The 110,710-nt window shown below is 64.6% G+C and carries 118 protein-coding genes, 1 tRNA gene, 1 pseudogene and 1 riboswitch (2 of these 121 only partly in view); of the genes and pseudogenes, 67 read left to right on the plus strand and 53 right to left on the minus strand.

Translation table 11 applies throughout. The features are described from left to right. A protein-coding gene (locus B058_RS0104880) for a form I ribulose bisphosphate carboxylase large subunit (RefSeq protein WP_018507364.1) crosses the window boundary here: on the minus strand, positions 1-216 show its 5' end (the start). Its footprint begins 1,206 nt before the window's first position; only the first 216 of its 1,422 coding nucleotides appear in the window; the start codon lies at positions 214-216; the stop codon falls past the left edge of the window. 159 nt (positions 217-375) lie between these two features. On the opposite strand from B058_RS0104880, the gene B058_RS16460 reads away from it, so the two are divergent. The 5 genes from B058_RS16460 to B058_RS0104905 all read left to right on the plus strand — a co-directional run bounded on the left by B058_RS16460 (position 376) and on the right by B058_RS0104905 (position 7,570). Further along, positions 376-1,323 carry a LysR family transcriptional regulator gene (locus tag B058_RS16460; RefSeq protein ID WP_018507365.1) on the plus strand — a complete coding sequence of 316 codons (948 nt, stop codon included), beginning with the start codon at positions 376-378 and terminating at the stop codon, positions 1,321-1,323. A gap of 380 nt (positions 1,324-1,703) precedes the next feature. Continuing rightward, positions 1,704-3,386 (plus strand): NADH-quinone oxidoreductase subunit 5 family protein, encoded by a 1,683-nt coding sequence (locus tag B058_RS0104890; RefSeq protein ID WP_018507366.1) that lies wholly within the window; start codon positions 1,704-1,706, stop codon positions 3,384-3,386. 1 nt (position 3,387) lies between these two features. Next, entirely contained in the window at positions 3,388-4,131 is a 744-nt protein-coding gene (locus tag B058_RS0104895) for a hypothetical protein (protein WP_018507367.1), read from the plus strand. Continuing rightward, positions 4,128-7,247, plus strand: coding sequence for a DUF2309 domain-containing protein (locus tag B058_RS16465; RefSeq protein ID WP_040723304.1), 3,120 nt, complete (start codon positions 4,128-4,130; stop codon positions 7,245-7,247). The genes B058_RS0104895 and B058_RS16465 overlap by 4 nt, the downstream gene beginning before the upstream one ends. Next, a complete protein-coding gene (locus B058_RS0104905) occupies positions 7,244-7,570 on the plus strand; it encodes a P-II family nitrogen regulator (RefSeq protein ID WP_018507369.1) in 327 nt (108 codons plus the stop codon). Before B058_RS16465 ends, B058_RS0104905 begins: the two co-directional genes overlap by 4 nt. A gap of 21 nt (positions 7,571-7,591) precedes the next feature. Here the strand turns inward: B058_RS0104905 and B058_RS0104910 are convergent, their stop codons facing one another. Continuing rightward, on the minus strand, positions 7,592-8,542 hold the full coding sequence (locus B058_RS0104910) for a LysR family transcriptional regulator (RefSeq protein WP_018507370.1): 951 nt from the start codon (positions 8,540-8,542) through the stop codon (positions 7,592-7,594). Between the two features lie 172 nt (positions 8,543-8,714). Between B058_RS0104910 and B058_RS0104915 the strand changes: the two genes are divergently transcribed. The 12 genes from B058_RS0104915 (at position 8,715) to B058_RS17240 (ending at position 16,398) form a co-directional block, all read left to right on the plus strand. Then, positions 8,715-10,712, plus strand: a complete 1,998-nt coding sequence (locus B058_RS0104915; RefSeq protein WP_018507371.1) for an alpha-carboxysome scaffolding protein CsoS2 — start codon at positions 8,715-8,717, stop codon at positions 10,710-10,712. A gap of 23 nt (positions 10,713-10,735) precedes the next feature. Continuing rightward, positions 10,736-12,310, plus strand: a complete 1,575-nt coding sequence (locus B058_RS0104920) for a carboxysome shell carbonic anhydrase (RefSeq protein WP_026240651.1) — start codon at positions 10,736-10,738, stop codon at positions 12,308-12,310. Positions 12,311-12,318: 8 nt separating this feature from the next. After that, entirely contained in the window at positions 12,319-12,570 is a 252-nt protein-coding gene (gene csoS4, locus B058_RS0104925; protein ID WP_018507373.1) for an alpha-carboxysome shell vertex protein CsoS4, read from the plus strand. A 1-nt stretch (position 12,571) separates the two neighbouring features. Beyond that, on the plus strand, positions 12,572-12,862 hold the full coding sequence (locus B058_RS0104930; protein WP_018507374.1) for a carboxysome peptide B: 291 nt from the start codon (positions 12,572-12,574) through the stop codon (positions 12,860-12,862). Between the two features lie 12 nt (positions 12,863-12,874). Next, positions 12,875-13,174, plus strand: a complete 300-nt coding sequence (gene csoS1, locus B058_RS0104935; RefSeq protein WP_026240652.1) for an alpha-carboxysome major shell protein CsoS1 — start codon at positions 12,875-12,877, stop codon at positions 13,172-13,174. A 36-nt stretch (positions 13,175-13,210) separates the two neighbouring features. Then, complete coding sequence (gene csoS1, locus B058_RS0104940) at positions 13,211-13,510, plus strand: alpha-carboxysome major shell protein CsoS1 (protein ID WP_081616722.1); 300 nt, start codon at positions 13,211-13,213, stop codon at positions 13,508-13,510. Between the two features lie 36 nt (positions 13,511-13,546). Next, the gene (csoS1, locus tag B058_RS0104945) at positions 13,547-13,888 is read left to right on the plus strand and encodes an alpha-carboxysome major shell protein CsoS1 (RefSeq protein ID WP_026240653.1); all 342 of its coding nucleotides are present in this window, start codon (positions 13,547-13,549) and stop codon (positions 13,886-13,888) included. A gap of 14 nt (positions 13,889-13,902) precedes the next feature. Continuing rightward, positions 13,903-14,352, plus strand: a complete 450-nt coding sequence (locus B058_RS0104950; RefSeq protein ID WP_018507377.1) for a ferritin-like domain-containing protein — start codon at positions 13,903-13,905, stop codon at positions 14,350-14,352. Next, a complete protein-coding gene (locus B058_RS0104955; RefSeq protein ID WP_018507378.1) occupies positions 14,345-14,614 on the plus strand; it encodes a 4a-hydroxytetrahydrobiopterin dehydratase in 270 nt (89 codons plus the stop codon). Before B058_RS0104950 ends, B058_RS0104955 begins: the two co-directional genes overlap by 8 nt. A gap of 6 nt (positions 14,615-14,620) precedes the next feature. Beyond that, positions 14,621-15,259 carry a ParA family partition ATPase gene (gene parA, locus B058_RS0104960; protein WP_018507379.1) on the plus strand — a complete coding sequence of 213 codons (639 nt, stop codon included), beginning with the start codon at positions 14,621-14,623 and terminating at the stop codon, positions 15,257-15,259. After that, a complete protein-coding gene (locus B058_RS17785; protein ID WP_018507380.1) occupies positions 15,256-15,411 on the plus strand; it encodes a hypothetical protein in 156 nt (51 codons plus the stop codon). The genes parA and B058_RS17785 overlap by 4 nt, the downstream gene beginning before the upstream one ends. 294 nt (positions 15,412-15,705) lie before the next feature. After that, positions 15,706-16,398, plus strand: coding sequence for a PEP-CTERM sorting domain-containing protein (locus B058_RS17240; protein ID WP_018507381.1), 693 nt, complete (start codon positions 15,706-15,708; stop codon positions 16,396-16,398). Between the two features lie 219 nt (positions 16,399-16,617). Here the strand turns inward: B058_RS17240 and B058_RS0104975 are convergent, their stop codons facing one another. Continuing rightward, complete coding sequence (locus tag B058_RS0104975; protein WP_018507382.1) at positions 16,618-17,052, minus strand: chromate resistance protein ChrB domain-containing protein; 435 nt, start codon at positions 17,050-17,052, stop codon at positions 16,618-16,620. 132 nt (positions 17,053-17,184) lie between these two features. Here B058_RS0104975 and B058_RS0104980 point away from each other — a divergent pair, with 132 nt between their 5' ends. The 5 genes from B058_RS0104980 to B058_RS0105000 all read left to right on the plus strand — a co-directional run bounded on the left by B058_RS0104980 (position 17,185) and on the right by B058_RS0105000 (position 22,274). Next, complete coding sequence (locus tag B058_RS0104980) at positions 17,185-18,234, plus strand: DMT family transporter (protein ID WP_026240654.1); 1,050 nt, start codon at positions 17,185-17,187, stop codon at positions 18,232-18,234. A gap of 477 nt (positions 18,235-18,711) precedes the next feature. Then, positions 18,712-18,939, plus strand: coding sequence for an NAD(P)/FAD-dependent oxidoreductase (locus B058_RS0104985; protein ID WP_018507384.1), 228 nt, complete (start codon positions 18,712-18,714; stop codon positions 18,937-18,939). Between the two features lie 10 nt (positions 18,940-18,949). Beyond that, entirely contained in the window at positions 18,950-19,222 is a 273-nt protein-coding gene (locus B058_RS0104990; RefSeq protein ID WP_018507385.1) for a UBP-type zinc finger domain-containing protein, read from the plus strand. 15 nt (positions 19,223-19,237) lie between these two features. After that, entirely contained in the window at positions 19,238-21,091 is a 1,854-nt protein-coding gene (gene nhaA / locus B058_RS0104995) for a Na+/H+ antiporter NhaA (protein WP_018507386.1), read from the plus strand. 34 nt (positions 21,092-21,125) lie between these two features. After that, positions 21,126-22,274, plus strand: a complete 1,149-nt coding sequence (locus tag B058_RS0105000; protein ID WP_018507387.1) for an aminotransferase class V-fold PLP-dependent enzyme — start codon at positions 21,126-21,128, stop codon at positions 22,272-22,274. A 6-nt stretch (positions 22,275-22,280) separates the two neighbouring features. Here the strand turns inward: B058_RS0105000 and egtD are convergent, their stop codons facing one another. After that, a complete protein-coding gene (gene egtD, locus B058_RS0105005; RefSeq protein ID WP_018507388.1) occupies positions 22,281-23,246 on the minus strand; it encodes an L-histidine N(alpha)-methyltransferase in 966 nt (321 codons plus the stop codon). Further along, entirely contained in the window at positions 23,246-24,511 is a 1,266-nt protein-coding gene (gene egtB, locus B058_RS0105010; protein WP_040723495.1) for an ergothioneine biosynthesis protein EgtB, read from the minus strand. The genes egtD and egtB overlap by 1 nt, the downstream gene beginning before the upstream one ends. Positions 24,512-24,686: 175 nt before the next feature. Here egtB and B058_RS0105015 point away from each other — a divergent pair, with 175 nt between their 5' ends. From B058_RS0105015 to B058_RS0105025, 3 genes are all read left to right on the plus strand, one after another. After that, positions 24,687-25,634 (plus strand): DUF5996 family protein, encoded by a 948-nt coding sequence (locus tag B058_RS0105015; protein ID WP_018507390.1) that lies wholly within the window; start codon positions 24,687-24,689, stop codon positions 25,632-25,634. Between the two features lie 96 nt (positions 25,635-25,730). Continuing rightward, entirely contained in the window at positions 25,731-26,390 is a 660-nt protein-coding gene (locus B058_RS0105020; RefSeq protein WP_018507391.1) for a glutathione S-transferase family protein, read from the plus strand. 4 nt (positions 26,391-26,394) lie between these two features. After that, positions 26,395-26,721, plus strand: a complete 327-nt coding sequence (locus tag B058_RS0105025) for a hypothetical protein (RefSeq protein WP_018507392.1) — start codon at positions 26,395-26,397, stop codon at positions 26,719-26,721. Positions 26,722-26,746: 25 nt separating this feature from the next. Here B058_RS0105025 and msrB read toward each other — a convergent pair whose 3' ends face one another. After that, positions 26,747-27,232: a peptide-methionine (R)-S-oxide reductase MsrB gene (msrB, locus tag B058_RS0105030; RefSeq protein WP_018507393.1), complete on the minus strand. Its 486-nt coding sequence runs from the start codon at positions 27,230-27,232 to the stop codon at positions 26,747-26,749. A gap of 35 nt (positions 27,233-27,267) precedes the next feature. Continuing rightward, a complete protein-coding gene (gene msrA, locus B058_RS0105035; protein ID WP_018507394.1) occupies positions 27,268-27,933 on the minus strand; it encodes a peptide-methionine (S)-S-oxide reductase MsrA in 666 nt (221 codons plus the stop codon). 293 nt (positions 27,934-28,226) lie between these two features. Between msrA and B058_RS0105040 the strand changes: the two genes are divergently transcribed. Next, complete coding sequence (locus tag B058_RS0105040; RefSeq protein WP_018507395.1) at positions 28,227-29,489, plus strand: diguanylate cyclase; 1,263 nt, start codon at positions 28,227-28,229, stop codon at positions 29,487-29,489. Positions 29,490-29,695: 206 nt separating this feature from the next. Here B058_RS0105040 and B058_RS0105045 read toward each other — a convergent pair whose 3' ends face one another. From B058_RS0105045 to B058_RS0105055, 3 genes are all read right to left on the minus strand, one after another. Further along, positions 29,696-31,927: a nitric oxide reductase activation protein NorD gene (locus tag B058_RS0105045; protein ID WP_018507396.1), complete on the minus strand. Its 2,232-nt coding sequence runs from the start codon at positions 31,925-31,927 to the stop codon at positions 29,696-29,698. A gap of 42 nt (positions 31,928-31,969) precedes the next feature. Beyond that, positions 31,970-32,773 (minus strand): CbbQ/NirQ/NorQ/GpvN family protein, encoded by an 804-nt coding sequence (locus B058_RS0105050; RefSeq protein WP_018507397.1) that lies wholly within the window; start codon positions 32,771-32,773, stop codon positions 31,970-31,972. Positions 32,774-32,903: 130 nt separating this feature from the next. Further along, entirely contained in the window at positions 32,904-34,283 is a 1,380-nt protein-coding gene (locus B058_RS0105055) for a ribulose-bisphosphate carboxylase (RefSeq protein WP_018507398.1), read from the minus strand. Positions 34,284-34,421: 138 nt separating this feature from the next. Between B058_RS0105055 and B058_RS0105060 the strand changes: the two genes are divergently transcribed. From B058_RS0105060 to B058_RS0105075, 4 genes are all read left to right on the plus strand, one after another. Next, positions 34,422-35,321, plus strand: a complete 900-nt coding sequence (locus tag B058_RS0105060) for a LysR family transcriptional regulator (RefSeq protein WP_018507399.1) — start codon at positions 34,422-34,424, stop codon at positions 35,319-35,321. A gap of 120 nt (positions 35,322-35,441) precedes the next feature. Next, the gene (gene chrA / locus B058_RS0105065; RefSeq protein ID WP_018507400.1) at positions 35,442-36,779 is read left to right on the plus strand and encodes a chromate efflux transporter; all 1,338 of its coding nucleotides are present in this window, start codon (positions 35,442-35,444) and stop codon (positions 36,777-36,779) included. A gap of 7 nt (positions 36,780-36,786) precedes the next feature. Next, the gene (locus B058_RS0105070) at positions 36,787-37,161 is read left to right on the plus strand and encodes a rhodanese-like domain-containing protein (RefSeq protein ID WP_018507401.1); all 375 of its coding nucleotides are present in this window, start codon (positions 36,787-36,789) and stop codon (positions 37,159-37,161) included. A gap of 93 nt (positions 37,162-37,254) precedes the next feature. After that, positions 37,255-37,587, plus strand: a complete 333-nt coding sequence (locus tag B058_RS0105075; RefSeq protein WP_018507402.1) for a TusE/DsrC/DsvC family sulfur relay protein — start codon at positions 37,255-37,257, stop codon at positions 37,585-37,587. A 52-nt stretch (positions 37,588-37,639) separates the two neighbouring features. On the opposite strand, the gene B058_RS0105080 is transcribed toward B058_RS0105075, so the two are convergent. Next, positions 37,640-37,987, minus strand: coding sequence for a DMT family protein (locus tag B058_RS0105080; protein ID WP_018507403.1), 348 nt, complete (start codon positions 37,985-37,987; stop codon positions 37,640-37,642). Positions 37,988-38,078: 91 nt separating this feature from the next. Between B058_RS0105080 and purE the strand changes: the two genes are divergently transcribed. From purE to B058_RS0105095, 3 genes are read left to right on the plus strand one after another with little or no spacing between them, the layout of a single operon-like run. Next, complete coding sequence (gene purE / locus B058_RS0105085; protein ID WP_018507404.1) at positions 38,079-38,576, plus strand: 5-(carboxyamino)imidazole ribonucleotide mutase; 498 nt, start codon at positions 38,079-38,081, stop codon at positions 38,574-38,576. Next, positions 38,566-39,702: a 5-(carboxyamino)imidazole ribonucleotide synthase gene (locus B058_RS0105090; protein WP_018507405.1), complete on the plus strand. Its 1,137-nt coding sequence runs from the start codon at positions 38,566-38,568 to the stop codon at positions 39,700-39,702. The genes purE and B058_RS0105090 overlap by 11 nt, the downstream gene beginning before the upstream one ends. Continuing rightward, entirely contained in the window at positions 39,692-40,132 is a 441-nt protein-coding gene (locus B058_RS0105095) for a DUF192 domain-containing protein (RefSeq protein WP_018507406.1), read from the plus strand. Before B058_RS0105090 ends, B058_RS0105095 begins: the two co-directional genes overlap by 11 nt. Positions 40,133-40,138: 6 nt before the next feature. Here B058_RS0105095 and B058_RS18545 read toward each other — a convergent pair whose 3' ends face one another. The 4 genes from B058_RS18545 to purM all read right to left on the minus strand — a co-directional run bounded on the left by B058_RS18545 (position 40,139) and on the right by purM (position 43,805). After that, positions 40,139-40,765: a DUF3108 domain-containing protein gene (locus B058_RS18545; RefSeq protein ID WP_018507407.1), complete on the minus strand. Its 627-nt coding sequence runs from the start codon at positions 40,763-40,765 to the stop codon at positions 40,139-40,141. A gap of 412 nt (positions 40,766-41,177) precedes the next feature. Then, positions 41,178-41,876 carry a DUF3108 domain-containing protein gene (locus B058_RS0105105; RefSeq protein ID WP_018507408.1) on the minus strand — a complete coding sequence of 233 codons (699 nt, stop codon included), beginning with the start codon at positions 41,874-41,876 and terminating at the stop codon, positions 41,178-41,180. A gap of 2 nt (positions 41,877-41,878) precedes the next feature. Next, positions 41,879-42,520 carry a phosphoribosylglycinamide formyltransferase gene (gene purN / locus B058_RS0105110; RefSeq protein WP_281166661.1) on the minus strand — a complete coding sequence of 214 codons (642 nt, stop codon included), beginning with the start codon at positions 42,518-42,520 and terminating at the stop codon, positions 41,879-41,881. A gap of 256 nt (positions 42,521-42,776) precedes the next feature. Further along, positions 42,777-43,805 (minus strand): phosphoribosylformylglycinamidine cyclo-ligase, encoded by a 1,029-nt coding sequence (purM, locus tag B058_RS0105115; RefSeq protein WP_018507410.1) that lies wholly within the window; start codon positions 43,803-43,805, stop codon positions 42,777-42,779. A 40-nt stretch (positions 43,806-43,845) separates the two neighbouring features. On the opposite strand from purM, the pseudogene B058_RS18320 reads away from it, so the two are divergent. Beyond that, positions 43,846-44,859 (plus strand): annotated as a pseudogene (locus tag B058_RS18320) (AI-2E family transporter); the annotation flags it as partial. A gap of 87 nt (positions 44,860-44,946) precedes the next feature. Beyond that, entirely contained in the window at positions 44,947-45,828 is an 882-nt protein-coding gene (locus B058_RS18325) for a phosphoribosylaminoimidazolesuccinocarboxamide synthase (RefSeq protein WP_026240659.1), read from the plus strand. 7 nt (positions 45,829-45,835) lie between these two features. Here B058_RS18325 and B058_RS0105125 read toward each other — a convergent pair whose 3' ends face one another. Continuing rightward, complete coding sequence (locus B058_RS0105125) at positions 45,836-46,585, minus strand: alpha/beta hydrolase (RefSeq protein WP_018507412.1); 750 nt, start codon at positions 46,583-46,585, stop codon at positions 45,836-45,838. A gap of 150 nt (positions 46,586-46,735) precedes the next feature. On the opposite strand from B058_RS0105125, the gene B058_RS0105130 reads away from it, so the two are divergent. Next, positions 46,736-47,800 carry an HD domain-containing phosphohydrolase gene (locus B058_RS0105130; protein ID WP_018507413.1) on the plus strand — a complete coding sequence of 355 codons (1,065 nt, stop codon included), beginning with the start codon at positions 46,736-46,738 and terminating at the stop codon, positions 47,798-47,800. Positions 47,801-47,803: 3 nt separating this feature from the next. After that, entirely contained in the window at positions 47,804-50,335 is a 2,532-nt protein-coding gene (locus B058_RS0105135) for an ATP-binding protein (RefSeq protein ID WP_018507414.1), read from the plus strand. Here the strand turns inward: B058_RS0105135 and B058_RS0105140 are convergent. The 4 genes from B058_RS0105140 to B058_RS0105155 all read right to left on the minus strand — a co-directional run bounded on the left by B058_RS0105140 (position 50,315) and on the right by B058_RS0105155 (position 53,400). Beyond that, complete coding sequence (locus tag B058_RS0105140; protein WP_018507415.1) at positions 50,315-51,217, minus strand: crotonase/enoyl-CoA hydratase family protein; 903 nt, start codon at positions 51,215-51,217, stop codon at positions 50,315-50,317. The genes B058_RS0105135 and B058_RS0105140 overlap by 21 nt on opposite strands. 175 nt (positions 51,218-51,392) lie before the next feature. Beyond that, positions 51,393-52,220 (minus strand): sulfite exporter TauE/SafE family protein, encoded by an 828-nt coding sequence (locus B058_RS0105145; protein WP_018507416.1) that lies wholly within the window; start codon positions 52,218-52,220, stop codon positions 51,393-51,395. Further along, on the minus strand, positions 52,220-52,675 hold the full coding sequence (locus B058_RS0105150) for an EVE domain-containing protein (RefSeq protein WP_018507417.1): 456 nt from the start codon (positions 52,673-52,675) through the stop codon (positions 52,220-52,222). Before B058_RS0105150 ends, B058_RS0105145 begins: the two co-directional genes overlap by 1 nt. 65 nt (positions 52,676-52,740) lie before the next feature. Further along, positions 52,741-53,400 carry a phosphatase PAP2 family protein gene (locus tag B058_RS0105155; protein WP_018507418.1) on the minus strand — a complete coding sequence of 220 codons (660 nt, stop codon included), beginning with the start codon at positions 53,398-53,400 and terminating at the stop codon, positions 52,741-52,743. Positions 53,401-53,504: 104 nt separating this feature from the next. Between B058_RS0105155 and B058_RS0105160 the strand changes: the two genes are divergently transcribed. Genes B058_RS0105160 through fabG form a run of 14 tightly spaced genes read left to right on the plus strand, consistent with a single transcriptional unit; the run spans position 53,505 to position 65,408 of the window. Next, positions 53,505-53,744, plus strand: coding sequence for an acyl carrier protein (locus B058_RS0105160; RefSeq protein WP_018507419.1), 240 nt, complete (start codon positions 53,505-53,507; stop codon positions 53,742-53,744). 2 nt (positions 53,745-53,746) lie between these two features. Then, on the plus strand, positions 53,747-55,003 hold the full coding sequence (locus tag B058_RS0105165; RefSeq protein ID WP_018507420.1) for a beta-ketoacyl-[acyl-carrier-protein] synthase family protein: 1,257 nt from the start codon (positions 53,747-53,749) through the stop codon (positions 55,001-55,003). Positions 55,004-55,021: 18 nt separating this feature from the next. After that, entirely contained in the window at positions 55,022-55,306 is a 285-nt protein-coding gene (locus tag B058_RS0105170) for a phosphopantetheine-binding protein (RefSeq protein WP_018507421.1), read from the plus strand. After that, positions 55,303-55,956 (plus strand): COG4648 family protein, encoded by a 654-nt coding sequence (locus tag B058_RS0105175; protein ID WP_018507422.1) that lies wholly within the window; start codon positions 55,303-55,305, stop codon positions 55,954-55,956. Before B058_RS0105170 ends, B058_RS0105175 begins: the two co-directional genes overlap by 4 nt. After that, the gene (locus B058_RS0105180) at positions 55,953-57,296 is read left to right on the plus strand and encodes an AMP-binding protein (protein WP_018507423.1); all 1,344 of its coding nucleotides are present in this window, start codon (positions 55,953-55,955) and stop codon (positions 57,294-57,296) included. The genes B058_RS0105175 and B058_RS0105180 overlap by 4 nt, the downstream gene beginning before the upstream one ends. Then, positions 57,283-57,588, plus strand: a complete 306-nt coding sequence (locus B058_RS0105185; protein WP_018507424.1) for an ApeI family dehydratase — start codon at positions 57,283-57,285, stop codon at positions 57,586-57,588. The genes B058_RS0105180 and B058_RS0105185 overlap by 14 nt, the downstream gene beginning before the upstream one ends. After that, positions 57,585-58,493 carry a lysophospholipid acyltransferase family protein gene (locus B058_RS0105190; RefSeq protein ID WP_026240662.1) on the plus strand — a complete coding sequence of 303 codons (909 nt, stop codon included), beginning with the start codon at positions 57,585-57,587 and terminating at the stop codon, positions 58,491-58,493. The genes B058_RS0105185 and B058_RS0105190 overlap by 4 nt, the downstream gene beginning before the upstream one ends. Next, positions 58,490-59,059, plus strand: coding sequence for a LolA family protein (locus B058_RS0105195; RefSeq protein WP_018507426.1), 570 nt, complete (start codon positions 58,490-58,492; stop codon positions 59,057-59,059). Before B058_RS0105190 ends, B058_RS0105195 begins: the two co-directional genes overlap by 4 nt. A gap of 20 nt (positions 59,060-59,079) precedes the next feature. Next, entirely contained in the window at positions 59,080-61,395 is a 2,316-nt protein-coding gene (locus tag B058_RS0105200; protein WP_245539250.1) for an MMPL family transporter, read from the plus strand. Between the two features lie 3 nt (positions 61,396-61,398). Continuing rightward, on the plus strand, positions 61,399-62,196 hold the full coding sequence (locus tag B058_RS0105205) for a polysaccharide deacetylase family protein (RefSeq protein ID WP_018507428.1): 798 nt from the start codon (positions 61,399-61,401) through the stop codon (positions 62,194-62,196). A gap of 60 nt (positions 62,197-62,256) precedes the next feature. Further along, complete coding sequence (locus B058_RS0105210) at positions 62,257-63,447, plus strand: beta-ketoacyl-[acyl-carrier-protein] synthase family protein (protein WP_018507429.1); 1,191 nt, start codon at positions 62,257-62,259, stop codon at positions 63,445-63,447. After that, a complete protein-coding gene (locus B058_RS0105215) occupies positions 63,444-64,247 on the plus strand; it encodes a beta-ketoacyl synthase chain length factor (RefSeq protein WP_018507430.1) in 804 nt (267 codons plus the stop codon). Before B058_RS0105210 ends, B058_RS0105215 begins: the two co-directional genes overlap by 4 nt. Further along, the gene (locus B058_RS0105220; protein WP_026240663.1) at positions 64,241-64,675 is read left to right on the plus strand and encodes a hotdog family protein; all 435 of its coding nucleotides are present in this window, start codon (positions 64,241-64,243) and stop codon (positions 64,673-64,675) included. The genes B058_RS0105215 and B058_RS0105220 overlap by 7 nt, the downstream gene beginning before the upstream one ends. A gap of 13 nt (positions 64,676-64,688) precedes the next feature. After that, positions 64,689-65,408 carry a 3-oxoacyl-ACP reductase FabG gene (gene fabG, locus B058_RS0105225; protein ID WP_018507432.1) on the plus strand — a complete coding sequence of 240 codons (720 nt, stop codon included), beginning with the start codon at positions 64,689-64,691 and terminating at the stop codon, positions 65,406-65,408. Positions 65,409-65,482: 74 nt separating this feature from the next. Here fabG and B058_RS18115 read toward each other — a convergent pair whose 3' ends face one another. The 11 genes from B058_RS18115 to B058_RS0105280 form a co-directional block, all read right to left on the minus strand. After that, on the minus strand, positions 65,483-65,797 hold the full coding sequence (locus tag B058_RS18115) for a hypothetical protein (protein WP_211208616.1): 315 nt from the start codon (positions 65,795-65,797) through the stop codon (positions 65,483-65,485). Beyond that, the gene (locus B058_RS18120; protein WP_026240665.1) at positions 65,761-65,988 is read right to left on the minus strand and encodes a hypothetical protein; all 228 of its coding nucleotides are present in this window, start codon (positions 65,986-65,988) and stop codon (positions 65,761-65,763) included. Before B058_RS18120 ends, B058_RS18115 begins: the two co-directional genes overlap by 37 nt. Continuing rightward, positions 65,985-66,743 carry a class I SAM-dependent methyltransferase gene (locus B058_RS0105240; protein ID WP_018507433.1) on the minus strand — a complete coding sequence of 253 codons (759 nt, stop codon included), beginning with the start codon at positions 66,741-66,743 and terminating at the stop codon, positions 65,985-65,987. The genes B058_RS18120 and B058_RS0105240 overlap by 4 nt, the downstream gene beginning before the upstream one ends. An 8-nt stretch (positions 66,744-66,751) precedes the next feature. Beyond that, positions 66,752-67,519, minus strand: coding sequence for a glycosyltransferase family 2 protein (locus B058_RS0105245; RefSeq protein WP_018507434.1), 768 nt, complete (start codon positions 67,517-67,519; stop codon positions 66,752-66,754). Between the two features lie 4 nt (positions 67,520-67,523). Beyond that, a complete protein-coding gene (locus tag B058_RS0105250) occupies positions 67,524-68,297 on the minus strand; it encodes a lysophospholipid acyltransferase family protein (RefSeq protein WP_018507435.1) in 774 nt (257 codons plus the stop codon). After that, entirely contained in the window at positions 68,290-69,126 is an 837-nt protein-coding gene (locus tag B058_RS0105255) for a MipA/OmpV family protein (protein ID WP_018507436.1), read from the minus strand. The genes B058_RS0105250 and B058_RS0105255 overlap by 8 nt, the downstream gene beginning before the upstream one ends. Continuing rightward, positions 69,126-70,130, minus strand: a complete 1,005-nt coding sequence (locus B058_RS0105260; RefSeq protein ID WP_018507437.1) for a chorismate transformation FkbO/Hyg5 family protein — start codon at positions 70,128-70,130, stop codon at positions 69,126-69,128. Before B058_RS0105260 ends, B058_RS0105255 begins: the two co-directional genes overlap by 1 nt. Further along, complete coding sequence (locus B058_RS18125) at positions 70,130-70,531, minus strand: hypothetical protein (protein WP_026240666.1); 402 nt, start codon at positions 70,529-70,531, stop codon at positions 70,130-70,132. The genes B058_RS0105260 and B058_RS18125 overlap by 1 nt, the downstream gene beginning before the upstream one ends. Positions 70,532-70,985: 454 nt before the next feature. Then, a complete protein-coding gene (locus B058_RS18130; protein WP_211208617.1) occupies positions 70,986-71,267 on the minus strand; it encodes an NAD(P)/FAD-dependent oxidoreductase in 282 nt (93 codons plus the stop codon). 116 nt (positions 71,268-71,383) lie between these two features. Next, complete coding sequence (argB, locus tag B058_RS0105275) at positions 71,384-72,268, minus strand: acetylglutamate kinase (RefSeq protein WP_018507438.1); 885 nt, start codon at positions 72,266-72,268, stop codon at positions 71,384-71,386. An 83-nt stretch (positions 72,269-72,351) separates the two neighbouring features. Continuing rightward, a complete protein-coding gene (locus B058_RS0105280) occupies positions 72,352-72,771 on the minus strand; it encodes an Hsp20/alpha crystallin family protein (protein WP_026240668.1) in 420 nt (139 codons plus the stop codon). A 144-nt stretch (positions 72,772-72,915) separates the two neighbouring features. Here B058_RS0105280 and B058_RS0105285 point away from each other — a divergent pair, with 144 nt between their 5' ends. From B058_RS0105285 to B058_RS0105305, 5 genes are all read left to right on the plus strand, one after another. Next, on the plus strand, positions 72,916-73,482 hold the full coding sequence (locus B058_RS0105285) for a sigma-70 family RNA polymerase sigma factor (protein WP_018507441.1): 567 nt from the start codon (positions 72,916-72,918) through the stop codon (positions 73,480-73,482). Beyond that, positions 73,479-73,736: an anti-sigma factor family protein gene (locus B058_RS17790; protein ID WP_018507442.1), complete on the plus strand. Its 258-nt coding sequence runs from the start codon at positions 73,479-73,481 to the stop codon at positions 73,734-73,736. The genes B058_RS0105285 and B058_RS17790 overlap by 4 nt, the downstream gene beginning before the upstream one ends. Before the next feature lie 69 nt (positions 73,737-73,805). Beyond that, the gene (locus B058_RS16485) at positions 73,806-74,117 is read left to right on the plus strand and encodes an HvfA family oxazolone/thioamide-modified RiPP metallophore (protein WP_018507443.1); all 312 of its coding nucleotides are present in this window, start codon (positions 73,806-73,808) and stop codon (positions 74,115-74,117) included. Between the two features lie 2 nt (positions 74,118-74,119). Beyond that, complete coding sequence (locus B058_RS0105300; protein ID WP_018507444.1) at positions 74,120-74,971, plus strand: HvfB family MNIO-type RiPP peptide maturase; 852 nt, start codon at positions 74,120-74,122, stop codon at positions 74,969-74,971. After that, positions 74,946-75,722, plus strand: coding sequence for an HvfC family RiPP maturation protein (locus B058_RS0105305; RefSeq protein WP_018507445.1), 777 nt, complete (start codon positions 74,946-74,948; stop codon positions 75,720-75,722). The genes B058_RS0105300 and B058_RS0105305 overlap by 26 nt, the downstream gene beginning before the upstream one ends. Before the next feature lie 26 nt (positions 75,723-75,748). Here B058_RS0105305 and B058_RS0105310 read toward each other — a convergent pair whose 3' ends face one another. Beyond that, entirely contained in the window at positions 75,749-76,204 is a 456-nt protein-coding gene (locus tag B058_RS0105310; RefSeq protein ID WP_026240669.1) for a copper chaperone PCu(A)C, read from the minus strand. A gap of 17 nt (positions 76,205-76,221) precedes the next feature. Continuing rightward, positions 76,222-77,169, minus strand: coding sequence for a hypothetical protein (locus tag B058_RS0105315; protein ID WP_018507447.1), 948 nt, complete (start codon positions 77,167-77,169; stop codon positions 76,222-76,224). 293 nt (positions 77,170-77,462) lie between these two features. Here B058_RS0105315 and B058_RS0105320 point away from each other — a divergent pair, with 293 nt between their 5' ends. The 3 genes from B058_RS0105320 (at position 77,463) to B058_RS0105330 (ending at position 81,732) form a co-directional block, all read left to right on the plus strand. Continuing rightward, a complete protein-coding gene (locus tag B058_RS0105320; RefSeq protein WP_026240670.1) occupies positions 77,463-79,691 on the plus strand; it encodes a TonB-dependent receptor in 2,229 nt (742 codons plus the stop codon). Positions 79,692-79,945: 254 nt separating this feature from the next. Then, positions 79,946-81,202, plus strand: coding sequence for an ATP-binding protein (locus tag B058_RS0105325; protein WP_018507449.1), 1,257 nt, complete (start codon positions 79,946-79,948; stop codon positions 81,200-81,202). Further along, entirely contained in the window at positions 81,199-81,732 is a 534-nt protein-coding gene (locus tag B058_RS0105330; RefSeq protein WP_018507450.1) for a response regulator transcription factor, read from the plus strand. Before B058_RS0105325 ends, B058_RS0105330 begins: the two co-directional genes overlap by 4 nt. On the opposite strand, the gene B058_RS0105335 is transcribed toward B058_RS0105330, so the two are convergent. The 3 genes from B058_RS0105335 to thiC form a co-directional block, all read right to left on the minus strand. Beyond that, complete coding sequence (locus B058_RS0105335) at positions 81,729-82,559, minus strand: undecaprenyl-diphosphate phosphatase (RefSeq protein ID WP_018507451.1); 831 nt, start codon at positions 82,557-82,559, stop codon at positions 81,729-81,731. The genes B058_RS0105330 and B058_RS0105335 overlap by 4 nt on opposite strands. 93 nt (positions 82,560-82,652) lie before the next feature. Then, positions 82,653-84,338: a sensor domain-containing diguanylate cyclase gene (locus B058_RS0105340; RefSeq protein ID WP_018507452.1), complete on the minus strand. Its 1,686-nt coding sequence runs from the start codon at positions 84,336-84,338 to the stop codon at positions 82,653-82,655. Between the two features lie 70 nt (positions 84,339-84,408). Beyond that, a complete protein-coding gene (gene thiC, locus B058_RS0105345) occupies positions 84,409-86,352 on the minus strand; it encodes a phosphomethylpyrimidine synthase ThiC (RefSeq protein ID WP_018507453.1) in 1,944 nt (647 codons plus the stop codon). 60 nt (positions 86,353-86,412) lie between these two features. Further along, a riboswitch (TPP riboswitch) is annotated at positions 86,413-86,519 on the minus strand. Positions 86,520-86,591: 72 nt separating this feature from the next. Between thiC and B058_RS0105350 the strand changes: the two genes are divergently transcribed. From B058_RS0105350 to B058_RS0105360, 3 genes are read left to right on the plus strand one after another with little or no spacing between them, the layout of a single operon-like run. After that, positions 86,592-87,245 carry a protein-L-isoaspartate O-methyltransferase family protein gene (locus B058_RS0105350; protein ID WP_018507454.1) on the plus strand — a complete coding sequence of 218 codons (654 nt, stop codon included), beginning with the start codon at positions 86,592-86,594 and terminating at the stop codon, positions 87,243-87,245. Next, the gene (locus B058_RS0105355; RefSeq protein WP_018507455.1) at positions 87,245-87,562 is read left to right on the plus strand and encodes a rhodanese-like domain-containing protein; all 318 of its coding nucleotides are present in this window, start codon (positions 87,245-87,247) and stop codon (positions 87,560-87,562) included. The genes B058_RS0105350 and B058_RS0105355 overlap by 1 nt, the downstream gene beginning before the upstream one ends. Before the next feature lie 27 nt (positions 87,563-87,589). Further along, positions 87,590-88,900 (plus strand): TolC family outer membrane protein, encoded by a 1,311-nt coding sequence (locus B058_RS0105360; protein ID WP_018507456.1) that lies wholly within the window; start codon positions 87,590-87,592, stop codon positions 88,898-88,900. Positions 88,901-88,955: 55 nt separating this feature from the next. Here B058_RS0105360 and waaA read toward each other — a convergent pair whose 3' ends face one another. Then, entirely contained in the window at positions 88,956-90,221 is a 1,266-nt protein-coding gene (gene waaA / locus B058_RS0105365) for a lipid IV(A) 3-deoxy-D-manno-octulosonic acid transferase (RefSeq protein ID WP_018507457.1), read from the minus strand. Positions 90,222-90,417: 196 nt separating this feature from the next. Between waaA and B058_RS0105370 the strand changes: the two genes are divergently transcribed. Then, a complete protein-coding gene (locus tag B058_RS0105370; protein WP_026240672.1) occupies positions 90,418-91,422 on the plus strand; it encodes an NAD-dependent epimerase in 1,005 nt (334 codons plus the stop codon). 524 nt (positions 91,423-91,946) lie between these two features. Here the strand turns inward: B058_RS0105370 and B058_RS0105375 are convergent. Both B058_RS0105375 and B058_RS0105385 read right to left on the minus strand, forming a co-directional pair. Continuing rightward, the gene (locus B058_RS0105375) at positions 91,947-92,402 is read right to left on the minus strand and encodes a hypothetical protein (protein WP_018507459.1); all 456 of its coding nucleotides are present in this window, start codon (positions 92,400-92,402) and stop codon (positions 91,947-91,949) included. Between the two features lie 558 nt (positions 92,403-92,960). After that, the gene (locus B058_RS0105385; RefSeq protein ID WP_018507461.1) at positions 92,961-93,821 is read right to left on the minus strand and encodes a DMT family transporter; all 861 of its coding nucleotides are present in this window, start codon (positions 93,819-93,821) and stop codon (positions 92,961-92,963) included. A gap of 312 nt (positions 93,822-94,133) precedes the next feature. Here B058_RS0105385 and B058_RS0105390 point away from each other — a divergent pair, with 312 nt between their 5' ends. Further along, entirely contained in the window at positions 94,134-95,546 is a 1,413-nt protein-coding gene (locus B058_RS0105390) for an MFS transporter (RefSeq protein WP_018507462.1), read from the plus strand. Between the two features lie 42 nt (positions 95,547-95,588). Here the strand turns inward: B058_RS0105390 and B058_RS0105395 are convergent, their stop codons facing one another. Continuing rightward, positions 95,589-96,368: a flagellar brake protein gene (locus B058_RS0105395; protein ID WP_018507463.1), complete on the minus strand. Its 780-nt coding sequence runs from the start codon at positions 96,366-96,368 to the stop codon at positions 95,589-95,591. Between the two features lie 511 nt (positions 96,369-96,879). Here B058_RS0105395 and B058_RS0105400 point away from each other — a divergent pair. Then, on the plus strand, positions 96,880-97,491 hold the full coding sequence (locus B058_RS0105400; RefSeq protein ID WP_026240673.1) for a bactofilin family protein: 612 nt from the start codon (positions 96,880-96,882) through the stop codon (positions 97,489-97,491). 355 nt (positions 97,492-97,846) lie between these two features. Next, a complete protein-coding gene (locus B058_RS0105405) occupies positions 97,847-98,290 on the plus strand; it encodes a potassium channel family protein (RefSeq protein ID WP_026240674.1) in 444 nt (147 codons plus the stop codon). Between the two features lie 80 nt (positions 98,291-98,370). Here B058_RS0105405 and metK read toward each other — a convergent pair whose 3' ends face one another. The 3 genes from metK to B058_RS0105420 are packed head-to-tail and all read right to left on the minus strand — an operon-like array spanning position 98,371 to position 101,459. Further along, entirely contained in the window at positions 98,371-99,549 is a 1,179-nt protein-coding gene (gene metK / locus B058_RS0105410) for a methionine adenosyltransferase (RefSeq protein WP_018507466.1), read from the minus strand. 27 nt (positions 99,550-99,576) lie between these two features. After that, positions 99,577-100,689 carry a methyltransferase gene (locus B058_RS0105415; protein WP_018507467.1) on the minus strand — a complete coding sequence of 371 codons (1,113 nt, stop codon included), beginning with the start codon at positions 100,687-100,689 and terminating at the stop codon, positions 99,577-99,579. A 29-nt stretch (positions 100,690-100,718) separates the two neighbouring features. Next, positions 100,719-101,459, minus strand: a complete 741-nt coding sequence (locus tag B058_RS0105420; protein ID WP_018507468.1) for a pteridine reductase — start codon at positions 101,457-101,459, stop codon at positions 100,719-100,721. 48 nt (positions 101,460-101,507) lie between these two features. On the opposite strand from B058_RS0105420, the gene B058_RS0105425 reads away from it, so the two are divergent. Continuing rightward, positions 101,508-102,653: a class I SAM-dependent methyltransferase gene (locus B058_RS0105425; protein ID WP_018507469.1), complete on the plus strand. Its 1,146-nt coding sequence runs from the start codon at positions 101,508-101,510 to the stop codon at positions 102,651-102,653. A gap of 1 nt (position 102,654) precedes the next feature. Here the strand turns inward: B058_RS0105425 and B058_RS0105430 are convergent, their stop codons facing one another. The 10 genes from B058_RS0105430 to B058_RS16490 form a co-directional block, all read right to left on the minus strand. After that, complete coding sequence (locus tag B058_RS0105430; protein WP_018507470.1) at positions 102,655-103,512, minus strand: CorC family transporter; 858 nt, start codon at positions 103,510-103,512, stop codon at positions 102,655-102,657. Next, positions 103,496-103,966: an rRNA maturation RNase YbeY gene (gene ybeY / locus B058_RS0105435; protein WP_018507471.1), complete on the minus strand. Its 471-nt coding sequence runs from the start codon at positions 103,964-103,966 to the stop codon at positions 103,496-103,498. The genes B058_RS0105430 and ybeY overlap by 17 nt, the downstream gene beginning before the upstream one ends. Further along, positions 103,963-104,916: a PhoH family protein gene (locus B058_RS0105440; protein ID WP_018507472.1), complete on the minus strand. Its 954-nt coding sequence runs from the start codon at positions 104,914-104,916 to the stop codon at positions 103,963-103,965. Before B058_RS0105440 ends, ybeY begins: the two co-directional genes overlap by 4 nt. Further along, entirely contained in the window at positions 104,913-106,253 is a 1,341-nt protein-coding gene (gene miaB / locus B058_RS0105445) for a tRNA (N6-isopentenyl adenosine(37)-C2)-methylthiotransferase MiaB (protein WP_018507473.1), read from the minus strand. Before miaB ends, B058_RS0105440 begins: the two co-directional genes overlap by 4 nt. Positions 106,254-106,332: 79 nt before the next feature. Then, positions 106,333-106,409: transfer RNA gene (locus B058_RS0105450), tRNA-Met, on the minus strand. 125 nt (positions 106,410-106,534) lie between these two features. Further along, complete coding sequence (locus tag B058_RS0105455) at positions 106,535-107,089, minus strand: hypothetical protein (protein WP_018507474.1); 555 nt, start codon at positions 107,087-107,089, stop codon at positions 106,535-106,537. A 43-nt stretch (positions 107,090-107,132) separates the two neighbouring features. Further along, positions 107,133-108,038: a tRNA glutamyl-Q(34) synthetase GluQRS gene (gluQRS, locus tag B058_RS0105460; RefSeq protein WP_018507475.1), complete on the minus strand. Its 906-nt coding sequence runs from the start codon at positions 108,036-108,038 to the stop codon at positions 107,133-107,135. Positions 108,039-108,045: 7 nt separating this feature from the next. Further along, on the minus strand, positions 108,046-109,224 hold the full coding sequence (locus B058_RS0105465) for a glycosyltransferase (protein ID WP_018507476.1): 1,179 nt from the start codon (positions 109,222-109,224) through the stop codon (positions 108,046-108,048). A 67-nt stretch (positions 109,225-109,291) separates the two neighbouring features. Then, positions 109,292-109,903, minus strand: coding sequence for a cob(I)yrinic acid a,c-diamide adenosyltransferase (cobO, locus tag B058_RS0105470; protein WP_018507477.1), 612 nt, complete (start codon positions 109,901-109,903; stop codon positions 109,292-109,294). A 73-nt stretch (positions 109,904-109,976) separates the two neighbouring features. Continuing rightward, positions 109,977-110,710: the 3' portion of an ABC transporter ATP-binding protein gene (locus B058_RS16490; protein ID WP_018507478.1), read on the minus strand. The gene runs 82 nt beyond the window's last position; the window shows 734 of its 816 coding nt (coding positions 83-816); its start codon lies off the right edge, out of view; its stop codon occupies positions 109,977-109,979.

A 110,710-nucleotide genomic window follows, 5' to 3' on the forward strand; every position in this document is an offset into this window, starting at 1 on the left:
GTAATCCAGGTCGGTCAGCAGGTCAGTCCACACCGTGGTCCAGGTACCGGTCGACGATTCGGCGGCCACGGCGGCGGCGACTTCTTCACGATCAATACCCGGCTGGGGCGTGATCTTGAAACAGGCCAGAATATCGGTGTCCAGCGGGGTGTAATCCGGGGTCCAGTAAGTCTGCCGGTATTCCTTAACACCGGCGTTGTAGGTCTTAACAGCCATGATTCCTCCTAGCAAAGGTTAGGTTTACGGACATGCCAGAAGTGGTCATGCACGATGGGTCGCATCATGCAGGAGGCGAACCATAAATAACAGTCGATTTTTTCTATTTGTAGAATAGACTATTGTCTATGTAAGGATTGGGAGAACCCGTCTAAAGCCATGCGCAGCCATACCACGTTTCGCCAGCTGGAAATTTTCGAGGCCATCGCCCGGCTCGGCAGCTTTACCCGTGCTTCTGAAGAGCTTTACCTCACGCAACCGACGGTATCGATGCAGATGAAGAAGCTCACCGAAGCGGTTGGCGTACCGCTGATCGAGCAAGTCGGCAAGAAGCTCCACCTGACCCCCGACGGCCAGCACCTTGCACAGGCCACCCGCGAGATCTTCAGCACCCTCGACCGCTTCGCCATGTCGGTCGCCGAGCGCAAGGGTTTGAAGCAGGGGCAACTCAGCCTGATGGCCATCACCACGGCATCGTACTTTGCGCCGCGTCTGCTGGGCGAATTCTCCAAGCTCTACCCGGGTATCGATGTCTCGCTACGCGTCACCAACAAGGAACAGGTGCTCGCCAGCATGGCCGACGGTCTCGACGACCTCTATTTCGTCGGCCAGCCACCGGAGGACATCGATGTCGTCGCCACACCCATCATGGATAACCCCATCGTCGTGCTGGCCGCACCGGAACATCCGCTGGCGCACAGGAAAAAGATTCCTCTCGACCGGATCGCCGCGGAGCCCTGGCTGATGCGGGAGAAAGGTTCGGGCACGCGCAACGCCATCGAGCGCATGTTCAGCAGGCACGGGCTCAACATCCATCCGCGCCTGGAACTGGGGAGCAACGAAGCAATCAAGCAGGCAATCCTCGTCGGGCTCGGCATCTCCGCCCTGTCCCGCGACACCCTCGCCCTCAACCAGCCCGGACAGTTCGCCGAGCTCGACGTCGAAGGCTTTCCGATCCTGCGCCACTGGTATGCCGTCTACCCGGCTGCCCGGCAACTGTCTGTCGTGGCGCGCGCGTTTCTCGAGTATCTGCTCGACCGCGCGGAGGCGGCACCGGCCGCGGCGGTTGGCAAGCGATCACCTGAGGCCAAAGACCTAAGCCGTTGAGGCCCCTGGCCGTACCACGGCACCACGACGCGCCTCGAACGCGACCACTTCGGCACGAGCGCTGCCCGCCTGCGTGATATCCGACGGCCTCCACGGCCGATATGCATCATTCCATGTACGTTATGGTTCCCATAAAAATTTAAGACTGTTCTGTATGGATCGTCGAATTTAGGATTCTGCCTGGCACCTAGTGGATTCAGGTCCGATGACCAAGTGCGGCAGAACGCCGCCGCACAAGCGCGATAAATGATGCAATCGATGTTCAGGGTGGTGCTTCTACCATAATTTATGGATTGACTCCCACCGCATCGTGGTCACCCGGGCAGCGTTCACGGCAGGCGCCAACCAAGACGACTCTGAAATCAAGGAGAACTGACGCGGTGGACAAGCTCATCATCCTGCTTCCGGCCACGCCATTGCTCTCGGCCTTGTTGATTACGCTGCTCGCCGATCGGGCCCGGCATCGTATCGCGCGCCTGAGCGTCGGCTTCAGCGTGCTCACCTTCCTGCTCGCCGCGGCCTCGCTCGCGTTCTATCTGACCGAGGGTCAGCCGCAATGGGTCGCGTTCGCGCCGGGCTGGGGCAGCCTGTATCTCGATCCGCTGACCAGCGTAATGTCCCTGATGGTCGCGGGCATCAGCCTGGTCGTGCACGTCTATTCGGTGCGCTACATGGCTGAGGAACCCGGCTACGCGCGCTTCTACATCCTGCTCGACCTGATGGCCACGGCCATCCTGCTGATGGTGGCTGCGGGCGATCTCGTCACCCTGCTGGTGGCATGGCATCTGATCGGTGTGCTGCTCTACTTCCTGCTCGGCCAGGACGCCGCACGGCCAGCGGCCCAGCGCTATGCCTTCTGGACATTCCTGACCTATCGCCTGGGCGACCTGCCGCTGGTGCTGGCTGCGGTCCTGCTATACGAAACCTACGGCACCGCGGCCCTGCCAACGCTGTTCGAACGCATCGCCGCCGCGCCGGATGCACTCACCGTGGCGGGCATTCCTGTGCTCACCGTGGTGGCCCTATTGGTCGCCCTGGCGGCATTTGCCCGCTCGGCACAATTTCCGCTGCACACCTGGCTGCCCTACACCATGGAGGGGCCGACCCCGGTGTCGGCGCTGATGCACGCCGGCATCGTCAACGCCGGCGGCTTCATCATCAACCGTTTCGCACCGGTGTTCGTGCACGCCGGCGGCGTCTTGCACCTGGTGTTCGCGGTGGGCTTGGTCACGGCCATCCTCGGCTCGATCCTGATGCTCACCCAGAACGACATCAAGAAGTCCCTCGGTTACTCGACCATGGGCCAGATGGGTTTCATGTTCGTCGAATGCGGCGTCGGTGCGTTCTCCCTCGCGATCTACCACCTGATCGCCCATGGCCTGTTCAAGGGCACGCTTTTCCTCGGTGCCGGCAGCGTGATCGGCAACGCGCGCAAGCACGACGGCGTGCCCCACGACGACGTCTACACCTTCGTGGTCGAGCGCAAGCCTCTCGCGCCGCGCCTGCCCTGGGTCCTGGCGGCCGTCATCACCGTGGTGGTGCCCTTGCTCGTGCTCGGCGCGTCGCGCTGGCTGATGGGCGGCGACTCGGTCGGGGAGCAGGGCGGGATCATCCTGTTGTTCTTCGGCTGGGTGACCGGCGCCCAGCTCCTGTTCGCGACCTATCGCCTGCGCGTGGACAGCCCGTGGCGGATGATGGTGATGATCATTCTGTCGCTGATCATCGTAGTGGCCGGCTATACGCTGATCGAGCATGGCTTCGATCTCTTCCTCTACCCTGATCGAGAGCTGAGCGAGCGTATCTATGCGGCGGCCAGCATCCCGCTGGCGACCTTTGAAGTGCTGGTGATGATCCTCACTGCCGCCATCGTAGTAGGCTGGATCGCCACCTACTACGCTGCCGCCAACGGCCGCGCGCACCGCAGCAGTGATGCATCGCCGCTGCGGCTCGCCTTCTATTCCCTGATCTCGCGCGAGTTCTACGTGGCCGACGTGTACGCCTGGCTCACCCAGGCAACGCTCGGCCTGTCGCGGCGCCTCAATGTGTGGTCAAGGTGGGTGTGACATGACGCTATTGCTGATCGCCTCACTGTTCCTGCCGCTGTTTCCGCTGAGCATCGTGCTCAACGGCACCCTGACGACGCTGCGTCACCCTGCCGCACGCGGTGCGGTGTTGCTCCTGTGGCCCCAGTTGGGAATCGGGCTGCTGCAGATCGCGCAACACGCTATCCCGCCCTATTTCGTTCCCTGGGCACTCCTGACATCCGGTCTCTACGCGTTGCGGCTGCTGACCGTCCGCGACATGGGGCGGTGGGCCGGCTTCCTCGCGACGTCCGGCCTCGCCCTCACCTGGGCACTCGCGGCCGCCGGTGCCGATAGGGTGGATCTCCACCTGTTCGCCTTCTGGTTCAGCCTGCCGCACGCCTTGATGGCGCTGCTGGCCTACCCCCTGACCCGCCGCTTCGGCGCCGCGTATGCGGGTCTGCAAGGCGGTCTCATCGGGCACTTGCCGCGCCTGTCCGGCGTGCTGGCAGTGACGGCACTGGCTGCGGTCGCAACACCCCCTTTCCCCGGCTTCTTCGGCCTGCTGCACGTACTGCAGGTGCTCGACTGGGCGGGAGCCGTCGCCGTCCTGGCCATCTGGCTGATCTGGGGCTGGGCCGCGACGAAGCTGATGCAGGGTTTCATCTTCGGGGCCGAACGCATGGAGTCCGACGCCGACATCGGGCGCGTCTCGACGCTTGCATTCGCCGGCATGCTAGGCGTCTTCATTGCAGCCGGCCTCTATTCGACGGGAGGGGGGCTATGAGTCTTGCACTTGGGCGACGTCTCAACATTCGCGCCACGGTTCACGTGGCCGGGGAGCCAATTCCCTTTTTCTGGCCCATGCGGACCTTCATCCACCACAACCCGCTCTATGGCCTGGAGCACCTGCCGTTCGAACAAGCGGTCAGCGAGGGCGAACGCCTGTTCCATGCGCGCGGCTTCCTGCCGCGCCCGATCCAGCAGGGGTATCTGGCCTCGGGCAAGATCGATCTTGTCGCGCTGGAGGATCAGGTCGAGCGCTTCCTTGCCGCGCAACCGGACATCGCCGGGCTCAACCAGCGCCGTCTGCTGATGACACTCCTCACGGAAATCGAGAAACCGATCGGCGCGCCGCCTTCGCTCGCCGACGCCGCCGACATCCACGCCGCGCTGGCCGGCTTTGCCCTGCCGGCGCGCAAGATCGACGACGCCGCGCTGGCGGCGCAGGTCGGCGCCGACATGCCGCCCGGCCGGCCGCTCTACGCCATCGTGGATATGCTCTTCGGCACCGAGATCGGCGCGACGCTGAATGAACTCGTGATCAAGAGCTGCCTCGATTTCTTCGATGAGGGGCAGTCAGTGTGGCAGATGCCGGGGCGCGAGAAAGGCCTGTTCGCCGCCTGGACCGCAGTGGCGCAACGCAACCTGCGTCTGTTCATCCGGGGGCTGCACATCAAGCGCATCCTGGCTGCTGACAACACGCCGGAAGGCATCATCAGCCATGTCATGGAAGCACTGGGGGTCCCCGAAGACGACTGGAAAAACCACTTTGCCTGCGAACTCACCCGCCTGCATGGCTGGGCGGGCTTCATCCGCTGGCGCGCAGGCGCCAAGCACTACCACTGGTCCCGACACTATCCTGCCGATCTGGTCGACTATCTGGCCATTCGACTCGTGCTGGGACTTGCGCTTCTGCGCGAGCACGCACAGCGCAAGGGCTTGCCGGACACCCTCCCCGGGCTTGCGCGTTTCGTCGAGGCCCATCCGGCAGAAGCCTATTTGCGACGCGAGTTTCATGGCGGCCATGTATTGCCGGAAATGGCGCATGCCGTAGAGGATGCCATCGCGGCGCCGCGCGGATCGCGCATTGCGCGCCTGCTGCCGCAGTACCTGGCGCGCAAGCGCGAACACGAGGCAAAGGGGCTTGCCGCCGCATTGCGCAGGCTGGCGGACAAGGCCGGAATGACAGATGCCATGCAACGATTGGGGCCGGAAGACCTGGCCAGGCTCACGTCGACGCTCGCCCGCTTCGAGCAGGCGGAAGGCCGCATGTGGCTGGGCGCGCTGGAGGCCCGCACCATGGACAGGCTGCTGCAAGGGATGAACCTGTCGCGGCCCGTGCAACGCGAAAAGCGGCCGTTCGCGCAGCTCATGTTCTGCATCGATGTGCGTTCGGAACGTATCCGGCGCCATCTCGAAAAGATCGGGGATTGCCAGACCTTCGGTATCGCCGGTTTCTTCGGCATACCGGTGAGCTTCATCGGCCTGGAAAAAGGCAGCGAAACCCACCTCTGCCCGGTGGTGGCAAGCCCCAAGAACGTGGTGCTGGAGCTGGCGATCGCGCGCAGCGTTGACGAGCAGGCCTTCGTCTCGTCGCTGGAACAGGTCTTACACGAACTGAAGGCTTCGGTGCTTTCTCCCTTCATCACGGTGGAGGCGATCGGCTTGCTGTTCGGGTTCGACATGTTCGGCAAGAGCCTCGCGCCGCTCGCCTACAGCCGCTGGCGCCAGCGGTTGCACCCGAACAAATCGGATAGCCGATTATTGCTGGACAAGCTCAGTCGGGAGCAGGCGGACTCCATCATCCGTTCGCTGCAGCGCGCCCTGATCGTCAAGGCCATCGTGAGGGAACTGGGCCTGCAACGGGAGGCGATCACCGACGGCATGATTCGTGAGCTGCGGGAGACCGCCTTGGGCAATCGCGAGAGCTCGACCGAATTCGCACGCCACTTCAATCTGGACACCCGCGCCGAGTCGACTTTCATCGCGCGCCTGCGCACGGTCTATCGCATCGACCGCGGCTATGCGCAAATCCAGATGGAAAGGCTGGGGCGTATCGGCTTTACGCTGGACGAGCAATTGAACTTCGTCGGCACGGCATTGCGCTCCATCGGCCTGGTCGAAGGGTTCTCGCGATTCGTGCTGCTGGTGGGTCATGGCAGCACATCCGAGAACAACCCCTACGAATCCGCACTGGATTGCGGCGCCTGCGGCGGCAATCACGGCATCGTCAATGCGCGGGTGCTCGCACAGATCGCCAACAAGCCGGCGGTACGCGAAGGGCTGCGCGGACAGGGCATCGACATCCCGGACGACACCTGGTTCGTCCCTGCATTCCACAACACCACGACAGACCGGATCCAGCTGCACGACATGGATCTGCTGCCGCCCAGCCATCTGGTCTATGTGGATCGGCTCAGCAGCAACCTGCAATCCGCCACCCGGCTCAGCGCAGCGGAGCGCATGCCGACGCTGGAGCCGGAGAGCGACGGTGTCGATCCAGCGAAGGCCTACCGCAACGCCCAGAGAAATGCATCGGACTGGTCCCAGGTGCGACCGGAGTGGGGCTTGTCGCGCAACGCCGGATGCGTCATCGGCCGCCGGCATCTCACCGAGCAAATGAATCTGGAAGGACGGGTCTTCCTGCAGTCGTACGATTACCGCCTCGATCCCAAGGGCCGTCTTCTCGAAAACATTCTGTCCGGAGCGCTGGTGGTAGGACAGTGGATCAACATGGAACACTACTTCTCGACAGTGGACAACGAGCATTACGGCAGCGGCAGCAAGGTTTACCACAACGTCGCCGGACGCTTCGCCGTCATGACCGGCAACCTCAGCGACCTGCGCACCGGGCTGCCTGCACAGACCGTCCTCAAGAACGGCCTGCCCTATCACGAGCCCATGCGCCTGCTCACCTTCATCGATGCGCCATTCGACCTGGCCAAGCACGCCATCGAAGGTGTCGTCAAGGTCAAGAATCTTGTCTACAACGGCTGGGTTCGCATGGCCATCGTGGACCCGGAGACCGGGATATGCCATCTGTACGAAGATGGCGGGTGGCGCCAGCAAGCGATGGGAGCAGCCGACACAAGCGAAGAATTCAAGGAGCTCGCAGCATGAAAAACCTCAACTTCAGCCCCCTCAAGAAACTGGAGATCATTCTCGAGGGCGCCTACCAGGAATTCGCCACCGATCTGCTGGATCGGGCCGGCGTCAGCGGCTACACCATCGTCAACAATCTGTCGGGCAAGGGACGCCACGGCTTCCACGAAGGCCACCTGATGTTCAACGAGGAGGCCGTGCTGATCATGATCATCGTCGCCGTGCCGGAGGAACTGGTGAAGCCCATTCTGGAGGGCTATGCGCCCTTTTTCAGCGAACACACGGGCGTCGTGTTCATCTCGGACATCCAGGTCACCCGGTTGGTGAAGTTCAAGAACTGAGCGCGTGCGATGCGCGCTGCATCAGGAGCGCGTCACCCGCCGGTGCGAGCGCGTCACCGGCTTGGGCTGCGGCAGCTTCATGATGCGGTCCGCCTCGTTCAGCACGAATTCATGGAAGGCCTGTGCGATGGGCGACATGCGCTTGCCGCTGCGGTGGACCATGTACCACTCCTTCATGATCGGGAAACCCTCGACGCTGAGAATGGCGACGCGGCCCAGCGCCAGTTCGAACTCCAGCGTGTGCAGCGATACGATGCCGAGCCCCAGCCCGGCCATCACCGCATGCTTGATCGCCTCGTTGCGGCTCATTTCCATCGAGGTGTTGAGCTTGACGCCGCGCTGCTGGAAGAAGCGCTCGACCGCGTTGCGCGTGCCGGAACCGCGCTCGCGCAGGATGAAGTTTTCCTCGACCAGACGGCTCAGCGGCACGCGACTCACGCCGACGAGCGGATGATCTGGCGGCGCGATGATCACCAGCGGGTTCTGCATGAAGGCCTGGGACCGCAGTTCGATGTTGTCGGGCGGCGTCCCCATGATCGCCATGTCGGGCGTGTTGTCCTGCAGCTGCTGCACGACCTCCTCGCGATTGGTGACCTCGAGATGCACCTGGGTACCGGGGTGGCGCTTGAGGAAGGCTGCCAGCAGGTAGGGCGCGAAATACTTGCCGGTGCTGGTGACGGTGAGAGACAGGGTGCCGCGCTTGACGCCCTTCATGTCGTCCAACACGGATTCGATGTCGCGGAACTGCTGGGCGATGGCGCGGCTGAAGGCATAGACCTCCTTGCCGACCTCGGTGAGAAAGATCTTCTTGCCCATCTGCTCGAACAGCGGCATCCCGACTTCCTCCTCGAGCTGCTTGATCTGGGTCGAGACCGCGGGTTGGGTCAGATGCAACTCCTCGGAGGCGCGGGTGAAGCTGGAATGGCGCGCCACCGCTTCCAGCAGGCGCAATTGACGAAACGTCACGTTCATATCTCCCCTTTCCCTGAAAATTTATCCATTCACCATAGTGAATGACAACAATAAATATTATTCATTTTTTATTATGAAATCACCTCTTTATAGTACGCAACAAGGGCAATGGGCACGTCTGCCCGACGCCAGACCCTAATGATCAACGGCTGAAGCATAAGGAAACCAGATTATGAGTGAAGCGACAGCAACCGCCACGGCCGAGCGCCTCAGCGGCCGGGAAGCGGCCATCGCCCGCCGCCAAGCGCTTTCCCTCCACGGGAAAGGTGCACTCAAGGCCGGCCCGACCGCGGCGCCCAAGAGCGCGACCGAGGCCCGTATGGCTGCGCGTACCCGCGCACCCGCCCCCACCGCCGCTGCGGCGCCTGCCGAAGCACCGAGCTGCGGCTGCCAGCACAGCGAGACCTTTTCCGCGCGCGTCGAGGAAGCACGTCCGGCTACGCCCGTGGCACTGGCACCGGTCTCCGCCGTGCGCCAGCGTCGCATCAAGCAGTCGCAGCGCGGCCGCGGCGACGCGCCGCCTTGCCGCCCCTGCGGCCGCATCAAGCCCGAACCGCCGAAGGTGGAAATCGGCACGACACTCGCCGGCAGCACCGTGACGGGCAACCAGGTCGAGCGTGCCGCGCACGTCACCGGCAACGAAGCGGGCACCTGCCGCACTGTGACCGGCACCGAATACATCGGCGCCGAGCAGTTCGGCGAATTCTGCGGCACGCTGCCCGAGCCGGCGCCGGCCAAGGTCGGCCTGACCAGCACCAGCCGCGGCCGTCGCGTGACCGGCACCGAAGTCGGTCGCAGCAGCAAGGTGACCGGCGACGAGAGCGGCACCTGCAAGCGCGTGACCGGCACCGAATATCTGGCCGCCGAGCAGCCCGGCGAGTTCTGCGGCACGGCACCCGAACCGCGCCCGGAAAAGTCGGTGATGGGCATGACGGCGGCGCGCAATGCCGTGTCCGGCAGCGACCTCGCCCGCACCACGAAGGTGACCGGCGGCGAGTCCGGCGCGTCGCGCAACATCACCGGCAGCGCCTACGCCGACGCGCTGGTGCGCCCATCCGCCGAGGGCAACGGCCCAAAAAAGGTGGCAACCCGTCGCACGAGCAATGGCGCAATGGTGAGCGGCACCCTACCGGGTCGTTCACCGAAACTTTCCGGCGATGAGCCGGGCGCCTGCGCACGCGTGACGGGTTCCGACTACGTCAATACAGAAGAATTCGTTTCCTTCTGCCGCGCCGAACCCTACCAGTCGCCGGCCAAGGTCGGCGTGTCCCGTACCCTCCAGGGGCTCGACGTCTCCGGTACCCAGGTCGGCCGCTCAGCGCACGTGACCGGCGACGAGCACGGGGCGTGCAAGCCGGTAACCGGCACCGCCTATATCGGCGCCGACCAGTACGCCGAGTTCTGCGCGGCGCGTACCGCGGCGGAAGCGATCAACCGCGCCCGTCTCGGCCGCAACGCCGACCTCACCGGCATCCAGCCGGGACCCGACGACAAGATGACCGGCAACGAGCGCGGCACCTGCCAGCCGGTGAGCGGCACGCCCTACCTGGGCGAAAGCCAGGTCGCCGCCGCCTGCGGCCGTCCGCCGATGGCGCAGGCCTACCGCAGCCGCGGTCCCGAGGGCTCGCAGGCACCGGCCGCGATCACCGGCAACGCGATGGACGCCGGCCAGGGCGGCAACCGCACGGGCGACTTTTCCGTGGTGTCGCCGGCGCGCGCTGCGCAGTCGAGCGAAACCCGCCGCGTGACCGGCAATGCCTATGGCGCTGGCGGCCGCATCACCGGTCCGCTGGCACGCGCCACCGGCCTGGTGTCCGGCACACCCGAATTCCGCTACCGCGACGAGACCGCCGCCGTGGCCATTCCGGCTACCCCGCAACCCGAGGCTGAGCCTGCGCCCGACCGCATCACCGGCGCAGGAGGCGACCGCCACATCACCGGCGACGCCTGGGACCGCGGCAATCGCGTGACCGGCACCGAAGGCCCGGCGAGCCGTCGCAACCCGACCCTGCGTGGCGATCCGCGCGGCAACGGGATGAGCGCACGCGCCTTTCGCGACCGCGACGTCGAGACCCCGGCCCCGGCGCCGACTGCCAGCCGCATCACCGGCAGCAGCGGGAATTCCAGCGCAGGCGCGGCGATCACCGTGTCCGGCGGCGCCCGGGGTTGAACGGTAAGTAAGGACGATCCGGCATGAACACCCGTCAACGCCTCGAGGCAATGCGCGCTCGCCAACCCGCTCCGGCCGGTATGGCGATGCGTACCGCGCCGGCTGCGAGCAGGCTGCCGAGCTGGCCGGAGCGCCCGAGCTTCTGCCCCCCCGGCATGCAGGAACGTAGCGGCGAGTGCGTGAGCACTGTGTGTGCGCCGCAGGCCCATCCGCTGATCGACGCCGCGCGCAATGGGGAGCTGGCCGAATATGAGCGGACGGTGCGTCAACGCTTCGATGCCATCGTCCCTACGCTCAAGGAAATCGCCGCGCAACAACATGAAACCGGCTTCGAGCAACGGGCGCAGCAGATCGCGCGCGAACGGCTCGGCTTCGAGCTGCCGGAGGCCGTGCTCGCCGACGCGTGGGTGACCACCCTCGACATGCGCGCGCTATATGGCCACAGCGTGCTTCAGACCTACCATGCACTGGCACGCGACTTCACGGCGCGCTGGAACGGGCATGCGGAGGCGGAAGCCATGCAGCGCTTCTTCGTCGAGTGCGGTTTCCACGAAGTGGACATCAGCCCCTGCGCCGACGGCCGCCTCAAGGGCCTGCTGCAGTTCGTGCTGCGCCTGCCGCTCCAGGCCGTGCGCCGCAAGGCCTACGCCGGCGCAATGTTCGATGTCGAACTGAACGTGAAGCAGTGGATCGAGACCGAGCTGCGCCGCTTCCGTGAGGGCCTGCCGACGCTGTCGGACGCCGGTACGCGTTACTTGAAAATCGCGGTGTATCACTTCAGCAGCTCGGACCCGCAGCACGAAGGCTGCGCGGCCCACGGCAGCGACGACGGGAAGGCCGCCCAGGCCGCGCTCGATCGCCTGGCCGCATTCCGCACCGCGATCGAGAATGGCTTCTGCTGCGGCGCCTCGGTCGCGACACTGCTGATCGGCGTCGATACCGACAACGACGCGATCAAGGTCCATGTACCCGACGCCAACGGCGAAATGGACACGGCATGCTACGTCGACAACCTTGCCGTATATCGCCAGACCGCCGGCATGGCCGCTTCGGAAGCGCGCTGGCGCCTCGGGACGGCGATCGACGAGGCGACGCGCGAGGCTGGCCGCAGTGCGCCGGAACCGGGTATGCGCCAGCTGATCGAGCGACTGCTGACGAACAATCTGTCGCAGATCGACTACGTCTGCGCCCAGCACAGCGGCCGCTACGCCGACATCGGCCACGCCGAGCGCTTCATCAACATCGGCGACAGCTTCGATGTACTGCATCTGCGCAACCTCGCCTACTTCGGCCATCTGCACACCATCGAGGAAGGCGCGGCGGACATGGACGTGGGCATCAAGATCTTCAGCAAGCTGAACGTGACGCACGGCCTGCCGATCCCGATCGCGATCCATTATCGCTACGACGAGCAGGTGCCGGGTTCGCGCGAACGTGCGGTGGCGCGCTGCCGCCGCATCAAGGCCGCGATCGAAACGCGCTACCCGATCCTGGCCAAGGAAGGCCTGCTGTTCTGCGGCATGACCGTGCAGGGCAAACAGCCCGGCAGCACGCAGGAAGAGGTTTTGGACATCGATATCAATTCGCATGGGCATTGAGGTGATTCATGAAGATCATGCAAGTTGAAAAGACATTGGTCTCGACCAACCGCGTACGCGAGATGGGCCACCGTCCTCTGCTGGTGGTGCGGGAAAAAGCCGGCGGCACGCGCAGCGTGGCGGTGGACGCGGTGGGCTGCATCCCGGGCGACTGGGTGATCTGCGTCGGCAGCTCGGCGGCGCGCGAAGCAGCAGGCGCGAAGGATTTCCCGAGCGACCTGACCATCATCGGCATCATCGACCACTGGCGGGAGCACTGAGATGGAAATCATGCGCGTGGTGGCGGATCTGGTCTGTACCCGGCGTATTCCCGGCCTGTTCCACGCGTCGCTTCGCGTGCTGGCCGACGAGAAAGGCACGCTCGCGGTGGCGGTCGATCCGGTGGGCGTGCCGGAAGGGAAATGGGTATTTACCGCCGGCGGTTCGGCCGCCCGCTATGGCGCCGGCGACTACAGGATTCTTACCGATTTGACGATCCTCGGGATCATCGATCAGTGGAGTGTGACGGAAGAGCGTCACGAAGCAGGCAAGGCAGTTTCATTAACCGTGTAAAGGAGAAACATCATGGCAAACACAATGACGGGCATCGCCCTGGGAATGATTGAAACACGCGGTCTGGTTCCCGCCATCGAAGCGGCGGACGCGATGACCAAGGCGGCGGAAGTGCGGCTGATCGGCCGCCAGTTCGTCGGCGGCGGCTACGTCACCGTCCTCGTGCGCGGCGAAACCGGTGCGGTCAACGCAGCGGTGCGCGCCGGTGCGGATGCGTGCGAGCGCGTGGGCGACGGCCTGGTCGCCGCCCACATCATCGCCCGCGTCCACAACGAGGTGGAGAACATTCTCCCCACTGCCGCTGCCGCTTGATCGGATTGAATACAACTTTTGATAGGAGTTAGAAAAATGGCTACTGGTATGACTGGCATTGCCCTGGGCATGATCGAGACCCGCGGTCTGGTTCCCGCGATCGAGGCGGCGGACGCGATGACCAAGGCGGCGGAAGTGCGGCTGATCGGCCGTCAGTTCGTCGGCGGCGGCTACGTCACCGTCCTCGTGCGCGGCGAAACCGGTGCGGTCAACGCAGCGGTGCGCGCCGGTGCGGATGCGTGCGAGCGCGTGGGCGACGGCCTGGTCGCCGCCCACATCATCGCCCGCGTCCACAACGAGGTGGAGAACATTCTCCCCACTGCCGCTGCCGCTTGATCGGATTGAATACAACTTTTGATAGGAGTTAGAAAAATGGCTACTGGTATGACTGGCATTGCCCTGGGCATGATCGAGACCCGCGGTCTGGTTCCCGCGATCGAGGCGGCGGACGCGATGACCAAGGCGGCGGAAGTGCGGCTGATCGGCCGTCAGTTCGTCGGCGGCGGCTACGTCACCGTCCTCGTGCGCGGCGAAACCGGTGCGGTCAACGCAGCGGTGCGCGCCGGTGCGGATGCGTGCGAGCGCGTGGGTGACGGCCTGATCGCCGCCCACATCATCGCCCGCGTACACAGCGAAGTGGAGCACATCCTGCCGACGCAGCCCAGCGCCGGTGGCGCCGGACGGGACGGCGACGTGACCTGCATCGCGGCCTAGCGAAGGGAGGCTGCATGGCAATCGATCCACGGCTATTGGGATACCTGAACCGGGCACTGGGCCATGAAATGGCGGCAGTCCAGCAATACATGGCCCAGTCCAGGCTCTGCGACCTGTGGAACCTGGCAGACTACTGCGCGCATTTTCGCCAGGACGTCACCGAGGAGCTCGGCCATGTGCAAAGCCTGATGGACGCCCTGCTCAGGCTCGGTTCCGCACCCAACGCCATCCAACTGCCGCCGGTACGGCTCGGCCGCAACCTGGTCGAAATGATCGCGATCGATCGCGTACTGGAAGTCGAGGCGATCCGGCTGTACGAAGAAGCCTCCGCCTACTGTATGCGGGTACGTGACTTTACCCACCACAGCCTGTTTGCAGGCATTCTGCGCGACGAGTTGATGCATCTGGACGAGCTCGGCAAGATGGAGGCTGACTTGCCTCAAAAGGAACAGCGTTATGCCTGAAGACAACAATCCCATTCCGCAGTGGCATCGGCAGGATCTGCCGCCAATGCTGACGCGGCGTTTCGAATTCGAGACCTATGCGGAGACGCGGCATTTCCTGGACGGCATCGCCAAGCTCGCCGAAGAGGCCAGGCTTTATCCGAACCTGAGTTTCGGCAAGACCTATGTCAGCGTCACCATCGACGCCGACGGCAAGAAAGTCGGGCCTGACTGCGTTGCGCTGGCGCAGAAGATCGACGGTCTGGTCTCGCCAGCGACCTGATCGCCCATGCCCAGCCTGCGCATCGCGGTCGCGAACCAGAAAGGCGGTACAGGCAAGACGACGCTGGCGCTCAATCTGGCCGCCGGCCTGCAGCGACGCGCCAGCACACTGGTGCTGGATGCCGACCCCCAGGCATCGATCAGCCAGTGGGCGGCCATGAGCGACGAACCCGGGCACCTGCCCGCCGTCCAGGCGGTGGCGCAGGATGATGTGCCCGCGCGAATCGCCCAAGGCAGCCGCGAACACCACTACGTGGTAATCGACTGCCCCCCGACGCTGCAAACTGCGACGGTGGGTGGCGTGCTGAACAGCGTGGACGTGCTGCTGATCCCGATTCAGCCCTCGCCCGTGGATCTCTGGGCAAGCGTGGACATCGCCACGGCGGTACGCAACGCGCGCCGGCGCAATCCCCAGCTCAAGGCTTTCGTCGTGCTGAACCAGCTGGACAGCCGCAATGCACTCTCGCGCTCCATGCACGAAGCGCTGGCCGAACTGGAATTTCCCACCCTGCGCGCCGGCCTCGCACGGCGCGCCGCTTACCGCAGCGCCGCAGTGGAAGGCACCAGTGTGTACGGGCTCGGCCACCGCGGCAAGGCGGCCACCCGCGAAGTAGAAGCCCTGATCGAGGAGTTATTGCAATCATGAACAAGACATCCAACAAGCTCGCTGCCGGCATGCGCAAAGTGAAAACGCACCAGGAAAGCGCTGTCACGAAACCCGAGCCGCGCAAGGCCGCAGCGCCCGCACCCAAACCCGCGCCGTCGCCGATGCCTCCGGACCGCGTCTGGCCGGATTGAGCCGCATGCCGGACGGCCAGGCCACGCGTGTCGGCTACCGTTCCAGGCCGTCGCCCGCACGCCTCTAGCGCCGTATCAGTTCGCGGTTGTGTCTGCGAATGATTGAAGCGCCATGCCTGCTCTGCCGCGCGTCATCGGCATGCGGGCCTGGCGAAACCGGCAAAAAATGTTGCACTGGCACTGTCCGTCCCCAGACGACCGAACGACAATTGTCATTGCAGATCGGCATATCGTTTGATAGGGTTTATCGCCGGCCCAGATACCGGCCTACCCTCATCAAACAGGCTCGTCACCATGCCCAGCAAACTCGCCCTCGCCGCAGCCACCTCGATCTGCGCGCTGTTCCTGTCCGCACCGGTCAGCGCGGTAACCACTACATTCTTCGACGCCTCGCAGACGATGGCGCTGGTCGCGTCAGGCACGACCTCCGACACGATCAGTACCGAGGGGTATCTGTTCACCTACACGCTCGACAAGCTGTTCACCGGCGGCATCGGCCTGACCACCCCGATCGGCCGCACACAAATCGTCCAGTGGCCGGATGGGCTGCATGCGCAAGCCGTCACCTCCGGGCCCGTGACCGGGCCGGCACAAATCACGATCCGGCGCGTGGACGGCGGCGTGTTCGATCTGGAGGCCCTGAATTTCAAGCTGCTGGCCAACACCTGGGCCACCGGCGCCGACCTGGAAATCACCCCGATGTTCGACGGCAACGACGGGCCACAGGTTTTCCTCGACGCGTCAGGCAGCTACTCGAACACGTTTTCCTACAGCACCACCCTGTCTGATTACCGCGGCTTCAATACCTCCACGCTGAAGGGCTACGACACCTACAACCTGTCGCTCTTCGTCGATTTTGCGCTGACCGGCGTCACTCTGACCGACCCGTCACTGCCCGTTCCCGAGCCCGAAACCTACGGCATGATGCTGGCTGGATTGGGTTTGGTGGGGATTGCGGTGCAACGGAGGAAACAGACCGCAGCCTGATTCAGACGAACATGCGAAACAAGAACGGGGGCTTCGGCTCCCTTTTTTGTGACCGTTAGGGGTACTCGCGGATGGACAGGCGGATGCGGAAGAGATGAAGAGGTAGTCGAGTGACGTGTGATGGATGGCTGAGATCGGCCAGAAGCAGCCGTTCGAAGTTGTTGCTAAGTGTGTCTGCTTCCAAGGAAAGCGCTGACATAGCAGATTTCGGCTAAGAAATTAGCCAAGTTCGCCCTGAGCATTCTTAACCCACGTGTACAGCGCGTCGTAAATCACCACGCCGTGGCGTAGCATTTCGTGGTCGTTAGCGAAATTTTTCGACAAGCCGAGCGATAGTGCAAGGAGGCCGGCACTCTGGGGGGCGAGGTCGAGACGGCCGGTGTCTGCACCGCGCACGATAACGGCTAGTTGTCGCAGTGCAGGGTCATTGAGGTTGTGTTTGTCCAAAAACGCATCGAAGCTGCATAGCCCTCCATGATGGCCGTATTCCACGCCCGGAATGTCGTAGGGGGTGGCGCCAGTTTCTTTCGCCACTTTCAGCACGTCGGCAGCAGGCACGTATAGAAACTCGGCGTCTGGATCTACGAAACGGGCGATTAGCCAGGGACAGGCGATGCGGTCTATCTTGGGGCGTTCACGCGTGACCCATTTCATGGTGCTCTCCTTATTCCTGCTGCGTTTGTGAGGGGATCGCTGACAAAGGCCAGATCAAATTGAAAGTATTTTCTGGATGCCAACTGAGGTTAGCGCTTATTCTGAACAAGTTACAGGTCAAAGGTTAAAAGGATGAATTGGCAGGATGGACTCCGCCAGTCTGGCGTACTAGCAGCGCTCGGGGCTGCCTTATTGTTTGGAGCAGGAACACCGCTCGCAAAGTTGCTGCTTGATGCTGTCAATCCGTGGATGCTTGCGGGTTTGCTCTACTTGGGTTCCGGGGTCGGTCTGACCCTTTATCGTTTGTTGAGCCATGCCTCTGCCGTTCGTCTCCCCCGGAATGAAGTGCCGTGGTTTGCCGGGGCGATTTTGGCGGGCGGGATCATCGGCCCGGTGCTGTTGATGTTTGGGCTGACGGGTATGCCCGCATCTGGAGCCTCCCTTTTGCTGAACGCTGAAAGCGTATTCACCGCGCTGCTGGCATGGTTTGCATTCAAGGAGAACTTTGACCGGCGCATAGCACTGGGCATGCTTGCCATCGTGGCCGGTGCGGTAGTCCTGAGCGCACCGTCAGGTGCGCGTGTTTCCGGATTGTGGCCAGCGCTGGCCATCCTTGGCGCGTGTTTCGCCTGGGGGGTCGACAACAATTTGACCCGCAAGGTGTCGCTTACCGATGCCACCTGGATTGCCTCTGTGAAAGGCTGGGTGTCCGGTATCGTCAATCTGTGCCTCGCCTTCTCGCTAGGCGCGTCGATGCCGGAATGGTCAAACTTGGCAGGTGCGATGACGGTTGGCTTGCTTGCTTATGGGGTGAGTTTGGCGCTATTCGTGGTGGGCCTGCGGCACCTCGGGACTGCACGGACGGGCGCTTATTTCTCGGTCGCGCCGTTCTTTGGCGCCTTGCTCGCTGTCCTGATGGGGGAGCCGATCACTCTACCGCTGCTCATGGCCGGTGCATTGATGGCGCTGGGCACGTGGTTGCATCTAACCGAGCGCCATGAGCACAGACATGTGCACGAAGAGATGAAACACAGCCACGAACATTTGCACGATGAACATCACCAGCACGAACACGACTATCCGGTGACGCCTGGCACTAAACATACTCATGCGCACCGGCACGAACCAATGATCCATACGCACCCGCACTTCCCGGATGCTCACCACAGGCATAGCCATTGAAGGGTCGCAGAATTATTTAGTTCAGCAACACCTGAAGGTCTGCTTAGGCAGAAAGATCAGACGGTCGCGAAGCATACGCTGACCGGCTGTTCCGGGTCGAAGGCGGACCGTCACACTCCACCTCAGCTGTCGTAACTTACTTTGCGCCTTCCTCGTTACCGAAGTCGACCCACCATGCTCCCCTCACCCTCGTCATCGGCGGCAAGAACTACTCCTCCAGGTCGCTGCGCCCCTGTCTACTGCTGCGCCGCGGGCATTCCTTTAGAACCACAGTACGCATTCTGCTGTACCGGCCCGAGTTGGCCCTGACACTGGCGCCATGATCGCCCTCGGGCAAGCATCCGGCGCTGCATGACGGCGACCTCCGCGTGTAGGATTCGCTGGCGATCTGCGAATGCCTAGACGAGCGCTTTTCGGGGAAGCAGCGTGACCACTTGACGCGGTCACTTCAGCGTCTGATGAAGGTGGTAACGCCAGGTGGAAATTGTTGCGGCAGGCTCTACCCTGAAGAAATGTTTCCGGAAGGAGGCGCATCATGCTGCGGCCCACTGGCCGCTTGGCCGCAAGCCCCACCTGATCGAAACCAGCATACCCGGCGTATTTGCGGCCGGCGACATCCGGGCAGGCAATATCAAGCGGGTGGCATCCGCGGTCGGCGAGGGATCGATTTCGGTCTCGTTCGTGTATCAGGTCCTTCACGAGTAAAGGAGACGTCATGGCAGCACCCTCCCCCTGCGACCATATCGGCGCGATCGCGGCCGTCAAGCATGCGAAAAACCAGGCATGCGAGGAATGCATCAAGACCGGCGACAGTTGGGTCCATCTGCGGACCTGCCAGACATGCGGCGCGACCTTGTGCTGCGACAGCTCTCCCAACCGTCACGCCACCCGGCATGCGCAGATGAGCGGCCATCCGGTGATTGCTTCGGCGGAGCCCGGAGAGCGCTGGCTTTACTGCTACCCGGACAACGCCTTCGCGGATTACTGATACGCGCGCAGGCTGATGAGCGAAACCCCGGACTTCGCGGCGACGGGCGTACGCCTCGACCGCCCGGTCGACGACGATCTGGACCACGTCCTCGGCCCCGCGCAGGCGCCGATCACGCTGGTGGAATACGGCAGCTACGCGTGCCCGCATTGCCGTGCGGCCAATGCGCGCATTACCGAAGTCCGCAACCAGTTGGGCGATCGTCTGCGCTATGTGTTCCGCCACCGGCCGCTGATCGGCAGCGACATCGCGCGGCCTGCGGCCGAACTGGCGGAGTCCGCCGCCGACCATGCGCAGTTCTGGGACGCGCACGTGGCCTTGATGACGCGATCGCCGGACTTGACCGAGGAGGATTTGCGAGCGGTTGCGGACACGCTGGGCCTGGCGCGGCTGGAGGCCGACATGGCGCGCGAGGTGGCCGAACGGGCGCGGCAGCGCGTGACGCGCGACATCGACAGCGCGCAGGCCAGCGGCGTGCGCTACACGCCGACGTTTTTCATCAACGGGCGCCGCTACGACGGGCCCTGGGATGAAAGCTCCTTTACCGATGCAATGCTGGGCTCGCTCGGGCATCGCGTCCGCACGGCCGCACTGAGCTTCGCGAGCTGGGCGCCGTCGGCCGGCATCCTGCTGCTGCTGGCCTCCATCCTGGCCATGGTCCTCGTCAATTCCCGTCTGGGTACCGATTTCGAAGCCTTCTGGCATACCGGATTCGGTTTCGCATTCGGCGGGGCCGGCTTCCGGATGTCCCTGCTGCACTGGGTCAACGATGCGCTGCTGACGATTTTCTTTCTCGTCGTGGGGCTCGAAATCAAGCGCGAATTCACCGTCGGCCATCTGGCCAGCCGTCGCGCCGCCGCCTTGCCCATCGCGGCCGCGATCGGCGGCATGGCGGTGCCGGCGCTCATCTACCTCTTGCTCATCCCGGCGGGGCCGTGGTCGCTAGGCTGGGGCGTGCCAATGGCGACCGATACCGCCTTCGCCGTGGCCCTGGTCGCGATGCTGGGCGCCCGCGTGCCGGTGGAGCTGCGCATCTTCCTGACGGCGGCCGCCATCGTCGACGACATCGGCGCCATCATCGTCGTGGCCATCTTCTATTCCGGCGACCTGCACGCCGGCTATCTCGCCGCCGCGATCGCCCTCACCGGCGTACTGGCCCTGTTGAACCGAGCGGGGATCTATCGTGTCCTGCCCTACATGCTGACCGGAGTTGCGCTATGGGCCTGCGTGCATGCCGGCGGCCTCCACGCCACCCTGGCCGGCGTCATCCTGGCCACCTTCATCCCTACGCGTCCGCCGCCCGACTACACGACCCTCGCGATGCAGGCCGAAGCGATCCTGACGACCGAGGCCCGGCACCGCGGCGAGCAATTCCGCCGCGGGCCGTCCGCACCTGCGCTGCAGGCGCTGGACGCGATCCATGATCGCCTGGAATCCCCGGCGGACCGCATGCTGCGCAATGCCGCGCCGCGATCCAGCTATCTGGTGCTGCCGATCTTTGCCCTGGCGAATGCCGGAGTCCCCATCAGCACGGATGTGTTCAGCCAGCACGGCATGCTCGTGCTCGCCATCGTGGCCGGCCTGTCCGTCGGCAAGCCGCTGGGCTTCATCCTGGCTTCCGCCTTGGCCGTTCGCCTCGGACTCACGCACAAGCCCGAGGCGTATTCCTGGCGGCAGCTCGCGGGTGCCGGGACATTGGCCGGCATCGGCTTCACCATGTCGCTCTTCATCGCCGGACAGGCGTTTCCGCTTGCCGGCGATTTCGCCGTCGCCAAGATCGCGGTGTTCGCCGCCTCGGTGTTGTCGTCCGTGCTCGGCGTGGCGATGCTTTGGCGCACACAGGCAAGTAAAACGGCACTAGCGGCATAAACTGGCTTCCATCACATCCGCCTCCGCAGCCGACATGCCCCACAGCGACTTCAGCGGTGAATTCCCGCTCGACCCCGATCTGATCTATCTCAACCATGCGGCGGTGTCGCCCTGGCCGCATCGCACGGCGGAGGCGGTGAAACGCTTTGCCGAGGAGAATCTGCACCAGGGCGGCCGCGATTACCCGCGCTGGCTGGAGACGGAAACCCATTTGCGCGAACAATGCCGGAGCCTGCTCAACGCCCCCTCAGTAGACGACATCGCACTCCTGAAGAACACGTCCGAGGCGCTGTCCGTCGTGGCGCATGGCCTGACCTGGCGGGCAGGCGACAACGTGGTCATCAGCGACCAGGAATTCCCGTCCAACCGCATCGTCTGGCAGTCGCTGCAGGACCAGGGCGTGGAAACCCGCTGCGTCGACCTGTCGCGCGGCGCGTCGCCCGAACAGGCGCTCGACACGTGCATGGACGACCGCACCCGCCTGCTGGCGATCAGCTCGGTGCAGTACGCCAGCGGACTGCGGCTGGACCTAGTGCAGCTGGGCGCCCGTTGCCGCGCGCGCGGCGTGCTGTTCTGCATCGACGCCATCCAGAGCCTGGGCGCGCTGCCGCTGGATGTCCAGGCCTGCGGCGCGGATTTCGCCATGGCCGACGGCCACAAATGGCTGCTCGGGCCGGAAGGCTGCGCGGTGTTCTACGTCCGTGCCGAGGCCGGGGATCGGCTACGGCTTCGGCAGTATGGCTGGCACATGGTGGAACACCCTCTGGATTTCTCGCGCCACGACTGGCAGGCGGCAGCGAGCGCACGCCGCTTCGAATGCGGCAGCCCGAACATGCTTGGCATTCATGCCCTGAGCGCGAGCCTTGCACTGCTGGCCGAGGTGGGCATGGAGACGGTGGCGGTGCGCGTGCTTGAAAACAGCGCTTGGTTGATGGAGGCCTTGAGCCAACTCCCAGGCATCGAGATTCTCACTCCGCGGCAACCCGGGCGTTATGCAGGGATCGTCAGCTTCCGCCATCGCCGCATCGACGCGGCAGACCTGCACCCGCACCTGCTTGTGAGGAATGTGGTCTGCGCCCAGCGCGGCGGCGGCGTGCGCTTTTCGCCGCATTTTTACACCACCGAAGCGCAATTGGCGGCTGCGGTCACCGCAGTGGCAGAGGCGATCTCCTGCCAGGGCTAACACGCCCTAGACGGGTTGCAGGCAATGGACGCTGAATAGCGCGTCGTCGTCCTGCCATACGCGCAGGCTGGCCAGCCCGGCTTGCGCCGCCAGCGCCTGGAATTCCTCGACGCTGAACTTGTAGGAATTCTCGGTGTGGATGCTTTCTCCGGCCTGGAATTCGAAGCAGCAGCCGTCGATCCGGACACGTTGCGGCGCGGTGGCAACCAGATGCATCTCGATCCGGCCCAGTTGCGCGTTGTAGAAGGCTTCATGGCGGAAGGCCGCGAGGTCGAAATCGGCATCCAGCTCACGGTTGATCCGCGCCAGCAGGTTCAGGTTGAACTGCGCGGTGACACCCTCGCTGTCGTTGTAGGCGGCATGCAGGCGCGACGGGGCTTTCTTGAGGTCGACACCGATCAGCAGCCGGCCCTCGGGACCGATGATTCCGGCGATGCGCTGCAGCAGATCGCAGGCCTGGCCGGGATCGAAGTTGCCGATGCTGGAGCCGGGAAAGAAGGCCGACCGCTGCTTCGCCGCGACGACACCGGGAAGCGCGAGCGGCCTCGAATAATCGGTGCAGATCGCATGCACCTGCAGTTCCGGATGGTCCTCGGCGATGGCCCCTGCCGACAATCGGAGCGGCTCGCGCGAAATGTCGATCGGCGCATAGGTCCGGGGCTGCAGCGCATCGAGCAGCACGCGTATCTTGGTATCGCTGCCGCTGCCGAGCTCGAACAGCAGGCCGTCATTGCCCAGCATCTCGGCCATGTCTTCGCCATGCCGCTGCAGCAGATCGATTTCAGTACGCGTCGGGTAGTATTCCGGCAGCCGGGTGATGGCATCGAACAGCTGCGATCCGCGTTCGTCGTAGAAGAATTTGGGCGACAGCCGACGGGTTTTCCGGCTCAGTCCGGCGATGACGTCCGAGTGGAAATCCCCCAACTCGGGATGCAAATCATGGAAGTGGAAATTCGGAAGCGCCGTTTCCATCATGCATCCTCCGCCAGCCGGATTCCCTGAAACTGCCAGCGCTCGTGGGGATAGAAGAAGTTGCGGTAACTGGCGCGGACATGATCGGCGGCGGTGACGCAGGCGCCGCCACGCAACACCATCTGGCTGCACATGAACTTGCCGTTGTATTCGCCGAGCGCACCGGCGGCAAGCCGAAAGCCCGGATAGGCTTGATAAGGCGAGGCAGTGTGTTCCCACACGTCGCCATACATCTGCAGCAAGCCGTTCCCGGGCGGTGCAGGCGCCGGATGCAGCCTGCCGCTATCGCACAGATTGCCGGAAACGGTCAGCCCGCGCGCCGCGATTTCCCATTCGGCTTCCGTGGGCAGCCGTTTACCCGCCCAGGCGGCATACGCGTCCGCTTCGTAATAGCTGACGTGGCAGACTGGTTCCTCCAGGTTCAGCGGGCGCATCCCGCCAAGCGTGAATTGCCGCCATGCCCCGTCTTGCGATTCCCAGTACAGCGGGCTCGACCAGTGCAGGCGTCTCGACGTCGCCCAGCCGTCGGAGAGCCAGAATGCGGGGTTGTCGTAGCCGCCGTCTTGCATGAACGCGAGAAACTCGCCGTTGGTCACCGGGCGCGAGGCCAGGCGGAACGCGTTCAGATAGACCCGGTGGCGGGGCTTTTCGTTATCGTAGGCAAAGCCGCCGCCCGAATGGCCTATCTCGTGGATGCCCCCGGGAAGCGCGATCCAGTGCAGAGGCGCAGCGGCCGATGAGGTTTCGGGCAGGTCGTCGCGGTAGGCGGGACGCAATGGATTGGCGCTGAAGTTGAACTTGATGTCGGTCAGCAGCAATTCCTGATGCTGCTGTTCGTGATTGAGACCGATCTCGAGCCGCTGCTGCAGGGCCGGCCATATGTCGTCGCCGGCGCGCTGCAGCAGCGTCAGCATGTGTTCGTCCACGTGCGCCCGGTAACGGATGATGTCGTCGACGCCCGGACGCGACAGAAATCCCCGCTCCTGGCGGGGATGGAATTTTCCGATCTGCTCATAATAGGAATTGAACAGATAGCCGAACCGGGGATGGAATTCCGCATAGCCCGGCTGGTAGACCTTCAGCAGGAAGGTCTCGAAGAACCAGCTCGCATGCGCCAGATGCCATTTGGCCGGACTGGCCTCGGGGGCGGCCTGGATCACATAATCCTCGCGCGTCAACGGTGCGCACAGCGCTTCGCTCTGCTGTCGCACGTTCAGATAGGCATTCGGCCAAACGCTGCGCTGTTCATCCGGCAATGCCGGCATTGAATCGGGAATGACCATGGTTTCTTAATTTGCCTGCTTGAATGTCAGAACATCGCGTGGTCTTTGTCCCGTGCCGGGCCTGCCTGGCGGAGGGCCTTCCGGTGCACACACTGCGACGCATAGTCTACTAGGATCATAGTTTGCCGCTTGCGCTTGTAAAGTTCGAAGGGGAATCATGGACAGACCGACCGCGTCTCGCACGGAACCCTGGCCCAGCCTGCCGCTTGAGGCCTGGCGCGACACCTACGCGACCTTGCACCTGTGGACCCAGATCGTCGGCAAGATCCGGCTGGTGCAAAGCCCCTGGATCAACCATGCCTGGCATGTCACGCTGTATGTGACGGCGCGCGGCCTCACCACCACCGCCATCCCGTATGGCACCCGGGCTTTCCAGATCAATTTCGACTTCATCGCGCATCGGTTGACGATACAGTCGAGCGACGGCGGAATGGCGTCCTTTTCGCTCCAGGCGCAATCGGTGGCTGCGTTCTATGCGCGCCTGATGGCCGAACTGGATGCGCTCCAGCTTCATGTGGAACTTCATCCCCTTCCTTGCGAAGTCGCCGACCCCCAACCCTTCGACCGGGACAAAACGCACTGTGCCTACGACCCTGAGTTTGCCAGCCGGTTCTGGCAGATCCTGGTTCAGGCGGACCGGGTATTCAAGCAGTTCCGCGCGCGTTTCATGGGCAAGTGCAGCCCGGTGCATTTCTTCTGGGGCGCACCGGACCTGGCAGTGACGCGATTCTCCGGACGACCGGCCCCGCGGCATCCCGGCGGCATTCCGAACCTGCCGGACTGGGTGACCCGGGAAGCCTACTCGCACGAAGTCAGCAGTTGCGGGTTCTGGCCCGGCGGCGGCCCGATTCCCTATGCGGCGTTCTATTCCTATGCCTATCCGGAACCTGCAGGCTACGCCGAAGCGAGGGTCGAACCCGCCGCTGCCTTCTACAGCACCGAGCTTCGCGAGTTCATCCTGCCCTACGATGCCGTGCGACAGGCGACGACGCCGGACGATACGCTGCTCGCCTTCCTGCAAACGACTTATGACGCCGCAGCCGACCTGGGCGCCTGGGATCGCGCATCGCTCGAACGTGATGGCGATTCGATTGGCCCAGCCTGATAATGTCCAACCGAAAAGCGCGCAAAGCCCGGCCGATTCCACGCGTCGCCCGCATGGCCTTGCGCTTCATCCACATTCATTCCGGATCGATCCGCCATGCCCTCTCTTACCCTCGTCATCGGCAACAAGAACTACTCCTCCTGGTCGCTGCGCCCCTGGCTGCTGCTGCGCCAGACGGGCATTCCCTTCGAAGAGGTGCGCATTCCGCTGTACGCGCCGGGGTCGACTGAGGCGTTGGCGACGTGGTCGCCTTCGGGCAAGGTGCCGGCGCTGCACGACGGCGACCTCCGGGTGTGGGATTCGCTGGCCATCTGCGAATACCTCAACGAGCGTTTCCCGGACAAGCAGCTGTGGCCGCTTGACGCGGCGGCGCGGGCGGTGGCGCGGGCGGTGAGCGCGGAGATGCACGCGGGCTTTTCCGCGCTGCGCGAGCACATGTCGATGAACATCCGGGCGCGGCGTCCGGGCCAGGGGCGCACGCCGGAATGCCTGGCGGATGTCGGGCGCATCCTGGCGATCTGGACGGAGTGTCGCGCGCGCTTCGGCAACGGCGGCGATTTCCTGTTCGGGCGCTTTGGCATTGCGGATGCGATGTATGCGCCGGTGGTGCTGCGCTTCCAGACCTATGGCGTGGCGCTGGACGGCGCGGCGCGCGACTATGCGGAGGCAGTACGGGCGCTGCCGGCGCTGCAGGAATGGGTGGCGGATGGGGTGGCGGAAACCGAGCGCATCGAGATGTTCGAACGCGACGAATGAGGCGATGGGACGCCGGAACCACTATCACGTCTATGTGATCGAGTTGTCGAACGATGTCCTTTACGAAGGCCGGTTCAAGAAAGCCAACCCCGGCTACGTCACTGGCAAGCCCTGTCTCTATGTCGGCATGACGGGGCTGGACCCCGACGTGCGATTCGACAAGCACAAGGCCGGCATCCAGTCGAACCGATTCGTCAGGGAATACGGCCTGCGCCTGTTGCCTGAACTTTATGAACTCTACGGTCCGCTGACGTATGAGGATGCCCGAACTCTGGAGGTTGAACTGGCGATCGATTTCCGCGAGGCCGGATACGGGGTTTGGCAGGCGTGATCCGGATGCTGCACGGCTGCCGTGGTCATGCCTTGTCGGGAATGAACGTCAGTACCGCGCCATTGTTGCAGTAGCGCAGGCCCGTGGGCTTCGGCCCGTCCTTGAATACATGGCCATGATGACCACCGCAACGTGCGCAGTGATATTCGGTGCGCGGCAGCAGCAGTTTCAGGTCGGTCTTGGTTTCCACGTGTCCGGGAAGCACATCGTAGAAGCTGGGCCAGCCGGTGCCGCTGTCGTATTTGAACCGGGAAGGGAACAGCGGCAGACGGCAGGCCAGGCACACGTACAGGCCGCTGCGCGTTTCATGGTCGAGCGGACTGCTGAAAGGCCGCTCGGTGCCCTCCTCGCGCAGGATGTCGTACTGTTCCGGAGTAAGCCGTCGCTTCCACTCGGCGTTGCCGAGAACCAGCCTATCGATGCGTTCCCCCGCCCAGGCCGGCCCGGGCAGGGCGAACTGCATGAGCGCCGGCGTGCTGGCCGTCAGTTTGAGGAATGTCCGTCTGTCCATGATGATTCACCTCGTACGAACCGGTTCGCACCGGTCTATCTGTCCACATACCAGGCCGGGAACTGTTGTCGCAGCGCGGCGATCTTCGGCAAGTCGTTGATGACGATATACGGCTGGTTGGGATGACGGTCCAGATAATTCTGATGGTAGGCCTCCGCATCATAGAAACCTTTCAGTGGCACGACCTGGGTGACGACGGGGCGCCTGAACACGCCCGCTGCCTGGAGCTGGGCGATGTAGCCGTCGGCCACGCGCTTCTGATCGGCGTTGGCATAGAAGATCGCCGAGCGGTATTGCGTGCCGGTGTCCGGCCCCTGCCGGTTCAGTTCCGTCGGATCATGCGCGACGGAAAAGAACACCTTCAGAAGCTGCCCGTAGCTGATGCGCGCGGGGTCGTAGAAAATGTGCACCGATTCGGCATGGCCGGTCCGGCCGGTGCTCACCTGGTCATACGTGGCCGTCTCCGCATTGCCGCCGGCGTAGCCCGACACCACCCGGGTGACGCCCTTGACATGCTCGAACACACCCTCCATTCCCCAGAAGCATCCACCGGCCAGCACCGCCGTCTGCATGCCGCTCACACCGGCGAGCGGGGTGTCGACAACCGGGTCGGGCAAAGGTGCGGCGGGCGACGCGTACGAGCACCCTACCCACGCCATACCCAGGATTGATGCGATGACTGCAGCAACAAGACGATTCATGATGCACCTCCTTTGCTTCGATTCGGAAGGCCGGCGGGGGTGAAGCCCGGCCAGCACGCGCATTCCGGGATGCCACGGCTTCACCCTATCCTTGACCATAGTCCTTGGGGGGTCAGCTTTCTTTCGACTTCGCATCCGGAGACATGGTTTCCTTGGTCATGTCGTGCGGACAGGCTCCGGTGCGCGTGAAAACCTTTTGATCTGGCTCGATGGCTCGCTAGTATTCAGGCCGTTGCCCGAGAACTTTCTATTGTCTTACTACCCCAATGGGCACTCATGCCCGGATTTCTTTCATGTTCAAAAACAAGAATGCCCTGACGTCCCGCCTCGTCGCAGCATTGGGAATGGCTTCAGATGCACTGCCCGCGCTCGCCGATATCGAGGGGTCCGTCTTTGCCGGTTTCAGGCAGGTGCTCCAAAAGGGCCTGCTGATCTTCGCGCTCATCATCACGATTCTGTTCGCCATGATGTTCTATCAATACCAGCGCTCGGCCGAGGCTGTTCACTCGGTGGAGCATACACGGCAGGTCATCGCCTACATCAATGCGCTGCGCACCTACCTACTCAACCTGGACAACGCGGTCCGCCGGTACGCCGAGTCGCAGAACCGTACCGATCTCGACCCCAGCCTGATCTGCCGTCAATCATCGTGCCCCAGTGCCGGGCAGCTGATCGCCTTGATCGGCAGCGACGCCTCCCAGGCGGCCCGCCTGGCCCCTTTGCCGGCCCTGCAAGCCGCCTTGGAAACCGGGTTCAGCGCGCTGCAGCAAGGCGCGATGGGAGGTACCACCACGGCGTCCGGACAAGAGCTGGGCGGGTTCGACAAATCCGCCATCGAACAGATCCACCGCATCCTGATCGAAGCCGAACGGGAGGAGTTGAATCAGTTGGAAACGCGTGAGGCGGCGCGTGTCCATGGCGAAAGGCTGTCGTCGGCGCTGCTGGGAATCGCCGGATTATGGACAGGCCTGGCATTGTTCGGGCTGTACCGGGAAACCGTCCGCCTGATCCGGGCAGGCATCCATGCCGAGCAGACGATACGGCAACTCAGCCTGCGCGACCCGCTGACGGGGCTTGCCAACCGGCGCTTCCTGCAGGAAAACGAGCGACATCTGATCGCCGGCGCGCGCCGCGCGCGAACGCAGATGGCAGTGCTGGCTGTCGATCTGGACAATTTCAAGGCCGTCAACGACCAGTACGGACATGCCGCAGGCGACACGGTACTCGGAGTGGCGGCCCAGCGGATGAAGAAATTGCTCCGCGAAGCGGATGTGGTCGCCCGTTTCGGCGGAGACGAATTCGTCATCGTGCTGGCCCAGGTCGACGATGCAGAGGCCGCACGCGAGGTGGCACGCCGCGTGGTGGACAGCCTGCGGCAACCTATCCTGCTGACGGGCGGGGCAAGCGCGCACATCGGCGCATCCGTGGGAATCGCCATGTGCTGCGAGGACGGCGACACGCTGGATGCCTTGCTGAAGAAAGCCGACGCCGCACTTTACACCGCGAAACGCGACGGCAAAGGTACGTTCCGCCAGGCCGATGTCCAGCCTGTATAAAGCCATTCGTGCATCGATACCTGGGGCACCAAGTGACGCTTACTTAAGACCACGATGAGTATCCAGTCCAAGCGATCCGGTCTGCAGCCGCTGCTGATCTATGCGAGTTCATGGCCCGCTCACGTATGACGCCGCGCGGAACCTGACATGGTCCGGGCGACTGATTTCCATGAAGCACGGGTATGAGGTTGCCAGCTCGAGCCGGTTTATTTGGTGAGCGCCATGAACAACTGCGGCAGCCGTTCCGGCAGCCGCTCGACGTGGTCGATGACGGTGAACTGGCGGCCGAAGATGTCGCTGACGTATTCGTCGGCCTTGGGGTCGAGGCTGATGCAGTAGGTGAAGATATTGTCGCGATCGAGCTCTTTCACCGCCTGGCGTGCGTCCTCGATCAGCAGGCGCTCGTCGTGGGTATCCACGTCGGACGGCTTGCCGTCGGTGAGGATGAGCATGAGCTTCTTGTCGGCGGAACGCGCGCCGAGGTAGTGGGCGGCGTGGCGCATGGCGGCGCCCATACGGGTGGAATAGCCCGCCTCCATCGCGGCCAGCCGTGCCTTGACGTCGTCGTTGAAGTGCTCGCCGTAGCCCTTGATGTGCAGGTAGCGCACGTCGTGGCGGGTGTTGGAATGGAAGCCGGCGATGGCGAACGGGTCGCCCAGCTTCTCGATCGCCCAGGCCAGCAGCGAGACGGCTTCCTGTGAGAGTTCGAGAATCGTCTGGTCGGAGCCCGCCGCCTTGTCGTTGAGCGACTCCGACAAATCGAGCAGCAGCATCACGGCGATGTCGCGGCCGTCGGTGCGGTGGCTCATGTTGATGCGCGGATCGGGGGTGGCGCCGCCCTTGAAGTCGATCAGCGAACGGATGGCGACGTCGAGGTCGAGCTCGCTGCCCTCTTCCTGGTAGCGGATGCGCACCTTGTCCTGCGGCTTCAGGAGGTCGAGCATCTTCTTCAGCCGCTTGGCGAGCGCGCCGTGCTTGGCGAGCAGGCGGTCGATGTCGGCCGGGTTGCCGCCGGGATGCAAGGCTTCGTACACGCTAGCCCAGTCCGGGCGGTAGGTCTGGCTGCTGCAATCCCACTCGGGATAATGGCGCGGCGGCAGGCCGCGGATTTCCTCGCCCGGTTCGATCTTGCGTTCTTCGTCGAAGACCTCTTCCTCGTCGCCCGCCTCGATGAATTTCCACAGCTGGCGGTTGTCGTCGCGGTAGTCGACTACGGTGTCGTCGAAGTGCACCTTGGCGAACTGGTCGCTCTGGCGGCGGGTCCTGGCGACGTAACTCAGCGCCAGTGCGGCGATTTCCTTCGTGCTGGATGCACCCGCTTCCATGACCGCGTGGAAGCGCTGCACGTAATCGTTGAGGTCGGCGTCCAGATAGCCGTGATCGGGATCGAGCAGCGCGCGCGACAGCATCGCCATGCGGTGACGCAGGCAGGAGGTGGTCTGCGGATCGCAGGCGGTCTCCAAGGGCTTCGGATGCAGCGCAAGGAACAGGCGGCGCAGGCCGGGGTATTCGCGGATCAGCAGCGTCTCGATGCGGCAGTCCTCGAAGAACTCGACCGCCATGCGCTGGAACGGGCTCCAGTTGTCGGCGACCTGCGCCTCGGACCAGCGGCGGTGGCCGACGATGTGGGCGAGCGTGGCGCGGTAGCGGTCGAGGCCGGAGACGTCGCCTGCATCGTCGTACACGTCCGGGAGGCGGATGCCGAGCTTGTCGTAATACGGCACCGGCTTGCGCAGCTCGTCGAACGCGGTGGAGTACGGCACCAGCTGGTCGCTGTCCTGCCACAGGCCGCGCAGGTAGAGGTCGAGCTTGCGCTCGACGTCCACCAACAATGTTCCGTGGCGCTCGCGCTGCAGAACGGCACGGGCGTCGGCCGACTGCAGGCTGAAGTAGTCCTTCTGCCGCTCAGGGTGGGTGCGGTAGTTGCGGATGCCGTATTCGACCCAGTTTTTCAGGCCAGCGAGCGTGAGCTGGCCGAGCAGGTTGGGCGCCTGAGCGAAGAATTCCGGCAGGCCGGGGCTGGGGAAGGTGGTCTGGTGGCCATGGATGGAGCCGGTGGTCCGCGCCTTCAGGTCCAGGGTGATGTCGAGGTAATGCTGCAACAGTCCCTGCGACTGCAGCCGGCGCGCCACCGGCGCGAGCGTCTGCAGGAAGGGCGTGATCGCTTTGCCGTTGGGCGATTTCTGCAAGCGCTGGATCAGCGTCATCACCGCAGGCAACGCTGCCTCGCCCACCGCCTTGGCGGCGGACGGCCACTCCTCCATGAACGCCAGCATCGGCTCGACGCCGCGCCCCAGCTTGCCGATGACGCGTCCCGCTTCGAGGTAGGCATCGATGCCTTCTCGGGTGAGGACGGCGAGCGCCTCGGCCATGACATCCTCGAACACCTCTTCGACCTGCGGAAAGCGGGTGTCGAGCTGCTTCCAGTAGGCAGCCATCAATGGGTGCTGGTATTCGGTTGTGGGGCTCACGCTCGAGACTTATGCAAACGTTGCGTCGATGGCATGATCGAGCGTCTCGCGGATGTCGGCGTCGTCGGTGATCGGACGCACCAGCGCCATGCGGCAGGCGTCGCGCGGTTCCACGCCGTCCTTGATCAGGGTCGCTGCGTACACCAGCAGGCGGGTGGAGATGCCTTCGTCGAGGCCGTGCCCCTTGAGGCTGCGGGCGACGCTGCCGATCTTCACCAGCTGCGCGGCCACGGCTGCGTCCATGCCGGTTTCCTTCGCCACGATCTGCGCTTCCAGCGCGGCATCGGGATAGTCGAAGTCGAAGGCGGTGAAGCGCTGCTTGGTCGACTGCTTGAGGTCCTTCATCAGCGTCTGGTAGCCGGGGTTGTAGGAGATCACCAGCTGGAAATCGGGGTGGGCGTGGATCAGCTCGCCCTTCTTGTCGAGCGGCAGGGTGCGGCGGTGGTCGGTCAGCGGATGGATCACCACGGTGGTGTCCTGGCGCGCTTCGACAATCTCATCGAGGTAGCAGATGGCGCCGATGCGCGCGGCGGTGGTGAGCGGGCCGTCGAGCCAGCGGGTGCCGTTGGCTTCCAATAAATACCGCCCAACCAGATCGCTGGCGGTCATGTCCTCGTTGCAGGCCACGGTGATCAGCGGCTTGCCGAGCTTCCACGCCATGTATTCGACGAAGCGCGATTTCCCGCAGCCGGTCGGCCCTTTCACCATCACCGGCAGGCGGTTGCGGTAGGCGGCCTCGTACAGCGCGACTTCATTCTTCTGCTGCTGGTAGAAGGGTTCCTGCTCAACCTTGTACTGGTCTTTGTTCGTCATCGTTATTCCTCGCTACGGAAGAAAAAACGCCCCCAGCAAGCCGGGGGCGTGTAGCGCGGGAGGGTTTTCGGCGGCTAGGAGATCGCTTCAAACCGGTCCCGCGTGGGGACGAGATTCCATCCCCGCTTGCTTATTTGTGCACGCCGAGCTTTTCGCGCCAGCCCGGGAACAGCTTGTCGGCATCGCCCGGGAAGGACTCGAACGCACGGGCGAATTCCTTGTGCTCCTTGGCGAACTCGATCGGATCGGCGCCCGACTTCCAGCACTCGTACGACTGGCGCAGGGAGATCGCACCGGCCGCCGGGCTGTCGATGTGGCCGTAGGAGCCGCCGCCGGAGGTGTTGATGACGTTGCCGTGGCCCAGGTTCTCGAAGAAGCCGGGCAGACGCAATGCGTTCATGCCGCCGGAGATGATCGGGGTGGTGGGCTTCATGCCGTACCACTTCTGGAAGTAGACCGGGCCCTGGCACTCGTCGCGCTCGATCATGTAGGCGATGCCCTTGTCGGTGGCGTCGCCTTCCATCTTGCCGTAGCCCATGGTACCGACGTGGATGCCGGACGCACCCTGCAGGCGCGAGATCTTGGCCAGCACGAACGCGGTATAGCCACGCTTGGCAGACGGCGAGGTGATCATGCCGTGGCCGGCGCGGTGGTAGTGCAGGTACTGGTTGGGGTACTGACGGCGGGCAGTGGTGATCATGCCGGGGCCGCCGACGAAACCGTCGACCAGGAAGGCCAGCTTGTCGGCGTCGGGGCCGAAGGTTTCCAGCGCGAAGTCGGCGCGGGCGCACATTTCGTAGTGGTCGTCGGCAGTGATGTTCATCGAGAACAGCTTGGCCTGGCCGGTTTCGTCCTGGGCGCGCTTCATCGCGTCATACACGAGGGGGATGGTCTTCTTCAGCGGCGAGAACACCTGGTTGCCCTGAGGTTCGTCGTTCTTGATGAAGTCGCCGCCCAGCCAGAACTGGTAGGCTGCATTGGCGAAGGGTTCGGGACGCAGGCCCAGCTTCGGCTTGATGATGGTGCCCGCGATGTAGCCGCCGTTCTGGATCGGACGACCCAGGATGCGCCACAGGTCGGAGATGTCTTTGGAGGGACCGTCGAACAGCTGGATGGCACGCTCGGGGAAATAGATGTCGATCATCTTGGCGTGCTCGATGTCGCCCATGCCCTGGTTGTTGCCGATGGCAAGCGTCAGGAACGAGACGATCATCATGCGGCCGTCGGTCACGTTGCGGTCGAACAGGTCCAGCGGATAGGCGATCCGCATGTCTTCGGTGGCTTCGTCGATCAGGTAAACCAGCGCGTCGACGCCCTTGGTGAACTCGTCGGTGGTGGACACTTCGACGTTGGTGCCGGTCGAAGACTCGGCGGCGAAGTGCGCGGCAGCTTCGAGGTAGCCATGGCCGGCCTTGGGCTTCATCTTGTAGGCGACGAGGATGTGCTTGCCACCCTTGATCAGGTCTTCCTCTTTCAGGGAGAGGTCGGCGTAACGTGCGGATTGATCCATTGCTTGGCTCCTGCGGTAGATGAACAAGGCTTCAAGGCTTATGCCCCTGAAACCGACAGGGGCGGACTATACGCAGAGGCTTATATAATTAAAATTCAATAGTTCTGATAAAAACCATATCTTTAAACTTATACATATATGCGCCGCCTGACACTTCGCCAATTCAGGGTGTTTGAAGCAGTCGCCCGTCATCTGTCGTTTTCGCGGGCGGCCGAGGAGCTGCATCTGTCCCAGCCCGCCGTCTCCATGCAGGTGAAGGGCATCGAGGCCATCCTGGGTGTCCCGCTCACCGAACAGCTGGGAAAAAAGATTTTCCTCACCGACGCCTGCCTCGAGGTGCTGCATGCCAGCCAGGCGATCACCGCCCGCCTCGACGACCTGCAGTACAACCTTGCGCAGTTGCGGAGCGTCGACACGGGTCGTCTCAACATGGCCGCGACCTCGACGGTGAACGCCGTCGCCACCGATATCCTCGCCCGCTTCCGCGGCCACCATCCCGGGGTGGCGATCCATCTGGACGTCTCCAACCGGGCGGCCGTGCTGGACCAGCTCGTCGGCAACCGCATCGATCTCGCCATCATGGGCCAGGTGCCGGACGGGCTCGGTCTGGAAGCCACCCGTTTCCTGGATAACCCGCTGGTCGTCATCGCCCCGCCTGACCACCCGTTGGTCGGCAAGAAGAAAATTTCCGTGCGCGACCTGGCGTCCGAATCCTTCCTGGTGCGCGAAGCGGGTTCCGGCACGCGCGGCGCGATGGAGCGCTTCTTTGCCGCCCGCGGGCTGGAAATCCAAAGCAGCATGGAAATGAGCAGCAACGAAGCGATCAAGCAGGCGGTGCAGGCCGGCCTCGGCCTGGGCATCCTGTCGCTGCAGACGCTGGAGATGGAACTGGCGCTCAAACGGCTGGCGGTGCTCGCGGTCGAGGGCTTTCCCATCATGCGCCACTGGTACGTCGTGCATCGCACCGACAAGCGGCTGTCGCCCGTGGCGCAGGCATTCAAGACCTTCGTGCTGGGACCGGCGAATTCACCTGTCTAAACGACACTCGGCTAGAATTACCTCAGTCGGGGTACCAGCCCCCGGCGTCAGGATGCTCGCATCCGCAAGACGGTGTCCCGTCCAAGACTGGTTCTTATCCTTTGACCTGGAGCCTATTGCTTGGACACCGCACACGCTAGCCGACCCGCGCCCGTCACCCTGGGCACATCCTTCAAATACTGGCTCAAGCTCGGCTTCATCAGCTTCGGCGGTCCCGCCGGCCAGATTGCGATCATGCACCACGAACTGGTGGACAAGCGCCGCTGGATTTCCGAGCAACGCTATCTGCACGCCCTCAACTACTGCATGCTGCTGCCCGGACCCGAGGCAACCCAATTGGCGATCTACATCAGCTGGCTGATGCACGGCATCCGAGGCGGCGTGATCGCGGGCGTACTGTTCTTTCTGCCGTCCTTTCTGCTGCTGTCAGGGCTCGCCGGCCTGTATCTCGCCTACGGCACGCTACCGCTGGTGCAAGGGGTGTTCTACGGCATCCGGCCCGCGGTGGTGGCGATCGTACTCTTCGCCGCGTGGCGCATCGGCAGCCGCGCCCTGAGAAACGACCTACTGTGGGGCATGGCGGCGCTGGCGTTCGCCGGCATTTTCGTTTTCAACGTCGCATTTCCGTGGATCGTGCTGGCCGCCGGCCTGCTCGGCGCCCTGGGCGGCAAACTCGCGCCACACAAGTTCAGGACAGGCGGGGGCCACGGCACCCGCCACGCACAGGCCGGGCCGGCGATCATCGACGACGATACCCCGCCGCCGGCACACGCGCGCTTCAGCTGGCGCAGGTTCGCGCTCACACTCGCTGCCTTCGTACTGATCTGGCTGGGTGCGATGGGCACACTCCTGGGCATGCCCGCTCTCCAGGCCATGGGCGCGTTCTTCACCAAGGCGGCCTTCCTCACCATCGGCGGCGCCTATGCGGTGCTGCCCTACGTCTACCAGGGTGGGGTCGAGCATTTCCACTGGCTCACCGGCCCACAAATGATGGATGGCCTGGCACTGGGCGAGACCACGCCCGGCCCGCTGATCATGATCGTCACCTGGATCGGTTATCTCGGCGGCGTCTCCGGCCAAGTGTTCAGCAACCCGGTCGCGGCCGGACTGGCAGGAGCAGCGGTCGCAACTTTCTTCACTTTCCTGCCGTCCTTCCTGTTCATCCTGGTGGGCGGCCCACTGGTCGAAGCCACCCGCGACGAACTGGCCTTCACCGCGCCGCTCACCGGCATCACCGCGGCCGTAGTGGGCGTCATCCTCAACCTCGCGGTATTCTTCGCCTGGCATGCCTTCTGGCCGCACGCCACGGCAGACGCGCCGTTCGCCGGCGGTTTCGACGAACTCCCCATCATCGTCGCCGTGGCCGCGTTCATCGCGCTGTCGCGATACAAGGCTGGCATCATGCCGGTGATCGGCGTATGCGCCCTGCTCGGGCTGGCTTATTCGTTTTTCATGTGAGGATCGTATGGAACCCGTTGCTCAACCCCTGAAACGCTGTGGATGCGGCAGTCCGACCGACAAATGCCCGGACCTGCCGCGCACCATCCAGCCTGCCAAGGTTAATCCCGACAACACGCTGGTGTTCGACGTGCGGCGCGAGGCCGATTACGCCGCGTCAAACGAGATCATCCCGGGTGCGCTGTGGAAAAATCCGGACAAGATCGACGCCTGGATCGGCGCCCTACCGCTCACGCAGGACGTGGTGATCTATTGCGTGCGCGGCGGCGCAGTGTCCAATAACGTGGTCGATCGGCTGCAGGCTGCGGGCGTCAAGGCGCGCTTCATCGAGGGAGGCCTCGAGGCATACAAGGCGGCCGGCGGGAAAATCGCCCACAAGTAAGCCCCTGCCCGGAGCGAGTAGTTGACTAATTTGCTCGGTTATTCTATTGTGCGTCATCGCAATTAATTAATTATTTACTGCAAGGACTGCATCATGGAACGCGAAATCAACGGCAAAATGGTCGAGACCGACCCCGAAGGCTATCTGGTCAACCTGGAAGACTGGTCCGAGGAACTGGCAGTCGAGCTGGCCAAGGAAGACAAGCTGGAGTTGGGTGAAAACCACTGGAAGATCATCCACTACATGCGTGACTTCTTCGCCCAGAACGGCACCGCTCCCAACTTGCGCTTCCTGCAGAAGGGCCTGAAAGAAGAATTCGGCCCGGAATGGGGCGAGAAGAAATTCCTGTTCGACCTGTTCCCGTTCGGCCCAGCCAAACAGGCTGGCCGCTACGCCGGCACCCCGAAGCCGACCGGCTGCGTTTAAGTTCTAGTCAGCTCGTCAAAAGCCCCGCTCTGCGGGGCTTTTTTTCGGCTGTTCAGGGATGGCTGCGGAACATGAAGTACACCGCCCCCACCATGCACAGTGCCGCCCACAGGAAATCCCACTTCAATTCCACTTTCATGTACAGCACAGCGAACGGCATGAATACCGCCAGCGCAATCACCTCCTGCATGATCTTCAGCTGCGGCAGACTCATCACGGTGTAGCCGATACGGTTGGCCGGCACTTGCAGCAGATATTCGAACAGGGCGATGCCCCAACTGGCAAAAGCGGCGATCATCCAGGGCTTGTTGTTCATGTCCTTCAGGTGCGCATACCAGGCGAAGGTCATGAAGACATTGGAAAAGGTGAGCAGGATTAGGGTTTGCAGGGAGGCGGGCATGATCGACGTCCGGAATCGCACGGCGCCATTGTAGGGAATCCGCACGCCGTCAGGCTGTTAAAATGCGGCCTTTCGCATTGCAAGGGTCAGCATGATGAACGCGCCTCAGGTGGGTGTGGTGATGGGGTCTTCCAGCGATTGGGAAGTCATGAAACATGCGGCGATGCTGCTGAAGCAATTGGGCATCCACTTCGAAGCCAAGGTGGTGTCCGCGCACCGCACGCCGGACCTGCTGTTCGAGTATGCCGCCAGCGCCGAGGCGCGCGGGCTCAAGGCCATCATCGCCGGGGCGGGCGGTGCGGCCCATCTGCCTGGCATGATCGCATCCAAGACCATCGTCCCGGTGCTGGGCGTGCCGGTGCCGTCGAAATACCTCAAGGGCATGGATTCGCTGCTGTCCATCGTACAAATGCCGAAAGGCATTCCGGTCGCCACCTTCGCCATCGGCGAGGCGGGCGCGGCCAACGCGGCGCTGTTTGCCGCCTCGCTGATCGCCCGTTACGACGACGCTCTGGCGACCCGGCTCAACGAATTCCGCCGTAGCCAGTCGGACACGGTGATGGCGATGGACCTGCCCGATGTCGAGTAAACCGCTGCCCATCCTGCCCGGCGCGACGCTGGGGATCCTCGGCGGCGGCCAGCTCGGCCGCATGTTCACCATCGCCGCGCGCACCATGGGCTACAAGGTCATGGTGCTCGACCCCGATGCTGCCAGCCCCGCTGGTCAGATGGCTGATGTGCACCTACGGGCAGACTATGCCGACCATGAGGCGTTGAAGCGGCTTGGCGAAGCCTGCGCCGCCGTCACCACTGAATTCGAGAATGTCCCCGCCGCGAGCCTGATCGAACTGGCGAATCATTGCCGGGTATCGCCCGGCGCCGACGCCGTCGCCATCGTGCAGGACCGCAGCCACGAGAAATCCTGGCTCGCCCAGAACGGCTTCGCCACCGCGCCGTTCGCGCTGGTCTACAGCGAGGGGGACCTCGATGCCGGCATGGCCGACGTGGGGGCGCCCGCACTGCTCAAGGTCGCGCGCTTCGGCTACGACGGCAAGGGCCAGGCCCGCGTCAACACACGCGAGGAAGCGCGCGCCGCGTTCCGCGAATTCGACGGCCAGCCCTGCGTTCTGGAAGGCTTCGTCAAGCTGGAACGCGAGGTGTCGGTGGTACTCGCCCGCAGCGATGCCGGCAAATGCGCACTGTTCCCGGTGGCCGAAAACCGCCACGAGAACGGCATTCTCGACGTCTCCATCGTCCCCGCCCGCGTGCCGGAGAGTCTGGCGCACCAGGCATGCGAGATGGCGCGCGACGTGGCCAACAAGCTCGGCTACGTCGGCGTGATGGCGGTCGAGTTCTTCGTCGCCGACGGCCGCCTGATGGTCAACGAAATCGCGCCGCGCCCGCACAACTCCGGCCACTACACGCTCGACGCCTGCGTCACCGACCAGTTCGAGCAGCAGGTACGCGCCCTGTGCGGCCTGCCGCTGGGCGACACCCGACTGCTGTCGCCGGTGGCGATGGTCAACATCCTCGGCGACCGCTGGCAGGACGGCGGGCCGCACTGGAACACGCTGCTGTCGCATCCCAACATCAAGCTGCATCTGTACGGCAAGCAGACTGCCCGACCGGGCCGCAAAATGGGCCATTTCAACGTACTGGATGCCGATGCGGGCGCCGCGTTGCAACTGGCCGAACAGATGCGCGATGCGCTGTAGCGCGCTCACCTGTCGCCACTTTCGTCGGGCGTTTGCGCTGCTGCTCGCCGGCGGTGCAGCCGCCGTGGAAGCGGCGCAGCCGACCCTGCACATCGGCCCGCACGCCTTCCAGATCGAAATCGCGGACACGCCGCGCGAGCGTGCGCAGGGCCTGACCGGGCGCTCCTACCTGCCCGCCGATAACGGCATGCTGTTCGTATTCGACCGGCCGGGACGCTATTGCTTCTGGATGCGCGACACGCCGCTGCCACTGTCGATCGCCTTCATCGACGCGACGGGCCGCATCGCCAGCCTCGCCGACATGCAGCCACGCACCGAGACACGGCACTGCCCGAGCGTCGACGTGCGCTATGCGCTGGAAGTGTGGCAGGGCGAATTCCAGAAGCGCGGGATCACGCCGCGCATGCGGGTGGACGGCTTGCCGAAATAGGGCGTGCTAGGGTGCGATCGACCGCACCCGGAGCTCCATCTCGCGGCCCGCGTCGTCGCTACGCAGCACGCGCACCGGCAGGTAGTGGCGATCGATTGCCAGCCAGGCCTCGAAACGGCCGTCGTCATCGGCCACCCGCGCAATATGCAGGGTACGCAACGTACCCAGCGCAGTATCCAGCATGTCCTCGCCGCGTACTTCGTAGGTGTAGTCACGCAGTTTCTTTCCGTTGAACACCTGGTAAGTCAGCCGTTGTCCGTCGGGCGGCGGCGCCGTCAGCGCAAACTGGAAGAACAGACTCAATACATCCTGTACTTCGCCCCGATAGGCAAAGTGGCGCGGCGCCCCCTTCTCCGGCATCAGCGTGAGCTGGCCCTGCGTGGAATCAAAACGCGCGCTGCTGTATTTGTCGCCGCGTTGATCCCAGAACTCCCTGGGCTGCAAACCGCGCGGCGTGATACGGCCGCGGCTGGTCTGCACGAAGCGCCCCCGGTAGAACAGACCGGTCAGGCCGGTCGCCCCCACCACGCTGGTCAGCGTGTAGTGCTCCCCGTCGTTCACCCACACCAGGGTCTGTTCGCCCGATGCCAGCCCGTAGCGCACCTCGAACCGCAGGTCGATGCGCGGCGGCAAGGGGTTCAGAGGGACAGGCGGAGCAACGGCGGGTTCGACAGGTGGCGGAGCCGGAACAGTGGGCGGCGCCGTGAAAGCTGGCGCGGAATCGGCAACGACGGAAGCGGCGGGCGCTTCAGGTGCGGCCGCCTCGACAGGCGGTTCGGCTGGGGGCGCTCTAGGAAGCGGCGACGGAGGCGGTACAGCCGGCCGGAGGACTGCCGGTTTTTGCGCAGGCCGGGGGCGAGGGGAAGGCGAAACGGCTGCAGCGACCGGCACAGGGGCCGGAACCAGTTTCACGTCGATCGCCGCCGGCTCGGGAGGCGCAGACTCGTACGGAAGTCGCCATTCCAGCCCGCCCAGCAGGCCGCCATGCAAGAGCAGCGAGATGGCCAGCGCCCACCACCACAGGCGAACGCGGCGCCCCACCCGCTCAGCCTTTGACGCTGGCGCGTACCAGGCGCTGTTCGATCGTGACGCCGTCCTCGCTGACGCGGATTTGCACCGGCAGATTGTTGCGTGCCGGCGCCACCCACACCGTGACGGCCTTTTCGTCGGGTTTCTGCGTGATGCGTTGATACTGCTGGGTCGCCACCGCGCCCAGTGGCGTCTGGATGGACCCGCCATCGCTGCGCATGTAATGGTAGTCGTTGAGATCGCGACCGCTCACGACCTGCAGGATGTAATCGGTTGGCAGGCCGGGCGCGAACATGAACTGATAGAGCTGGGACAACTGGTCCTGCGCCCCGTCCTGCAAGCCATCCACCCGCCGCGACTCACCTTTGTACTGGTACGTGATATTGCGCTGCTTCCAATCGAGCCGGGCCGTCGCCAGCTTGTTGGGGGCGTCGCTGCGAGCGTGCTGAAACTGCATGGGCCGCAGGCCTTTCGGCGTCACCACCCCCGTGCTTTCCAGGTGGATATTGCCCGGCCACAGCATTTGGAGCGGGCCGCTGGCGCGGGTTTCGCTGGTCAGTACATAGCGGGTGCCGTTGCGGGTGAAGGTGTCGGTCACCTGGCCGAGCTTGATGCCGTTGCGGTAGAGGTCGTACACCACGTTCATCTGGGACGGGCCTGCCGCCTGGGCAGATCCCGCAACCAGCGCGGCAGCGAGCAGGATGGTCTTGAGCATGGTCACGTTCCGGGTGATAACACAGACTGTGACGCCAAATCGTCCTTCAAGTTTACGTGGCCATGAACATTGATCAGCCGGCCCTCGGCAAACCAGCGGATGGCCTGGGGATAGATGCGATGCTCCTGTGCCAGCACCCGCGCCGCGAGCGTGTCCGGCGTGTCGTCAGCGCGCACCGGCACTGCCGCCTGGGCGACAATCGGGCCGTGATCCAGGTCGGCGGTGACGAAATGTACCGTGCAGCCGTGGATTTTCACGCCTTCGGCGAGCGCGCGCTCGTGCGTCTTCAGCCCCGGAAACATGGGCAGCAGCGACGGATGGATATTCAGCAGTCGGCCCTCGAAACGCGCGATGAAAGCCGGGCTGAGGATGCGCATGTAGCCGGCCAGCACCACCAGGTCGGGGCGGTGGCACTCGATTTCATCGGCCAGCAAGGCATCGAAGGCCGCACGGTCCGGGTACTGCGTATGATCGAGCGCGACGGTGGGGATGCCTTGCGAGCGGGCATATGCCAGCCCTGCCGCCTGTGGCCGGTTGCTGATGACGGCCGCGATGTCGATCGGTAGCTGCGCCTCGATCATTGCCTGAAAGTTGCTGCCACGCCCGGACAGCAGCACGACGACGCGGATAGGGCGGGCTAACACCAATTTCGCACCTGCGACGAGGCCGATTCGGGATGCAGCCCGCGAAGCGAGACGCGTCGCAGTGCAGCCACTGCAAGCGGCTCGCGACAAAGAGATGCGCCCGAAGCGGCCCTGTCCCTCCGGGTTGCCGCGGGAAAGCGCGTCTGCGGCGTTGTGGCGCTTGGCAAGGGAATGGCTCTTGCTTGCGCGCCACGCCTTGCATCCATCGCTTTTCCGCGGCAACGCAGGCGTGAAATTGGTGTTAGCCCGCCCTCATTCACGAATAGATCACCTGCTCCGCGCCGTCCGGGCGCGCGACGATTTCGCCGATCTGCCACACAGTTTCGCCGCTAGCCTGCAAATGCGCCATCGCGGCAGCGGCGTCAGATGCGGAAACGACCACACACATGCCGATACCGCAGTTGAAGGTGCGCAGCATTTCGGCTGGCTCGACGTTGCCGGCCTGCTGCAGCCAGTCGAACAGCGGGGGCCGCGTCCAACTTGCCTGATCCAGCTTTGCCGCCACCCCATCCGGCAGGCAGCGCGGCAGGTTGCCGGTGATGCCGCCGCCGGTGATGTGGGCCATACCCTTGACGTCGAGCTTCGCCATCAGCGCCAGCAGCGGCTTGACGTAGATGCGCGTCGGCGCCATCACGGCGTCGGCAAACGGGCGGCCATGGAAGTCCGATTTCAAGCCGATGTGGCTGAGGTCGATCAGCTTGCGGATCAGCGAGTAGCCATTGGAATGCGCGCCGCTGGACGCGAGCCCCAGCACCACGTCGCCCGGCACGATGGACCGGCCGCCGATGACCTTCGACTTTTCGACCACGCCGACGGCGAAACCGGCAAGGTCGTATTCGCCTTCCGCATACATGCCGGGCATCTCCGCGGTCTCGCCACCGATCAGCGCGCAGCCGGCCTGCTCGCAGCCGGTCGCAATGCCGGCGATCACCGCCTCGGCGGTATCGAGCGTGAGCTTGCCACAGGCGAAGTAGTCGAGGAAGAACAGCGGTTCGGCGCCCTGCACCAGGATGTCGTTGACGCTCATCGCGACAAGGTCGATGCCGACGGTATCGTGGCGGTTGAGTTCAAACGCCAGTTTCAGTTTGGTGCCGACGCCGTCGGTGCCGGAGACCAGCACTGGTTCCTGGTATTTCTTGGAAATCTCGACCAACGCGCCGAAACCGCCGATGCCGGCCAGGACTTCGGGGCGCATGGTGCGCCTGGCCAGTGGCTTGATGCGCTCGACCAGTGCATCGCCGGCGTCGATATCGACGCCGGCATCTTTATAGGAAATGGAAGACACGCCCGGCTCCAGAATCAAAAAGTGCGCTATTTTACCGCCTATGCACACGATCCGACGCCCGGGCTTCCCCGGTAACACTCCCTGGCTTGCCTTTGCGGTCCTGCTCGTCTCGGGCGGACTGATCTACTTGTTGGGACCCATCCTGACGCCGTTCCTCGCAGGCGCCTTGCTGGCTTATATCTTCGACCCGCTGGTCGACCGGCTGGAAACACATGGACTGTCGCGCACGACCGGCACGGCGATCGTCATCGTTCTGGCAGGGCTAGGGGTGTCAGCCCTATTGCTGGTGGCGCTGCCGCTGTTCGAGGGACAATTCGCCGAACTGAGCCAGCGCGTGCCTGCTGCGCTCGACATGCTGCGGACCCGCTTCCTGCCGTGGCTGCAGCAGACCTTAGGCATCGGCATCGATTTCAACCTGGCCGCGCTGAAGACCTGGCTCACCGAAAAAGCCACCCAGAGCGGGACTTCGTGGCTTCCCTCCCTGCAAACCGGCGCCCTTGCCATCGTCGGCGTGCTGGTTAATCTGCTGCTGATCCCCGTCGTGATGTTTTATCTCCTGCGGGACTGGGACGTCATGGTGGCGCGGATCGCGACCCTGGCACCGCGTCGCTGGCTGGGGACCGTCACCCGCGTTGCCTGCGACATGGACACGGTAGTCGGCGAATTCCTGCGCGGCCAGCTGGCGGTGATGGCGACCCTGTCGCTTTATTACGCCCTTGCGCTGTGGGCGGCGGGGCTCGATTACGCATTGCCGATCGGCATCCTTACCGGCGTGCTGTCCTTCGTGCCGTTCCTCGGCTTCGGCCTTGGCGTGATCCTGGCGCTGCTGGTGGCCCTGCTGCAATTCACCGACTGGACCGGCGTAGCCTGGGTGGCAGGTATCTACCTCGCGGGGCAGGTACTGGAAAGCTATGTCATCACCCCGCGCCTGGTCGGCAAGCGCGTCGGCCTGCATCCGGTGGCAGTCATCTTCGCCTTAGCGGCATTCGGCCAGTTGTTCGGCTTCGTCGGCGTGCTGCTGGCAGTACCGCTGGCGGCAATCCTGTTGGTGGCGCTGCGCGAATTGCGCGGCGTATACGAAGCCAGCGACTTCTATGCCGGCAGCTATAATGCCGGCTCTTTCGATTCCGCTTCGTCCACTATGTCCGCACCCCTATTCGAATCGCACATCGCGTCGCTGCCGCTGGTCCACCGCGGCAAGGTGCGCGACATCTACGCCGTCGGCGACGACAAGCTGCTGATCGTCACCACCGATCGCCTGTCGGCCTTCGACGTGGTGATGCCGATCCCCATTCCCGGCAAGGGTGAGGTGCTGACCAGGGTGTCCGCCTTCTGGTTCGACAAGCTGAAGACCATCGTGCCGAGCCAGGCGCTCGATATCGCACCGGAATCGGTCGTGGCGGATTCCGAACGCGATCAGGTCGCCGGGCGCGCCATCGTGGTGAAAAAGCTGAAGGCCTTGCCGGTCGAAGCGATCGTGCGCGGCTATCTGGCCGGTTCCGGCTGGAAGGAATACCAGGCCGGCCAGTCGGTCTGCGGCATTCCTCTCCCCGCCGGGCTTGTGCAGGCCAGCCGCCTGCCGGAACCCATCTTCACGCCATCGACCAAGGCGGCGCTCGGCGCGCACGACGAGAACATCGCGTTTGAGCAGATGGCCACCCTGATCGGCCAGGATCTGGCCACCCAGGTACGCGACGTCAGCCTTGCCCTGTATAAATCTGCCGCAGAGTATGCGCTCACACACGGGATCATCATCGCCGACACCAAATTCGAATTCGGACTGGACGAAGCCGGCAAACTGGTGTGGATCGACGAGGCCCTGACGCCTGATTCGTCGCGCTTCTGGCCGGCCGATCAATACCAGCCGGGAAGCAGCCCGCCCAGTTTCGACAAGCAGTTCGTGCGCGACTGGCTGGAAGGCAGCGGCTGGAACAAACAGGCGCCAGGGCCGGCGCTGCCCGCCGAGATCGTGGCCAAGACCAGTGAGAAATACCGCGAGGTAATGACGCGGCTGCTGGCTTGAACGCCTGCTACTTCAGGGTATCGTTCAGAAACGACGCAACTGTCTCGACCATTTCGCCCTCGTGGCCGGTGTAAAAATGGTCGGCGTGCGGGATCACCACCTGCTTTGAATGATCAGCCGTCAGGCTGCCTTTGCGCTTCGCCGCATCCGTCAGCACCGGCGGCAGGTCGTTGTCGCCATACATATCGAGAACCGGCAGTTTCAACCCGGCATAGTCATCCTGCTGCAGCCCCAGACTCGCCCACGCTTTCACCACGGCATCGGGCTGGCCGCTGAAATAGGCGCGGCTCATTCGCGAGCCCATGCTGTGGGAAACGACAGCCAATTGCGTGTAGCCTTTCGCCTTGAGGAAATCGACGGCCTGGGCGATGCGCTCGGCGGCCTCCGGGAAGGTCGGGAGATAGGCCGCGCCCTCGGCATCCGCGGCAAGCACCGGCATCTGGATCGACAGGGTGGCAAAACCGCGATCGGCCAGTTCGGTGCGCAGCGTGCCGACCATGCCCCAGTCGGGATGGATCCCCATGCCATGGACGACGATGACCGCCTTGTCGCCTGCGACGGGCGTGAACAACGCAAGAAATTTGTGATGGCCGCGCGGCGTCTGCAAATAGACCGGATCGCCCACCACCAGTCCAGGCACCACCTCCTCCGCCCATTTTTTCTCACGCGCATAATCGGCCGCTGGTTCGGCAAACACGACGACGGAGAACAAGGCAACCAGACCGCCCACCAGCCCCATCCAAATGTTTTGCTTCATCTCGATTCCCCGCAGAGTTAAAGTTAACCTTTCATTTGCCCGATAATTCTACGAATTCGTGGTTTTATCAACCATCCAGGTAAATATAAAGTGACCGCCAAGCCGTTGCGCATTGTGCCCTCTTCTGCACCCTCCACCCCACAGCGCGACTTGCGGTCCCGCGGCGCCGCGCGCGTCGTCATCGTCGACGACCGGAGCACAGCGCGCAGCCTGCTGGAAGGCCTGGCCCGTACGCTGGAACCGGGCGTGATCGTGGAGAGCTACGCGGATCCGCTCGACGCCCTGACGCACATGCTGAACAAGGGCACGCCCGATCTCATCATCACCGATTACCGCATGCCCGGCATGGACGGCATCGAATTTACCCGTCGTATCCGAGCGGAACGCCGTCTGGCCGATGTCCCCATCATCATTGTCACCGTGGTCGAGGACCGCCAGATCCGCTATCAGGCACTGGAGAACGGCGCCACGGATTTCCTCACCCGCCCTATCGATCCCCAGGAATGCCGCGCCCGCTGCCTCAACCTGCTGGCGCTGCGGCGCAGCCAGAAGTTGGTGTCGGATCGCGCGCAATGGCTGGAAGACCAGGTTCTGCAGGCTACCCGCGAGGTACGTACGCGCGAACGCGAAACCCTGATGAAACTCGCCAAGGCAGGCGAATACCGCGACCAGGAAACCGGCAACCACATCATCCGCATGTCGAAGTATGCGCGCCTGATCGCCGAGGAACTCAAGCTCACCGCAATGGAATGCGACGAGATCGAGGCCGCGGCGCCCATGCACGACATCGGCAAGATCGGCATCCCCGACGTGATCCTGCTCAAGCCCGGACGCCACACCCCGGAAGAACAGGAAATCATGCGGCGCCACCCGTTGATCGGCCATGAGATCCTCGCCGACAGCCCGTCGCGCTACCTGCAGATGGGCGCGGTCATCGCGCTCGGCCACCACGAGAAATTCGATGGCAGCGGCTATCCGCAAGGCCTGGCGGGCGACGCCATTCCGCTCGCGGCACGCATCGTGGCCGTGGCCGACGTGTTTGACGCGCTCACCTCCGATCGGCCCTACAAGCGCGCCTGGTCGTTCCAGGACGCCCTCAAGTATGTCCAGACGGAGAGCGGACACCATTTCGATCCCGACTGCGTCCGTGCGTTCGAACGGCGCATCGATTCCGTGGTCGCCATCATGCGCGTGCTTGGCGACAAGCACGAGTAATGCATGAAGGCCATGTTTTCCACTTCGACGCCCCGATTTCTGCACTCTCTGATCAAACGGATTCGTAGCCGGCCGGACACCGAATGCCAGCAGGCCCTGATCCGCGTCGTGATCGGATTCGTCTTTCTGGCCTATTTCTCCAGCGATTACGCCGTTCTGGATGACGCCATCCGCGGACCGGCCCAATTCATCAGCGTCCTGTTCACCGGGATCGCCATCCTGATCGTCGCGCTTTCGCTGATCAGCCTGAAGATTTCACCTGTACGCCGCCTCGTCGCGATGGCGCTGGATTATGCGACATGTTCATTCCTGCTGACCTACACCGGGGAGGCCGGCAGCCCCCTGCTGGTGGTGTATCTGTGGGTCACCCTGGGCAACGGCTTTCGCTACGGCGCCAACTACCTGTATGCCGCCACCGCCATGGCGATCGCTGGGTTTGTGCTGGTCCTCGCCCTTTCGCCCTACTGGAGCCAGCATATGTCCATCGGGGTGGCTTTCCTGCTGTCCATGATTGCCGTGCCGCTGTATTCGGCGTCCCTGCTGAAGCAGGTCCATTCCGCCATCCAGCGCGAACGCAAGGCCAACCAGGCAAAATCCAGCTTCCTCGCCAACATGAGCCATGAGCTCCGCACGCCGCTGAACGGCGTCATCGGCGTAGCCGACCTGCTGGCGGAAACGCGGCTCGACAAGGAGCAGAAGGAATTCGCCCACATCATCCGCGCATCGGCCAATACGCTGTTGGACCTGATCGAAAACGTACTCGATATTTCACGCATCGAAGCTGGCCGCATTGCCAAGAACGAAGAAGATTTCGACCTGCATCGCCTAGTGAATGGCACGATCGCAATGATGTCCACCCAGGCCCAGAGCAAAGGACTGGTGCTGGCGTCGCACATCGCGCCGCAGACACCGTTCCAGCTGCACGGCGATGTACGCCACCTGCGCCACGTCCTCATCAACCTGATCGGCAACGCCATCAAGTTTACCGAGCACGGACGCGTGGATATCTACGTCCGTCCGATCGGACAGGCCAATCCGCAACGCCTGCGCTTCGAGGTCGTCGATACCGGCATCGGCATTTCGGAAGCCGCCCTGCCCCGCGTTTTCGACAGCTTCACCCAGGCGGACCCGAGCATCACGCGCCGCTTTGGCGGCAGCGGACTGGGTACCACCATCGCAAAACAGCTGGTGGAAGCGCTCGGCGGCCAGATCGGCTTGCATAGCCGCGAAGGTGAAGGCACGACCTTCTGGTTCGAATTGCCGTTCGCGCTGCAGGCAAGCCAGGCCGGCCCCGTGCCCGAACAGTTCGACGCGCCGATGCGGGTGGCGATCCTGGCGAGCGGCGAACTCACGACCCGCATCCAGACCGTGATCCGCAACTGGGGGGCCGATACCGTGGCGGTCGACAACACCACACGGCTAGCCGCCGAGTTGTCGGCCTACCTGACGGGTGGCACACCTCTGGGCGCAGTGGTGGTGGAACGCAGCACCTTGCCGGGCGATCCAGTCGCCTTCCTGCATCTGCTGCGCGACGACCCCAGTCTGGCGGCCCTGCCGGTCATCCTGATCGAATCCGACGCCCGCGTCACCCTGTCGCGCGATACGCATCTGCTCCGCGAAGGCTACGCCTCGGTGCTGCGCACACCGGTCAACACGACCTTGCTGTTCAACGCCATCCACGCCGTCACCAGCCACGACACGTCGTCCAACGTGGTCTCGCTGGCCAACCACCTGCAAGCACAGGCGGGACACATGCCGGGGCTGAACATCCTGGTGGCGGAAGACAATCCGGTCAACCAGCGGGTGATCCGCGGCCTGCTGGAACATGCCGGGCACACAACCTATCTGGCGCATGACGGCGAAGAAGCGCTGACCATGCTCGAATCCGGCGACCAGCCATTCGACCTCGCCATCATCGACATGCACATGCCGCAACTGTCCGGACCCGAGGTGGTGCAACGCTGGCGTTTCATGGAAACCGGCCATTTGCCCATCATCATGCTGACCGCAGATGCGCGGGGCGAAGCACAAGTGGCTTGCGAAGAAGCAGGCGCAGACACCTTCCTCACCAAGCCGGTCAACAGCCGCGAACTGATCGAAGTGATCGCCCGGCTGGCAGGGCAGTCGGCACAGACCACAGCGACGGCTCCTGCACGCGCGCAACAGGCAGTGGACGAACTGGACGAATCGATTCTCGACAATCTCACCCAGCTTGGCGGGCCGGGCTTCGTGGAGGACCTGCTAGTCAGCTTCGAAGAAGACAGCGCCCGCGCATTGCGCAACATCGAGCGCGCGCTGGCCGTCCAGGATTATGGCCAGTGGCACGACCAGTTGCACATGCTCAAGGGCGGCGCCCGCGATGTCGGTGCCAACCAACTGGCCCAGTTCTGCTCGGAAGCCGAACGCATCAAGCCATTCGAACTCGCGACACCCTTGGCCCGCGCCAAGCTCGATTCAGTGCGGGACGCACTGGCGGCCGCTCAGGCCACGCTTGTTGCCTATCAAACCAGCAAGTTACGCGCTGAGCACAACTGAATCACCGCTATTTGCAGTTTCGACCTTGCCGGTCTGCCGCATCACCAGGCGTTCCATCATGCGCAGATCCTTGCTCTCCAGCCGCAGTGCCGCATCCACCCAGATTTCGGCGATCCGCATCAGCTCGTCATGTGCGATCGGCTGGGACAGTTCGCGCGCCGCCCGCAATGCCAGGGCGCCATTGCGCTGACGCGCCTCCTTGCGGATGAAATCGTAGACCGCCTGCTCGCCGCTTCCCGGGTCGACCAGCACATCCACGGCTCCCAGTTCGTACATTTCCTCGGCCGTATATAGCTTGCCGCTGAGAATGACTTTCTCGGCCTTGGTGTAACCGATCTTCCTGCCGAGCAGGGTCATGGCGCCCATGCCGGGGAACAGGTTGAACAGTATTTCCGGAAAGCCCATTTTCGTCCCGCGTTCCGCGATCAGGATGTTTCCCGAAAGCGCGCATTCGAAGCCGCCCCCCAATGCGTCTCCCTGTACCAGGGTGATGGTTTTCAAATTGGGGCGATTCAAATGCAGGGCATTCAGAAACAAGGGGCGGATGCAGGCCTGCGCATATTTGCACAGGTTTTCGCGGTCACGCGCCTCGATCAGCTGGCGAAACAGATTGAGGTCGCCTCCCAGGTTGTAGATCCCGGGATGGCCGGAGGCCACCACCACATAATTCACGTCGGCGCATTCCGGATCGTCCACACGTCGGGCCACGTCACCGAACCAATCGACGATCTCCCGCAGCAAGGTCCCCGTGAAACAGGGGCGCGGCGCGGCGTTCATGTAGCCCCAGGCAACCTGGTTGTGCTCGTCGTAATACGTCGTAAGTTGACTGTAATCGTTCTGCTGTGGTTGCAGAGTGGTCCGTATAGCTTGCAGGTGCGCCATGATGCTTTCTCCACGAGGACATTGATCGGTCATGCGACGAATTTTCGGCATGTGTCCAAAGACTAACGCGCGGCTTGCGCCCGCTCAAGCACGAAATTGAACCTCGCGGCATCACCCCATATCTAGTGGGAATCCATGCCTCAGAACGCTAGATCAAGGTTGTGGGAGGGCATCCCTAGAATGTCCATACCATGCGCAGCGCGAGCGTAAACAGCAACAGTGCAAAAACCCGCTTCAAGGGACGCACCGGCAGCCGGTGGGCCGTGCGCGCACCCAGGGGGGCAGTCAGCACGCTGCCCAGCACGATGCCGGCAAGCGCCGGCAGATAGACGAATCCCAAGCTGCCGGCTGGCAGGTCGCTCGCCGTCCAGCCGCCCAGCACGTAGCCCGCCGCGCCGGCAAACGCGATCGGAAAACCGATCGCGGCCGAAGTGGCGATCGCCCGGTGCAGCGGGACGTTGTGCCAGAGCATGAACGGTACCGACAAGGTGCCGCCACCGATGCCGACCCAGCTCGACACGACGCCGATCACACCACCTGCCAGCGAGGTCCCGATGCGTCCGGGCAGGCCACGCTGCGGCGCCGGCTTGAAATCCAGCCACATCTGGATGGCCGCATAGAACAGGAAGACCACAAAGAATATTTTCAACACCGTGGCCGGCATTCGCGCCGCCAAGGCCGCGCCCGCCAGCGTGCCGAGCACGATGCCGGGCGCGATGCGCCGCACCAGCGGCCATTCGACGGCCCCGCGGCGATGGTGCGCGCGAACACTGGACAGGGAGGTGAACAGGATGGTCGCGAGCGAGGTCCCCAACGCCAGCTGCGGTTCCATTCCGACCGCCTGGCCATGCGTGTGCAGCAGCATGATCAGCACCGGCACGATGATGAGGCCGCCGCCGACGCCAAGCAGGCCGGCCACGAAACCGACCACCAGCCCCAGCCCACCGTAGGCGGCGAACAGCGACAGGCCGCCATAAGGCGCCAATGGGGCCAGTTCGACCATCAAAGATGCTTGACGATGAAGGTGTACTCGGCCGGGTCGACGGGGGTGATGGACAGGCGATTGCCCTTCTGCAGGATGCGCATGTTGGCGAGTTCAGGATAGCCGCGGATTTCGGACAAGGACATCAGTCGCGTCTTCTTCACCAGTTTCACGTCGACGTTGAACCAGCGTGGCGTTTCCGGCGTGGCCTTGGGGTCGAAATACTTGTTCTTGGGATCGAACTGGGTGGCGTCAGGATAGGCCTGCACGCTCACTTCGGCTAGCCCGGCGATGCCGGGTTCGGCACACGAGGAATGATAGAACAGCACCTTGTCGCCGGGCTTCATCTGGTCGCGCATGAAGTTGCGCGCCTGGTAGTTGCGCACGCCGTACCAGGCGACGCTCTGCTTGGGCATGGCAGCGAGGTCATCGATGCTGACGTCGCTCGGTTCGGATTTCATCAGCCAGTAGCGCATGGGATTTCTCTTGTTCCTGAAACACAGCGCGCCTGTGCAACCGGGCCGGCAAGGCCCGCAGGCGATCAGACCGCGCCCCGCGTGTTGCGAAAAGACAGGGCGGCAAACACGACCCCGACCATCACCCCACCCAAGGCATCGAGGACGACATGCTGCCGGGTGGCAATGGTCGACCAGATGATAACTGAACATTGCAGCGCGCTCAGCCACTGCAGGGTTGTCGGCGCGTTGATCTGGCCAAACAGCCGATTGAGCCAGAAAGCAGAAAATACGGCAGTTGCCACATGCAGCGAGGGAAACGCATTACTTGTCGCATCCAGGCCTTTGATGATCGCAAACTCCGGGTAGGCCTTCAGATCAAGGGGAAATGGCGGAACACTCGTTGGAAAAACCCAGAAAATTGCCAGGCAGAACACGCACAAGCCACCAATCCAGAGACCGAAACGAAGCAGGGAACCCAGACTGCCCAGCAAGGCGGGCACCAGCGAGACATAGACCCAGAGCGAGACGTAGGCGGGAAAAGCGAAAGGTGAAAACCCGATCCAGGTGTCGAGCCAGGTCAGAGGCATGACGAGGGGCCGTGCAAGCGGATTGTGGAGCACTGTGAAATAGCCCCAAAAAAACAAAACCATGAAGCTCATGGTTCCGAACGCCTTGAGCGGCCACAGGGTGACCACGCGGTCAGCGATCTGGCCCTGCCAGGAAGGTGCGAGTGAAGACGCCATCGGTGATTGCGATTACCTCGAACAAACGAAATGCTAATTTGGATGGCCCGGAGGCGTCGGGAAATCTTGGGGCCGGGGGGGCGATCGGGTAAAATTTGCGCAGTATGAAATCCATTGAACTGATACGCAATTTTCTCGCTACCCGACAGGGCATCGAGACGGCAAAAGTTGTTCCTGAAGCGGTGTTGACTGATCTCGGCGTTGATTCCCTGATGATGCTCGAGTTGGTCTTCGAATTCGAAGACCAACTCGACATCAAGCTTCCCCATGACCTGAAGAGCCCTAAGACTGTCGGCGAAATGGTGGCCCTGATGGACGGGCTGATCACCAGTCAGAAGGGCTGAACATGAGCCAGCGGCGTGTGGCGATTACCGGCCTCGGCCTGGTCAGCCCGTATGGCGGGGATCTTACCGACTTCTTTGCCCGCCTGACTGCGGGGGAGTCCGCCATCCGCCACCAGCGCATCGACGACCAGCCACGCGCGCTTTCCATCCCCTTCGTCAGCTGTCCGGCCTTCGACCCGGATGCCGCGCTCGGCAATCCACTCGTCGCCATGATGGATCGCTTCGCCCAGCTTGGCATGGCTGCTGCCTTCGCGGCCTGGGATGACGCCGGCCTGACGCGCTCAGCCGACGGCGAGTCGCGCGATTGCTGGGGCGTTTCCTGGGGCACTGCGCTGGGCAGCACACTGACCCACGAAAAGGTCTACCGGGATCTGTGGCAGAAGGGCCGCGATCGTCTTTCCCCGCTCACCGTCGTGCTCGGCATGAACAACGCGGCCAACGCCCACATCTCGATCCAGCTCGGACTCGGCGGCGTCAGCATGAGCCACACGGTAGCCTGCGCCTCGTCGGCCATTGCCATCGGAGAAGCTTTCCGTCGGGTCCGCGGCGGCGAGGCGCCGGTGATGCTGACCGGTGGCTCCGACGTGCCGCAGGCCTATGGCGTCGCGCGCGCGTGGGAAGCCCTGCGGGTGATGGCGTGCGCGGACGCCGACACCGCAGCGTCTGCCTGCCGCCCCTTCGCCGCCGACCGGCGCGGCCTGGTACTGGGCGAGGGTGGCGCGGCGCTGGTGCTCGAGGACTGGGACCATGCCGTTGCCCGCGGCGCCCCCATCCACGGTGAAATCGTCGGTTACGGCACCAGCTGCGACCACAGCCATCTGGTCCGCCCGGAAGTCGCCGGCCAGATCCGCGCACTGAACGCGACGCTGACCGACGCCGGGCTGAGTGCTGCCGACATCGATTACATCAGCGCCCACGGCACCGCGACCGCCGAGGGCGACCCAGTCGAGATCGCCGCCATCAGGACCGTTTTCGGGGAACGCGCCGAAGCGCTGCCGGTCAGCGCCACCAAGTCCATGCACGGCCACCTGCTCGGCGCGGCCGGCGCCATCGAGGCCATCGCCACCGTGCTGGCGCTGCGTGAGCAGGCCATCCCGCCGACCACCAACCTGACCCCGGATACGCTCGATCCGGCCTGCAGCGGCGTCGACCACGTCTTCACTGGCCGGCGCGGCGTAAGCTTGCGCACTGCACTGTCCAATTCCTTCGCTTTCGGCGGCAGCAACGCGGTACTCGCGTTCCGCGCCGTTCCCCGATAAATCCACGGAAAGTCCGCCATGTCCGAAGCCATCCCCGCGCAAACCGTCGACACTCTGCTGCCGGAAGTCGCCGCCCTGATCGTCGAAGCCCTCAATCTTGAAATGGCCCCCGAAGAGATCGACCCGGATGCGCCGCTGTTCGGCGAGGGTCTCGGATTGGATTCGATCGACGTGCTGGAAATCGCGCTGGTCATTTCCAAGCACTACGGCTTTCAGCTGCGTTCGGACAACGCGGACAACGTGCGGATTTTTGCCTCCCTGCGCGCGTTGACGGCCTACATCGCCAGCCAGCGGACCAAATGACCGTGAGCGCGACCCAGGTGCTGCGCAGCCTGACCCTGGTCGCCCTGATGGCCGCCTGGGCGATCGCCGCCTATTTCGGCAGCACCGGGCGGGGCAGACCCGACTTCAACACGGCCGTCGGCGCAGCCCCCTTCGTCGCCGTCCTCGCCATGTTGCTCTGGCGGGCGCGGCATCCGGTCGGGATAGCCGCCGGCGGCCTGCTTCTGGCCGGCGCGCTGGTCTGGCTGTGGCCGTCGCTCCGGAATAACGTCACGCTACTTTTTTTCATCGAGCACCTCGGCACCAACCTGGCGTTTGCTGCGCTGTTCGGCAAGACCCTCATCGGCTCCGGCGAGCCACTGATTACCCAGTTCGCCCGGATCGTCAACAATGGCATGCTGTCCGCGCGCCAGCTCCGCTACACCCGACAGGCCACGCAGGCATGGACCGGCTTCTTCATCGCCAACGCCACGCTGTCGGCATTGCTCTATACGCGGGCCCCCCACGCCGTCTGGTCGTTCTATGCCAGCCTGCTGACCGCACCGCTGATCGGCCTGATGTTCGCTGCCGAACACCTGTGGCGCATGCACGCGTTGCCGCCCGAAGAACGTCCCCGCATCGTCGACGTCGCGCGCGCCTGGCGCCAGCGCACCTCCGCCAAGGGTTCATGAACACGCTGCCGCTGATCACCGGCCTCGGCCTCGACGGCATGATCGCCTGGCTGCCGCGCGGGCCGCGCCGGGTGCGCGACTTCCTCGCCGACGCCGAGGCCTTGGCTGCCCGGTTGCCGGCCGGCCACGCGCTGCTCAACATGTGCCACGACCGCTACCATTTCGCAGTCGGCTTCGCCGCCGGGCTGATCAGCGGCAAGATCAGCCTGCAGCCCGCCTCGCAGTCGGCCGAAACGCTCGTGCGCATTCGCTCTGATTTCCCGGATGTCGTCTGTCTGTGTGACGATGACTTCGATACTCTCGACCTGCCGCGCTGGGATTTTCCAGATCTCTCCGCGGCCGACCCGCAGGAGGTCACCGACATCCCACGCATTCCTGCCGACCAGGTGGCCGCCATCCTGTTCACCTCCGGCTCGACCGGCCTGCCGCAGCCGCACTGCAAGACCTGGGGCAGGCTCGTCGCCAACGGCCGTGCCGAGGCGGCGACGCTCGGCCTCGGGCGGACGCCGCACACCCTCGTCGGCACCGTGCCGGTGCAGCACAGCTACGGCTTCGAATCGACCTTCCTGCTTGCGCTGCACGGCGGCTGCGCCTTCTGGTCGGGCAAGCCCTTCTACCCACAGGACATCGCCGCTGCGCTCGAGGCGGTGCCACGCCCGCGTCTGCTGGTGACCACGCCGTTTCATCTGTCGACGCTGCTGGCATCCGGCATCGACCTACCGGCCATCGACCACCTGCTGTCCGCCACGGCCTCTTTGCCGGCTGCGCTCGCCGCCACGGCGGAAGCGCGCACCGGCGCACCGCTGAACGAAATCTACGGCTCGACCGAGAGCGGCCAGCTGGCCAGTCGCCGTACCACCGAGGGACCGGCATGGACGCTGCTGCCCGGCGTCCGCCTGGAGCAGGACGCGGACACCACTTATGCCTGCGACGGCCACGTCGAAGGCCGTGTCGCGCTATCAGACGTCATCGAGCTGCTGCCGGACCGGCATTTCCTGCTGCACGGCCGCCACGCCGACCTGATCAACATCGCCGGCAAACGCACCTCGCTCGCCTACCTGAACCATCAGATCGCCGCCGTGCCGGGCGTGCTCGACGCCGCCTTCTTCCTGCCCGACGACGAGACTGCCGGCGGCGTCACCCGCCTGACCGCCTTCGTCGTCGCCCCGACGCTGGACAGCCGGCAACTGCTCGCCGCGCTGCGCCCGCGCATCGACGCCGTCTTCCTGCCGCGCCCGGCGATCTTCGTCGACGCCCTGCCGCGCGACAGCACCGGCAAGCTGCCGCGCAACGCGCTGCAGGCGCTTTACGAAGAAAAAATTCACCATGCAATCGGCTGAATACACCTGGCTCGTCCCGGCCGCACACCCGGCCTTCCCCGGCCATTTTCCCGGCCGTCCCATCGTGCCGGGCGTCGTGCTGCTCGACCAGGCCATCCTGTTCACGGAAAGCCTGCTCGGAAAGCAGGTCAACCACTGGCAGATCGGCAATGCCAAGTTCCTCGGCGCCGTCGGTCCGGCCGAAACCCTTGTTTTTTCCCTGCAGACCACGCCGCGCGGGTCCATCGCCTTCACCGTGAAATCCGGCGCGCGCGACGTCGCCTCCGGCAGCCTGATCCCGTCCGTACCGTGACCAGACAGGCGACACCGGACTGGATGCGCCAGCAGGAGCGCAGCAACCTGGCCATCCTCAGGCTGATGGTGTGGATTTCACTGACCTTCGGCCGCGCCGCCGGCCGCGTCGTGCTCGCCGGCATCGCGCTCTATTTCACCCTGTTCGCCCCCAGGGCGCGCCGCGCCAGCCGCATCTACCTGAAGCGGGCACTCGGACGCCGGGCGAACTGGGCGGGCAGCTATCGCCACCTGTTCAGCTTCGCCACCACCATCCACGACCGCATCTATCTGCTCAACGAACGCTTCGGCCTGTTCGACATCGAAGTCGTCGGGGCCGAGGCCTTGCATGAAGCGCTCGCAAAACAACCCGGCGCGCTGCTGATGGGTGCGCACCTCGGCAGCTTCGAGGTCCTGCGTGCAGCCGGCCGGGGCAAGGCGGGGCGCAAGGTGGCGATGCTGATGTACGAGGAAAACGCTCGCAAGATCAACGCCACGCTCGAAGCCATCAACCCGAAGGCCACGCAGGACATCATCCCGCTCGGTCGCATGGAATCGATGCTCGAAGCCCGCGACAAGCTCGAAGCAGGGTATCTTGTGGGAATGCTGGCCGACCGCTCGCTCGGCGACGATGCCACCGCGGACTTCCCGTTCCTCGGCACAGCGGCGCCTTTCCCGCTCGGCCCGTGGCGACTCGCGGCGATGCTGCAGCGGCCGGTGTTTTTCATGACCGGGCTGTACCTCGGCGGCAACCGCTACCAGCTGCATTTCGTGCCACTGGCCGATTTTTCCGCGACGCCGCGGAGCGAACGCGATGCCGCCATCGCGGCCGCGATGCAGCGCTACGCCGACTGCCTGACGCATTTCTGCCGGCTGGCGCCCTACAACTGGTTCAACTTTTTCGATTTCTGGCAGGAAAAAAAATGATCCGACACCTGTTCACGGGCCTCGTGCTCGCGAGCCTTGCAGTGACGGCACACGCCGCCTTCAACGTGGACCAGCTGATGAGCGGCCTCGCCCAGCACAAGGGCGGCCGCGCGAAGTTCGTCGAAAAACGTACCCTGGCCGTGCTCGACCGACCGCTGGTCGCCACTGGCGAGATGACCTACACCCCACCTGACCGCCTGGAAAAGCGCACGCTGACGCCCAAGCCAGAAACCATGGTACTCGACAAGAACCAGGTCAGCATCGAGCGCGACAAGCGCAAGTACTCGATCAGCCTGACCAGCCGACCGGAAGCGCTGGCCTTCGTCGACAGCATCCGCAACACGCTGGCCGGCAACCGGGCGGCGCTGGAGAAGAACTACACGCTGCAACTGGACGGCAACAACGACAACTGGGTACTCACCCTGACACCCACCGAACAGAAGATCGCGGCACTGCTGCAGCGCATCACGATCAGCGGCAGCGAGGACCAGATCCACACCATCGACTACCTTCTGGCCGACGGCGACCGCTCCGAGCTCACCATCGAACCCCTCGATCCGCGATGACCCCCCGTGCCTGGCGTACCTTGCTGCTGTGGTTGCTCGCCATGCTGGCCGGGGCGGCCGTGGTCTGGAGCAGCCGATTTTCGACGGACATCTCCTTTTTCCTGCCGGCCCACCCGACTGTGGCGCAGCAGGTCCTCGTCGACCAGCTCAAGGAAGGCGCCGTCTCCCGCCTGCTGATGCTCGCCGTCGAAGGCGGCGATGCCGCGCAGCGCGCCGGACTGTCGCGCGAATTGCATACGCGGCTGGCCGCCCTGCCCGAATTCGTCTCGGTGCAGAACGGCGATGCGCGCAGCGAGGACGCCGCGCGCGATTTCCTGCTCAGGCATCGCTATCTGCTCAGCCCGGCGGTGACGCCGGAACGCTTCACCGTCGACGGCCTGAAAGCCGCCATTTCGAACAGTATCGACCTGCTCGCCTCGCCGGCCGGCATGCTGCTCAAGCCTTACCTGACCCGCGACCCGACCGGCGAGCTGGTCGAACTGCTCGGCGGCCTCAGCGCCGGCGCGCAGCCGGCAAGCGTCGACGGCGTCTGGGCCTCGCACGACGGCCAGCGCGCCCTGCTGCTGGTGCAGACCCGTGCGCTCGGTTCCGACACCGACGGCCAGGAAAAGGCCATCGCGCTGATCCGTGAGCAATCCGCCGCCGCGTTCCGCAGCGCCGGGGTGCAAGGCCTCACGCTGCAGCTTTCCGGCCCCGGCCTCTTCGCCGTCAAGTCGCGTGCGACGATCAAGCGCGAAGTCACGCGCCTGTCGCTGATCAGCCTCGCCGCCATCGTCGCCGTGCTGTTCTTCGTCTACCGTTCGCCGCGCATCCTGCTCCTCAGTCTGCTGCCGGTCGCCAGCGGCGCGCTGGCCGGCATCGTCGCCGTCAGCCTGGCCTACGGCACGGTTTACGGCATCACCGTCGGCTTCGGCTCGGCGCTGATCGGCGAGGCGGTCGACTACGCGATCTATTACTTCGTGCAGTCCGGCCGGCTCGGCCTCGACAGCTGGCGGCAACGCTTCTGGCCGACCATCCGGCTCGGCGTGCTGACGTCCGTGTGCGGCTTCGGCGCGCTGCTCTTTTCCGGTTTCCCCGGCCTGGCGCAACTCGGCCTCTATTCGCTGACCGGCGTGCTGACCGCCGCCCTCGTCACCCGCTTCGTGCTGCCGCCGCTCGCCGGATCGAATATCCAGATTCCGGTGCCGGCACGCCTCGGCCTGGCCCTGCACGCCGGCCTGCGCCAGCTGCGGACACTGCGCTGGCCGGCCATCGGCCTGGCGCTGGCCGCGTTCACGTATCTGGGCGCTCAGCGTGACCAGTTGTGGCTTCCCAACCTGTCCGCGCTGTCCACCGTCAGCGCCGCGGATGCGGCGCTCGACGCCCGCCTGCGCGCCGACCTCAGCACCCCCGCCGCGCGCTATCTGGTCGTGGTCGCTGCCCCTGACCGCGAAGCCGCGCTGCAGGCGGCCGAACGGGCAGGCCAGCGGCTCGACCCGCTGGTCGCCGACGGCGTGATCGGCGGTTACGACAGCCCGGCGCATTTTCTCCCCAGCGCCACGACGCAGGCGGCCCGCCGCGCCGGCCTGCCGTCGCCCGACGAACTGCAGCGCCGTCTGCAGGCGGCGCTGGTCGATTCGCCGCTGTCGGCCAACAAGCTCGCGCCGTTTATCGCCGACGTCGAGGCCGCCCGCCGCCAGCCCCTGCTCGGCCGGCACGATCTCGGCGGCAGCGGACTGGCGCTCGCCGTCGATTCGCTGCTGCTGCAGGGCGCCAACGGCTGGAGCGCACTACTGCCGCTGCGCCCGGCCGGCGGCGAACAGGGGGTGGACATCCGGGTCGCAGCGGTTCGCGCCGCGCTGGCCGGCAGCGACGCCCTCTTCATCGACACCAAGGGGCAGTTCGACGCGCTCTACGGCGATTACCTCCATCAGGCCGTCTGGCTGTCCACCGCCGGCTTCGTCGCCATCGTCGTTCTGCTCCTCGTCTCGTTGCGCTCGCCGCGCCGGCTGGCCGGCGTGCTGCTGCCGCTGGTGATGGCGGTGGCCCTCGTCATCGCCGGCCTGCATCTCGCCGGCGAGCGCCTGCAGCTGCTGCATCTGGTCGGCATGCTGCTGATCGTCGCCGTCGGCTCCAACTACGCGCTGTTCTTCGACCGCATCGCCGGCGGCGCGAGTCTCGATACCGCCACGCTGATGTCAATGGCCGTCGCCGCCACGACCACCGTGATCGGCTTCGGTACGCTGGCGCTGTCCTCCGTCCCGGTGCTGCACGCCGTCGGCGTCACCGTCGGACCGGGCGCCCTGCTCGCACTGCTGCTGTCGGCGGTGTTCGCTTCCCGCGAAGTTCCCGCCTGAGCCATGCCGCAGCCCTGGAAACCCGCCCCGGCGCTGAAGGCGAGCTTCGCCCTGCACGGCGCCGCTGCGCTCGGCACCCTGGCCCTGCCCGCTGCCTGGCCGTGGGCGCTCGGCGCGGTGGCCGCCAACCATGCCGTGCTGACCCTGGCCGGCCTGCTGCCGCGCTCGACCCTGCTCGGCCCCAACCTGACCCGCCTGCCGGATGCCGCCGCCGCCCGCCGCGAAATCGCGCTGACCCTCGACGACGGCCCCGATCCGGACGTCACCCCGCGCGTGCTCGACCTGCTCGACACCGCCGGCGTCCGTGCCAGCTTCTTCTGCATCGGCTGGCGCGCCCGGGAGAACCCCGCCCTCTGCCGCGAGATCGTCGCGCGCGGCCATCGCGTCGAGAACCACGGCGATTCCCATTCCTGGGCCTTTTCCGCGTTCGGCCCCGGCCGCATGAAGGCCGACATTGCCGCCGCGCAGGCCACCCTGTCTGACATCACCGGCCACGCGCCGCGTTTCTTCCGTCCCACCGCCGGCCTGCGCAACCCCTTTCTCGATCCGGTTCTGGCGACGCTCGACCTCAAGCTCGCCACTTGGACCCGGCGCGGCTACGACACCCGCGAGGGTCGGCCCGACGTCGTGCTCGGCCGCCTGACACACAACCTTGCCGGCGGCGACATCCTGCTGCTGCACGACGGTCACGCTGCCCGCACGCCCGATGACCAGCCGGTGATCCTCGCCGTCCTGCCGAACTTGCTGCGCGCTCTGGCTGAACGGAAATTGAGCCCGGTGACGCTCGCTGCCGCGGCATGACCCGGCCTCGCAAACGACGCTCTGCTAGAATTTTCGATTCCTTGAATCCGATCCCCCGACTTGACCCCGCTGCTGCTTTCCGCCTTCACCGCCACCAGCTGTCTCGGCCGCGGCCTCGACGCCACGCGGCACGCCTTGCGCAGCAGCCGTAGCGGCCTGGCGCCGTGCGCCTTCGAGACGGTGAAACTCGACACCTGGGTCGGCGAGGTGGCCGGCGTCGATGACGAGAAGCTGCCCGCGGCCCTCGCCGATTACGACTGCCGCAACAACCGCCTGACCCGGATGGGGCTGGAGACCGACGGCTTCGGCGACCGCGTGCGCGAGGCGATCGCCCGCCACGGCAAGACGCGCGTCGGCGTCTTTCTCGGCACCAGCACGGCCGGCATCCTGCAGACCGAACTCGCCTACCGCCGCCGCGACCCCGCAACCGGAGCCTTGCCCGACGACTTCAACTACCGCACGACGCACAATTCCTTTTCGCTGACCGAGTTCACGCGCGCCTATTTCGGGCTGGAAGGCATGGCGATGACCATCTCGACCGCCTGCTCGTCGAGCGCCAAGGTGTTCGCCGCCGCCGCGCGCCAGATCGAGCTGGGCATGATCGACGCGGCCATTGTGGGCGGCGTCGACACGCTGTGTTTGACCACGCTCTATGGCTTCGCCTCGCTGCAGCTGACCTCGCCGCAGCCTTGCCGGCCCTACGACGCGGCGCGCGACGGCATCTCGATCGGCGAGGGCGCCGGCTTCGCCCTGCTCGAGCGCGTGGCCGGCGCGGCGCCCGGCTCGGTGCTGCTGCTCGGCGCCGGCGAATCGAGCGACGCCTACCACATGTCGTCGCCGCACCCGCAAGGCCTCGGCGCGAAACTGGCGATGGAGGCCGCGCTGAAGTCTGCCGGCCTTGCGCCTGACGACATCGACTACATCAACCTGCACGGCACCGCCACGCCCGCGAACGACGCGGCCGAAGGCACGGCCGTCGCCGCACTGTTCGGCGGCCGCGCGCCCTGCTCGTCGACCAAGGGCGCCACCGGGCACACGCTGGGGGCGGCCGGCGCGATCGAAGCGGTGATCTGCGCGCTGGCGCTGACCGACGGCCTGCTGCCCGGCAGCCCCGGCACCGCCACGCCGGACCCGGCGATCCCCGTGCAGTACCTGCTCGAGAGCCGCAGCAGCCGCGTGCGCCGCGTGCTGTCCAATTCCTTCGGCTTCGGCGGCAGCAACTGCAGTCTCGTCTTCGGGGTCGCCGCATGAACGCGTCACCGCTCAACGCCTGGATCGAAGGCATCGGCTTCCTCGCCCCCGGCCTGCCTGACTGGCCGGCCGCGCGCGCGGTGCTGCGCGGCGAGCAGGCGTATGCCGCCGCGCCCTCGGTGTTGCCGGCCCCCGCCCTGCTGCCGCCGGCCGAGCGCCGCCGCGCCAGCCGCGTCGTCAAGACGGCCCTCGCCATCGGGCTGGAGGCGGTCGCCCACGCCGGCGCCGATGCGGCGACGCTGGCAACGGTGTTCGCCGCCTCCGGCGCCGACGGCCACAACTGCCACGCACTGTGCGAACAGCTGGCAAGCGACGACCGCCAGATCTCGCCGACGCGCTTCCACAACTCGGTGCACAACGCGGCCGCCGGCTACTGGGGCATCGCCACCGGATCGATGGCGCCGTGCCAGGTCCTCTGCGCCTGCGACGCCAGCTTCGGCGCGGGGCTGCTCGACGCCCTCGCGCAGGTGGCGCTCGCGCGCACGCCGGTGCTGCTGATCGCCTACGACAGCGAATACCCCGAGCCGCTGCACGCCAAGCGCGACACCCCCGATTGCGGCGGCGTCGCCCTGCTGCTGAGCGCCGCGCGCAGCGAACGTGCGCTGGCGGCGATCCGCGTCAGCCCAACCGCCGACGTCGCCGCGCAACTGGCGGACCCTGAACTGGAGGTCCTGCGCACGTCCATCCCGGCGCTGCGCGTGCTGCCGCTGCTCAAGCGGCTGGCGAGCGGCGAGCGTGGCCGTGTCTGTCTCGACTACCTGGCGCCGATGCAGCTCGTGGCGGACGTCGAGCCGTGCTAGACCGGCGCTGGATCGCCGCCCACATCCCGCATCAGGGCGCCATGTGCCTGCTCGATGCAGTGCTGGAATGGTCGGACGCCGTGATCGTCTGCCGCGCCGTGAGCCACGCCGACCCGGCCAATCCGCTGCGCGCCGAAGGCCGTTTGGGCGCCGCCGCCGGCATCGAATACGCCGCGCAGGTGATGGCGGTGCACGGCGCCCTGATTGCCGGCGACGATGCGCCGCCGCGCCAGGGCTATCTCGCCAGCGTGCGCAGCGTCGCGCTGCATGTCGCCCGCCTCGACGACCTTCCCGGCGCGCTGGCCGTGCGCGCCGAACGCCTGTCCGGCGACGGCAACCACATCCTCTATCAATTCTCGCTCGCCCACGCCGGCCGCTGCCTGCTCGAAGGCCGCGCCGCCGTGGTACTCGACGCCACAGCCCTGTGAAGGAAACATCCCAATGAAACGCGCCCTCGTCACCGGCGGCAGCGGCGGCATCGGCGCCGCGATCTGCAGGCGCCTCGCCGCCGACGGCCACCATGTGTTCGTCCACGCCAATCGCGGACTCGACCGCGCCGCCGCCGTCGTCGCCGCCATCCGGGCCGCCGGGAACAGCGCCGAGGCCGTTGCCTTCGATGTCACCGACCGCGCTGCAACCGCCGCGGCGCTCGACACCCTGCTCGAAGGCGGCGCCATCCAGATCCTGGTCAACAACGCCGGCATCCACGACGACGCGGTGTTCCCCGGCATGTCGGGCGAGCAGTGGGATCGCGTGATCGATGTCTCGCTGAACGGATTCTTCAACGTCACCCAGCCGCTGACGCTGCCGATGATCCGCACGCGCTGGGGCCGCATCGTCAACGTGTCGTCGGTCGCCGCGGTCGCCGGCAACCGCGGCCAGGTCAACTATTCGGCCGCCAAGGGCGCGCTGCACGCAGCCAGCAAGTCGCTCGCGCTGGAGCTCGCCAGCCGCGGCATCTCGGTCAACGTGGTGGCGCCCGGCATCATCGAAACCGGAATGAGCGAAGGCGCATTCGACGCCGATGCGGTGAAGCGGCTGGTGCCGATGCAGCGCGCCGGCCAGCCGGAGGAAGTCGCCGAACTGGTCGCCTTCCTCGCCTCCGACAAGGCGGCCTATATTTCCGGGCAGGTCATCTCGATCAACGGCGCGCTGATCTGACTCCGCGGTCGTTCAGGCGGCGCACCGAATCAATTCCTGCAGGCGCGCCAGTTGCGGCGCCACCATCGACACCGTCAGCATGGTGCTCCCACCACCATCAGCAGCAGGGCGGTGAAGGTCTCGCTGCTGCTGATCGCCTTGTCGAGCAACATGTTGACGAAGATGATCATGATCAGCGCCTTGGTCTGCAGCAGCCAGCCGATGATCAACGCCTCGCCGCCGATGGCCCAGTTGGTGCGTAGCCCTGTGGACAGGAAGAACACCGCCATGATGACCAGGAGGACATGATGGCGCCGGTGCGTCCAGGCCTTCTTCAGATCCAGCTCGATGCCGGCGATCATCACGAACTGCATCACCGCCCACCAGGCGATGCCGTTGAGCGACTGCACGACGGCCGGATTGAAGACGAGGGGTAATAGTCGGGTAAGGCGCGGCCGAGGATGCCCGGGCCCAGCAGGATGCCGGCGATGATCTGCACGACCACCAGCGGCGCATAGTCCATGTTGCCGAAGCGCCAGAGCAACCACGGCACGATGAATATGATCGTCATCGCGATCAGAAAGGTCTCGGGAGTGCTCACACCTTGCAGCCGGTGTATTCGCGGAAAATGCCCAAGCTGACGGAACAGTTCACGTCGGCAAAGCCGGCGCGGCGTAGCGCGTCAAGAATGTGCGCCGGCTCGATCGCGGCGTCGATGGTGTCGCCGTAGTATTCCCACAGCCGCTTGACGTCGGCCTGGCTGCGCGTCAGCCGGGCGAGCAGCGGAACGATGATGCGAATGTGAAAACGCAATAGCGCCCGTGCCAGGCGGTTCGCCGGTCGGCTGATTTCCATGATGCAGACGCGGCCGCCCGGATGCAGCACGCGCAGGTACTCGGAAAACGCCCGGTCCAGATCGCCGACGTGGCGCAAGGCGTACCCCATCGAGACAAAGTCGACGTGATCATCGGGCAGCGGAATGGATTCCGCATAGGCCTCGAGGGTTTCGACGGCCACCTTCTTGCGCAGTTCGGCAAGCATGCCGGGCGAAGGGTCGAGGGCGATGACGCGCCCGGCCGGACCCACCAGCTCATGGCCGGCAACGGTCACCAGTCCGGTGCCGGCCGCCACGTCCAGCAGCGCCATGCCCGCATGCAGACCGTTGCGGCGCAGGACTTCGCGCCGGTACCGGGCACCACTGCCCAGTGCGGTGAGTCCCTCCGCACGGTCGTAGCCGGGCGCCGCCTGGTCGAACATCTCGCGGGTGACGACACGTCGCTCGTCTTCATTCGAAAAATAGGCAGCCAAGCGTGCGTCGGCCTTCAGTGCCGCCTGGCGGGGGGTGTTTTCGGTCATCGGAGAAGTCACGAGTTGGGTTTCGAAAGTCGTCGCCAGACCAGCAACGGCAGGCGCAGCACGAAACCGATGAACAGGCGCGTGTGCATCCAGGTCAGCAGCGCATTGTCGCGCAGGTACTTGAAATGTGAAACGCCGCCCTCGGCGGCGGACAGGTAGCGCACCGGCGCGTCGAGGTTGAGCGGCCGCACCCCGGCCCAGCACAGGCGGACGACCGCCTCCGGATCGAAATCGAAGCGCCGCATGAAACGGTTGCGCCGCATGATGCGCATCAGCGGCGCGATGGGATAGACGCGAAAGCCGTACAGCGAATCGCCGACGCCCATCCACAGCGTCTCCAGGTTGGCCCAGCCGTTCGATACCTTGCGGCCCTTGACGCGCAAGGCCGGCGCCTCCGGTCCGAACACCGGCTTGCCGAGCACCATCGCGCCCGGTTCGGCTTGCGACGCCAGCATGAAAGCCGGGATCAGCTCGGCCGGATGCTGGCCGTCTGAATCCATGGTCAACACATGCGTGTAGCCGGCGGCGGCGGCCTCAGTGATGCCTGCCAGTACCGCTGCGCCCTTGCCGCGGTTCTGCGGCAGCACGATGACGCGCAGGCCCGCATCGGTGGCGGCCAGCGCCTGCAAGGACTGCGCCGTGCCGTCGGTGCTGCCGTCGACGACGACCCACACCGGCGCCCACTGCGCGCGCGCCGCGCGTACCGTTTCCAGCACCTTGGGGCCGGGGTTGTAGCTGGGGATCAGGACCAGATGGGTCGGCAAGGCATGTGGCATGGCTTCAGGCGGCGGTCGGCAGCGGAGCTGTGCCCAGTTCCGTGCGGAAATAGGCCTCCAGTTCGGCGGTGAAGGCGGCAACGTCGGCCGGCGGCGGAAAGCGCCGGCCGAGCCGGATGCGGAAGGAGAGCGGCAGTTCCGGGCGCCGCAACAGCGGCCAGGACTTGCCAAGATAAGGCGTGGAAAACTCGATCAGCAGCGTCTGCACCGGCACGCCGGCACGCTTGGAAATCAGGCCGACGATCGGCTGGCAGGCATCGACCGGGAAACGCGTCGTCCGCGTACCTTCCGGAAACACCACGACGTGCGCGCCGTGTCGCAATTCCTCGCGCGCATTCAGGATCATCTCCAGGGGGGCACTGTTGCTGATGTAACGGGCGAGGCGGGCGGCCGCGCCGAACAGGATGTTGTTCAGCAGGCTCGCCTTCATCACGCAGACGGCATTCGGCAGGCGTGAGACGATCATCACTGCGTCAAGCAGGGAAGGGTGGTTGGCCGCAACGATCAGCGGTCCCTGACCACGCAGGCGGTCGAGTTCGGACAGGTCGAAGCGCGAGGTACACAGCAGCGTCAGCAAGCCGAGGTAGCCGCGCGAGCCGCCGGAAATGAACGCCCGCCCCAGTGGCTGGCCGATGCGGCGCGGCAGCAACGGATGGAGCAGCATCGCGAACGGCAGCCAGAGGAGGCAGATCGCCGCCAGCGCGCCCAGGCCGATGACCATGCCGAGATATTCGTAGGCGACCCACAGCGGGTTGCGCGTAGGCCGGCGTTCACTCATCGACGCACACACGGGTCGACGACTCGCCGAATATCCACGACACGGCGACACCGCCGGCGAAATAATTCTGACTGCGCACGAGCGGGCTGTCCTCGAAGCTCACGCCGGCGAGGTTGTCATAGCGCACGAAGGCGCCGATCCAGGTTTGCCTGAAACGCTTCGACGCCGACGCCAGCAACTGCATGCCGGCATAGCCCGACTGGGCCGCGTAGGCCGGACGAATGGCGGTCGCATACTGCGGGGCGACGCCGTAGTAATAGTCATGCTGGCGCTGCTCGCCGAACAGCGGTCCGGCGAGCAGGCCGAATTTCCAGCCCGGCAGCCCAGGGACGTCGGTGACATCGAGATTCAGCTTGGGGTGAGCCACCCAGCCGATATGGCGGGGCGTGCGTTCCAGCGTGTAGGCGGCACGCAGCGGCAGCAGCAGCTTCACGGAGCGTGCCCGGTTTTCCGAGCGCCACAGCGTGACGTCTAGCTCGGGGCCGATTTCGAAGGTCGCCGCCAGATCCGGCATGCCGGCGCGGGCGACGATCTCGTCGCTCGTGGCCGGCGGCGACAGCGCCGCCGACACCGTCAGTTCGAGCCGGTCGGACCCGAACAGCTGCCCCCGCAGGCCGTGGCGGTCCGCCTTCAATATCTTTCCGTGGTAGGTGAAATAGGGAATCGGCATCAGGAAATTCGTCGTCTGGTCCGAGCCGCGATAAGCCGGGAAACTCAGCGCAGCAATGCCGGCCCCGACTTCCCACAGCGGCTGCTCCTCGGCGGCCTGCGCGGCCGGCACAGCCAGCGCCAGCACCAGCACGACAGCGGCACTGCTTACCGTGAACATCAGTCCTGCCCCAGCGTGTGCAAAGCCATCGCCTCGATTTCGAGCAACAGGTCGGCACGGCAGATGTCGGCCTGCACGTAGAGCACGTCCGCCCCGCCGACCGATGATGCGAGCGTGTCGCGGATCACGGGGAAATCGGCCGCCCGGCGCACATAGACGCGGTACACCAGTTCGTCGAGCGCGAAAGGCCGCGAACGCGCCGCGCGATTGGCCTCGGCGACGACTGCGGCGATATTGCCCAGCGCCTCGCGGCATTGCCCGGCGACGTCGTCGGGGTGAATCGTACGGTAGCCGACGATGCTGGCCGTGCCGGAAATGAACAGGATTTCCTGCCCGGGCGGGTGAACCAGCGCCGCGCGCGAGAAGATCGGCGCACGCGGTCCGTATTCGGCCGGATAGTCGCAGGCGCTGACCTGACGGGGATTCTCGATCGGCACGGCCGGCATCGCACCGGCCAGGAAGGCGATCGACAGCGGACCGCTGGCCAGGCCAAGGGCGCAGGCCGCCGGCATGTTGCCGGTAGCGCTGCGGTGATGGGCGATGAACGCATTCTGGCGGCCGATATTGAACTGGCGGTAGCGTTCCAGTTCATGCGTCTCGGCATTGATGTCGCTCATGTAGTTCCAGATTCGCCACAGATGCGGCAGCTTCTGCGTGTCGAGCAGGCGGAAGATGCGGTGGTAGGCTTCCTCGCTCGCGGCCTGCAGCGGCGGGCGGTCAGCCATCGCGGCAAATTGGGCCTCGTCCAGATCGATGACGCCGAACAGGATGTCGCCGGCCCGCCGCCAGGTGATGCCCTCGCTCGCGCCGTGCACGCACGGGCTGGCCAGCCGCCAGGTTTCCTGAACGGCGGCCGTCTCCGCGCCGAGCAGGGGCGCGCAGATCGCCTGGATCGGCCATCCGGACGCGGCCACGGACACCGCCTGACCCACCAGGCTGCCGCCGAGTTCGCTTCCGGTATGACGTGAAGTGGGGGGCGACGAGGAATGAAATTGCAGCGTCACTATGCGTTGTACACGGCCGGGTCATCGACCTTGCGGATGTTGGAGCGCCGCTCTTTCCAGGCCATGAAGGCACGCCTGGGCTGGAGCACGTTGGCGAAGTAGTAGCGCGCCTTGAAGATCCAGATCGAGCGCCAGATCGGCGTCCTGCCGAAGATGTCGCCGACCAGTACCGACAGCAGCGCCTCCTTCACCCGGAAGACGTTTTTCGGGCCCATGAAAAAGTCGCGCATGATCGGATTGGTGATCCGGTAGATGAACCAGGAGAACTGCTTCGGGCCGCGCCGCATCCGCGCATCGAAACGCTTCAGCGCAGCCGGTGCGGCCCCCGGGTTCGCCAGGCAGGCGGCCTCGGCCCCGATCACGCCGCTGTTCATCGCCAGCCGCACGCCCGACGAGACCACCGGGTCGATGAAGGCATAAGCATCGCCGAGCAGCAGGTAGTGGGTCCCGTGGGTGCGTTCGGCGACGTACGAGAAATTGCCGGTCGCCTCGACCTCGGTCAGCAGGTTCGCGTCCTTCAGGCGCAGCGCCAGTTCCGGGCAGGTCGCGACGTTGTCCAGCCTGCAGGCTGTGCGATCCCTTGGTTTTCATGTGATGGGGCCAGGTCACCATGCCGACGCTGGTGGTGTCGTTCGTCATAGGGATGAACCAGAACCAGCCATGGTCGAACCAGAAAATCGTGATGTTGCCTTCGTCCTGGCCGGCGTGACGACGGGCAGGGGCAAAGTGGCCATAGACCGCCGGACTGTTGTGCCGAGGGTTGCGGTGCTTGATCTGGAAACGGCCGGCGTTGCGGACCAGGATGTCATCGAATTCGGCGCGCTTGACCTGGTAGGCGTAGGGCATAGACTTGTCTCACACCTCGGCGAAATGGAAGACTTGGGGGCGGTCGTGGTAGGGCGACACGAATTCGGCTGCCCATTTTTCCATGCCGACCGCCGTCACTTCGTCGGCCCCGCCGAGCCGCTCGAACAGGGGCAGGCTGGCTGCCAGCAGCGACCCGCCGATGTGGAAGCGCGGATACCGCGCCTTCTCCAGCAGCACCACCCGGTAGCCCTTTTCCGCCAGCAACGGCGCCACCGTCGACCCGGCGGCCCTCCCGCCGACCACCAGTACATCGCATTGAGAACGTTCCACCCTTTGATCTTGCTGTTCCATTGGCTCAATTTTCACAGTCTTTCCTGTCTCGAAGGCGCGAGCCTATCATCTGTGCGGCTTGCCCCTTGCGGGCAACGAAATCATATCGGTGGGACTCAGACGCGTTTGATCAAGGTACCGACGCCTTCGGGTGTCAGCACTTCCAGCAGGAGGGCGTGCTCGACGCGGCCGTCGATGATGTGCGCAGTCTTGACGCCGCTGTTCACGGCATCCACCGCGTAGCCGACCTTGGGAATCATGCCGCCCGAAATGGTGCCGTCCTCGATCAGTTCGTCGACCTCGCGCGGGGTGAGTCCTGTCAGCAGTTGCATCTGCTTGTCGAGCACGCCCGGCGTGTTGGTCATGAAAATGACCTTCTCGGCCTGCAGCACGCCGGCGATCTTGCCGGCTGCGACATCGGCGTTGATGTTGTACGCATTGCCTTCGGAGTCGGTACCGAGCGGTGCCACCACGGGAATGAAGTCGCGTGCGTCGAGAACCTGGATGATTTCCGGGTCGATGCTGGTGATCTCGCCAACCTGACCGATGTCGAGCATCTCGTCGGCCTTTTCCTTGCTGCGCACCAGCATCTTCTTGGCGTGGATGAAGTTGCCGTCCTTGCCGGTCAACCCCACTGCGCGACCGCCATGCTTGTTGATCAGCGTGACGATGTCCTGGTTGACCAGGCCGCCGAGCACCATTTCCACCACATCCAGTGTTTCCTCGTCGGTCACCCGCATGCCCTGGATGAACTCGCTCTGCTTGCCGATGCGTTGCAGCAGGCCGGCGATCTGCGGGCCGCCGCCGTGCACGACCACCGGGTTCATCCCCACCAGCTTCAGCAGCACCACGTCCTTGGCGAAGGCCTCCATCAGATGCCGCTCGGTCATGGCGTTGCCGCCGTACTTGATGACGATGGTCTTGTCGTAGAAGCGCTGGATGTAGGGCAGCGCCTCGGACAGGATATTGGCCTTCTCGGCGGCGGTGTGGAGGGGGGTCATGATGGCTCCGTATAAGATTGCGCGGATTTTACGCCAATAAAAAAGGCGGCGCGCGGCCGCCTTTCAGGCCCGAAACCGCCGGCTTACTGCACGGTCAGGCGTTTGGCCGCGGCCACTGCTTTTTTCGGCAGCACCAGCTCCAGCACGCCATCCTGATAACGGGCGCTTGCGCTTGCCTCGTCGATCTCGTGCTCGAGCGCGAAGCTGCGACCGACGCGGCCGACATAACGCTCGCGGCGCAGCACTTTCTCGCCGTCCTTCTGTTCGGTGAGTTTTTTCGTCTCGGCGCTGATCGATACGGTATTGCCGTCGATGGTGATATGGATATCGTCCTTGTTCACGCCCGGAATATCGGCGTGCACGGCGTAGCCTGTTTCATCCTCTTTCACATCCATGCGAATCTGCAGCATGTCCCTGTCCAGCTTCACGGGGCGGAAAAAGCCGCGGAACAGGTTGTCCAGGGAATCGGTTTCGAACGGATCGTAGCGGGTCATGTTAGACATCGTGTCCTCCTTCTGGTTGACAAACGTTGCGGATACGCATGATCTGGGGCAGCCCATCCGGTTTTTCAAGAGGCTGGCTTGTCCCTTTGGGCAGCAGCCTCTAAAGTGCCTACGCCCCCGCGATGCGGGAACAAGGATCATTTGATGAGCACACTCGACGCGCAGACCTGGTTGACCGACCATGGGGACTATCTGTTCCGGGTGGCACGATGCCAGTTGCACTCCGACGAACTGGCCGAGGACGCCGTGCAGGAAACCCTGCTCGCCGCGATCGCTGCCCAGGCCCGCTACGCGGGCGATGCCAGCCCGCGCACCTGGCTCACCGGCATCCTCAAGCACAAGATCGTCGACCTGATCCGGAAACAGATGCGCGAAGTCGCGCTTCCCTGCGACGAAGAGGGCGAGGAAGCCGTCGACCTCCTGTTCAGGCAGGATGGCCACTGGGCCGAACCGCTGCGGCCCTGGGGCAATCCGCAGGCCGAGGCCGAACTCAGCCAGTTGCGGCGCGTGCTGGACGAATGTGCCGATCGTTTGAAGCCTGCCATGGCCCAGGTGTTCAGCCTGCGCGAGATCGCCGGCATGGAAACCGAAGAAATTTGTAAGGAACTCGGCATCTCGCCGACCAACTGCTGGGTACTGCTGCATCGCGCGCGATTGTTCATGCGGCAATGCCTGGAATTGAATGGCTTTTCGAAGGCAGGTGCAGCATGAAGTGGATACCGACATGCAAGGAAACCACCGTGCTCGCCTCACGTGCGATGGACGTGGGGCTGCCGTTTGCAGACCGGATGGCCATGCATCTGCACTTGGCCATTTGCGAGAACTGCGCCCGCTTCGCCCGGCAGCTGCAGGAAATGCGCCGCCTGTTCCGCGCAGATGCGGATGCCGGCGATGACGCAAGGGGACTCACCGACGCGGCCCGCCAGCGCATCGCAACCGAATTGCAGGACAAGCTCGGTCACTGAGCGTGTTGCAAGAAGCCGGAATCCTCCGGTGTTGTCGTAACTTTTTTAAATAGTGTTAGGAGAAAAATCGTGTCGAAAAAATCCCTGTTCGTCGCTGCGGCGGGTTCCGCGTTCGTTGCCAGCATGGCGGCCGCCCCCCTTGCTTCCGCCGCAAGCAACCCCTTCACCCTGTCCGCGCTCTCGAGCGGCTACCTGGTGGCCGACAACCAGGCCGCCAAGCCTGCAGACGGCAAATGCGGCGCCACCAAGAAAAAAGCCGAAGAAGTCGAGATGCAGGCCACCGACAAGAAGATGCCGGAAGGCAAGTGCGGCGAGGGCAAGTGCGGCGCCCCCAAGAAAGCCCCCAAGGCTGACGGGATGAACAAAGGCGACATGAAGTAACCGTGAAGCCCCTGCGCCTGTCCGGTGCGGGGCTGGGCTTTCGGCGCGAACTCATCCCTTCGCTGAAAGCCCGCGTCCCTGACGCCATCGACTTTTTCGAGCTTGCTCCGGAGAACTGGATCGACATGGGCGGCGCGCGCGGCCGCGACCTGCGCGCCTTTACCGAGCGCTACCCGTTCGTCTGCCACGGCCTGTCGCTGTCGCTCGGCGGACCGTCCCCGCTCGACGACATGCTGCTGCACAAAACCCGGCAGTTCATGGACACGCATCAAATCGTGCTGTTTACCGAGCATCTATCGTATTGCTCGGACGACGGCCATCTGTACGACCTGCTGCCGATCCCTTTCACGGAGGAGGCTGTCCGCTACATCGCGGCACGTATCCGGCGCACACAGGACATCCTGGAACGCCGCATCGCCATCGAAAATGCGTCGTTCTACGCGGCCGCACCGGTCGCCGACATGGACGAAGCGGGCTTTATTCGCGCCGTGCTGCAGGAAGCCGACTGCGACCTGCATCTCGACGTCAACAATGTCTATGTCAACAGCGTGAACCATCGCTACGACCCGCTCGGCTTCATCCGCGCCATGCCGACCGAACGCATCGTGTATCTGCACATGGCGGGGCATCACAACGAAGCGCAGGATCTGCTCATCGACACCCACGGCGCCGACGTGATCGACCCGGTATGGTCGCTGCTCGACGAAACCTACCGCGTCCACGGCGTCGCCCCCACGCTGCTGGAACGCGACTTCAACATTCCACCGCTGGCCGAGCTGGTACGCGAGGTCGAACATATCGCGCACATTCAGGCCGCCCACCGTCCACATGCCTCCGTCGCCCGCACGTCCTGAATTCCAGCGCTACCAGTTCGCCTTCGCGGCGCATATCCGCGACCCCAAGGCGAACCCGCGTCCGCAGGGCGTGGACGCGCGGCGCATGAAAATCTACAGCACGCTGCTCTATGACAATATCGAGGGATTCCTGCTCGCGTGCTTTCCGGTATTGCGGCAGGTGCTCGGCACGCGCAGGTGGACACGGCTGGTGCGCGCGTTCTTCAGCACGCATCGCTGCCGCACGCCCTACTTCCGGCAGATCCCCGACGAGTTCATCCAGTTCCTGCAGAACGAATGGGATGCGCCGGAAACCTACCCGCCCTGGACGCTCGCGCTGGCACACTACGAATGGATCGAGCTGGCACTGTCCGTGTCGGACCGCGTCGCCGATCGCGACATCGACAACGCGGGCGACCTGGTCGATGGCTTTCCCATCCTGAACCCGGTACTGGCCAATCTGCATTACGACTGGCCGGTCCATCGAATCGGCCCGCGCCGCAAGATACGGCCAGCGGACACCTGCCTGCTGGTATTCCGCGATGCGGCCGATCAAGTGCTGTTCAGCGAGATCAACGCCTTCACCGCACGCCTGCTGACCTTGCTGGAATCCGGCACGCTGAGCGGCCGCGCTGCCTTGCAACACATCGCCGCCGAAAGCCGTCATCCCGACCCCGCGCTGATCCTGCAGGCCGGCGGCGCGCTGCTGGAGGATATGCGGGTACGCGGCGCGATACTCGGCACGGCGGTTTCACCCGCTCACACCCGCTGAAGAACGGGTGCGATCGACGGAACTGCTCAGTGAGCGTGCTGCATCGGCATGGCGCCGCCCATGGCACGCGCTTCGGCCTTCACCTCGACGATCTGCTGTTTGCCGCCTGATTCGATCACCAGCGTGAGCGGGATAACGTCGCCCACCGCGATCGGTTTTTTCAGATTCATCAGCATGATGTGGAAACCGCCCGGCTCCAGCGAGACGGTCTTGCCCTTCGGCAGATCGACTGTCTTCACTTCGCGCATCCGCATCACGTCGCCGTCCATTTTCATTTCGTGCACTTCCACCCGCGGCACGATGCTACTGGAAACGCCGACCAGGCGCGCATCGGCATCCGACTGGATCTGCATGTAGGCGCCGCCGACGGGCTGGCCCGGCATGGTGGCGCGTACCCATGCGTCGGTCACGCTGATATTGGCGGCCCAGGCCGTCTGCGCTACCAGGCTGAAGACTGCTGCCATCATCCATCCATGTTTCATTCCGGTTTCCTCTTCTCTCAGAAATGCATCGTCAAACCCAGGGTCGCCGCCCAGTCCGCCGTCAGTTGCGTGCCGTTCACATTCTGATACAGCGGCAGCTGGACCAGTCCGTAGACCTGGGCATTATGGCCGACCGGAACCGCCAGGCCCGGAGAAAAATACGCATACTTTCCACCGCTGTCGGCCGGTTCGGCATTGCGGCCGGAATCGTGTCCCCGCCAGAGCAGATTGATTTGCGCGAGCGCGTGCACTGCCCCGAGCGGATAGGTCACCCCCGCGTCGAGGCTGACATGGTCACCCGGCTGGTAATCCTGCCGCTCGCTGACCGCGTGCTGCCAGTTCATCTGCGTGTGCCAACCCGTTTGCGCAAGATGGCCGGAGACGAATCCGCCCGCGATCACGTCGGTGGAACCCGACCCCGGCTGCAATGATCGTTCCGCCAGTTCGCCGTCGGCATTGCGCACCTTGGTCGAGCCGGTCGGCAGCTTGACGCCGCCGACCAGACCATAGGCCTGGCCGTGCACAGACTGTGCATCATCCAGCCGCAGATGCGCCAGCATGCGCACGTCGCCGAGCCGGGTGAAGTTCCAGCTTTCCGGTTCGGGGCCACCGACGCCGTTGAAGACGTGGGAATGGTCGCGCGACACCAATGGGGCCTGCAACGTCACGCCCAGGGAAGAACTGAAGGCATGGCTCACGCTGGTGACCATGTTCCGGTTGAGCGTCTTGATCTCGTCGTGCTCGCCTGTCATGCCTGTGGCCGTCGTTTTGTCCGTACCGGAACGCAACTGGTTCTGATGGATCATTTCCATGCGCAGATCCAGGCGCGTGGCGTTGTCCTGCCAGGGCGTTTGGGTATCCCAGTCGGTGTTGATCGTGCAGAACGCCGAACCGCAACTGGCGGCTGCGGCCATCGGGAGAAGCAACAGCGGTAGCGCAAGGCCGGCCTGCCAGGTGGAGTTCATTCGTCATGCCATGCAAGGGTTCCAGTCTGTGCACGATAACAAATTGTCCACCCCTGGCAGTGCGACATATCGTCGCATGCTGTGCGCATCCGTCCATCCACATTTCCTTGGCATGTCACGAACCGCCCAGGCCAGACGCCGTGCGACATGCGCGAAAGAGTGCACAACGGGTTGGCGCCCGAAACGGCAAGCAATCGGGGCGCCAACCGCATGGGTTGCGGCGATTTGCCACATTCTCGGCGGCACGCAGCTTTTTTAGACTCGGACAAAATTTCAACAACACCGAGAAGAACATGCTGTTTCCCAGAAAACCCCTCCCCTTCGCCCTCTCCCTTGCCATGTCGGCGATCGGGAACCCTGCGGCCGCCCAGAACGACGCCTCGCCCGTCCTCCCGGAGACGCCGCTCATGACCGTCGTTGTCGTGGGCGCACCGGATTCCACCGATGCCGATCTCAACAGCGTGACGCTGGATGCGGCAAGCCTGCAACCCATGCATGCTGCCACCAGCGACACGGCCAGCCTGCTGCGGGACGTTCCGGGCCTCAATCTCCAGGGCGCCGGCGGGGTGTCGAGCCTGCCGTCGATCCGCGGCCTGGGCGACGACCGCCTGCGCATCAAGGTCGATGGCATGGACCTGATCGCGTCCTGCCCCAACCACATGAACCCAGCCCTGTCCTACATCGATCCCACCCGGGTCGATGCCGTCAAGGTATTCGCCGGCATCACGCCTGTCAGCGTCGGTGGCGACAGCATCGGCGGCACCCTCATCGTGGAGTCGGCCAAACCGCAATTCGCCCGCGCCGGCGAAGGCCTCCTGACCCGCGGCTCGGTCGGCACCTTCTACCGCAGCAACGGCAACGCCATGGGCGCCAACGCCGCCGCCACGGTGGCAAGCGAAAACCTCAGCGTGACCTATACCGGCTCGACCGCGCAATCGGGCAACTACAAGGCGGGCGACAACTTCAAGACGAACACGCTCACGGGACAACCCGGACATACGCTGCCGCTCGACGAAGTCGGCTCGTCCGCCTACCGGTCGATCAACCAAGCGCTCGCTATCGCGCTGCGCAACGCGAATCACCTGTTCGATCTGAAGCTGGGCCGCCAGCACATCCCGTACGAGAATTTCCCGAACCAGCGCATGGACATGACCGACAACACGAGCGATCAGGTCAATCTGGGCTACACCGGGCAATACCAGTGGGGCGTTCTGAAGGCGCGCATCTACCACGAGAAGACCCGGCACGAAATGAACTTCGGCGACGACAAGCAGTTCGTGTACGGCACCGCACCGGGCATGCCGATGAACTCCGAAGGGAAAACCACCGGCGTGTCGGTCAACGCGGATATCCGGCTTTCCGAACGCGACACCGTGCGGGTCGGCAGCGAATATCAAGCCTATCGCCTGGACGACTGGTGGCCACCATCCGGCACCGGCATGATGTCTCCTGGAACCTTCTGGAACATCAACGACGGCAGGCGAGGCCGCTACGCCCTGTTCGGCGAATGGGAGGCGCGCCTCACGCCGCAATGGACCAGCCTGCTGGGGCTGCGCCACGAGACGGTCAGGACGGATGCGAGCGATGCGGCGGGCTACTGCACCAGCGGCATGTGCATGGGCAACCAGCTTGCCGATAGCGCCAGCTTCAACAACCAGGCTCACAACAAGACCGATCACAACTGGGACCTGACCGCGCTGGCGCGTTATACCCCGGATGCCACGCAGACCTACGAGGCGGGCTTTGCGCAAAAGACCCGTTCGCCCAATCTGTACGAACGCTACACCTGGTCCACCTGGCCCATGGCGGCGATCATGAACAATTTCGTCGGCGACGGAAACGGCTATGTCGGCGATATCAATCTCAAGCCGGAGGTGGCGCATACCCTGAGTCTTGCTGCCGACTGGCACGACGCCCGGCAAAAGGTATGGGGCGTGCGCATCGCGCCGTACTACACGCATGTCCGGGACTACGTCGACGCACGGTGCAACGGCGCCAGCTGCCCCGACGGACAATTCAACGTGCTCAGGTACGTCAACCAGTCGGCCCGGTTGGTTGGCGTCGACCTCTCGGGCCACCTCCTCGCCGCCAGTACGCCGGCGTATGGTGATTTCACGGTGAGTGGCATCGTGAATGTCACCCGCGGTGAAAACCGGGATACGGGCGACAACCTGTACAACATCATGCCGCTGAACGCGAAGCTGGCCCTGACGCAAAAACGGGGACGCCTAACCAACACGGTCGAAGCGCAGTTTGTCGCGGCCAAACACACCGTCTCGGATATCCGGAACGAAGTGGAAACCAGCGGTTACAGCCTGTTCAATCTGCGCAGCAGCTACGCATGGAAGCAGGTCCGCCTCGACGTGGGCATCGACAACCTATTCGACAGAGGCTACGCGTTGCCCTTGGGCGGTGCCTATGTCGGGCAGGGCATGACGATGTCCATCAATGGCATCCCCTGGGGCATCGCCGTGCCCGGACCGGGCCGCTCGATCTATGCCGGCGTGAACTACCAGTTCTAGGAACATCGCAGCGGGCTTTATCCCCGCCGCGAATCCGAGCCCCGCGCACTGTGTGCGCGGGGCTCGTTTCATTTCAACGCAGCCTATTCGACGGCCGGCGGCACGGCAAAAAAATCCCGCCGGAGAGGCGGGACAGGTTTGGAGCAGAGCGCGGGTAAAACGCCTGCACACTTTAAAGACGGCGCGCGGTGCGCACAATTGGACAAATTGCCGCAGCCCGCGGCACCCGGCGACACGGGTATTACAATGCCGCCATGTCGTCAGCGACCGATTCCACCCTGTTGTCCACTCTGCCCGCGCGTGCCCTGCTGGGGCGTCTGCTGGCGGTACGCCTCTCGTTGATCGCTGGCTGGGCGGCCGGCATCGTCTGGCTGCACTGGGGCCTGCGCATCCCGATGCCGCTGTTGCCGATGGGTGCGGTCTTGCTGCTCATGGGCGTGTTCTCGCTCACCACGGCATGGCGGCTGCGGCTGGACTTGCCTGCCACCCAGATGGAATTTCTGGCCCATCTGCTCGCCGACCTTACCGCGTTTGCGGTGCTGGTGTTTTTCAGCGGTGGGGTGACCAATCCCTTCGTCTCGCTCATGCTGGTGCCCGTCGTCATCGCGGCGATCAGCCTGCGTCCACGCTGGGTGTGGCTGCTGGCAGCAGTGGCGGGGGGCTTCTACGGACTGCTGCTGTTCTATTTCCAGCCGCTCGCCGTGACCGACCCGACCGCCGCCTATGGCATGCATCTGGGCGGCATGTGGTTCAACTTCCTCATCAGCGCCGGACTGATTGCCTTTTTCGTCACCCGCATGCATGCCGCCCTGCGCACGCGCGACCAGGAGCTGTCCGCACTGCGCGAAAAACAGCTGCGCGACGAACGCATCGTCGCGCTCGGCACGCAGGCCGCGCTGGCCGCGCACGAGCTCGCCACGCCCCTTGCCACCATCCAGACCACGGCACACGAACTTGCGCGCGAGTTCGCCAACGATCCCGACATCGGCGCCGATTGCCATCTGCTCGAAAAACAGGCCCAGGCCTGCAAGCAGATCCTCACCCAACTTGCCGCACGCGCCCAGGACAGCGCGGCGACCGCTCATCCGCTCGATGCCTGGCTCACCACTCTGGTCGAGCGCTGGCAGGTGTTGCGCCCCGACGCCCATGTCAGCCTCACGCTGCTGGACGACAGCCGCGACTTCATCCCGCCTGAGGGCCTGGAGCAGGCAATCCTGAATGTGCTGAACAATGCGGCCGACGTATCGCCCCATGCCGTCGAGTTCGCCGCCACGGCCAGCGGCGACGCGCTGGCGATCGATATCGCGGACCGCGGCCCCGGCTTTACGCCCGAACAGAAGGCGCAGGCGGGGCGTGTGCTATTCAGCGGCAAGCCGGGACGCGGCTGGGGCATGGGCCTCGCGCTCACCCACGCCACGCTGGAACGGATCGGCGGCACGCTGACCCTGGCCGAACGCAACGGTGGCGGCACCCGCGTGCGCATCACCTTGCCCTGGACACATCCTGTATGAACATGAAATTGCTGATCGTCGAGGACGACGCCGACTTTGCGGCGGTCCTGTCGCGCGCCATGGGCAAGCGCGGCTTCGAGACTGCCGTGGCGCACAATGCAGTGGAAGCCCGGTCCGTAGCCGCGGCCTTTTCGCCCAGCCATGCCGTCGTCGATCTGAAGCTGCCCGGCGAATCGGGGCTGGCTGTCGTGGCCGCGCTCGCTGCGCGCACGCCCTCCCCGGCCATCGTGGTGCTCACCGGCTACGCCAGCATCGCCACCGCCGTCGAGGCGGTGCGCCTGGGCGCACGGCACTACCTGGCGAAACCGGCGGATGCCGACGAGATCCTCGCCGCGCTCATGCGCGACCAGCCCGATGCCGCGCTGGAAGTCAGTCCCGAACCGCTATCCGTGGCACGGTTGGAATGGGAGCACATCCAGAAGGTATTGAACGAGCATGACGGCAACATCTCGGCCACTGCGCGCGCATTGAAAATGCACCGCCGCACGCTGCAAAGAAAGCTCGACAAACGCCCGCCGAAGGCAGGCTAGGTCGCTGTCCCCCAGTCCACCCAGCCCATGTAGGCCGTCAGCAGCACCAGCACGCCGAACACGATGCGGTACCAGGCAAACACCGTGAAATCGTGGCGACTGACGAAACGGATCAGGCCGCGCACGGCCAGCAGCGCGCTGATGAACGAAGCGGCACCGCCCACCGCAAACAGGCCGATGTCGTCCGCGCTGAAAAGATGCCGGTTCTTGAAGACGTCGTAGAAGGTCGCGGCGAACATGGTCGGGATCGCCAGGAAGAACGAGAATTCCGTCGCCGTCTTGCGCGACAGGCCGAAAAACAGGCCGCCGATGATGGTCGCCCCCGAACGCGAGGTGCCGGGAATCATCGCCAGCGCCTGCGCAAATCCGACCTTCAATGCATCGCGCCACGTCATGTCGTCGACCGTTTCTGCACGGATGACGTGCTTGCGCCGTTCCGCCCACAAAATAAGCACGCCACCGATGATCAGCGCGGAAGCGACGACGATGGGGTTGAACAGGTAGTACTTGATCTGCTTGATGAACAGGAAGCCCAGCACCGCCGCAGGCAGGAAGGCCACGATCAGGTTGATCGCCAGCCGCTGCGAGGCCGGCTCGGTCGTGACGTTGACCAGTGCGTGCCCGAGGCGCGCCCGGTATTCCCACACCACCGCCAGGATCGCCGCGAACTGGATCGCGATTTCGAATACCTTGCCCTTGTCGTCGTTGAAGTTGAGCAGCTGTCCGACCAGGATCAGATGCCCGGTGCTGGACACCGGCAGGAACTCGGTCAGGCCCTCGACGATGCCGAGGATGAACGCGTGCAGAAGGATGGTGGGATCGGTCATGGCAAGGGGCTGGGCATGAAAAAAGGCGCGCCGGTCTGGCGCGCCTGCGGATTATACGCGGAGGCCACGGCGTCTTTGTGACCCCGCAGGCCGTCAGGAAACGGGAGCCGGCTCGGACGGACAAGTGGTCACCCGGTTCCTGCCCTGCTGCTTGGACTGGTAAAGACAATCATCGGCGCAGGCGATCAGTGCATCCAGGGTCAGCTGCGACGGCGTGCGCTGGGCGATGCCAAAACTTGCCGTCACGGCGCTCACGCCCGCCTCGTACGGGACGCGCATGCCTGCGATCGTGGTACGCAGCCGCTCCGCCAGCATCGTCGCCTCGTCCCGGTCGGTTTCGGGCAGGAACACGATGAATTCCTCGCCGCCCCAGCGGGCCAGGATATCGCCCAGCCGGATGGACTGCCTGAGGATGTCCGCCGTCGCCTTCAGCACGTCGTCGCCGTGCGCGTGGCCATAGGCATCGTTGACCTGCTTGAACAGATCGATGTCGAGCAGCATGACCGACGTGGGATGCCCGTGGCGAATGGCGTGGCTCCACAATGCGCGGGTCTTGTCGTAAAAGGCGCGCCGGTTGTTCAATCCGGTCAGCGGGTCCATTTGCGCCAGCCGTTCGGCACGCAACCGTTCTTCCTGGCCGACGCGCAGCTGGTAGGCCAGTGCCAAGGCAAGCAGTGTGGCGTCGAGCTGCATGCCGATTTCCACGGCACGGAACGTCCAGCTGTTGTGCGGGATGAAACCCCAGACCGACAAGGTCGTCAGCAGGGCGCCCACCATGGCCGAGAGGGCGGCGAGGAGAAAATACTGCGCCGGCTTCTGCCCGGTGCGGGCCGAGATGATGCCCAGCAACAGCATGATGCTGCTGAACAGGAACGCGAAGCTGAATGCGTCCAGTAGTGCGTATTTCTGGCTGTCCAGCAGAATGGCCGCCGCCAGCAGAATGCCGAAGATGACGCAAAACCTGATGACCGCCTTGCGCACCCGCGGGAAATACACCTGCAGATCGAGAAAGCGGATGGCGAACAGCAGGCCGGACACGCCATACAGGAACATCAGGACCGGGTTGGACCATTGCTGCCAGGTGGTCGAATCGGGCCAGAACCAGGCGAAACCATGGCCGGTATAAGCGACGTTCATGGCAACGAACATCGCCAGGTAGAGCGCATAGTACAGGTAGCGTGAACTGCGGAGGCTGACGAAAAGAATGGCGTTATACGCCATCAGGGCGAGCAGAAAGCCATAGACGATGCCATAGCTGAACTCCTGCTGCATTTGCCTGAGCCGCGACGTTTCCCGGCTCAGCAGATAGATCGGCGCGACCATGGGGTCGGGCGTCTCCAGGCGGATGAACACATCGCTGGTCCCCGGCTCGAACGTATGGTCGAACACGAAGTAACGGCTGTCGACCGGGCGTTGCGCGAAGGGCAGCGTATCGCCTGCCCGGTACCGTTCGACCGTCCTGCCGCGATACTGGACATAGACCTCGACCTGGTCGAGCCAGGCGATTTCGATAGACAGTCTTTTTTGCAGCGGTGTGGCGGTCGGGTTGTCCACCGAAAAATGGATCCACGCAGGCTTCGAACCGATGCCGAAATTCAGGACCGGGCTGTTCCCCGGGGAAAATTGCCCCGCCTGGTAGGCCGCAATCGCGGCCGGCAGGGTGAAACGCCCGTCCTGCTCTTTCAGGAACTCCGTCGACAGGCCAATGGCCAGTTCATGATCGAGGACGGCCGACAGCGGTGCCGCAACCACCGGTGCGCTGCCCAGCCATGCCAGCATGGCGGCGAGCCGAAAGACCCATCTGAACAATCTGCTGCACAAGTTCGGCTGCCGGTCGTGTACTTCGATATCAGATCTTGCGGTAGACCTCGGCGCCCTGCTTTACGAACTCCACCGCCTTCACCTCCATGCCCTTCGCCAGCGCGTCGGCTTCGTTCAAACCTTCCTTCGCCGCGTACTCGCGCACGTCCTGGGTGATCTTCATCGAGCAGAAATGCGGGCCGCACATCGAGCAGAAGTGCGCGACCTTGGCCGATTCCTTGGGCAGCGTCTCGTCGTGGAAGGACTTCGCCTTGTCGGGGTCGAGGCCGAGGTTGAACTGGTCGTCCCAGCGGAATTCAAACCGCGCCTTGGACAGCGCGTTGTCGCGGATCTGCGCACCGGGATGGCCCTTGGCGAGGTCGGCGGCATGGGCAGCGAGCTTGTAGGTGATGATGCCTTCCTTCACATCATCCTTGTCCGGCAGGCCGAGGTGCTCTTTCGGCGTGACGTAGCAGAGCATCGCGGTGCCGTACCAGCCAATCATGGCGGCGCCGATGCCGGAGGTGATGTGGTCGTAGCCAGGGGCAATGTCGGTCGTCAGCGGGCCGAGCGTGTAGAACGGCGCTTCGGAGCAGGACTCGAGCTGAATGTCCATGTTCTCCTTGATCAGCTGCATCGGCACGTGGCCGGGGCCTTCGATCATCACCTGCACGTCGTGCTTCCACGCGACCTGGGTCAGTTCGCCCAGCGTACGCAGTTCGGAGAGTTGCGCCTCGTCGTTGGCGTCGTAGATCGAACCGGGTCGCAGGCCGTCGCCCAGTGAGAAGGCCACGTCGTAGGCCTTCATGATCTCGCAGATATCCTCGAAGTGCGTGTAGAGGAAGCTTTCCTTGTGGTGCGCCAGGCACCACTTGGCCATGATCGAGCCGCCGCGCGAAACGATACCGGTCAGGCGGTTGGCCGTCATCGGCACATAGCGCAGCAACACGCCGGCGTGGATGGTGAAGTAGTCGACGCCCTGCTCGGCCTGCTCGATCAACGTGTCGCGGAACATCTCCCAGGTGAGTTCTTCCGCCTTGCCGTCGACCTTTTCCAGCGCCTGGTAGATCGGCACCGTTCCAATCGGTACGGGCGAATTGCGGATGATCCACTCGCGCGTCTCGTGGATGTTCTTGCCGGTCGACAGGTCCATCACGGTGTCGCCGCCCCAGCGGATCGCCCAGGTCATCTTTTCGACTTCTTCCTGGATGCTGGAACCCAACGCGGAGTTGCCGATGTTGGCGTTGATCTTCACCAGGAAATTGCGGCCGATGATCATCGGTTCGGATTCCGGGTGATTGATGTTGTTGGGGATGATGGCGCGGCCGCGCGCGATTTCGCTGCGCACGAACTCGGGCGTGATCTCGTTCTGCAGGCTGGCACCGAAGTTCTGTCCGGGATGCTGGCGGTTCATGAGCGCAGCGAGCTTCGCGCCTTGCGGGCCGGACGCCTTCAGCGATTCGAGATAGGCGGCGCGGTTGTTGTTCTCGCGGATCGCGATGAACTCCATCTCAGGCGTGATGATGCCCTGGCGCGCATAGTGCATCTGGCTGACGTTCATGCCCGCCTTGGCGCGGCGCGGATGGCGATGCAGATCCGGAAAGCGCATGGTCGCGAGTTCGGGATTGGCCGCCTGCTGGCGGCCGTATTCGGAACTCAGGTCGGCCAGCACCTCGGTGTCGCCGCGCGCCTCGATCCAGCGCGTGCGCAGCGCCGGCAGGCCGGTGCGGATGTCGATCTTCGCCGCCGGATCGGTATACGGGCCGGAGCAGTCGTAAACGAAAATCGGCGGATTCGGTTCTGAGCGCGCGCCGCCTGCGCCGTTCTCGCCGCTGAACATCAGCGGCGTGTCAGCCTGGCTGATTTCGCGCATCGGCACGCGGATGTCGGGCTGGCTGCCCTGAACGTAGATCTTGCGCGAGTTCGGCAGCGGATGCACCGCCGCTTCGTCGACGTGAGCGGTGGCGGCTAGGAATTTAGGGTTGGCGTTCATGGCGGGCGCTCCAGCAGAATTAGGATGGAGGCCGCTGAGTCAGCCTCGCTATTTAGTCCACGGGAGGCCTGTCAGCCTCCCTACGGCGGTCTCAACCGCATCAGGTTCGAAGGGTATGTCTCACTCCATTCGGCGTGACGGCCGTCCGGAGACCCCTGGCGAGCGGCTCAAGGTAGCGGAATTGTGGAATAATTGCAAGGCAATCCCCCATCTAACTTATTGATATTCAAGGGTACCGCATGGACATGGAACAGGCGCGCTACAACATGGTGGAACAGCAGATCCGCCCCTGGGATGTACTGAATCAGGATGTGCTCGACCTGCTGTTCAAGGTGCGCCGCGAGGATTTCGTGCCCGAAGCGCACCGTGCGCTGGCCTTCGTCGACATGGAAATCCCGCTCGGCCATGGCCAGTCGATGTGGACGCCCCGGCTGGAGGCGCGCGCGCTCCAGGAACTCGTCATCCGCCCCACCGACCGCGTGCTGGAAATCGGTACCGGCAGCGGCTACCTCACGGCGCTCCTGGCCGCCCAGGCCGCCGAGGTGGTGTCGGTCGATATCGTGCCCGAATTCACCGCGGCCGCCACGCAGAAACTGCGGGCGCACGGCTTCGAGAACATCGCGCTGCATACCGGCGACGGCGCCCGCGACTGGTCCGACGAAGCCGGCTTCGACGTCATCGTACTCACCGGCTCGACCCCGCTGCTGTCGGACGCCTTCCGCCGCCGCCTCCATGTGGGCGGCCGCCTGTTCGCCATCGTCGGCGAGGCGCCGGTGATGCAGGCGCAACTCATCACCTGCACCGCCCCCGGTGCCGCACGCAGCGTGACGCTGTTCGAGACCTGCGTGGCACCGCTGCTGAACGCGCCGCATCCTGCCGCCTTCGTATTCTGATGCGCCAGTTTCGCCCCCCCGAACTCGCCGCCTACATCCAGTCCGGTCATACGCCGGTGTTGCTCGATGTGCGCGAGCCGTGGGAATGGAACCTCTGCCGCCTGCCCGGCGCGATCCTGATTCCGATGCGCGAACTGCCCGCACGCCTGTCGGAACTGAACAAGGATGCCGAAACAATAGTCATCTGCCATCATGGCGTACGCAGTTATCACGCGGCGCGCTATCTGGAGACGGCCGGGTTTGTCGATGTCGTCAACCTCGCGGGCGGCGTCGCCGCCTGGGCCGACGAAGTCGATCCGGCCATGCCGCGCTACTGAATACTCTCTATCTAGGACTGGACCACCATGCAATTCAAACCCCTGTCTCTCGCCCTCGCCCTTGCCTTGGCGCCTGCCGCCCACGCAGAAAACCTGTCCGCCGTCTTCCAGGACGCGCAGGCCTACGATGCGCAGTATGCCGCCGCTCGTGCCGCCTACCAGGCCGGCCAGGAGAAGGCGGTCCAGGGCCGTGCGGGACTGCTGCCCAACGTCAACCTGGGCGGCAACGCCCAGTACAACAAGATCGACTCCAGCCTGCCCGGCGGCGACGCCGATTACGCGTCCAATGGCCTGTCGCTGAACGCCACGCAGCCGCTGTTCCGTAAACAGAACCTGGTGCAGTACGAGCAGTCCAAGCAGCAGGTCAAGATCGCCGAGATGCAGTTGAAGGTGGCCGAACAGGACCTGATCCTGCGCGTCGCACAGGCGTACTTCGACGTACTGCAGTCGCAGGACAACATCGCCTTCATCAATGCGCAAAAGTCGGCCATCTCCGAACAGCTGGCATCTGCCAAGCGCAACTTCGAGGTCGGCACCGCCACCATCACCGACACCCATGAAGCGCAGGCGCGCTACGACCTCGCCGTGGCGCAGGAAATCGCCGAGCAGAACAGTCTCGCCATTCGTCTGCGCACGCTGGAAAAACTCATCGGCAAACCGCCCGGCGCACTCGACATCTTCGTGGAACCGGGCGAGCTCAAGGTCGAAGCGGAACCCATCGACACCTGGGCCGCGCGCGCCACCGAAGGCAACCTGCAGGCCGAGATCCAGCGCATCGCCAAGACCATCGCCGACCAGGAAGTCGAACGCAACCGCGCCGGCCATTACCCCACGCTCGACGCCGTCGCTGGCTACACCATCAACAACAACCAGAATTTCGGCACGATGCAGGTGGATACCCGCGCCGCCAGCATCGGCGTGCAGCTCAACCTGCCGATCTACCAGGGCGGCCTCGTCAGCTCGCGCGTGCGCGAAGCCGTCGCCAACCAGGAAAAGGCGCGTCAGGATCTCGAGGCCGCGGCCCGCGACGCCAGCCTGCAGGCCCGCCAGGCCTGGCTCAACGTCAGCAGCGGGGCGGCCCGCGTGAAAGCGCTGGAACAGGCGCTCACCTCCACCCAGGCCCAGCTCGATTCCACCAAGCTCGGCCTGCAGGTCGGCGTGCGCACCAGCCTCGACGTGCTGAACGCCGAACAGCAAGTGCTGTCCGCCCGCCGCGACCTGGCCGGCGCGCGCTACGCCTACCTGCTGGCCGGGCTATCGCTCAAGGCCGCCGTGGGCAGCCTCAATCCGGCCGACCTCACCGAGATCGACCAGCATCTGAAACCCGCGGTTCAATAAACCGCCGACAGCCTGCGGGCGGGGCATTCAAGCCCGTCACGAGGCGGCACGCCGCCTAAAAAGGAACGAGCCTGGCCACCCGGGCCGCCGCACCGCGATGGCAGGCGGCAAAAGTCTGTCCCGCCTCGCCCATTCGGGCGCGTGCCGGGGCATCGCCCAACAGCGCCAGCGCTTCGCGCATCAGGGCCGCCGCATCGTCGACCCGCCGTACCGCGCCGGTCTCGATCGCGAGACGCGTCGCCTCCTCGAAGTTGAAGGTGTGCGGCCCCACCAGCACCGGCCGTCCCACGCTCGCCGCCTCGATCAGGTTCTGTCCGCCCAGCGGCATCAGACTGCCGCCGACGAAGGCCACGTCGCAGGCCGCGTAATACGCAAACAGCTCGCCCAGGCTGTCGCCCAGCAGCACGCGCGTCCGCGTATCCAGCGGCGTCTCGCCCAGCGCGCTGCGCCGCCGGTACGCCAGGCCGGCCGCCTCGATCAGCGCCGCCACCTCGTCGAAGCGGTGCGGATGGCGCGGCACCAGCACCAGCAGCACGTCGTCCGGCGCAGCCTCGGCAAACGCACGCAGCAGCAGCGCTTCCTCGCCCCCGCGCGTGCTCGCCGCGAGCAGCACCGGGCGCGATCCCCATTGCGCTTTCCACGCCGCCCCACGTGCCAGCAACGTGTCCGGCGGCGCGATGTCGAACTTGAGATTACCGGTGACGTGCACGGTCTGCGCGCCGAGTGTCCGCAGGCGTTCGGCGTCGGCGTCGGACTGCGCGGCGACGACCGCGATCCGCTGCAGGCACGCCCGCGTCAGCGCCGGCAGCCGCGCGTAGCCGCGCGCCGAGCGCTCGGACAGCCGCGCGTTCGCCAGCACGATCGGCACCTGCCCGCGCGCGGCGGCATGGACGAGGTTGGGCCACAACTCGGTTTCCATCAGGATGCCCACGCGCGGCCGCACGCGGCGCATGAAGCGGCGCATCGACCCGGTATAGTCGTAGGGCAGGTAGACGATGCGCGCGAACCTGCCGTACAGCGACTCGGCAGTGGCGCGCCCGGTCGGCGTCATGCAGGTGAGCAGCAGCGGCGCGTCCGGGTGTGCGTCGCGCAGCGCCTGGATGAGCGGTTGCGCCGCGCGCATCTCGCCGACCGACACCGCATGGATCCACAGCGCGCCCGTAGCCGGTACCGGGCCAAGCGCCAGGCGTTCGCCCCAGTGCTTCAAATAACCGCGCTCGCGGCGTCCGCGCCACAACAGGCGCAGCGGAATCAGCGGCGCCGCCAGCAGCAGGGCCAGCCTATACAGGCTCCAGTCGAATAACAGGCGCAGGGTGGGCATCACCGGATTGTAAATGGGCGGATGCCTGTGCCCAAGCCGCAAGGCTGTCGGGTGCTAGAATCGACGCCACTCTGGAGGCCAAACAATGAAAATCCTGCTCACCGGCGCGGCCGGTTTTAGTTCCGGCCGTTCGCGCTGCTCACTTAACTTGCGCGTTGCGCAAGTGAGCCTTCTCTGAAACCGGCGGAGACATTCAATGAAAGTTCTTGTTACAGGTTCCGCCGGTTTTATCGGCATGCACGTCGCGCAAATCCTGCTCAAGCGCGGCGACGAGGTCGTCGGCATCGACAGCCTCAACGACTACTACGATCCGGCGCTCAAGCTCGCCCGTCTCGAACAGCTGAAGCCCTACCCCAACTTCCGCTTCGTCAAGGACGACATCTCCGACCGCATGGTGATGGAGGACCTGTTCGAGAAGGGCCACTTCGACGCCGTCATCAACCTCGCCGCGCAGGCCGGCGTGCGCTACTCGCTGAAGAATCCGCACGCCTACGTGCAGTCCAACCTGGTCGGCTTCGCCAACCTGCTCGAAGGCTGCCGCCATCACGGCATCAAGCACTTCGTCTACGCCAGCTCGTCCTCCGTGTACGGCGCCAACACCAAGATCCCGTTCTCGGTGCACGACCCGGTCAACCACCCGGTGAGCCTGTACGCCGCCAGCAAGAAGGCCAACGAGCTGATGGCCCACACCTATTCGCACCTCTACGGCCTGCCCACCACCGGCCTGCGCTACTTCACCGTCTACGGCCCCTGGGGCCGGCCCGACATGTCGCCGTGGCTCTTCACCTCCGCCATCCTCGAAGGCCGCACCATCGACGTCTTCAACCACGGCGACATGATGCGCGACTTCACCTACATCGACGACATCGCCGACGGCACCGTGAAAGTGCTCGACCGCATCCCGCAGGGCAACCCCGACTTCGACCACAAGAATCCGGACCCGGCCACCAGCCACGCCCCCTACCGCATCTACAACATCGGCAACCATACCCCGGTGCAGCTGATGGACTTCATCGGCACGATCGAGAAGGCGCTGGGCCAGGAGGCGAAGAAGAACTTCCTGCCGATGCAGGACGGCGACGTGCAGGCGACCTACGCGGACGTTGACGACCTCATCCGCGACACGGGTTTCAGACCGGCGACGACGCTGGAGTATGGGATCGAGAAATGGGTGGAGTGGTATCGGGGATACAAAGTTTAAAACCGATTACGTAAATGGCATATGAATTGACCCGGGTATCTCGGACATTTTGTCAGCGCCAAACACGGGAAATGCAATGAAGGAAGTTGATTGGCAGGAAACCTTCGGTCACTCGTTACCCTGGCTACTGAGGGTTTCAAGTTTTGTGCTTTGGCGAACGGAGGAGTTGCTGTCGCAATCCTTGCCTACTTAGGAAATATCGCGGGAAAAGGTGCCCCTGTTCCTGATATGCGTTGCGCAATGGGGTCTTTCTTGTTTGGGTTGTTTTGCTGCGGATGCGCGATGCTGTTTGCGTATTTAACCCAATTGAAGCGATTGAATTCCTTGGCAGACGGCAACGAAACGCGAGGAGACTGGCGATTAGCTGGCTCCATTATTTTCACCTTTCTAAGCCTACTGTTCTTCGGTGTTGGCTCGTTGGTTGCTGTCATAACATTTAGGTAAAGGCACTAAAGGGGTCGACCCTATCCACCGAGCCGGGCCCCTGAATTTCCATTGATGTGAAGAATTGTCGCGTGCTGGCCCTAAGCCTTGGCGGGATAGGCTTCCTTGGCGTGCCGCGCCGCTGCGAGTTCCACTGGATCGTAGGCCTTGCCGGACCACAGCATCTCGTAGGCGATTTCTTCGTTGCCGTTTTCGCATAGTTCGAGCGCTCGCCGGAACAGGGGCTGGAAGGTCTCCGACTTGTGCGAGCGCTCGTGGAGTTCGAAGGTCGTCCAGAACGTCACGATCAGCGCTTCGCGGCCTTTCATGGGGCTTTCGACCGCCTGTCCGATGGTCGAGCCTTCATTCGACACCTGCCCGGAATTCAGCGCAACGAAGCCGCCGACGAAGCCCGTGTCGGAATGATAGGTCTTGACGTTTTCGCAGAGGAAGGCCACGCGCTCCTGCAGGTCCTCGACGCTGTATTCGGGTTTGAGCACGACGCGGTTCACGGTCACAATGCCGTCGGGGGGGAAGTTCGCGATCAAGCCATTCATTTTCTGCTCCTGTGATGATTGAAAAACATGCCGGATGAGTGCGGCCACAGGATATGAAGCGAAGAAGTATTTATCAAACGATATTTATTGGCGTTTACTATCGCATTAATCGATATATTGAGGCCAAGCCAGCCGTTCGGGGAATCGTTATCGCTCGATAAATCCGCCCATACTGACCGGCTCACCCTTGCCCGATGCCGATCGGCCATTCAAAACCGCCACTCCGCCTGCGTGCCTCGGCGATGGGCGACAGGGCGGACCAGGGTTTCTGGCTGGCCTTGCCTGCCTTCATCTGATGAACATCACTAAAGGGGCTAGGGCCGATTAATGTTCCTGGCCAAGCTTCTTTCCGGCCCCGCTCTCCGCGCATGGTCCGAAGTCCGCACGAGGCTGGCCTACCCATGTGGAGATCAACGGATTGCGCGTGCCGGATGTCACACCTCCGCGGGCAGGTTCATGAGGGCCTTGTCACGAAGCCACCAGATACTGCCGCTTCGCCGGTCGATACCGCGACGGGCGAGCGCGGCACAGTCGATTCCGGGGGCCGAGGCCGATGGTCTACAGGGATTTCTTTTTGCTCGCGATGGGCGCCGCACGCCAGGCGACATAGATACCGACGAGGACCGCGCTCATGCCGACGATCTGGATAGGAGTCAGCGATTCGTCGAGGAACAGCCACGCGAACACCGCGGCGGCGACCGGCGCGGTGAGTAGCGCGACCGAAGAAAAACTTGTGGGCAGGTGGGCCAGCCCCCATACGATCAAGCCCTGGCCAAGACCCTGAGAGATGACGCCGAGCGCGATCATCAGCCCCCAGCCACGCGGCGTCTCGGGGATCAATGAGTTGCCGCTGGCCAGTGTGACCAGCACCAGTATCGGCGCTGCAATCAGGCAGGTCCACAGGTTGATTTCGGCACTCGAGAGCCGTCCCCGCAACCGGCTCGCACCGAGAATATAACCGGCGTAGAGAATACCCGCGAACACACCCAGGCCATCGCCAATCAGGTGCTCGGTACCGATATCGAGGCTTTGCCAGGCCACCAGCACCCCGCCGACAAGGGCAATCGTCACGCCAAACCCGAAATGTCGGGTGACACGGGTGCCGAATAGCAGCCAGCTGCCGACGACGACATAAATGGGTTGTGCGTTGACAAACAGCATCGAGTTGGCCGCCGCCGTACGCTCGATAGAGGCGTGCAACGACACTAGATCAATGGCGAACAGCAAGCCGCAGAGCAACAGCAGCGGAACGTGTTTCGCGGACGGCGGATGTACCGCGGTCTTAGGCCTCGACAACCAGAACCAGAACGCGAATATCGGCAGCGCCCAGATCATCCGGTGGGCTGCCGATGCGACCGAAGTCAGCTCGCTCAGCCGAACGAAGACCGGATTGGTTGCCACCGCCACGGCGCCCAGCACGACGGCTAGCGGTGCGAATCTAGTAAGGTCTATGTGAGCGCTCCCCAACCGGGTAAAACAAGCCATCATCAGGCCTGCGCGTTTCGAGTGAAACATATTACATGAGGAATAATGGCGACAGCGTAAGCGGCCGCGGTGTCGGCATTCTTAGCCAACGTCGCGGCGGGTACGGCAGTGCGTGCCATCGCCAAACAACACAAACACGGGTTCTTCAGGTCTTGCCTTGTGCCTCCTATTAATAATTGGGGACAGACCACGGTTTTCTACACGTAAACTGAGTAGCCCATTGCCGCTCATTCCCCATCCACATAAATGAACCCTTCCACGGTCAAAACCTACCTGCCCTGGGTCGTGGCCGTGGCGCTGTTCATGGAGCAGCTGGACACCACCATCGTCAACACGGCGGTGCCGGCGATGGCGCTGAGTCTGCAGGTGACGCCGCTGAGCCTGAAGGCGGTGGTGGCGAGCTACATCCTGAGTCTGGCGGTGTGCATCCCGGTAAGCGGCTGGATGGCGGACCGCTACGGCACGCGACGCGTGTTCAGCATTGCGATCAGCCTCTTTACCTTCTCCTCGATCCTGTGCGGCCTGGCGCTGAACGCACCGATGCTGGTCGCGGCGCGCATTCTGCAAGGCGTGGGCGCGGCGATGATGATGCCGGTGGGCCGGCTGACGATCATCCATACGTTCCCCAAATCGGAACTGCTGAGGGCGATGAATTTCGTCATCATCCCGGCGCTGATCGGCCCGCTGCTCGGACCCACGGTCGGCGGCCTGATCGTGCACTGGGTCTCCTGGCGCTACATCTTCTTCGTCAACGTGCCGATGGGTTTGCTGGCGCTGTGGCTGGCGCATCGCCACATGCCGGATTATCGCGGCGACGCGGCGCGCCCGCTGGATGTCGTCGGGCTGGTCCTGTTCGGCAGCGCAACGGCGCTCTTGTCCTGGCTGCTGGAAATCTTCGGCGAGCACCGGATCGACGCCACCTCGGCGGCCGTGTTGCTGCTGCTCTGCATGAGCCTGCTGGCCGCGTATTTCTGGCATGCCCGCGAGACGCCTTACCCGCTGTTGCGCATGACACTGTTCCGGGTGCGCACGTTTCGCATCTCGGTGGTCGGCGGTTTCGTCACGCGTCTGGGGGTAGGCGGGATGCCGTTTCTGCTGCCGCTGCTCTACCAGCTCGGCCTGGGCCTGCCGGCGTGGCAGTCGGGCCTGCTGATGATGCCGGCCGCGGCGGCGGCCATGGGCATGAAAATCATTGCCCCGCGAGTGCTGGCGCGCTTCGGCTATCAGCGCGTGCTGACGGTGAATACGGTGATGATCGGAGTCGTCATCAGCCTGTTCTCGCTGGTGAACCCGACCACGCCGATCGCGTTGATCGTGCTGCTGGGCCTGTCCATGGGCTTCTTCAATTCGCTGCAATTCACCAGCATGAATTCGATGGCCTACGCCGATATCGATCCACCTGATTCGAGCATGGCCAGCACGATCGCGAGTTCGCTGCAGCAGATGTCGATGAGCTTCGGGCTGGCGTGGGGTTCGCTGATCGCCGGCTGGTATCTGGGCGACCTGCCGCAGACCGATCGCATGGCGGTGACGACCGCGCTGCACCATGCCTTTTTGACGCTGGCCGGCCTGACGATCCTCTCGTCGCTGTCGTTCTGGTCGCTCCGCCCCGGGGATGGCGAAAGCGTCAGCCGGGGATCGGTGCGCGTGGTGGAATGAGCGCCGTTAACGAACGGGGCGCCTGCGCGATCCGCCGCCCGTCTATCGCTCCACTTCCTGCGCGCTGATCATGTTCTGGTAGAGCAGCGCCGAGATGACCAGCGTGTCCTGGCTGTCCACATTCTCGAACGACAGCCCGTGCAGGAGGGTGGGTTTTTCATCCACCGTGGGCCGCGACGCATTCACCGAACGAATCGTGCAGTCCAATACGAGCACATGCTCGGCATCGCCGATCTTGACGCGGAATTTGAGTGTGAGCGGGCTGCCCACGTCGCCCATCTTTTCGCTGGCGGCAATCAATGCGCCGCCGAGGCTGATGTCGCGCGCAACACAGGCATGGCCCCGTCCCCCTTCGGCGGTGGCGTGACAGATGATATTGATCCGCCCGCGCGAACTGCCGCGCACGACCAGTCCGCGCACTTCCTTGGGATAGGCGAGATGGATGTGCGGGTAGGGCGTATTGGTGACACGCTTGGCCATCGAGGTAAAGGCGTAGGCCGTTTTCCCGCTGAACAGACGCACGACGAAATCCTGTCCTTCACGCACCAGCATCAGGCTGCCATTGATGATGGGCGTGGTCACGATGACGCTCTGGCCTTCCAGGTAGCCGATCAGGGTGACGAAGCAGCGGGACGGTTCGACATCGGACTGGAATTGCAGCTGTATCGTATCGCCGATGCCCAGCTTGATCTGGTCCAGCGACAGCACCCCGGATTCGCGCTGGGCCGGGGCCGGCTCACCTTTGCCGGCTTTGGCGGAGGGATCCTCGGGGTCGCCGGATGCCCGCTTGTCTGGGGCGGTTGGTTTGTGCTGTTCTGACATGGCGCGTCCACGTGAAAATTTTCTCGATACGGCATGATGGCACGTCAAATTTGCCAGAGCCCGTCGCGCGGCCAGGCAATGCCCGCATCGGATCCCGGGCAGGTGCAATTCGACGTTTCGCCGTGATGCCTCCTGGTCATCATAACGATGCCGGCCATCGGCGATTCCTCTCCCTTTGCCGCGCCGGCCTTCCAAGTAAACCATACTCATCGTGTATCGTTCACATGCGGCATGCCAGCCTGTCGTCATATGACGACAGGCTCAATCCGTTCTATCCTTTTGTTTTGTAGGAATATTCCAATAATAGCCCTGTTTCGATGTCGCCGTCAGGCGACGTTTTGGCCTGTTTTTCCCCTTGGCCGAGTCTCTTAAATCGCTTACACGACTGTTTATCAACGGGTTTTCTATGCTGGCCCATTTGTTGCTTTTCCACCCGTGCGTCCAGTTCCGGCCGCAACCACACCAGAGCGTTTCACCCAGATTCACCCAGATACAGAGAGAGACCCTACCCATGCTCAAATCCTTTATGCAACCCGGCACTGCCAGCAATTCACGAACTGATTCAACCCGGACGGGCCATTCGGGATATCCGAGCAAACCGGCCGAAGCCGCCAAGCCTGCCGAGCCCGCCAAAGTGGAAGCGGCCCCGGAAGTCATCCCGTCCACGCGTAACGAAGAGGGCAGCAAACTCATCGTCGGGCCGAACATCAAGCTGAAGGGCGCCGAGATCACCGATTGCGAAATCCTGGTGGTGGAAGGCCGCGTGGAAGCCTCGATGAACAGCCGCGATATCCGCATCGCCGAAGGCGGCGTGTTTTCCGGCAAGGCCGAGATCGACGTGGCGGAAGTGTATGGCACCTTCGAGGGCGAGTTGACAGCCCGCAAACGGCTGGTGGTCTATGCTACCGGCCGGGTCAACGGCACGATCCGCTACGGCGCCTTGATGGTCGAAGAAGGCGGCGTCATCACCGGCAACATGGCAATGCACGCGTCCGGCCCCAGTCTGGCCAAGCTGCCGGACGCGGCGCCGACCCCGGTGTCCGAAGCGGTTCAGGAGAAGGCGGCAGAACTCGAAGAGATCCGTTCCGCATCCACGTTCAGCCGCAACCAGCGACGCAGCTGACGGCCTTGAGGCAGGGCTGTCTGCGATCTGCGACAGCCCTGCCTGCATCTTCAGGGACGCTCGACGCCCCGCCCCATCCTTGCCCCACATCGGCTATCAGGCCTGCTCAACCGGTGCGGAAAACGAACGGCCGGACTGAACTCGGACCGGTCGGATTGCTCCAACACCCGGCAGCCTGCTCACGTCATGCAGGTTCGATGCGCTGGGGCAGCCCCATGTAAACAGGGCTTCACGAAAACTTCATTTTCCCCGGGCGCCCATCCATGCGAACGTTCCTGCGGGCTGGCTTGTCAAGAAATCGGCGCGGCCTCCCGGCCGCGTTTTTGCCGCTTTGTCTGCCGTCATCGGGTTCCGTATGTTCATCGTTGCTCTCGCTTGCATCCTGCTTCTTGCTTCGACCACCGTCACCCACTACGAGGCGCTCAGCAGCCTCAACACGCGGCTGGTGTCGCTCGCCATTCCCAACCGCAGCAAGCTGCTGGTCGTCATCTCGACGGCCTTCATGGCCCATGCGCTGGAAATGACGCTCTACGGTCTGACCCTCTATTTCCTGACGAAATATTTTGGAGTAGGCGCCCTCAGCGGGCCGTCTGGCCATTCACTGGCAAGCTGTCTTTATTTCTCTGCGGAAACCTATACCTCGCTCGGCTTTGGCGATCTCACGCCCGTCGGTCAGATCCGGATGATTGCCGGGGTGGAAGCGCTGAACGGCCTGCTCCTGATCGGCTGGTCGGCGTCGTACACCTACATTGCCATGGAGCGTTTCTGGAACCTGGACGCGGCACGGCGCCACCAGTAAGTGCGCACGAGGCCGGCCTTGGCTGACGACGCGTCTGCGCCGGCAAGAAACGCGGGCCAGCCTCACCATTGCCCTCCGTGTCAGCTGTTCGATGCCGCCAGTGCGTCCGCCTGATCCACACGCTCCCAGCTGAAATCCGGCTCGGCCCGCCCGAAGTGGCCGTAGGCTGCGGTCTTCCGATAGATCGGGCGACGCAGGTCGAGACTCTCGATGATGCCGCGCGGGGTGAGTCTGAAGGTGCGGCGCACCATGACTTCGAGGGTGTCGTCCGCCACGGTGCCGGTGCCGTAGGTTTCGACCAGCAGCGAGACCGGCTCGGCGACGCCGATGGCATAGGCCAGCTGCACCAGACAGCGCTTGGCGTAGCCCGCCGCGACCAGATTCTTGGCGATGTAGCGCGCCATGTAGGCGGCCGAGCGGTCGACCTTGGTCGGGTCCTTGCCTGAAAACGCGCCGCCGCCGTGCGGGCAGGAGCCGCCGTACGTGTCGACAATGATCTTGCGGCCAGTAAGGCCAGTGTCGCCGTTGGGGCCGCCGATTTCGAACGGGCCGGCGGGGTTGACCCATAGTCTGAAGGTCGGGGTGCGCAGCGCCCGCGGCACCAGTGGGTCGACGATTTCGCGCGCGACTTCCTGGGCGACCCAGGCGGGGTCGAGGCCGCGGGCGATCTGGGTGGAAATGATCACGGTTTCGACGCCGACCATTTTATGGCCTTCGTAGGCGACGGTGACCTGGCTTTTGGCATCGGGGCGCAGCCAGGGCAAGGCGCCGGACTTGCGCAGCTCGGCCTGCCGTTGCATCAGGCGGTGCGCCAGCCAGAGGGGATAGGGCATCAGGTCGGGGGTTTCGTCGCATGCGTAGCCGAACATCAGGCCCTGGTCGCCGGCGCCGATGTCTCCGCCCGCGAGGGTGATGCCTTTGTGAATCTGGATCGACTGGTGGTTGAAGCGCACCTGCACTTCGCAGGTGTCGGGGTCGATGCCGGTTTCGGCATCGCGATAGCCGATGTCGCGCAGCACCTGGCGGGCAATCGCCTCGGCGCGGTCGCGCACCTCGTCGAAGAGTTCCTTGCGGACGGTTTTGAACTCGCCGGTAATCACCACCAAGTTGTCGGCCACGAGGGTTTCGCAGGCGACCTTGGCCTCGGGCTCTTCAGCCAGAAAGGCATCGAGGATGGCATCGGAAATCTGGTCGGCGATCTTGTCCGGGTGTCCTTCGGACACGGACTCGGAGGTAAACAGATGACGGCGCGTATTCATGGTGCGTTTCCTGGGATGCGTTGAGGTTTAAGGGTTGCGTGCCGCGAGGCGCCAGAGCGAGGTGACCTCGGCCGCGCGCGCGGCGTGCAGCGGATCGGTGGCGTCGGCGGCGCGGGGATGCGTGGGCTTGGTGTCCAGCCGCCCCACTACATTCAGTCCGGCCGCGTCGATTGCGGTGAGCAGCGACTCGCGCGAGCGCAGGCCCAAGTGCTCGGCCAGATCCGACAGGATCAGCCAGCCTTCGCCGCCCGGCTCCAGATGCGCCGCCAGCCCGTTTAAAAAGCCCAGCAGCATGCGGCTGTCCGGATCGTAGATCGCGTGTTCGAGCGGCGAGTTGGCGCGCGCGGGCAGCCAGGGCGGGTTGCAGACGATGAGGGGCGCACGCCCCGGCGGGAACAGATCGGCCTCGACGACATCCACCCGTCCCTTCAGCCCAAGCCGGGCGATGTTCTGGCGCGCGCACGCCAGGGCACGCGGGTCCTGGTCGGTGGCGACGACGTGCTTGACCCCGCGGCGTGCCAGCAGCGCCGCCAGCACGCCCGTCCCCGTGCCGATGTCGAAGGCGAGCGCCGACGAAGGCAGCGGCGCTTCGGCCACCAGCTTCAGGTATTCGCCGCGCACCGGCGAAAACACGCCGTAGTGCGGATGGATGCGTTCGCCGAGCGCCGGAACGTCGACGCCTTTCTTGCGCCACTCGTGGGCACCGATCACGCCGAGCAGCTCGCGCAGCGAGACCACCGACGGCACGTCGCCCGCACCATAGGCTTCGGCGCAAGCTTCCTTCACATTCGGCGCGCGCCGCAGGGGAATGCTGTAGTCCGCCTCCAGGGGCAGCAACAGCATGCCGAGGGTGCGGGCACGCTGGGACTGGGCCTGGCGATAAAAATTGAAGGCTTCGATCGGCGACGCGGCGGGCTTGCGTGGCTTGCGGTCGATGCGGCGCGCCATGGCCTGCAGCAACTGGCGCGCGTTCTGGAAGTCGCCGCGCCACAGCAGCGCAGTGCCCTCGCTGGCCAGGCGATACGCCGCATCCGCCGCGAGGCGGTCGTCCGCAAGCATCACGCGCCTGGGTGGCGGCGATCCGCTTTCCGAGCGCCAGCGGGCGGTCCGGCTCTCGCCGGCCTCGGTCCAGTTCAGCACGGCAGGAGGTGCGTCAGGCTGAGGTTTCGTCACAGCTTTGCGCTGCGTCCGCCGTCCACTGCCAGGATCTGTCCGGTCACGTACTGCGTATCCATCGCGAAGAAACGCACCGCCAGCGCGATATCGTGGGGATCGCCGGCGCGTTTCAGCATGGTGTGCGAGACGATGCGCTGGCGCGAGACCTCGTCGAAGTTCGAATCGTCCTCGGGCCACATGATCGGTCCGGGCGCGATGCCGTTGACGCGCACTTCCGGCGCAAGTTCGCGCGCCAGCGACTTGGTGAGCCCGACCAGGCCTGCCTTGGCGACCGAATAGACGACGTAGTTTTTCATCGGCCGTTCGGCGTGGATGTCGGTGATGTTGATGATGCAGCCATGGCGTTTCTTCAGTTCGGGCGCGGCAGCTTGCGACAGGAACATGGGCGCCTTGAGGTTGCTGCCCATGAGGTCGATCCAGTCCTTTTCGCCGATGGAGCCGACCGGCGTGGGATAGAAGCTCGATGCGTTGTTGAGCAGCACGTCCAGCCCGCCGAAAGAAGAGACCGTCTGGTGGACCAGGCCCGGCAGGCCGCCGGTGTCGTTCAGGTCGGCCTGGATCAGCGCCACCGAATCGGGGCGGAGGGCATTGAGTTCGTTCTGCAGCGCACGCGCCTCGGCGGCCGAACTGCGATAGTGGATCATCAGGTTGGCGCCGGCCGCGTGCAACAGGCGCGCCGAGGCCGCGCCCACACGCCTGGCCCCGCCGGTAATCAATACGACTTTGCCATGCATCGGGATTCACCCTTATAGTCCCTGGATTGCGCATTATCCATGAACTCGATGCTGCCCGCCCCGACTCCCGACGCCTTTGCGCACAGCCAGCGCGTGACCGCGCATCTGCAAGCACTGATCGACGACGCGGGCGGCTGGATTCCGTTCTCGCGCTATATGGAAGCCGCACTCTACGCGCCGGGGCTGGGCTACTACGCCGCCGGCACGACGAAATTCGGCACGGCAGGCGACTTCGTCACCGCGCCGGAACTGACGCCGCTGTTCGGCCGCACGCTGGCACGGGCGATTGCACCCGTGCTGGCCGAGACCGGCGGCGAGATGCTGGAACTGGGCGCGGGCAGCGGCCGGCTGGCAGCGGACGTGCTGGGCGAACTGGAACGGCTGGGCACCTTACCGGTGCGGTATAGCATCCTGGAAGTGAGCGCCGACCTGCGCCAGCGCCAACAGGAAACACTTGCACGCGAACGGCCGCATCTGCACGAGCGGGTGCAATGGCTGGATGCGCTGCCCGATCACTTCCGGGGCGTGATCCTCGGCAACGAGGTGCTCGATGCGCTGCCGGTGGAACTGGTGCATTGGACGGAAGACGGCGCGCAGACGCGCGGCGTGGTGCGGGAAGGAAAGTCCTTCGCATGGCAGGACCGGCCCATCGCCGACCCCATGCTGCGCGCCCGCGCCGGGACGATCAATCAGGCACCTGGCTATCTGACCGAGATCAATCTTGCCGCCGACGCCCTGATTGCCTCGCTCGCCCACATGCTCGACCACGGCTTGATCCTGATGATCGACTATGGCTTTGTCGCCGCTGAGTACTACCATCCGCAGCGCCACATGGGCACGCTACGTGTGCATGTCCGTCACCATGCGCTCGACGATCCGTTTTATCTGCCGGGCCTGTGCGACCTTACCGCACACGTCGATTTCAGCGCGGTGGCACGTGCGGGACAGGACGCTGGGCTGGAACTCGCGGGCTACGCGAGCCAGGCGCATTTCCTGCTCGGGAGCGGGTTGACCGAATTGCTGATGCAGACGTCACCTGCCGATGCAACGGCTTATCTGCCGCAGGCCAACGCCGTGCAACGCCTGGTGTCGCCCGCCGAGATGGGCGAGCTGTTCAAGGTGATCGGTTTTGCCAAGGGCGATCTCGCCCCGCTTGCCGGTTTTGCGCGCGGCGACCGCCGACACGCTTTGTAGATCAGACCAGCGGCAGCTGCGCGTCCTCTTCCGGTGGAAGGCGCGTCACCCGCACCGCGTGCAACCGGCGGCTGTCGGCACGCAGAATGCTGAACTGGAAGCCGTCGAACTTGACCGACTCGCCGCGCTTGGGCAGATGGCCGAAGCGTGAGACGACGAGGCCGCCGACGGTGTCGAATTCCTCGTCGGAGAAATGCGCACCCAGGATCTGGTTGAAATCGTCGATTTCGGTGCCCGCCTTCACGCGGAACACGTCTTCCTTCTCGCGGATGATGTTGTCCTCGGTCTCGTCGAAGTCGTATTCGTCCTCGATGTCGCCGACGATCTGCTCGAGCACGTCCTCGATCGTCACCAGTCCGGCCACGCCACCGTATTCGTCGACGACGATGGCGATGTGGTTGCGGTTGGAGCGGAATTCCTTCAACAGCACGTTCAATCGCTTCGATTCGGGAATGAACACGGCGGGACGCAGCATGCCGCGGATGTCGCTGTCGGATTCGGCGTAGTGCCGCAGCAGATCCTTCGCCAACAAAATTCCGATGACATCGTCGCGATCCTTGTCGATGACCGGGAAGCGCGAGTGCGCGGTTTCGATGACATAGGGAATGAAGACTTCGGGCGCATCGTTGATGTCGATGACGTCCATCTGCGCGCGCGGGATCATGATCTCGCCGACGCGCATCTCGGATACCTGCAGCACGCCCTCAATCATCGCCAGGGCATCGGCATCCATCAAACTGTTTTCGTAGGCGCCGTGCAGCAATTCGATCAGCTGTTCACGGTCTTCGGGTTCGCGCATCAGCCAGTGGGAAATGCGCTCGAGCAGGCTCGGTTTGGGGGGACTACTGTCGGACTCCATTTTCGTCAGGAAATGAAAGATAAGGATTAGGAATGCGGAATCGCCTCAGTATAACGGCTTCGCGCGATTCCATGATGTCCGCGTCCGCCGGGTCGATGTGGTCGTAGCCCTGCAGGTGCAGCACGCCGTGGACGGTCATGTGGGCGTAATGATGCTGCAGCGGCTTGCCCTGCTCGCGCGCCTCGCGCTCGACCACCGGTGCGCAGATCACCACGTCGCCGCCCAATATGCCGGGCGCAATCTCGCCGTATTCGAAGGTCAGTACGTTGGGCACGTAGTCCTTGTCGCGGTAGTCCTGGTTGAGTGTCTGCGCCTCCCCGGCGTCGACGATGCGCACTGTGATCTCGGCGGCATGTTCCAGCGCGGCGGCGACCCAGCGGCGGATCTGCGCACGAGTGGGAAGCTCACTCGCCTCGCTGGCGAATTGCACCGACAGGCTGAATTCAGGACTCAATGCTTGTCCGTCTCCGCACGGTGCGCAGCGTAGGCGTCGACGATGCGGCCGACCAGCGGGTGGCGCACCACGTCTTCCGACTGGAAATGGGTGAAGGCGATGCCGCGCACGCCTTCCAGCACGTCGTTGGCATCCATCAGGCCGGATTTCACGTGCTTGGGCAGGTCGATCTGCGTCGGGTCGCCGGTCACCACGGCGCGCGCGCCAAAACCGATTCGCGTCAGGAACATCTGCATCTGCTCGGGCGTGGTGTTCTGCGCCTCGTCGAGAATGATGAAGGCATGGTTGAGCGTGCGGCCGCGCATGAAGGCGAGCGGCGCCACCTCGATGGCGTGGCGCTCGATCAGCCGCGCCACCTTGTCGAAGCCCATCAGGTCATAGAGCGCGTCGTACAGCGGACGCAGGTAGGGATCGACCTTCTGCGTCAGGTCGCCCGGCAGAAAGCCCAGGCGTTCGCCGGCTTCCACCGCCGGCCGCGTCAGCACCAGTCGCTTGACCTGCTCGCGCTCCAGCGCGTCGACTGCGCAGGCGACGGCCAGATAGGTCTTGCCGGTGCCGGCCGGGCCGATGCCGAAGGTGATGTCGTGGCTGCGGATCTGCTCGATGTATTCGCCCTGGCGCGGGGTGCGCGCGCGCAAGTCGGCGCGGCGGGTGCGCAGCGCCGGGCCTTCGTCGTCGGCACGGCCGCGCGTGAGCTCGACCAGGCCGAGCTGGATGTCATCGAGGCTCAACTCATCGTGCGCCCGATTGTAGAAATGCTCGATCGCCTGCGCGCCCTTTTCGGCCTGCGCGGCGTCGCCAGTGAATCTAAAACTTGAGCCGCGGCGGCCGATGGTGACGTCGAACGCCGCCTCGATCTGGCGCAGATTCTCGTCCATCGGCCCGCACAGGTTGGCGAGCCGCCGGTTGTCTTCCGGGGCCAGCCGCAGTTCAACGATGTCGGTTTTCAAGCGCTTTCGCTTTCGGTGATGGCGACTTCGCCGCGCAGGCTGTGCGGCAGGGCCTGGGTGATGGTGACGTCGACGAAGCGGCCGATCAGGCGTGGCTGGCCGGCGAAGTTGACGATGCGGTTGTTGTCGGTGCGGCCGGCGAGCTCTTCGGCGTTCTTGCGCGCATGGCCTTCGACCAGCACGCGCTGCACGGTGCCGACCATGGCCTGGTTCACCTTCTGCGCCTGCGCCTCGATCTGCGCCTGCAGCCGCATCAGCCGCTGCGTCTTCAGTTCGGCGGCGACGTCGTCGGGATAGTCCGACGCCGGCGTGCCGGGGCGCTTGCTGTAGATGAAGGAGAAGCTGGCGTCGAAGTCGAGGTCCTCGATCAGCTTCATCGTCGCCTCGAAATCAGCCTCGGTCTCGCCGGGGAAGCCAACGATGAAATCCGACGACAGGCACAGGTCGGGCCGCTGTTCGCGCAGCCTGCGCACGATCGACTTGAATTCGAGCACGGTATAGCCGCGCTTCATCGCCGCCAGGATGCGGTCGGAACCCGACTGCACCGGCAGATGCAGATGCGATACCAGCTTGGGCAGCCGGCCGTAGCATTCGATCAGGCGCGCGGTCATTTCGCGCGGGTGGCTGGTGGTGTAGCGGATGCGCTCGATGCCGGGAATCTCGTGCACCATCTCCAGCAGGAAGGCGAAGTCGGCGGTGCCGCCCTCATGCAGCGTGCCCTGGTAGGCGTTGACGTTCTGCCCCAGCAGGGTGACTTCCTTCACGCCGCGGGCCGCGAGGTCGGCGACTTCGGCAATGACGTCGTCGAACGGGCGCGAGACTTCCTCGCCGCGCGTATAGGGCACGACGCAGAAGGTGCAGTACTTGGAGCAGCCTTCCATGATCGAGACGAAGGCCGACGCGCCTTCGATGCGCGCCGGCGGCAGGTGGTCGAACTTCTCGATTTCGGGAAAGCTGATGTCGACCTGCGCGCGTCCGCTCTCGCGGCGTTGCGCGATCAGCTCGGGCAGCCGGTGCAGGGTCTGGGGGCCGAACACGATGTCGACGAAGGGCGCGCGCGACACGATCGCCGCCCCTTCCTGGCTCGCGACGCAACCGCCGACGCCGATGATGAGATTGGGGTTGGCCTGCTTCAGGTGGCGCACCCGGCCGAGGTCGTGGAACACCTTTTCCTGCGCCTTCTCGCGTACCGAGCAGGTATTGAACAGGATGACGTCGGCATCGTCCGGCGTGTCGGTCGGGACCAGGCCTTCGGCGGCGTTGAGCACATCGGCCATCTTGTCCGAGTCGTACTCGTTCATCTGACAGCCGAAGGTTTTGATGTAGATCTTTTTCATGGGGGCGCCGGGACAGTGAATAGACTGGGGGCTGGGATTTCGCTGCGGTCAGGGATCGCGCGGCAACGAAAAGGAAGCTTGGTGGTGATGAGTGGACTTGAACCACCGACCTACGGATTATGAATCCGTCGCTCTAACCGACTGAGCTACATCACCCTGAGACTGCTTTTCCGGCTGAGGACCGCCGAAAAGGCGCGCATTTTAGCTGACGCGGACAGGGGCTGTCAAAGTTAACGCAAACCCGCAGCAGCGTGATGAAACGGGACATCCGGCCAGGAAATCTACTGCGGGCGCAGTTTGGCCAGTTCGTCGAGCAGGCTGATCAGCAGTTCGCGCCCCAGCGGCCCCATGCCGGCGACGAGCTGGTCGGTGTCGCGCTCGCCGTTGACGAGGCGGCGCATGCGGCCGCCCAAGAGCGCCATGTCGCCGCCCGCCTTCATCATCTGTTCGGCCATGTTGGCGAGTACGGACATCGCCTGCGCATCGCCGCGCGCCGAGGCGTCGATGAGCGCGGCCAGCCCAGGGGCGGCGCTGCTGCCATCCGGCTGGGCATCCAGCGGCGGCAACGTGGCCGGGTTGTCGAGGCCGCGAAGGATGGCGTCGAGCAGGATGCTGTCCTCCTCGTCCAGTCCCAGCTTGATCGAGGGATCGCGGCGGCCGTCGATCACGTGGCGCAGCGCGCCGACCAGTCGCGCCCATCCGGCCTGTTCGGCGGCGTCGAGCTGTCTCATCAGGTCGGGCAGCTGGCTGCGGTCGCGCAGCGCGTTGACCACGGTGTGGATGAAGGACGCGTGGACGCGCAAGACCTGTTCGACGGCGGGCGGGAGTTGGGCCATTGTTGGTGAGCGGGGAGCAGTAAGCGGTGAGGGGATTGTCCGGTCAGGGCGCGGTGTTGGCAATGACGGGGCGCAGCGGCACATTCCCGATGCGCCAGTGCGCGCCTGCCCACGCCAGAAGTTCGGCCGGACCGGCATCGTTCAGCTCCGGCGGCGGCGGATGGCCGAGCACGGCGAGCGCCAGCGCCAGCACGGCGCCCCGCCCCGCCTCGGGCAGGGCGGGGGCGAGGGTCTGCTTGGACAACTTCTGTCCGGCGGCGTTGGTGATGAGCGGCACGTGGGCGTAAACCGGCGTCGGCAGGCCAAGCAGGCCTTGCAGATAAATCTGTCGCGGGGTGTTCCACAGCAGGTCGGCGCCGCGCACGACGTGGGTGATGCCCTGGAAGGCATCGTCGACCACCACCGCCAGCTGATAGGCGAACAAGCCGTCGGCGCGCTTGACGATGAAGTCGCCGACGTCGCGCGCCAGGTTCTGCTCCAGGTCGCCCTGGATACGGTCGTGGAAGCGGGCACTCACATCCGGCACGCGCACCCGCCAGGCGCGTGCGATCGTGCCGGGCGGCAGGCCATTGCGGCAGGTGCCGGGATAGAGGATCTCGCCCTCGCGGTTGCGCGGCGCCTGCGCGAGCTGGCTGCGCGTGCAGGCACACGGGTAGACCGCGCCGCGCGCCTTCAGCGCATCGAGCGCCGCGGCGTAGGCGTCGTCGCGTTGCGACTGCTGGATCACCGCGCCATCCCAGTGCAGGCCGTAGGCCTCCAGCTGGCGCAGGATGGTGTCGGCCGCGCCAGGCTCGCAGCGCGGCCGGTCGAGGTCTTCCATGCGTAAAAGCCAGCGCCCGCCCGCCGCGCGGGCGTCGAGAAAACTCGCCACCGCGGCGACCAGCGAGCCGAAGTGCAGGGGACCGGTGGGAGACGGCGCAAAGCGCCCGACGTAGGGTGCGGGATTCACCCCGCGATTATGCCGCGCGCAGCCTCGGCCGGGATGCCGCTTCCGGGCGCAGGCTCTGGTAGAGCGCGAGGACGGCTTCGCCCATGCGCCCCTCGCTCCAGTTCGCGGCGTAGGCCTTGCCGACCGCGCCGAGCGCCTGCGCCGCCGAGCGGTCGGCCAGCAGCGGCACCAGCGTCAGGGCGAAGCCGGCGACATCGTCGGGCGCGATGCGGCAGCCCTGCCCCTCCTGCAGCACGTCCTTCGTGCCCATTTCGGCCAGGCCGACCACCGGCACGCCGAGCGCCATCGCCTCCAGCAGCACCAGCCCCTGGGTTTCGGTTTTCGACGCAAACACAAAGACATCCGCCGCGCAGTAGCAGGCCGGCAGCTCGGTCCTGCGTTCGAGGTAGCCGACGAAGCGCACGTTGTCGGTGAGCCCGCGCTTCGCCACCGCGCGTTCGAGCGAGGCCCGCGCGGGGCCTTCTCCTGCGATGACCAGCAGCACGTCGGACACGCTGCGGCGTACTTGATCGGTCACCTGCAGCAGGAAATCGAGGTTCTTCTCGAAGGCCACCCGCCCCACGTAGGCCATCACCGGACGCTCGGCCGAAATGGCATGGCGGGCGCGGAACGCGTGGCCGTCGCAGTTGGAAAAATCGGCCCCCCGCAGCCCGGTGGGAATGATGTGGACGGGGCTGCTGACGCCATACGCCAGCAGCGCGTTCTTCATCGCCGACGACGGCGCGATCACCGCGGTGACGCCGTCGCATTCCTTGCGCGAGATCATCCGCGCGGCGGCGGCCAGCCAGGCCTTGGGCAGGAAGGGCAGGTAGTGGTGGAAGTATTCCTCGAACAGCGTGTGGTAGGTCTCGACGCACGGCAGACCATGCCGGCGCGCCCAGCGCACGCCGGCGCGGTGTGCCAGGAAAGGCGTGTGGATGTGAACGAGGTCGAAGTCGGCGGGATCGAGCGCCTCCAGCGCGGCGGCCAGCGCGCGCGGATGCATCAGCCGGTCTTCCGGGTCGCGCGGGATGGGCCAGCCCGGTACCCGCACGATGCCCGCCTCGGCGGCCGCAGCCGGGTAGTCCGGCGTCACCAGCACGCTGCTGTGGCCCGCTTCGGCCAGCACTTGGCGCAAGGTTTGAATCGACGTGGATACGCCGTTGACGCGCGGGAAGTACACGTCGGACACCATCAGGATACGCACGGCAGGTTCTCCTTGCCGGAAAACCTCCGTTGTATGGCAGGACGGTTACAGGCTGATGACGCGGCGCCTAGAGATCGATGCCGGGCTGCGCTTTCACGCCGGCACGGAACGCATGTTTCTCGTCGGCGATGACAGATACCGTGTCGGCCAGCTCGATCAGCGCGTCGGACGCGGCGCGCCCGGTGACGATCACGTGCTGCATCGGCGGCCGGTTGGCCAAGGCGTCGAGCACGACGTCGCTGTCGAGGTAGCCGTAGCTCAGGAGGTACGTCAGTTCGTCGAGCACCACCAGCTGATACGCCGGGTCGGCCAGCATGCGGGCGGCGATCGCCCAGCCGCGTTCGGCCGTGGCGATGTCTTGCTCGCGGTTCTGCGTATCCCAGGTGAAGCCGTCGCCGGTGACGTGCCACTCGACCCCGGGCTGACTGCCGAGAAAGGCCTCTTCGCCGGTGTCGGTACGGCTCTTGATGAACTGCACCACGCCGACCCTCATGCCGTGGCCGAGCGCGCGCGCCATCGTGCCGAAGGCCGAGGTGCTCTTCCCCTTGCCGTTGCCGGTGATGACGAGGAGCAGGCCGCGTTCGTCGGTGGCGGCGCCGATGGCGGCATCGATCAGGGCTTTTTTACGTGCCATGCGCGCGGCATGGCGGGCATTGCGGTCTGCGGATTCAGTATTCATGGCGAGACGGGGAAGCGGGTACAGAGGACAGCATAGAGCAAACGTCCAGGGGCAATGTACCCTATCCGCGGTTTCAGGCCGGCGCCAGGCCGGGGAATGGATGTAGCGCGGGCGTATCCGGTCGCGCGATGAAATCGACAATCGCCTGGGCGCCCGAGCCCTGGATGCAGGCATCCACATCAAAGGCCGCGCGGATACACGAGGACGTCAAGGTCGACGCGGTCGGGCCATAGGCAAGCAGCCGGCCGCCACGCATGATGGCGACATGGGTGGCATAGCGCGCCGCCAGGGTCAGGTCGTGGATCGACGCGATGATCAGTCGGCCATCGCGCGCCAGCGCGGCCAGGCGCGCAACCCCGTCCATGGCATGTTTTGGGTCCAGGCCGGAAAGCGGTTCGTCGGCGATGACGATCTCCGGCTCGCCAACCAGCGCCCGCGCCAGCATGGCCCGGGCCAGTTCGCCGCCGGACAAGGTGGTGGCGGGCTGACCCGTTTTATGGCTCAGGTCGCACAGGGCGAGCGCCGCCTCGACCTTGCGCCATGCCGCCCTGTCCAGATCGCCGAAAACAGGGATCTGCGGCATGAGTCCCAGGGCCACCAGACGCTCGACGGCCACCGGCCACTCCACCCGGGCATTTTGGGGAATATAGGCGCGGCGACGTGCAAGCACGCGCCGGTCGATGGCGCGGATGGCTCGGGCGTCGAGCCGCACCTGGCCGCGAGACGGCCGTTCCAGGCCGCTCAGCATGCGAATGAGCGTGGATTTTCCGGCGCCATTGGCCCCCAGCAAGGCGACGAACTGTCCGC

Origin of the sequence: Thiobacillus thioparus DSM 505, assembly GCF_000373385.1 — a bacterium.
Classification (GTDB): Bacteria; Pseudomonadota; Gammaproteobacteria; order Burkholderiales; family Thiobacillaceae; genus Thiobacillus; species Thiobacillus thioparus.

Bases quoted from the DNA above. Each gene is read 5' to 3' on its own strand.
- B058_RS16460 (WP_018507365.1), top strand. From the start codon at position 376: ATGCGCAGCCATACCACGTTTCGCCAGCTGGAAATTTTCGAGGCCATC.
- B058_RS0104895 (WP_018507367.1), top strand. From the start codon at position 3,388: ATGACGCTATTGCTGATCGCCTCACTGTTCCTGCCGCTGTTTCCGCTG.
- B058_RS16465 (WP_040723304.1), top strand. From the start codon at position 4,128: ATGAGTCTTGCACTTGGGCGACGTCTCAACATTCGCGCCACGGTTCAC.
- B058_RS0104905 (WP_018507369.1), top strand. From the start codon at position 7,244: ATGAAAAACCTCAACTTCAGCCCCCTCAAGAAACTGGAGATCATTCTC.
- B058_RS0104910 (WP_018507370.1), bottom strand. From the start codon at position 8,542: ATGAACGTGACGTTTCGTCAATTGCGCCTGCTGGAAGCGGTGGCGCGC.
- B058_RS0104915 (WP_018507371.1), top strand. From the start codon at position 8,715: ATGAGTGAAGCGACAGCAACCGCCACGGCCGAGCGCCTCAGCGGCCGG.
- B058_RS0104920 (WP_026240651.1), top strand. From the start codon at position 10,736: ATGAACACCCGTCAACGCCTCGAGGCAATGCGCGCTCGCCAACCCGCT.
- csoS4 (WP_018507373.1), top strand. From the start codon at position 12,319: ATGAAGATCATGCAAGTTGAAAAGACATTGGTCTCGACCAACCGCGTA.
- B058_RS0104930 (WP_018507374.1), top strand. From the start codon at position 12,572: ATGGAAATCATGCGCGTGGTGGCGGATCTGGTCTGTACCCGGCGTATT.
- csoS1 (WP_026240652.1), top strand. From the start codon at position 12,875: ATGGCAAACACAATGACGGGCATCGCCCTGGGAATGATTGAAACACGC.
- csoS1 (WP_081616722.1), top strand. From the start codon at position 13,211: ATGGCTACTGGTATGACTGGCATTGCCCTGGGCATGATCGAGACCCGC.
- csoS1 (WP_026240653.1), top strand. From the start codon at position 13,547: ATGGCTACTGGTATGACTGGCATTGCCCTGGGCATGATCGAGACCCGC.
- B058_RS0104950 (WP_018507377.1), top strand. From the start codon at position 13,903: ATGGCAATCGATCCACGGCTATTGGGATACCTGAACCGGGCACTGGGC.
- B058_RS0104955 (WP_018507378.1), top strand. From the start codon at position 14,345: ATGCCTGAAGACAACAATCCCATTCCGCAGTGGCATCGGCAGGATCTG.
- parA (WP_018507379.1), top strand. From the start codon at position 14,621: ATGCCCAGCCTGCGCATCGCGGTCGCGAACCAGAAAGGCGGTACAGGC.
- B058_RS17785 (WP_018507380.1), top strand. From the start codon at position 15,256: ATGAACAAGACATCCAACAAGCTCGCTGCCGGCATGCGCAAAGTGAAA.
- B058_RS17240 (WP_018507381.1), top strand. From the start codon at position 15,706: ATGCCCAGCAAACTCGCCCTCGCCGCAGCCACCTCGATCTGCGCGCTG.
- B058_RS0104975 (WP_018507382.1), bottom strand. From the start codon at position 17,052: ATGAAATGGGTCACGCGTGAACGCCCCAAGATAGACCGCATCGCCTGT.
- B058_RS0104980 (WP_026240654.1), top strand. From the start codon at position 17,185: ATGAATTGGCAGGATGGACTCCGCCAGTCTGGCGTACTAGCAGCGCTC.
- B058_RS0104990 (WP_018507385.1), top strand. From the start codon at position 18,950: ATGGCAGCACCCTCCCCCTGCGACCATATCGGCGCGATCGCGGCCGTC.
- nhaA (WP_018507386.1), top strand. From the start codon at position 19,238: ATGAGCGAAACCCCGGACTTCGCGGCGACGGGCGTACGCCTCGACCGC.
- B058_RS0105000 (WP_018507387.1), top strand. From the start codon at position 21,126: ATGCCCCACAGCGACTTCAGCGGTGAATTCCCGCTCGACCCCGATCTG.
- egtD (WP_018507388.1), bottom strand. From the start codon at position 23,246: ATGGAAACGGCGCTTCCGAATTTCCACTTCCATGATTTGCATCCCGAG.
- egtB (WP_040723495.1), bottom strand. From the start codon at position 24,511: ATGCCGGCATTGCCGGATGAACAGCGCAGCGTTTGGCCGAATGCCTAT.
- B058_RS0105015 (WP_018507390.1), top strand. From the start codon at position 24,687: ATGGACAGACCGACCGCGTCTCGCACGGAACCCTGGCCCAGCCTGCCG.
- B058_RS0105020 (WP_018507391.1), top strand. From the start codon at position 25,731: ATGCCCTCTCTTACCCTCGTCATCGGCAACAAGAACTACTCCTCCTGG.
- B058_RS0105025 (WP_018507392.1), top strand. From the start codon at position 26,395: ATGGGACGCCGGAACCACTATCACGTCTATGTGATCGAGTTGTCGAAC.
- msrB (WP_018507393.1), bottom strand. From the start codon at position 27,232: ATGGACAGACGGACATTCCTCAAACTGACGGCCAGCACGCCGGCGCTC.
- msrA (WP_018507394.1), bottom strand. From the start codon at position 27,933: ATGAATCGTCTTGTTGCTGCAGTCATCGCATCAATCCTGGGTATGGCG.
- B058_RS0105040 (WP_018507395.1), top strand. From the start codon at position 28,227: ATGTTCAAAAACAAGAATGCCCTGACGTCCCGCCTCGTCGCAGCATTG.
- B058_RS0105045 (WP_018507396.1), bottom strand. From the start codon at position 31,927: ATGGCTGCCTACTGGAAGCAGCTCGACACCCGCTTTCCGCAGGTCGAA.
- B058_RS0105050 (WP_018507397.1), bottom strand. From the start codon at position 32,773: ATGACGAACAAAGACCAGTACAAGGTTGAGCAGGAACCCTTCTACCAG.
- B058_RS0105055 (WP_018507398.1), bottom strand. From the start codon at position 34,283: ATGGATCAATCCGCACGTTACGCCGACCTCTCCCTGAAAGAGGAAGAC.
- B058_RS0105060 (WP_018507399.1), top strand. From the start codon at position 34,422: ATGCGCCGCCTGACACTTCGCCAATTCAGGGTGTTTGAAGCAGTCGCC.
- B058_RS0105070 (WP_018507401.1), top strand. From the start codon at position 36,787: ATGGAACCCGTTGCTCAACCCCTGAAACGCTGTGGATGCGGCAGTCCG.
- B058_RS0105075 (WP_018507402.1), top strand. From the start codon at position 37,255: ATGGAACGCGAAATCAACGGCAAAATGGTCGAGACCGACCCCGAAGGC.
- B058_RS0105080 (WP_018507403.1), bottom strand. From the start codon at position 37,987: ATGCCCGCCTCCCTGCAAACCCTAATCCTGCTCACCTTTTCCAATGTC.
- purE (WP_018507404.1), top strand. From the start codon at position 38,079: ATGATGAACGCGCCTCAGGTGGGTGTGGTGATGGGGTCTTCCAGCGAT.
- B058_RS0105090 (WP_018507405.1), top strand. From the start codon at position 38,566: ATGTCGAGTAAACCGCTGCCCATCCTGCCCGGCGCGACGCTGGGGATC.
- B058_RS0105095 (WP_018507406.1), top strand. From the start codon at position 39,692: ATGCGCTGTAGCGCGCTCACCTGTCGCCACTTTCGTCGGGCGTTTGCG.
- B058_RS0105105 (WP_018507408.1), bottom strand. From the start codon at position 41,876: ATGCTCAAGACCATCCTGCTCGCTGCCGCGCTGGTTGCGGGATCTGCC.
- B058_RS18325 (WP_026240659.1), top strand. From the start codon at position 44,947: ATGTCCGCACCCCTATTCGAATCGCACATCGCGTCGCTGCCGCTGGTC.
- B058_RS0105125 (WP_018507412.1), bottom strand. From the start codon at position 46,585: ATGAAGCAAAACATTTGGATGGGGCTGGTGGGCGGTCTGGTTGCCTTG.
- B058_RS0105135 (WP_018507414.1), top strand. From the start codon at position 47,804: ATGAAGGCCATGTTTTCCACTTCGACGCCCCGATTTCTGCACTCTCTG.
- B058_RS0105140 (WP_018507415.1), bottom strand. From the start codon at position 51,217: ATGGCGCACCTGCAAGCTATACGGACCACTCTGCAACCACAGCAGAAC.
- B058_RS0105145 (WP_018507416.1), bottom strand. From the start codon at position 52,220: ATGGTCGAACTGGCCCCATTGGCGCCTTATGGCGGCCTGTCGCTGTTC.
- B058_RS0105150 (WP_018507417.1), bottom strand. From the start codon at position 52,675: ATGCGCTACTGGCTGATGAAATCCGAACCGAGCGACGTCAGCATCGAT.
- B058_RS0105155 (WP_018507418.1), bottom strand. From the start codon at position 53,400: ATGGCGTCTTCACTCGCACCTTCCTGGCAGGGCCAGATCGCTGACCGC.
- B058_RS0105160 (WP_018507419.1), top strand. From the start codon at position 53,505: ATGAAATCCATTGAACTGATACGCAATTTTCTCGCTACCCGACAGGGC.
- B058_RS0105165 (WP_018507420.1), top strand. From the start codon at position 53,747: ATGAGCCAGCGGCGTGTGGCGATTACCGGCCTCGGCCTGGTCAGCCCG.
- B058_RS0105170 (WP_018507421.1), top strand. From the start codon at position 55,022: ATGTCCGAAGCCATCCCCGCGCAAACCGTCGACACTCTGCTGCCGGAA.
- B058_RS0105175 (WP_018507422.1), top strand. From the start codon at position 55,303: ATGACCGTGAGCGCGACCCAGGTGCTGCGCAGCCTGACCCTGGTCGCC.
- B058_RS0105180 (WP_018507423.1), top strand. From the start codon at position 55,953: ATGAACACGCTGCCGCTGATCACCGGCCTCGGCCTCGACGGCATGATC.
- B058_RS0105185 (WP_018507424.1), top strand. From the start codon at position 57,283: ATGCAATCGGCTGAATACACCTGGCTCGTCCCGGCCGCACACCCGGCC.
- B058_RS0105195 (WP_018507426.1), top strand. From the start codon at position 58,490: ATGATCCGACACCTGTTCACGGGCCTCGTGCTCGCGAGCCTTGCAGTG.
- B058_RS0105205 (WP_018507428.1), top strand. From the start codon at position 61,399: ATGCCGCAGCCCTGGAAACCCGCCCCGGCGCTGAAGGCGAGCTTCGCC.
- B058_RS0105215 (WP_018507430.1), top strand. From the start codon at position 63,444: ATGAACGCGTCACCGCTCAACGCCTGGATCGAAGGCATCGGCTTCCTC.
- fabG (WP_018507432.1), top strand. From the start codon at position 64,689: ATGAAACGCGCCCTCGTCACCGGCGGCAGCGGCGGCATCGGCGCCGCG.
- B058_RS0105240 (WP_018507433.1), bottom strand. From the start codon at position 66,743: ATGACCGAAAACACCCCCCGCCAGGCGGCACTGAAGGCCGACGCACGC.
- B058_RS0105245 (WP_018507434.1), bottom strand. From the start codon at position 67,519: ATGCCACATGCCTTGCCGACCCATCTGGTCCTGATCCCCAGCTACAAC.
- B058_RS0105250 (WP_018507435.1), bottom strand. From the start codon at position 68,297: ATGAGTGAACGCCGGCCTACGCGCAACCCGCTGTGGGTCGCCTACGAA.
- B058_RS0105255 (WP_018507436.1), bottom strand. From the start codon at position 69,126: ATGTTCACGGTAAGCAGTGCCGCTGTCGTGCTGGTGCTGGCGCTGGCT.
- argB (WP_018507438.1), bottom strand. From the start codon at position 72,268: ATGACCCCCCTCCACACCGCCGCCGAGAAGGCCAATATCCTGTCCGAG.
- B058_RS0105280 (WP_026240668.1), bottom strand. From the start codon at position 72,771: ATGTCTAACATGACCCGCTACGATCCGTTCGAAACCGATTCCCTGGAC.
- B058_RS0105285 (WP_018507441.1), top strand. From the start codon at position 72,916: ATGAGCACACTCGACGCGCAGACCTGGTTGACCGACCATGGGGACTAT.
- B058_RS17790 (WP_018507442.1), top strand. From the start codon at position 73,479: ATGAAGTGGATACCGACATGCAAGGAAACCACCGTGCTCGCCTCACGT.
- B058_RS0105305 (WP_018507445.1), top strand. From the start codon at position 74,946: ATGCCTCCGTCGCCCGCACGTCCTGAATTCCAGCGCTACCAGTTCGCC.
- B058_RS0105310 (WP_026240669.1), bottom strand. From the start codon at position 76,204: ATGAAACATGGATGGATGATGGCAGCAGTCTTCAGCCTGGTAGCGCAG.
- B058_RS0105315 (WP_018507447.1), bottom strand. From the start codon at position 77,169: ATGAACTCCACCTGGCAGGCCGGCCTTGCGCTACCGCTGTTGCTTCTC.
- B058_RS0105320 (WP_026240670.1), top strand. From the start codon at position 77,463: ATGCTGTTTCCCAGAAAACCCCTCCCCTTCGCCCTCTCCCTTGCCATG.
- B058_RS0105325 (WP_018507449.1), top strand. From the start codon at position 79,946: ATGTCGTCAGCGACCGATTCCACCCTGTTGTCCACTCTGCCCGCGCGT.
- B058_RS0105330 (WP_018507450.1), top strand. From the start codon at position 81,199: ATGAACATGAAATTGCTGATCGTCGAGGACGACGCCGACTTTGCGGCG.
- B058_RS0105335 (WP_018507451.1), bottom strand. From the start codon at position 82,559: ATGACCGATCCCACCATCCTTCTGCACGCGTTCATCCTCGGCATCGTC.
- B058_RS0105340 (WP_018507452.1), bottom strand. From the start codon at position 84,338: ATGCTGGCATGGCTGGGCAGCGCACCGGTGGTTGCGGCACCGCTGTCG.
- thiC (WP_018507453.1), bottom strand. From the start codon at position 86,352: ATGAACGCCAACCCTAAATTCCTAGCCGCCACCGCTCACGTCGACGAA.
- B058_RS0105350 (WP_018507454.1), top strand. From the start codon at position 86,592: ATGGACATGGAACAGGCGCGCTACAACATGGTGGAACAGCAGATCCGC.
- B058_RS0105355 (WP_018507455.1), top strand. From the start codon at position 87,245: ATGCGCCAGTTTCGCCCCCCCGAACTCGCCGCCTACATCCAGTCCGGT.
- B058_RS0105360 (WP_018507456.1), top strand. From the start codon at position 87,590: ATGCAATTCAAACCCCTGTCTCTCGCCCTCGCCCTTGCCTTGGCGCCT.
- waaA (WP_018507457.1), bottom strand. From the start codon at position 90,221: ATGCCCACCCTGCGCCTGTTATTCGACTGGAGCCTGTATAGGCTGGCC.
- B058_RS0105370 (WP_026240672.1), top strand. From the start codon at position 90,418: ATGAAAGTTCTTGTTACAGGTTCCGCCGGTTTTATCGGCATGCACGTC.
- B058_RS0105375 (WP_018507459.1), bottom strand. From the start codon at position 92,402: ATGAATGGCTTGATCGCGAACTTCCCCCCCGACGGCATTGTGACCGTG.
- B058_RS0105390 (WP_018507462.1), top strand. From the start codon at position 94,134: ATGAACCCTTCCACGGTCAAAACCTACCTGCCCTGGGTCGTGGCCGTG.
- B058_RS0105395 (WP_018507463.1), bottom strand. From the start codon at position 96,368: ATGTCAGAACAGCACAAACCAACCGCCCCAGACAAGCGGGCATCCGGC.
- B058_RS0105400 (WP_026240673.1), top strand. From the start codon at position 96,880: ATGCTCAAATCCTTTATGCAACCCGGCACTGCCAGCAATTCACGAACT.
- B058_RS0105405 (WP_026240674.1), top strand. From the start codon at position 97,847: ATGTTCATCGTTGCTCTCGCTTGCATCCTGCTTCTTGCTTCGACCACC.
- metK (WP_018507466.1), bottom strand. From the start codon at position 99,549: ATGAATACGCGCCGTCATCTGTTTACCTCCGAGTCCGTGTCCGAAGGA.
- B058_RS0105420 (WP_018507468.1), bottom strand. From the start codon at position 101,459: ATGCATGGCAAAGTCGTATTGATTACCGGCGGGGCCAGGCGTGTGGGC.
- B058_RS0105425 (WP_018507469.1), top strand. From the start codon at position 101,508: ATGCTGCCCGCCCCGACTCCCGACGCCTTTGCGCACAGCCAGCGCGTG.
- B058_RS0105430 (WP_018507470.1), bottom strand. From the start codon at position 103,512: ATGGAGTCCGACAGTAGTCCCCCCAAACCGAGCCTGCTCGAGCGCATT.
- miaB (WP_018507473.1), bottom strand. From the start codon at position 106,253: ATGAAAAAGATCTACATCAAAACCTTCGGCTGTCAGATGAACGAGTAC.
- B058_RS0105455 (WP_018507474.1), bottom strand. From the start codon at position 107,089: ATGGCCCAACTCCCGCCCGCCGTCGAACAGGTCTTGCGCGTCCACGCG.
- cobO (WP_018507477.1), bottom strand. From the start codon at position 109,903: ATGAATACTGAATCCGCAGACCGCAATGCCCGCCATGCCGCGCGCATG.